101 protein-coding genes (1 of these 101 cut by a window edge) are annotated in these 115343 nt (G+C 30.0%); 42 read left to right on the top strand and 59 right to left on the bottom strand.

Features of this window, described 5'->3' with window-relative positions:
* Positions 1-4: 4 nt before the first annotated feature.
* The 9 genes from AC28QF_RS01850 to AC28QF_RS01810 all read right to left on the bottom strand — a co-directional run bounded on the left by AC28QF_RS01850 (position 5) and on the right by AC28QF_RS01810 (position 7532).
* Positions 5-1045 carry a DUF6371 domain-containing protein gene (locus tag AC28QF_RS01850; RefSeq protein ID WP_488200057.1) on the bottom strand — a complete coding sequence of 347 codons (1041 nt, stop codon included), beginning with the start codon at positions 1043-1045 and terminating at the stop codon, positions 5-7.
* 221 nt (positions 1046-1266) lie between these two features.
* Positions 1267-2619, bottom strand: coding sequence for a DUF3987 domain-containing protein (locus AC28QF_RS01845; protein ID WP_488200058.1), 1353 nt, complete (start codon positions 2617-2619; stop codon positions 1267-1269).
* Positions 2620-2709: 90 nt separating this feature from the next.
* Positions 2710-3000, bottom strand: a complete 291-nt coding sequence (locus tag AC28QF_RS01840; protein WP_488200059.1) for a helix-turn-helix transcriptional regulator — start codon at positions 2998-3000, stop codon at positions 2710-2712.
* A gap of 169 nt (positions 3001-3169) precedes the next feature.
* On the bottom strand, positions 3170-3769 hold the full coding sequence (locus AC28QF_RS01835; protein ID WP_488200060.1) for a hypothetical protein: 600 nt from the start codon (positions 3767-3769) through the stop codon (positions 3170-3172).
* The gene (locus AC28QF_RS01830; protein WP_488200061.1) at positions 3766-4128 is read right to left on the bottom strand and encodes a tyrosine-type recombinase/integrase; all 363 of its coding nucleotides are present in this window, start codon (positions 4126-4128) and stop codon (positions 3766-3768) included. Before AC28QF_RS01830 ends, AC28QF_RS01835 begins: the two co-directional genes overlap by 4 nt.
* A gap of 49 nt (positions 4129-4177) precedes the next feature.
* Complete coding sequence (locus AC28QF_RS01825) at positions 4178-4912, bottom strand: phage integrase SAM-like domain-containing protein (RefSeq protein ID WP_488200062.1); 735 nt, start codon at positions 4910-4912, stop codon at positions 4178-4180.
* Positions 4913-5082: 170 nt separating this feature from the next.
* Positions 5083-6477 carry a tRNA uridine-5-carboxymethylaminomethyl(34) synthesis GTPase MnmE gene (gene mnmE, locus AC28QF_RS01820; protein ID WP_488200063.1) on the bottom strand — a complete coding sequence of 465 codons (1395 nt, stop codon included), beginning with the start codon at positions 6475-6477 and terminating at the stop codon, positions 5083-5085.
* A 36-nt stretch (positions 6478-6513) separates the two neighbouring features.
* A complete protein-coding gene (locus AC28QF_RS01815) occupies positions 6514-6951 on the bottom strand; it encodes a DUF4268 domain-containing protein (RefSeq protein ID WP_488200064.1) in 438 nt (145 codons plus the stop codon).
* On the bottom strand, positions 6951-7532 hold the full coding sequence (locus AC28QF_RS01810) for a MiaE family protein (RefSeq protein ID WP_483706343.1): 582 nt from the start codon (positions 7530-7532) through the stop codon (positions 6951-6953). Before AC28QF_RS01810 ends, AC28QF_RS01815 begins: the two co-directional genes overlap by 1 nt.
* A gap of 188 nt (positions 7533-7720) precedes the next feature.
* Here AC28QF_RS01810 and AC28QF_RS01805 point away from each other — a divergent pair, with 188 nt between their 5' ends.
* The 4 genes from AC28QF_RS01805 (at position 7721) to AC28QF_RS01790 (ending at position 15322) form a co-directional block, all read left to right on the top strand.
* A complete protein-coding gene (locus AC28QF_RS01805; protein WP_488200065.1) occupies positions 7721-13216 on the top strand; it encodes an alpha-2-macroglobulin family protein in 5496 nt (1831 codons plus the stop codon).
* A gap of 88 nt (positions 13217-13304) precedes the next feature.
* Positions 13305-13520 (top strand): FUSC family protein, encoded by a 216-nt coding sequence (locus AC28QF_RS01800; RefSeq protein WP_488200066.1) that lies wholly within the window; start codon positions 13305-13307, stop codon positions 13518-13520.
* Positions 13521-14972 (top strand): FAD-dependent monooxygenase, encoded by a 1452-nt coding sequence (locus tag AC28QF_RS01795; protein WP_488200067.1) that lies wholly within the window; start codon positions 13521-13523, stop codon positions 14970-14972.
* Positions 14973-15097: 125 nt separating this feature from the next.
* Positions 15098-15322, top strand: a complete 225-nt coding sequence (locus tag AC28QF_RS01790) for a hypothetical protein (RefSeq protein ID WP_488200068.1) — start codon at positions 15098-15100, stop codon at positions 15320-15322.
* Positions 15323-15381: 59 nt separating this feature from the next.
* On the opposite strand, the gene AC28QF_RS01785 is transcribed toward AC28QF_RS01790, so the two are convergent.
* From AC28QF_RS01785 to AC28QF_RS01735, 11 genes are all read right to left on the bottom strand, one after another.
* A complete protein-coding gene (locus AC28QF_RS01785; protein ID WP_488200069.1) occupies positions 15382-16164 on the bottom strand; it encodes an alpha/beta fold hydrolase in 783 nt (260 codons plus the stop codon).
* A gap of 252 nt (positions 16165-16416) precedes the next feature.
* Positions 16417-17088, bottom strand: a complete 672-nt coding sequence (locus AC28QF_RS01780) for a hypothetical protein (protein ID WP_488200070.1) — start codon at positions 17086-17088, stop codon at positions 16417-16419.
* Positions 17089-17092: 4 nt separating this feature from the next.
* Positions 17093-18838 carry a PASTA domain-containing protein gene (locus AC28QF_RS01775; RefSeq protein ID WP_488200071.1) on the bottom strand — a complete coding sequence of 582 codons (1746 nt, stop codon included), beginning with the start codon at positions 18836-18838 and terminating at the stop codon, positions 17093-17095.
* 2 nt (positions 18839-18840) lie between these two features.
* Positions 18841-19548, bottom strand: coding sequence for a hypothetical protein (locus AC28QF_RS01770; protein WP_488200072.1), 708 nt, complete (start codon positions 19546-19548; stop codon positions 18841-18843).
* 12 nt (positions 19549-19560) lie between these two features.
* Positions 19561-20958 (bottom strand): hypothetical protein, encoded by a 1398-nt coding sequence (locus tag AC28QF_RS01765; protein ID WP_488200073.1) that lies wholly within the window; start codon positions 20956-20958, stop codon positions 19561-19563.
* A gap of 13 nt (positions 20959-20971) precedes the next feature.
* Complete coding sequence (locus tag AC28QF_RS01760) at positions 20972-21451, bottom strand: hypothetical protein (protein WP_488200074.1); 480 nt, start codon at positions 21449-21451, stop codon at positions 20972-20974.
* Positions 21452-21468: 17 nt separating this feature from the next.
* Positions 21469-22410, bottom strand: coding sequence for a hypothetical protein (locus tag AC28QF_RS01755; protein WP_488200075.1), 942 nt, complete (start codon positions 22408-22410; stop codon positions 21469-21471).
* A gap of 11 nt (positions 22411-22421) precedes the next feature.
* A complete protein-coding gene (locus tag AC28QF_RS01750; RefSeq protein WP_488200076.1) occupies positions 22422-22958 on the bottom strand; it encodes a hypothetical protein in 537 nt (178 codons plus the stop codon).
* A 5-nt stretch (positions 22959-22963) separates the two neighbouring features.
* Positions 22964-24730, bottom strand: a complete 1767-nt coding sequence (locus AC28QF_RS01745; RefSeq protein WP_488200077.1) for an OmpA family protein — start codon at positions 24728-24730, stop codon at positions 22964-22966.
* Positions 24731-24749: 19 nt separating this feature from the next.
* On the bottom strand, positions 24750-25295 hold the full coding sequence (locus tag AC28QF_RS01740) for a hypothetical protein (protein ID WP_488200078.1): 546 nt from the start codon (positions 25293-25295) through the stop codon (positions 24750-24752).
* Between the two features lie 3 nt (positions 25296-25298).
* A complete protein-coding gene (locus AC28QF_RS01735) occupies positions 25299-26357 on the bottom strand; it encodes a hypothetical protein (RefSeq protein ID WP_488200079.1) in 1059 nt (352 codons plus the stop codon).
* A 238-nt stretch (positions 26358-26595) separates the two neighbouring features.
* Between AC28QF_RS01735 and AC28QF_RS01730 the strand changes: the two genes are divergently transcribed.
* From AC28QF_RS01730 to AC28QF_RS01705, 6 genes are all read left to right on the top strand, one after another.
* Positions 26596-27267, top strand: coding sequence for a hypothetical protein (locus tag AC28QF_RS01730; RefSeq protein WP_488200080.1), 672 nt, complete (start codon positions 26596-26598; stop codon positions 27265-27267).
* A 24-nt stretch (positions 27268-27291) separates the two neighbouring features.
* A complete protein-coding gene (locus tag AC28QF_RS01725; RefSeq protein ID WP_488200081.1) occupies positions 27292-27924 on the top strand; it encodes a hypothetical protein in 633 nt (210 codons plus the stop codon).
* Positions 27903-28679, top strand: a complete 777-nt coding sequence (locus tag AC28QF_RS01720) for a sensor histidine kinase (RefSeq protein WP_488200082.1) — start codon at positions 27903-27905, stop codon at positions 28677-28679. Before AC28QF_RS01725 ends, AC28QF_RS01720 begins: the two co-directional genes overlap by 22 nt.
* Positions 28680-29321 (top strand): response regulator transcription factor, encoded by a 642-nt coding sequence (locus tag AC28QF_RS01715; RefSeq protein ID WP_488200083.1) that lies wholly within the window; start codon positions 28680-28682, stop codon positions 29319-29321.
* Between the two features lie 166 nt (positions 29322-29487).
* A complete protein-coding gene (locus AC28QF_RS01710) occupies positions 29488-30801 on the top strand; it encodes a DEAD/DEAH box helicase (RefSeq protein ID WP_488200084.1) in 1314 nt (437 codons plus the stop codon).
* A gap of 33 nt (positions 30802-30834) precedes the next feature.
* A complete protein-coding gene (locus AC28QF_RS01705; protein ID WP_488200085.1) occupies positions 30835-32145 on the top strand; it encodes a short-chain dehydrogenase in 1311 nt (436 codons plus the stop codon).
* Between the two features lie 72 nt (positions 32146-32217).
* Here the strand turns inward: AC28QF_RS01705 and AC28QF_RS01700 are convergent, their stop codons facing one another.
* The gene (locus AC28QF_RS01700) at positions 32218-33165 is read right to left on the bottom strand and encodes a tRNA dihydrouridine synthase (RefSeq protein WP_488200086.1); all 948 of its coding nucleotides are present in this window, start codon (positions 33163-33165) and stop codon (positions 32218-32220) included.
* 148 nt (positions 33166-33313) lie between these two features.
* Between AC28QF_RS01700 and pbpC the strand changes: the two genes are divergently transcribed.
* Positions 33314-35599 (top strand): penicillin-binding protein 1C, encoded by a 2286-nt coding sequence (pbpC, locus tag AC28QF_RS01695; RefSeq protein ID WP_488200087.1) that lies wholly within the window; start codon positions 33314-33316, stop codon positions 35597-35599.
* Between the two features lie 89 nt (positions 35600-35688).
* Here pbpC and AC28QF_RS01690 read toward each other — a convergent pair whose 3' ends face one another.
* Together AC28QF_RS01690 and AC28QF_RS01685 are read right to left on the bottom strand one after the other, a co-directional pair.
* Positions 35689-37908, bottom strand: coding sequence for a SulP family inorganic anion transporter (locus AC28QF_RS01690; protein ID WP_488200088.1), 2220 nt, complete (start codon positions 37906-37908; stop codon positions 35689-35691).
* Positions 37909-37915: 7 nt separating this feature from the next.
* Positions 37916-38743: a universal stress protein gene (locus tag AC28QF_RS01685; RefSeq protein WP_488200089.1), complete on the bottom strand. Its 828-nt coding sequence runs from the start codon at positions 38741-38743 to the stop codon at positions 37916-37918.
* A gap of 81 nt (positions 38744-38824) precedes the next feature.
* On the opposite strand from AC28QF_RS01685, the gene AC28QF_RS01680 reads away from it, so the two are divergent.
* Positions 38825-40648 carry a cation:proton antiporter gene (locus AC28QF_RS01680; protein WP_488200090.1) on the top strand — a complete coding sequence of 608 codons (1824 nt, stop codon included), beginning with the start codon at positions 38825-38827 and terminating at the stop codon, positions 40646-40648.
* Here the strand turns inward: AC28QF_RS01680 and dnaX are convergent.
* Positions 40637-42334, bottom strand: a complete 1698-nt coding sequence (gene dnaX / locus AC28QF_RS01675) for a DNA polymerase III subunit gamma/tau (protein WP_488200091.1) — start codon at positions 42332-42334, stop codon at positions 40637-40639. The two genes, AC28QF_RS01680 and dnaX, sit on opposite strands and share 12 nt — an antisense overlap.
* Positions 42335-42475: 141 nt before the next feature.
* On the opposite strand from dnaX, the gene msrA reads away from it, so the two are divergent.
* Positions 42476-43108: a peptide-methionine (S)-S-oxide reductase MsrA gene (gene msrA / locus AC28QF_RS01670; protein ID WP_488200092.1), complete on the top strand. Its 633-nt coding sequence runs from the start codon at positions 42476-42478 to the stop codon at positions 43106-43108.
* A gap of 142 nt (positions 43109-43250) precedes the next feature.
* Here msrA and AC28QF_RS01665 read toward each other — a convergent pair whose 3' ends face one another.
* The 7 genes from AC28QF_RS01665 to AC28QF_RS01635 form a co-directional block, all read right to left on the bottom strand.
* Positions 43251-43808, bottom strand: a complete 558-nt coding sequence (locus tag AC28QF_RS01665) for a type 1 periplasmic binding fold superfamily protein (protein ID WP_488200093.1) — start codon at positions 43806-43808, stop codon at positions 43251-43253.
* A gap of 11 nt (positions 43809-43819) precedes the next feature.
* Positions 43820-46219 (bottom strand): TonB-dependent receptor, encoded by a 2400-nt coding sequence (locus tag AC28QF_RS01660; protein WP_488200094.1) that lies wholly within the window; start codon positions 46217-46219, stop codon positions 43820-43822.
* A 42-nt stretch (positions 46220-46261) separates the two neighbouring features.
* Entirely contained in the window at positions 46262-46582 is a 321-nt protein-coding gene (locus AC28QF_RS01655) for a hypothetical protein (RefSeq protein ID WP_488200095.1), read from the bottom strand.
* Positions 46583-46661: 79 nt separating this feature from the next.
* On the bottom strand, positions 46662-47441 hold the full coding sequence (locus AC28QF_RS01650) for a TerC family protein (RefSeq protein ID WP_488200096.1): 780 nt from the start codon (positions 47439-47441) through the stop codon (positions 46662-46664).
* A 4-nt stretch (positions 47442-47445) separates the two neighbouring features.
* Positions 47446-47811, bottom strand: a complete 366-nt coding sequence (locus AC28QF_RS01645; RefSeq protein WP_488200097.1) for a hypothetical protein — start codon at positions 47809-47811, stop codon at positions 47446-47448.
* Positions 47811-49154 (bottom strand): adenylosuccinate lyase, encoded by a 1344-nt coding sequence (gene purB / locus AC28QF_RS01640; protein WP_488200098.1) that lies wholly within the window; start codon positions 49152-49154, stop codon positions 47811-47813. Before purB ends, AC28QF_RS01645 begins: the two co-directional genes overlap by 1 nt.
* A gap of 69 nt (positions 49155-49223) precedes the next feature.
* Positions 49224-49820, bottom strand: a complete 597-nt coding sequence (locus tag AC28QF_RS01635; RefSeq protein WP_488200099.1) for a Crp/Fnr family transcriptional regulator — start codon at positions 49818-49820, stop codon at positions 49224-49226.
* Between the two features lie 66 nt (positions 49821-49886).
* On the opposite strand from AC28QF_RS01635, the gene AC28QF_RS01630 reads away from it, so the two are divergent.
* Positions 49887-50285 carry a group III truncated hemoglobin gene (locus tag AC28QF_RS01630; RefSeq protein ID WP_488200100.1) on the top strand — a complete coding sequence of 133 codons (399 nt, stop codon included), beginning with the start codon at positions 49887-49889 and terminating at the stop codon, positions 50283-50285.
* Here the strand turns inward: AC28QF_RS01630 and AC28QF_RS01625 are convergent.
* A complete protein-coding gene (locus AC28QF_RS01625; RefSeq protein ID WP_488200101.1) occupies positions 50275-50613 on the bottom strand; it encodes a hypothetical protein in 339 nt (112 codons plus the stop codon). The two genes, AC28QF_RS01630 and AC28QF_RS01625, sit on opposite strands and share 11 nt — an antisense overlap.
* A 132-nt stretch (positions 50614-50745) precedes the next feature.
* Here AC28QF_RS01625 and AC28QF_RS01620 point away from each other — a divergent pair, with 132 nt between their 5' ends.
* The 6 genes from AC28QF_RS01620 (at position 50746) to AC28QF_RS01595 (ending at position 57057) form a co-directional block, all read left to right on the top strand.
* Positions 50746-52764, top strand: a complete 2019-nt coding sequence (locus AC28QF_RS01620; protein WP_488200102.1) for a VWA domain-containing protein — start codon at positions 50746-50748, stop codon at positions 52762-52764.
* A 129-nt stretch (positions 52765-52893) separates the two neighbouring features.
* Complete coding sequence (locus AC28QF_RS01615) at positions 52894-53076, top strand: CPXCG motif-containing cysteine-rich protein (RefSeq protein ID WP_488200103.1); 183 nt, start codon at positions 52894-52896, stop codon at positions 53074-53076.
* A gap of 3 nt (positions 53077-53079) precedes the next feature.
* On the top strand, positions 53080-53466 hold the full coding sequence (locus AC28QF_RS01610; RefSeq protein WP_488200104.1) for an acyl-CoA thioesterase: 387 nt from the start codon (positions 53080-53082) through the stop codon (positions 53464-53466).
* A gap of 48 nt (positions 53467-53514) precedes the next feature.
* Positions 53515-53859, top strand: a complete 345-nt coding sequence (locus AC28QF_RS01605) for a hypothetical protein (protein ID WP_488200105.1) — start codon at positions 53515-53517, stop codon at positions 53857-53859.
* A gap of 103 nt (positions 53860-53962) precedes the next feature.
* Complete coding sequence (locus tag AC28QF_RS01600; RefSeq protein ID WP_488200106.1) at positions 53963-56116, top strand: TonB-dependent receptor; 2154 nt, start codon at positions 53963-53965, stop codon at positions 56114-56116.
* A 104-nt stretch (positions 56117-56220) separates the two neighbouring features.
* On the top strand, positions 56221-57057 hold the full coding sequence (locus tag AC28QF_RS01595; protein WP_488200107.1) for a prohibitin family protein: 837 nt from the start codon (positions 56221-56223) through the stop codon (positions 57055-57057).
* Positions 57058-57129: 72 nt separating this feature from the next.
* Here the strand turns inward: AC28QF_RS01595 and AC28QF_RS01590 are convergent, their stop codons facing one another.
* Together AC28QF_RS01590 and AC28QF_RS01585 are read right to left on the bottom strand one after the other, a co-directional pair.
* Positions 57130-58992 (bottom strand): DEAD/DEAH box helicase, encoded by a 1863-nt coding sequence (locus tag AC28QF_RS01590; protein WP_488200108.1) that lies wholly within the window; start codon positions 58990-58992, stop codon positions 57130-57132.
* Positions 58993-59164: 172 nt separating this feature from the next.
* A complete protein-coding gene (locus AC28QF_RS01585) occupies positions 59165-60520 on the bottom strand; it encodes a hypothetical protein (protein ID WP_488200109.1) in 1356 nt (451 codons plus the stop codon).
* Between the two features lie 180 nt (positions 60521-60700).
* Between AC28QF_RS01585 and AC28QF_RS01580 the strand changes: the two genes are divergently transcribed.
* Entirely contained in the window at positions 60701-62320 is a 1620-nt protein-coding gene (locus AC28QF_RS01580) for an ABC-F family ATP-binding cassette domain-containing protein (protein WP_488200110.1), read from the top strand.
* 57 nt (positions 62321-62377) lie between these two features.
* Here the strand turns inward: AC28QF_RS01580 and AC28QF_RS01575 are convergent, their stop codons facing one another.
* The 3 genes from AC28QF_RS01575 to AC28QF_RS01565 are packed head-to-tail and all read right to left on the bottom strand — an operon-like array spanning position 62378 to position 64471.
* The gene (locus AC28QF_RS01575) at positions 62378-62932 is read right to left on the bottom strand and encodes an RsmD family RNA methyltransferase (RefSeq protein WP_488200111.1); all 555 of its coding nucleotides are present in this window, start codon (positions 62930-62932) and stop codon (positions 62378-62380) included.
* Positions 62932-63762 carry a DUF3822 family protein gene (locus AC28QF_RS01570; protein ID WP_488202404.1) on the bottom strand — a complete coding sequence of 277 codons (831 nt, stop codon included), beginning with the start codon at positions 63760-63762 and terminating at the stop codon, positions 62932-62934. The genes AC28QF_RS01575 and AC28QF_RS01570 overlap by 1 nt, the downstream gene beginning before the upstream one ends.
* The gene (locus tag AC28QF_RS01565) at positions 63737-64471 is read right to left on the bottom strand and encodes a hypothetical protein (RefSeq protein WP_488200113.1); all 735 of its coding nucleotides are present in this window, start codon (positions 64469-64471) and stop codon (positions 63737-63739) included. The genes AC28QF_RS01570 and AC28QF_RS01565 overlap by 26 nt, the downstream gene beginning before the upstream one ends.
* A gap of 101 nt (positions 64472-64572) precedes the next feature.
* On the opposite strand from AC28QF_RS01565, the gene AC28QF_RS01560 reads away from it, so the two are divergent.
* On the top strand, positions 64573-66000 hold the full coding sequence (locus AC28QF_RS01560) for an ATP-dependent DNA helicase (RefSeq protein ID WP_488200114.1): 1428 nt from the start codon (positions 64573-64575) through the stop codon (positions 65998-66000).
* 95 nt (positions 66001-66095) lie between these two features.
* Positions 66096-68615 carry a PIG-L family deacetylase gene (locus AC28QF_RS01555; RefSeq protein WP_488200115.1) on the top strand — a complete coding sequence of 840 codons (2520 nt, stop codon included), beginning with the start codon at positions 66096-66098 and terminating at the stop codon, positions 68613-68615.
* Positions 68616-68770: 155 nt separating this feature from the next.
* On the opposite strand, the gene AC28QF_RS01550 is transcribed toward AC28QF_RS01555, so the two are convergent.
* Genes AC28QF_RS01550 through AC28QF_RS01540 form a run of 3 tightly spaced genes read right to left on the bottom strand, consistent with a single transcriptional unit; the run spans position 68771 to position 71393 of the window.
* Positions 68771-69862 carry a M42 family metallopeptidase gene (locus AC28QF_RS01550; RefSeq protein WP_488200116.1) on the bottom strand — a complete coding sequence of 364 codons (1092 nt, stop codon included), beginning with the start codon at positions 69860-69862 and terminating at the stop codon, positions 68771-68773.
* Positions 69863-69880: 18 nt separating this feature from the next.
* The gene (locus tag AC28QF_RS01545) at positions 69881-70711 is read right to left on the bottom strand and encodes a lysophospholipid acyltransferase family protein (protein WP_488200117.1); all 831 of its coding nucleotides are present in this window, start codon (positions 70709-70711) and stop codon (positions 69881-69883) included.
* Positions 70712-70763: 52 nt separating this feature from the next.
* On the bottom strand, positions 70764-71393 hold the full coding sequence (locus tag AC28QF_RS01540; RefSeq protein WP_488200118.1) for an NUDIX hydrolase: 630 nt from the start codon (positions 71391-71393) through the stop codon (positions 70764-70766).
* Between the two features lie 104 nt (positions 71394-71497).
* Here AC28QF_RS01540 and AC28QF_RS01535 point away from each other — a divergent pair, with 104 nt between their 5' ends.
* Positions 71498-71791 (top strand): hypothetical protein, encoded by a 294-nt coding sequence (locus tag AC28QF_RS01535; RefSeq protein WP_488200119.1) that lies wholly within the window; start codon positions 71498-71500, stop codon positions 71789-71791.
* Positions 71792-71856: 65 nt separating this feature from the next.
* On the opposite strand, the gene AC28QF_RS01530 is transcribed toward AC28QF_RS01535, so the two are convergent.
* Together AC28QF_RS01530 and AC28QF_RS01525 are read right to left on the bottom strand one after the other, a co-directional pair.
* Complete coding sequence (locus AC28QF_RS01530; protein ID WP_488200120.1) at positions 71857-74703, bottom strand: endonuclease; 2847 nt, start codon at positions 74701-74703, stop codon at positions 71857-71859.
* Positions 74704-74878: 175 nt separating this feature from the next.
* Entirely contained in the window at positions 74879-77455 is a 2577-nt protein-coding gene (locus AC28QF_RS01525; protein WP_488200121.1) for an endonuclease, read from the bottom strand.
* A 164-nt stretch (positions 77456-77619) separates the two neighbouring features.
* On the opposite strand from AC28QF_RS01525, the gene pheT reads away from it, so the two are divergent.
* The 3 genes from pheT to AC28QF_RS01510 all read left to right on the top strand — a co-directional run bounded on the left by pheT (position 77620) and on the right by AC28QF_RS01510 (position 81869).
* Complete coding sequence (gene pheT / locus AC28QF_RS01520; RefSeq protein WP_488200122.1) at positions 77620-80046, top strand: phenylalanine--tRNA ligase subunit beta; 2427 nt, start codon at positions 77620-77622, stop codon at positions 80044-80046.
* A 123-nt stretch (positions 80047-80169) separates the two neighbouring features.
* The gene (locus AC28QF_RS01515) at positions 80170-81204 is read left to right on the top strand and encodes a quinone-dependent dihydroorotate dehydrogenase (protein WP_488200123.1); all 1035 of its coding nucleotides are present in this window, start codon (positions 80170-80172) and stop codon (positions 81202-81204) included.
* A 50-nt stretch (positions 81205-81254) separates the two neighbouring features.
* Positions 81255-81869: a LysE family translocator gene (locus tag AC28QF_RS01510; RefSeq protein ID WP_488200124.1), complete on the top strand. Its 615-nt coding sequence runs from the start codon at positions 81255-81257 to the stop codon at positions 81867-81869.
* Position 81870: 1 nt separating this feature from the next.
* Here AC28QF_RS01510 and AC28QF_RS01505 read toward each other — a convergent pair whose 3' ends face one another.
* The 3 genes from AC28QF_RS01505 to AC28QF_RS01495 form a co-directional block, all read right to left on the bottom strand.
* Positions 81871-82422 carry an HNH endonuclease gene (locus AC28QF_RS01505; RefSeq protein WP_488200125.1) on the bottom strand — a complete coding sequence of 184 codons (552 nt, stop codon included), beginning with the start codon at positions 82420-82422 and terminating at the stop codon, positions 81871-81873.
* A 74-nt stretch (positions 82423-82496) separates the two neighbouring features.
* Positions 82497-83027: a YfiT family bacillithiol transferase gene (locus tag AC28QF_RS01500; protein ID WP_488200126.1), complete on the bottom strand. Its 531-nt coding sequence runs from the start codon at positions 83025-83027 to the stop codon at positions 82497-82499.
* The gene (locus AC28QF_RS01495) at positions 83027-83707 is read right to left on the bottom strand and encodes a tetratricopeptide repeat protein (RefSeq protein ID WP_488200127.1); all 681 of its coding nucleotides are present in this window, start codon (positions 83705-83707) and stop codon (positions 83027-83029) included. Before AC28QF_RS01495 ends, AC28QF_RS01500 begins: the two co-directional genes overlap by 1 nt.
* A gap of 203 nt (positions 83708-83910) precedes the next feature.
* On the opposite strand from AC28QF_RS01495, the gene lon reads away from it, so the two are divergent.
* On the top strand, positions 83911-86385 hold the full coding sequence (lon, locus tag AC28QF_RS01490; protein ID WP_488200128.1) for an endopeptidase La: 2475 nt from the start codon (positions 83911-83913) through the stop codon (positions 86383-86385).
* A 149-nt stretch (positions 86386-86534) separates the two neighbouring features.
* Here the strand turns inward: lon and AC28QF_RS01485 are convergent, their stop codons facing one another.
* Complete coding sequence (locus tag AC28QF_RS01485; RefSeq protein ID WP_488200129.1) at positions 86535-88211, bottom strand: RluA family pseudouridine synthase; 1677 nt, start codon at positions 88209-88211, stop codon at positions 86535-86537.
* 116 nt (positions 88212-88327) lie between these two features.
* Between AC28QF_RS01485 and AC28QF_RS01480 the strand changes: the two genes are divergently transcribed.
* The 6 genes from AC28QF_RS01480 to AC28QF_RS01455 all read left to right on the top strand — a co-directional run bounded on the left by AC28QF_RS01480 (position 88328) and on the right by AC28QF_RS01455 (position 96803).
* Positions 88328-89074 carry a LytR/AlgR family response regulator transcription factor gene (locus AC28QF_RS01480; protein ID WP_488200130.1) on the top strand — a complete coding sequence of 249 codons (747 nt, stop codon included), beginning with the start codon at positions 88328-88330 and terminating at the stop codon, positions 89072-89074.
* Positions 89055-92024, top strand: a complete 2970-nt coding sequence (locus AC28QF_RS01475; RefSeq protein ID WP_488200131.1) for a sensor histidine kinase — start codon at positions 89055-89057, stop codon at positions 92022-92024. Before AC28QF_RS01480 ends, AC28QF_RS01475 begins: the two co-directional genes overlap by 20 nt.
* Before the next feature lie 124 nt (positions 92025-92148).
* Positions 92149-93111: a terpene synthase family protein gene (locus tag AC28QF_RS01470; protein ID WP_488200132.1), complete on the top strand. Its 963-nt coding sequence runs from the start codon at positions 92149-92151 to the stop codon at positions 93109-93111.
* 215 nt (positions 93112-93326) lie between these two features.
* The gene (locus tag AC28QF_RS01465; RefSeq protein ID WP_488200133.1) at positions 93327-95273 is read left to right on the top strand and encodes a BspA family leucine-rich repeat surface protein; all 1947 of its coding nucleotides are present in this window, start codon (positions 93327-93329) and stop codon (positions 95271-95273) included.
* Positions 95274-95337: 64 nt separating this feature from the next.
* A complete protein-coding gene (locus AC28QF_RS01460; RefSeq protein ID WP_488200134.1) occupies positions 95338-96333 on the top strand; it encodes a hypothetical protein in 996 nt (331 codons plus the stop codon).
* Positions 96334-96347: 14 nt separating this feature from the next.
* A complete protein-coding gene (locus AC28QF_RS01455) occupies positions 96348-96803 on the top strand; it encodes a hypothetical protein (protein WP_488200135.1) in 456 nt (151 codons plus the stop codon).
* Between the two features lie 104 nt (positions 96804-96907).
* On the opposite strand, the gene AC28QF_RS01450 is transcribed toward AC28QF_RS01455, so the two are convergent.
* The 5 genes from AC28QF_RS01450 to AC28QF_RS01430 all read right to left on the bottom strand — a co-directional run bounded on the left by AC28QF_RS01450 (position 96908) and on the right by AC28QF_RS01430 (position 103514).
* The gene (locus AC28QF_RS01450; RefSeq protein ID WP_488200136.1) at positions 96908-98425 is read right to left on the bottom strand and encodes a hypothetical protein; all 1518 of its coding nucleotides are present in this window, start codon (positions 98423-98425) and stop codon (positions 96908-96910) included.
* Positions 98426-98438: 13 nt separating this feature from the next.
* Complete coding sequence (locus tag AC28QF_RS01445) at positions 98439-99056, bottom strand: SPOR domain-containing protein (protein WP_488200137.1); 618 nt, start codon at positions 99054-99056, stop codon at positions 98439-98441.
* Positions 99057-99108: 52 nt separating this feature from the next.
* The gene (locus AC28QF_RS01440; protein WP_488200138.1) at positions 99109-101403 is read right to left on the bottom strand and encodes an FdhF/YdeP family oxidoreductase; all 2295 of its coding nucleotides are present in this window, start codon (positions 101401-101403) and stop codon (positions 99109-99111) included.
* The gene (fdhD, locus tag AC28QF_RS01435; RefSeq protein WP_488200139.1) at positions 101396-102196 is read right to left on the bottom strand and encodes a formate dehydrogenase accessory sulfurtransferase FdhD; all 801 of its coding nucleotides are present in this window, start codon (positions 102194-102196) and stop codon (positions 101396-101398) included. The genes AC28QF_RS01440 and fdhD overlap by 8 nt, the downstream gene beginning before the upstream one ends.
* 136 nt (positions 102197-102332) lie before the next feature.
* Positions 102333-103514 (bottom strand): THUMP-like domain-containing protein, encoded by a 1182-nt coding sequence (locus tag AC28QF_RS01430; protein ID WP_488200140.1) that lies wholly within the window; start codon positions 103512-103514, stop codon positions 102333-102335.
* Positions 103515-103637: 123 nt separating this feature from the next.
* Between AC28QF_RS01430 and AC28QF_RS01425 the strand changes: the two genes are divergently transcribed.
* Positions 103638-104474 carry an outer membrane beta-barrel protein gene (locus tag AC28QF_RS01425; RefSeq protein ID WP_488200141.1) on the top strand — a complete coding sequence of 279 codons (837 nt, stop codon included), beginning with the start codon at positions 103638-103640 and terminating at the stop codon, positions 104472-104474.
* 137 nt (positions 104475-104611) lie between these two features.
* On the opposite strand, the gene AC28QF_RS01420 is transcribed toward AC28QF_RS01425, so the two are convergent.
* From AC28QF_RS01420 to AC28QF_RS01395, 6 genes are all read right to left on the bottom strand, one after another.
* The gene (locus AC28QF_RS01420) at positions 104612-105523 is read right to left on the bottom strand and encodes an ATP-grasp domain-containing protein (RefSeq protein WP_488200142.1); all 912 of its coding nucleotides are present in this window, start codon (positions 105521-105523) and stop codon (positions 104612-104614) included.
* A gap of 70 nt (positions 105524-105593) precedes the next feature.
* Positions 105594-106061 carry a CAP domain-containing protein gene (locus AC28QF_RS01415; protein ID WP_488200143.1) on the bottom strand — a complete coding sequence of 156 codons (468 nt, stop codon included), beginning with the start codon at positions 106059-106061 and terminating at the stop codon, positions 105594-105596.
* Between the two features lie 42 nt (positions 106062-106103).
* A complete protein-coding gene (locus AC28QF_RS01410; protein ID WP_488200144.1) occupies positions 106104-106766 on the bottom strand; it encodes a pyridoxamine 5'-phosphate oxidase family protein in 663 nt (220 codons plus the stop codon).
* A 2-nt stretch (positions 106767-106768) separates the two neighbouring features.
* Positions 106769-107284 carry a GNAT family N-acetyltransferase gene (locus tag AC28QF_RS01405; protein WP_488200145.1) on the bottom strand — a complete coding sequence of 172 codons (516 nt, stop codon included), beginning with the start codon at positions 107282-107284 and terminating at the stop codon, positions 106769-106771.
* Between the two features lie 3 nt (positions 107285-107287).
* On the bottom strand, positions 107288-107578 hold the full coding sequence (locus AC28QF_RS01400) for a DUF1272 domain-containing protein (protein ID WP_488200146.1): 291 nt from the start codon (positions 107576-107578) through the stop codon (positions 107288-107290).
* A complete protein-coding gene (locus AC28QF_RS01395; protein WP_488200147.1) occupies positions 107578-108096 on the bottom strand; it encodes a DinB family protein in 519 nt (172 codons plus the stop codon). The genes AC28QF_RS01400 and AC28QF_RS01395 overlap by 1 nt, the downstream gene beginning before the upstream one ends.
* A gap of 81 nt (positions 108097-108177) precedes the next feature.
* Here AC28QF_RS01395 and pdxR point away from each other — a divergent pair, with 81 nt between their 5' ends.
* The gene (pdxR, locus tag AC28QF_RS01390; protein WP_488200148.1) at positions 108178-109656 is read left to right on the top strand and encodes a MocR-like pyridoxine biosynthesis transcription factor PdxR; all 1479 of its coding nucleotides are present in this window, start codon (positions 108178-108180) and stop codon (positions 109654-109656) included.
* Here the strand turns inward: pdxR and prmC are convergent.
* Positions 109646-110614 (bottom strand): peptide chain release factor N(5)-glutamine methyltransferase, encoded by a 969-nt coding sequence (gene prmC / locus AC28QF_RS01385; protein ID WP_488200149.1) that lies wholly within the window; start codon positions 110612-110614, stop codon positions 109646-109648. The genes pdxR and prmC overlap by 11 nt on opposite strands.
* A 2-nt stretch (positions 110615-110616) precedes the next feature.
* Positions 110617-111117, bottom strand: a complete 501-nt coding sequence (locus AC28QF_RS01380; protein WP_488200150.1) for a GNAT family N-acetyltransferase — start codon at positions 111115-111117, stop codon at positions 110617-110619.
* Between the two features lie 51 nt (positions 111118-111168).
* Between AC28QF_RS01380 and AC28QF_RS01375 the strand changes: the two genes are divergently transcribed.
* The 6 genes in view from AC28QF_RS01375 to AC28QF_RS01350 are tightly spaced (at most 26 nt apart) and all read left to right on the top strand, a layout consistent with a single transcriptional unit that may run on beyond the window.
* Positions 111169-111630 (top strand): LEA type 2 family protein, encoded by a 462-nt coding sequence (locus AC28QF_RS01375; RefSeq protein WP_488200151.1) that lies wholly within the window; start codon positions 111169-111171, stop codon positions 111628-111630.
* A gap of 5 nt (positions 111631-111635) precedes the next feature.
* On the top strand, positions 111636-112748 hold the full coding sequence (gene ribD / locus AC28QF_RS01370) for a bifunctional diaminohydroxyphosphoribosylaminopyrimidine deaminase/5-amino-6-(5-phosphoribosylamino)uracil reductase RibD (protein ID WP_488200152.1): 1113 nt from the start codon (positions 111636-111638) through the stop codon (positions 112746-112748).
* A complete protein-coding gene (locus tag AC28QF_RS01365; RefSeq protein ID WP_488200153.1) occupies positions 112741-113355 on the top strand; it encodes an HAD-IA family hydrolase in 615 nt (204 codons plus the stop codon). Before ribD ends, AC28QF_RS01365 begins: the two co-directional genes overlap by 8 nt.
* On the top strand, positions 113352-114215 hold the full coding sequence (locus AC28QF_RS01360; protein WP_488200154.1) for an EamA family transporter: 864 nt from the start codon (positions 113352-113354) through the stop codon (positions 114213-114215). The genes AC28QF_RS01365 and AC28QF_RS01360 overlap by 4 nt, the downstream gene beginning before the upstream one ends.
* The gene (locus tag AC28QF_RS01355) at positions 114215-114826 is read left to right on the top strand and encodes an IMPACT family protein (protein WP_488200155.1); all 612 of its coding nucleotides are present in this window, start codon (positions 114215-114217) and stop codon (positions 114824-114826) included. The genes AC28QF_RS01360 and AC28QF_RS01355 overlap by 1 nt, the downstream gene beginning before the upstream one ends.
* A gap of 26 nt (positions 114827-114852) precedes the next feature.
* A protein-coding gene (locus tag AC28QF_RS01350; protein ID WP_488200156.1) for a YkgJ family cysteine cluster protein crosses the window boundary here: on the top strand, positions 114853-115343 show its 5' portion. The gene runs 376 nt beyond the window's last position; the window shows 491 of its 867 coding nt (coding positions 1-491); its start codon is at positions 114853-114855; its stop codon lies off the right edge, out of view.

Here is a 115343-nt window from a genome sequence, read left to right as displayed (position 1 = left end):
TATACTAATTAACCTTAATTTTTACACCATCTAAGTCAGTTAACTCAAAGACCTCTATTAAAGACTTTAAGCTCTTGTTTTTCATATACATTTTAAGGGCTGTGTTGTTTGTTTTTGATATTATTTTCCTGGGCTTTTCTATTATACTTTTTAAAAAATAATCAGCAATATCAAACCCTTTTTCTCGCTCAATTCTACTTCCTTTTTCTTCTAATAAATTTGATACTTGAATATCATATCCTTTTAATTTTAATTCATCACAAGTTGATTTCCATTTTGTATAAGGAGAGCCGTTTTTACCTTCTAAGCCTAAATCAGGATAGAGTATTATTTTTCTATTTTTTAACACCTCTATTTTCTTTTCATTTAATCCCCCGAGAGAACCTGATGCTAACCACAAATATTTTTCAAATAAAAGACTCATAATACAAGCTGTTTTTTCGGATTCTACAATTGCAATAGGTCTATCATATTTTGAAATAAGATGTTCACCAAAAAAGCATTGAGAAAGATTATATGAGTTGATTTCTCCTTTTTTTATTTTTAAAGAATGCTTCCAGTTAATGTATTTGGTTCTTTTACCTTGATTAGAGTACAGGATAATTTTTCCACCTCTAATTTTATTTTTAGAATCAATCTGCCAAAATATAGTTCCGTTATTCCAAGATGTAGCTGTTCCAATTTTATAATTATCTAAAAGAGAAGAAACTTGTTCTGAATTAAATTTTGATTTAATGAATTGGATGAAATTATTTTTATCATAATAAACAAGTGAATCGTTAAGCTCGTTTAAAGGATGAAAATCGGTCTCTTTAATCTCTAAAGGATGATTTTTATTTATAAGTGGTTTATAAGATATATTGTGGTTTTTGAAATATGTTTTAGGTGTTAAATGATAACCACAATTAATTTCTCTGTCACATCTACCAACTTTAGATGATAAATAATTGTCATTCTCAGTATCAATGTAAAGGACTAATTTGTTCTTTTTACACTGAGGACATTTATGCTTTATTGATTTTTTATGTAATGAATATTTATACATGTAGGCGATTTACTTCATTTTCTGCACTTTCAAGCTATACTTGACTTGTAGAGCTTTTTCGACTGCACTTTGGAGTCCTTTTGCTTCACTATTGCTGCACTTTCCATTTTTTGTTTGTGCACAAAGTGCACGGGCATTGCACTAATTTTGCACTAATTATAGGTGTTAACGTATTGATTAGTAGGGTTTAGTGATTGAAAGTGCAGAAAGTGCAGTATTTTCTATAAATTTATTTTTTCATATTTTCCATGAGATACTTTTTTAAAGAGTCTTCTGTCTGATAAATACGTTTTAAATTGCCTTTGACTAACTCTTGGTTTATCATTTATTTTTTTACAAGCAATTTTTAAACCTTGTGCTGTGGTAAAAATATTTGGCAAATCTTTAAGAATAGTTTTCTGTAAAGTAGTTAACGTATCTATATAGGCTTTCTTAATAGTCTCTTGTCTAACTTTTATAGCGTTATTATAGAAATAATGAAAAAGTTTTATGCCTCCTTCAATAGCAAATAATTCAATTTTATCAAGAGTATTCTTGTTAGTAGCGTAATGGATTGCTTGTAGAATTAAAGCGAAACGAATAACGTACTGTTGAAGTTTAATCTCAATACTTCTTTCATATTCAAAAAGGTAATCTTCTGGTCTATTATTTTGCCAATCAAACAAATGTTTTTTAGCGTTCTCTTCAATTGGAATTAAAAGAGGTTCATCTTGGTTTATTGATGTTTCAATAAGGTTTGAGATAATAGAAAAATAATTTTCTAAAATCCTGTCATCTATCTTTTTTATATTCCATTTTAAAGTTTTTTGAATTTCAGGATATACAAATAATAGACGATCCATAAAACCATTAGAGCTTCTACCGTCTTTAGCAAATGATTTTAAAACTGATATTTGTGTGCTACCAATAACACCTATAAAAGGATCATTAATTCTAACACTTTTACCTGAGGCTCTATCGGTTGAGATTGTTGTACCACTCCAAAGACTTAAATAGGTTTCTGCTTCACCAGATGAATTATATCTATTAAAGTTCTTTATCCATCCATTTAATTCATCTACATAGATATATAAACCGTTTTTGTTATTAGAATGATGCAGTATTAATGCTTCAGGAGTATAATCATTAATAAGATATTTTTGTAAAAAAGGCTTTTTCAATATAGATTTTGAATCAGTTTTTAATTCATCTTCGTATTCTTTTAATAAGTTTGAATATTCAGAAAACAATTGATTTTCTTTTATATGAATAGGTTTGAAACAGAAGTTCAATGCGTGAGATTTTGAATCTCCAGGTCTTCCAACTATAACAGTAAAAAGGTTCGCTTTTTCATTCCAGCCATTTTTAACTTTAACTTTTAGTGAATTTCCAATTGAAGATGAAACTGCTGTTAAAATTCCAGCACCTAAATAATCTAAAGCAAATTGATATTTATCATTAGCTTCATAAATAATTTCTTGAATAATTTTAGGGAAAACTTCTACAGGAAAAGGGTTTTTGTTTTTATCTGTTAATTGAATAAAATCATTTTCTAAGTCGATTTTATCAATATGAATAACTTTTGGTTTACTCATTTTAACTTGTATGATTTATACCGTATCTTTACAACACGGTAGTTAATACTGTTTTTTTTGAAAAATATTTGAAAGCGTAGGGTAGGAGTCCTACGCTTTTCTTTTGTTTTTAAGTGTGTAGGAGAGAGCTCTTTTTTCTATGAGCGATTTAGATTGAGTTTCATTTTGTAATAACCAATTATCGAGTTTATCTTTATCGAAAAAGATAATTTTTCCATTGGGCTTACTGTGGGGAATAGCTCCTCCAGAGGTAAGTTTGTACATATAACTTCTCGATATACTTGTATAGTCACAAGCTTCATCAAAAGTTAATACAGTCTTATTGTTTAATAGGAGTTTTTCAATTCTATCAAGTCGTTCATCTAATTGTATATTGTCCATTATCTTATATGTTTTAAAGATTTGTAATGAACAATTAGCGCTAATTGTTTTTGTATTCTCTTTGTTAACTTATGACAAAGAAAGAAGGATAAAAGGAAAATGTAATTAAAAATAAAAAAATGATTTGGTGATAATTTTTTTAATAACTGACTACTAGTGCTTTATGTGGTTAAAATGATTTTAGTAAAATTTTTATATTTTCATTTTGTTTATCAGAATCTATAGATTTACCTTTTTGAAAATCAGATAGATATTTTGAAAATATTTCTTTATCAATTTTTTTGTTATTTAAATGGGTAATTTTTTTACTGTCAAATATTGAGTCTATTTGATTTCTAGTATAATATTCCTTTTCAAGGAGTTTGAAAAGTAGTAATGAAAAAGACTTAGGGTTTTTTATTAGTATTAAATTGCCTTTTATAGAAGATAGATTTAAATCAATAAGGTTTTGTAAATCTTCTTGAGTAGATATTTTAAACCATTGTTTTAAGAATTTGAAAAGTAATTGATTTTGTTCTTTATTAATTTTTTTTTTATCATTTATACTATCTGTTTTAAGTTTCGATTTAGTTTTATCTTGTAGAGTTTCTTTCTTCATTAAATCTCTAAAAACAATAATTAAACCAATAACAGAACCTATTAAAAAACCTTTTATAAAGTCTATGTGATAGTACTCACCTTCGGCAATTATAGGATATAAAAAAGCTACAGATAACCCTATAAGGATTATTATTGCATGTGTTTTTGTAAGTTTTTCTTTTTTCATCATAACTCAATATTTAATTTAGGAATAAGTGTAGCAGCCTCTTTCATTTTTTTATCAATAATTTTAGCATAAATTTCTGTAGTGCGTATCTCTTTGTGTCCTAGTCTTTTAGAAACAGTATAGATATCAGCTCCATTTTCTAATAAAAGCACAGCATTCGTATGTCTGGCACTATGAAAAGTTATATGTTTAGTAATACCAGCACTCATACACCATTTTACTAAGTTAATATTCATTTGAGCACTGTAGTGAAGATTTACAAAAACTCTATCCTCAGTTTTTTTTCTTTCTCCTAAAAACTCTCTAGCTTGTGGAGAGATATATAAATATTCTACTCCTTTGGTTTTCTTTTGTGAAAACACGATCCTATGTATAGCTTGACTATTTTCATCTATTCCTTCGTCTCTAACTTCACTCCATTTTGTTAATATCAGACCAACGGATACCTGTTAAGCAAGAAAATAGAAAAGCTTTTTTTAAAATTATTTGCTTGATTGGAGTTTTAGAGAGCGATTGTACTTCATCTATAGTTAAATATTCTCTATGAGTTTCTCCCATAGGGATAGCTCGTACTTTTTCAACAAAATTTTCTTTTAAATAGCCTTCGTCAAATGCGCTCCTAAGGCAAGCTTTAAATTTATTATAATATGTATGCTTTGTGTTTTGGGCTAATGGTTGACCTGCCTTTGTTTTGGCTTCAGTATGCAGGTGTTTTTGGAAGTCTTTTATGAAATCTATATCAATATCATTAAATGTAATAGAAGAGTTGCAAAAGGCTTCTATGTGTTTTTGAGCGGCTTCCCAATTATCATAGTTGGTTTCAGATTGGCAACGCTCTTCTTTTTTTTCTTTATAGTATTCTAGGAAATTATATTTTTCTTTTGAACTATGTTGAATTTTGTATTTGCCCTGATAGTATTCAGCTTGTCTTATTGATAAGATTTTATCAGCTAATTCTTGAGTCTCTTTGTTTTCTAACTTTTCAGTTTTATTTTTAGGGTCTATGAATAAATACTGCTTTAGGTATTCAAATTTCCTATCATGTTTTTTTTTACCATTTTTATCTATAATAGTACCTTTGTAGTATTCTATAAATAGACTGTATTTTCCTGTCTTTAACTTTTTCTTTTTTAGCGATATTTTCATAAAGGTGGAATTAAATACACCTCTTTGTGTTGTTTAGATAACGAGGTGGAATATAGATTCCATAAATGTACTAAAAAAGGAAAGTATGAGAAAATATAAAACCAATAAAATTAATTTAAAGTGTTGATTTTATTGGTTTTGTTTCTTTTGGTTTCCTTTTATTTCTTTTGTTACTTCCCAATACAGAAGTTACCAAAAATATGCCCTAAAATATCTTTATCAACATCATATTCGCCGGTAATATTTCCTAAATGGCGTAAGCATTCACGAATATCTATAGAAAATAAGTCTGTAGAGATTTCTAAATCGATCCCTTGCTGTACAGAAGTAATAGCAGTTAAAGCATTATTTAAAGCTTCAAAATGACGAGAGTTGGTAACAATAGTTTCATTATTACTCAAGGCTCCTGTATTAACTAAAGAAGTTAATTCGGCTTTTAATTCATCGATACCTGTTTTTTGTTTAGCAGAAAGTAAAATTAGGTTTTCAATTTCTGATTGTAGAACAGCAGAATCATGACAAGACAAGGTGTCAATTTTATTAGCAATTACTAATAAACGTTTGTTAGGAAAACGTTTTTGTATCGTTTCTATTTCTTGTAAAAATTCTTCACTGGAGTGGGAAAATTTATTAGAATCGATTAAAAAAATAATCAATTGTGCATTTTCTGCTTTTTCGTATGCTTTTTTAATACCGATATTTTCAACAATATCTTCAGTTTCTCTAATTCCTGCAGTATCTATAAAACGAAAAGCAACACCGTCTATAATTAATTCGTCTTCAATAGCATCACGCGTAGTACCAGCAATATCAGATACAATTGCTTTTTCTTCGTTTAAAAGTGTGTTTAATAAAGTTGATTTACCAACATTTGGTTCTCCTATAATTGCTACGGGAATTCCGTTTTTCATAGCATTTCCAAAAGCAAAAGAATCGATTAATCGCTTTAAAACAAAAGTGATTTTAGCAACTAATTGCTTAAATTTGGTTCTATCAGCAAACTCAACATCTTCACCAGAAAAATCTAATTCTAGTTCTATTAAAGCAGCAAAATCTAATAACTGTATACGTAGTTCTTTTAATTCGTTGGTAATTCCGCCACGCATTTGTTGAATAGCCATTTGATGGCTTGCAGCAGAGTTTGATGCAATTACATCGGCCACAGCTTCCGCTTGCGATAAATCCATTTTTCCGTTTAAGAAAGCACGCATGGTAAACTCACCATTATCTGCCATTCTACAGCCATTTTTTAAAAACAACTGAATAATTTCTTGTTGAATAAAAACAGAACCGTGACATGAAATTTCTACTACATTTTCACCAGTATAAGAACGCGGATTTTTAAAAACAGAGACTAAAACTTCATCTAAAATAATTGTGTTATCAACAATATGCCCTAAATGAATGGTATGTGTTTTCTGATTCAATAAAGACTTTTTATTGGTTACAGATTTAAAAAAACTATCAACAATAGTAATAGCATTTTCTCCTGAAAGTCTAATAACAGCAATAGCTCCAACACCAGATGGAGTTGCCATAGCAATAATTGTATCGTTTTGAATCATAGCACAAAAGTAAAGTTTAGGTACAAATTTTAAAAATTAAATTGCTTTTCTTATAAAATCTTCATATTCGTAAAAAAACAACTCAAATTGTGCCATGTTTTCTACATAAAACTCAAAACAATCTCTCCAAGTATCTTTGTTGTGAATGCTAAATTTTTTATCAAAAGGAACATATATACGACGAATAATTTTTCGATTGTCTAATTCGAAATTATCGTGGTAAATTACTTCTGGTAAATATTCGGTTTCTAAAATGGTTTTTAACGATAATAACTGATCATACAGTAATTCGTTAGCAACTTCATCTAAATGTTCAAAATCTAAACAAACAGATGCTTTTTTACGGTCTGCCTGAAATTTAAAAGCAAAACCTTTTATTTTAGTGTTGTATAATAACCATTTTCTTGGAAATGATTTTCCGAAGCTTGTCCAAAACTCTTTACGTATTGCTGCTGATTCTTCTTTACTGAACATTATCCGTGTATTTTAGCGCTAGTTCCGCGGTTTTTCATCATTTCAGCTTCAAAAGCAACCAAAGCTTCCCATTTTTCATCAACAATCTTTCTATCTTGATATTTACGAGCAAAACCTAAAAAAACAGTGTAATGATTGGCTTCAGAAATCATTAAATCGTTATAAAATTTAGATAGTTCTTCATCCTCCATATTTTCAGAAAAAACTTTAAAGCGCTCACAACTTCTTGCTTCAATTAAAGCGGCAATTAATAAGCGTTGCACAAGTGCGTTAGTTCTGTCTTTTGTTTTGGTAAAGAATTTTTGTAGTTGAATAGCATAATCGTTTTTTTGCTCTCTTCCTAAAACCATTCCGCGTTTTACCATAAAATCATGAACCATTTTAAAATGTTCCATTTCTTCAATAGCAATTTCACTCATACTTTGTACAAGCTCGGTTTCTTCAGAATAATTTATAATTATAGAAACAGCATTTGAAGCCGCTTTTTGCTCTAAAAAAGCATGATCTGTTAATATTTGCTGTAAATTGTCTTTAGCAATATCTGCCCAAGAGGTTTTAGTCTCGAATTGTAATCCTAACATAATCTAAATTCATTTTTCGTTTGCAAAACTAACGATTATTAAATTTAAGAAAGTAATAGTGCTCTTTTTTTTACATAAAACATATAGGTTTTTAGTTAATTGATAACTAAAAAAGTAAAAGTTTTTCAAGTTTTTTTTATAAAAAACGTAAATTTGAAGGACTTATGAAAAAATAAATTTGATTTGCTATGAAAAAAAATATAAAACTAATTATTTTAGTTTTACTGGTATTTATTGGAAATGCTTGTAAAAAAACTACAAATACAGAAAGCAATGTAAATGCTTACACTGATTATGTTGCTGTTTTTCCAGAAAACGTAGTTTCTGTTACACCAAAACTCGATTTTATTTTAAAAAAACAGCTAAAAGATGCTACGGTTACTAACGATGTAATTACAGTTACACCAAATGTTAAAGGAGTGGTAGCATTAAATAATAATGTTGTTTCCTTTGTGCCGAATGAAAAATTAGAAAGTAATCAAGAATATAAAATAACACTTCATTTATCTAAACTATATGATGATATTGATACTGCTTTAAAAGATTTTACCATTGAAGTAAAAACAAAAGAGTTGTTTTTTAATGTGGCTTTACAATCGCCAACAGTATATAGCAAAGATTGGTATTTTGTAGAAGGAGTTTTAACGGCAAGTGATGTTATTGAAAAAGAAAAATTATCAGAAATAGTAAAAATAAAGTATAAAGGGAACAAAGCAAAAGTAAAGTTTCAAACCTTCGAGAAGCTAGCCTCTAAAGTATATTTTAAAATAGATAGTTTACAACGATTTGTTGAAGATGAAAATTTAAAAGTATCTTGGAATGGAGCAATGATAAAATCAACATCAAAAGGAGAACGTGAATTAATAATTACAGGAAAAAATAATTTTAAAGTTTTAAATGTAGAAGTTGCTAATACCGATAAGCAACGAATAGATATTAGTTTTTCTGACCCAATAAAAAAATCACAAGATTTAAAAGGTTTAATTCAGTTTGAAAATACTCAGAAAAGAAAATTCACATATAAAATCACCAATAACATAGTAACTATTTATCCGCAGTCATCTTTTAAGGATAAGGTAAATATCGAAATATTTAAAGGAATAAAAAATGCCGAAAACTATGCTTTAAAAGAATCGTTTAGTAAAACATTACATTTTCAGCAATTAAAGCCTTCGGTAAGCTTTATTAAAAGCGGAACCATATTACCGAATTCAAAAAATCTTAAAATTAATTTTAAAGCAGTTAATCTTAAAGCTGTTGATGTAACAGTATTTAAAATTTATAAAGAAAATGTATTACAGTTTTTACAAAACAATAACTTAAGTAACCAAGGTAATTTGCGTTATGTAGGTCGCCCTGAAGCTAAATATACCGTAAATCTTACCAATCAAGGAGTGGATTTAACCAAAGAAAATGCTTTTGCGATAGATTTGGCTGAAGTTTTAACAATTGAAGACGGAGCAATGTATCGAGTTGATTTTTCTTTCAATCAAAAATATTCTAACTATTCATGTGATGAAGCTACTAATAATAACACGATAGTTTATGGTAAAAAAGAAATAGACTTAAAACAATACGACGACCCTAGTTATTATAATAACGACTATTATAGCTACCGTTGGAATGAAAGAGATAATCCGTGTTCAACCTCTTATTACTATAATAAAAATAAGAGCACTAATATTTTAGCTACGAATTTAGGAGCAATCGTAAAAAAAGGTAATAACAATACAACTTTTATTGCGGTAACTAATTTATTAACAACCGAACCAGTTTTTGACGCTAACGTAACACTATACAATTTACAACAACAACCTATTGTAACTATAAAAACAGATAAAAACGGAATTGCTAATTTCGAAGGAATTAAAAATGCATTTTTTGCTGTAGTTACAAAAGATAAAAATACTACTTACATTAAGCTGAATGATGGAAACTCACTTTCTATGAGTAAGTTTGATGTTTCTGGAACAAAATTACAAAAAGGAATTAAAGGATATATTTATGGCGAACGTGGTGTTTGGCGTCCAGGCGATCAATTGTTTTTAACTTTTGTGTTGAATGACAACGCAAATCCAATACCAGAAAACCACCCTATTAAATTTGAGTTGTTAAATCCGCAGGGAAAAATTATAGAAAGAAAAGTACTTTTTAAGAATACGAATAATGTATATGCGTATGCTCCAAAAACCAATCAAGATGCAATTACCGGAAATTGGAAATTAAGAGTAAGCGTTGGTGGTGCCGTTTTTAATAAAACACTTAAAATAGAAACCATAAAACCAAATCGTTTAAAGATAAAATTAAAAACAGCAGCAGATTTTATAAAAGCCGATACACCAATTGAAGGAGATGTGGATGTGAAATGGTTGCATGGAGCAATTGCTAAAGATTTAAAATTAGACATTAACGGTAAATTCACGCAATCGAAAACAGAATTCGAAAATTTTAAAAATTATAATTTTGATGATGTTACACGTAGGTTTGGTACAGAAGAATTTAAGGTATTAGAAGGAACTTTAAATAGCGAAGGGAAAACAGGCTTTTCTGTAAAACCAAGGTTAGATAAAAAAGCTCCAGGAATGTTAAAAGCGAGTTTTATAACCAAAATTTATGAAAATGGTGGCGATTTTAGTACGGATGTTTTTTCTAAAAAAGTATCTCCTTATAAAACCTATGTAGGTTTACTAAATGCGGCTGAACAACAATCTAAAAATTATTTATTTACGGATGAAAAATATACATTTAACGTAGCAACAGTTACTGAAAATGGAGTAGGAGTAACGAATGATTTAGAAGTAAAGGTTTATAAATTATCATGGCGTTGGTGGTGGAGTACTGCCGATAACGGACTCTCTAATTACGATGGTGCGCGTCATCATCAAACGTATAAAACATTACAAGTAAAAACAAATGCTAGTGGTAAAGGTTCGTTCGATTTAAAAATAAATGAAAATGATTGGGGACGTTACCTTATAAAAGTAACCGATAAGAAAAGTAAACACATTACTTCGAATATTGCTTATTTCGATTGGCCATCTTGGTACGGAAAGACAAAAGGGAGTCAAGATAAAACCAATGCCACAATGTTGGTTTTTACTACAAATAAAGAATCGTATGAAGTAAATGAAACAGCTACTGTAAAATTCCCGTCTTCTGAAGGAGCAAGAGCTTTAATTACAATTGAAAATGGAACCGAAGTATTAAATCATTTTTGGGTAGCAACAACAGCAAAACAAACGGAATTTAAATTCCCAGTATTGGCAAATTATACGCCCAATGTATTTGTAAATATCTCGTTATTACAAAAACACAGTCAAACTGCCAACGATTTACCAATTCGTATGTACGGTTCTATACCAATGTTGGTAAACGATCCTGCAACGAAATTAGCGCCAGAAATTGACTTAGCAGATGAGTTAAGACCTGAGTCAATCACTAAAATTAAAGTAAAAGAGAAAAACGGAAAAGCAATGACCTATACAATTGCTTTGGTTGATGACGGATTGTTAGATTTAACACGTTTTAAAACTCCAAATCCTTGGAATACCTTTTACGCACGTCAATCATTAGGCGTTAAAACTTGGGATGTTTTTGATGATGTAATTGGCGCCTATGGCGGAAAAGTAAATCAGATATTAAGTATTGGTGGTGATGAAGCTGAAGCAGGAAGTAAAAATAAAAAAGCCAATCGTTTTAAACCGATGGTAACCTATTTAGGGCCGTTTAATTTAGCAAAAGGAGATACCAAAGAACACGTAATTAAAATACCTAAATATGTAGGTTCGGTACGTGCAATGGTGGTAGCAACAGATGCTAAAAATGATGCGTACGGTAGCGATGAGAAAACTGCTTTTGTTCGTAAACCCGTAATGATTTTAGCATCATTACCACGTAAAATTACACCACAAGAAACCGTAACTTTACCGGTAACTGTTTTTGCTATGTTACCTTCTGTAAAAAAGGTAAAAATTATAGTGCAACCAAACGAGTCGTTTACAATTGTAGGTGATAAAACTCAGATGTTATCGTTTAATGAGCCAGATGAAAAAATGGCTTATTTTACGTTAAAAGTAAATGATTTTAAAGGAATAGGAAAAGTAAAGATTGATGCTGTTTCTGGTAGTGAAAAAGCATCCTACGAAGTAGAAATAGATGTTTTAAATCCGAATCCTGTAACCACAGAGGTAAAAGATTTGGTGTTAAAATCAAACGAAAAAAAGGAACTTAATTTTACCACCTTTGGTACAAAAGGCACTAATACAGCAAGTATCGAATTATCTACATTACCACCAATGAATTTTACCAAACGTATGGGATATTTAATTCAATATCCACACGGTTGTGTAGAGCAAACAACTTCTAGTGCTTTTCCGCAGTTATATTTAGCAGAAATTTTTGAATTATCCGAAGAAAAAAAACAAGATATAGAGCGAAATATAAAAGCTACAATTCAGCGTTTATCTGATTTTCAGGTATCAAGTGGCGGATTGTCATATTGGCAAGGAAACGGAAGTGCAAACAGTTGGGGAACATCATATGCAGGTCATTTTATGATTGAAGCTGCTAAAAAAGGATATGCTTTACCAATTGGATTTAAATCGAAATGGATAGGTTACCAAAAACAACAAGCACGTAATTGGCGAAATAATTCAACCTATTATAACAATGCTTTATCACAATCGTACAGGTTGTATACATTAAGTTTGGCAAACAGTGCAGATATTGCCTCTATGAATCGTTTACGAGAAACAAAAGGAATTTCTAACGAAGCAAAAATGCGATTGGCAAGTGCCTATGCGTTGATTGGTAAACAGTCGATTGCAAAAGGAATTTTAGAGGGTTTAACGGCAAATGATTATAATAAACGACGCTATTCTAATTACGGATCTGAAACTCGTAATAAAGCCATGGCATTAGCTACTTATACATTGTTAAAAGAGGAAACGAAAGCTATTAAATTAGCAAAAGAAATTGCTGAAAGTTTATCTAGCAATACATGGATGAGCACACAAACAACTGCTTATAGTTTATTAGCGATGAGTAAATATGCGCTTAAAAATGGTGGGAGTACAGGAATTAATGCGAGTTATAGTTTAAATGAAAATTCTAAAAATATTGAAATTTCAAAAGCATTGTATGCTGAAGATATTGAAGATATTAATAAAGAAAACACTTTTAAAATAGCGAATAAAAATAGCGGAGTTTTATATGTACGTGTTTTTAACAAAGGAATTTTACCTGTTGGAGAAGAGAAAGTATTTCAGAATAATTTAGAAACAACAATTATTTACAAAACAAAAGATGGTAATCGTATAATGCCTGATAATTTATCGCAAGGAACCAATTTTGTTGCAGAAGTTACAGTGAAAAATACCACGAATGATAACATAGAAAATGTAGCATTAACACAATTTATCCCTTCTGGATGGGAAATTATTAACACTCGTTTTACTGACTTCGGAAACAATACAACATCATCTCAAGTAGATTTTACGGATATTCGTGATGCTAGTATTAGTAATTATTTTACACTTAAAAAGTACGAGAGTAAAACGTTTAGAGTGCTGTTAAATGCGTCGTATTTAGGAACCTATTACTTACCAGGTGTGCAAGTAGAGGCGATGTATGATAATGATTATATAGCCAGAACAAAAGGAGAATGGATTAAAGTAGTGAAGTAGAGTGTTGATTTAATTACAGCAAAAGGAAATATTAAAAAATAAATTGAGGGAATAATTAGGGTTCATATATAAATTAGAATACTCAAAAATGAAAGATAAAGAGCCATCAGAATTCACAGATAAAGAACTTTTAGAAGCAAATAAGAAATTAAAGTATAATTTAATAATCAATGCTGCACTTATTGGTTTTTTAGTAGGTATAATAATTTATAGCGTAGTAAAAAATAGCGTAGGATTTTTAACGCTAATTCCTTTATTCTTAGCTTATAAATTAATTAAGAATTCACAGAAAAATAAAAAATAATTGAACACAGATAAAAACGAAACATCAAGTTTTACGATTTGTAAAGAATGCCAAGGGTTAGGTAAAAAAAACAAAAGAATACGTAAAAATGTAAAACTTCGTTATCAAACAGCATCAGCTGCTTATGAAAAATCATACAAGCTAGGTGCCGCTTCTGTTCGTCCTAAAGCGGTACAATATTCTTGTTTAAAATGTAATGGCTCAGGATTATTAGAAGCTGATAAGCATCCTATAGCAGATATAGAGAATTACCCTCACGTAGCTATAATTGGTGGTGGTATTGGTGGCGTGGCACTAGCTGTGGCGTGTTTGCATCGTGGAATTCCGTTTACGCTTTATGAACGTGATGATAGTTTTAATTCAAGATCACAAGGTTACGGACTTACGCTACAACAAGCGAGTAATGCTATTAAAGGATTGGGTATTTTTAAGTTGAAAGAAGGCGTTGTTTCAACAAAGCATGTGGTTCATAATCCCGAAGGAAAAGTAATTGGTGAATGGGGCATGAGAAAATGGATGGATTCTGATACTAAAACTTCCCCGAAACGAACAAATGTACATATAGCACGACAATCTTTACGATTCGAATTATTAGAGCAATTAGGAAATCACAAATCTGTAAAATGGGGGCATCAATTAATTAATTTTAATGATTCTGAAGATGGATTTATTGAATTAAGTTTTCAGGTTGATGGAAAAATAAAAAAAGAAAAGGCAGATTTAGTTGTTGGTGCTGACGGAATTCGTAGTTCGGTACGTAAACTTTTAATAGGTGATGATATTATGCCTTTGCGTTATTTAGGTTGTATTGTAATATTGGGTATTTGTCCTTTAAAAGATATTAAAAATGTTGATAGTTCTTTGTTAGATTCCGCTACTGTATTTCAAACAGCGAATGGAAATGAACGTATTTATATGATGCCTTTTACATCAGAAGCTGTTATGTGGCAACTCAGTTTTCCGATGTCAGAAGAAGCGGCAAAACAGTTAAGCGAAAAAGGGTCTAAAGCACTTAAAGAAGAAGCTTGTAGTAGAACTCCTTGGCACAATCCTATTCCACAGATATTAGAAGCTACTGATGAAAGTAATATTTCGGGATATCCGGTGTATGATAGAGAATTATTAAAACCGGAGTTATTATCCGAAGAAAAAAAAGTAACACTAATTGGTGATGCAGCACACCCTATGAGTCCGTTTAAAGGGCAGGGAGCTAATCAGGCTTTATTAGATGCCTTGGCGTTGGCTAGAGGAATATCCAAAGGATGTAGACCTTTATCAGAATGGAGAAAAATTGGAATTAGAGAAAGCGTACTAACAGCTTTTGAAATAGAAATGTTGATGCGTAGTGCATCAAAAGTAAAAGGATCTGCAGAGGCTGTAAAATTTTTACATTCAGATGCTGTACTTCAAGAAGCGAATGAACCAAGAGGTCGTCCTTTAAATAGAAAATAACAGAGTATTATTGTGATTAAAGACGGTTTTAGGTTTTGAATTAAAAAACAATCCTCACTAAATAAAAGAACAAGAACGATAAGAGGTAATTCTATTCAACTATATTGCGTTCATAAACTATTATTATGAAATTAAATTTATTGTCTTGTGATGCTCAAAGGCCAGATAAAAGAGCAATAGCTAATTGTATTGCTGAGGTATCATTTAATATTGATGCGTCTTTAGCAAATGAACTTACAAGTATTCTTTTAGAAGGTGACGCAGTTGATATTGAAATTGAAGATAAAAATTCAGGTTCTACTTTAAGAATTTTACGAAAACTAAATATCGATTACGAAATTATAGATTAAACTGTTCTACAAGACGAAAAAGACTTTAATTGATTTTCAACTAACAGGTTAAATCAATTTTAAGAAATAGAATTTATATATGTGATTGTTTTTTTATTAAAAATTGTAGCGCGTTCTACATTAACCACATGACCACATTCTTTTAGAATAACCAAAGAAGCATTTACATGTTTTTCAACCACATTTTTAATAGAAGGTAAGAATAAATGATCTTCATCTCCCATTATATATAGGGTAGGTATTTTTAGATCTTTCATTCTAAATAATCGTAATAACGGATTAATTTCTGATGTTAATTTAAACCAACGTAAAAATTCCTTTTGATATAACTTTTTAGCTTCGTTAACGAACAATAAGCGAGAATTTTTATGATTTTTTTTAGGCATTATTATAAAAGCAAAAAGCTTGTACAATAACATATATGGTACAATTGATTTAAATAAATTACCTACAAAAATTAAAAAACGAGAACGTAAATTAAATTTAATAATTGCGCCTCCCATAATCATACTACTCACTAAATTAGGTTTCTTTTCGGCTAAGTTTCGTATTAAAATTGTACCTAAAGAAATACCCACAAAATGCGATTTTTTTATCTGTAAATGATCAATAACTTCTACGATATCTTCAGTAATAGCATCAAAAGTGTATTTTTTATTAAAAGTAGACTTTATAACAGATTTACTATCTCCGTGGCCACGTAAATCTAAAATTAAAACATTAAAATGTTTTTTAAAATCACGAAGTTGTTTGTACCAAATAGCGCTACTACCACCAGCACCGTGTACAAATGTTACCCATTGGGTAGAAACAGCATGTTTGTAAGAGTAATAGTTTAACAAATTTTTATTTTTTTAATCCGAGCAAAAATAATTTAATTTATCAACTTTAGTTGTTAAATTTTTTAAGTAATTCATAAAAATGACTAAAAAGAGGTATAATTTTAAAATAGTAACAACTAATAAGTAGGGTTTTAGGCTTATATTAATTAGCATAACTGAATATAATTATTTTGAAATACGCAATAATAGGTTTAAAAAAATTTTTATTTTTTTTAAACCTATTATATCTAATTTTATATAAAAACATTCTTTTTATGTACTCAAAACAATAACATCCTCGGCACGTATTACTTGAGTACTGCCAGAAATGTAAGCAGGTTTTTGTTCAGAAAAAGTTGATTCGTTTTTTAACTCACTTTCTTTTGTGTTTTCACCAAAAGCATAATTTAAATTGTATTCATTTAATAGAATTTTTATTTCACCAAAAGTTCTTTTTTCAGTTGTTGTTTTCCCTTCGTTGTCTGTAATCGTTTTTTCTATTAGGTTAGGTAAAAAACGAATAATTTGAGTGTCTGTAGGAGGAACAGGAACAATATCAAATTGAATTTCTGCACTTGCATTTAAATTCATATTGTACTTATTCGTATTTGTTGCATTTACTGGAGTTGCATACATTTTAGTACGAAAAGCTTGTCCGCCATTTAAAATACTAGATGATTGTTGCGATAAGGATAATGATATTTTAGCTTTTGCAGTAGTTTTTGGAATCGTGTAAAATGTAGGTTGATAACCTATTTCACGCAATAACTTTAAAGAAGCTTCAGAGTTATCTGGGTCTGTATTGTAAATTTCTAAGGTTTGTCTTAAAGAACCTTTATCTAATGCTGCTTGAGCTTCGCCAACGCCTTCGCCAATGGAAGCTATGAAATCTCCTAAAGGTGCAGCAAAAGCGTCTTTTAAATAATCATTTGAATTGTTTGACATGGTTTTAGTTTTTTAATGGTTTTGCAAAAATTACAATTACTTCTTGTCCTTGAATTAATTCCGAGCCTGCTGCTGGTATTTGTTTAATTGCTTGTCCTTCTATAAATTTTGGATTATCCGTTGGCTGGTAAATAACGTCTAATTTTAATCCGTAATTTGTAATGATTTTTCTGGCAGCTGTTTCTGTAAGACCAATAATATTTGGAACATTATTTTGATATTTTACACTTGTTGTATTCGGAACAACATCAATACTAATATTGCTAATTGCAGCGGCATTTATATCTTTAGCAGATTCAAAATCAACCAAACCAAATAGTGTTCCTTCTGGGCCTTTTTCTATAGTAGTTTTTAAGTTTAAAGAAATGTTTGCCATTTTAAATCTGGACGTATCCATTTCCGCATCCGCTACAGCAATGTCATTTATAATACTACTATATACTTTTTTAGCATCTAATTTATTCGGGTTTTCAGCATTAACAAAACTTTGTATTTCTGTTACTTTAGTTTGTAGTTTTGTGATTTCACTTTCTTTTACGGAAGTGTTTTGAGCAAGTGCGACAATTTCACTGTTTTTTTCAGAAACAATTTGTTGTGATATTTTTACTTTTTTAACTAAATCATCAATAGAATTTTGCTGTGTTTGTAAGGCGTTTTTTGTTTTTTCAACTTCAAAAATAATTGCTTTATTTTCTTGTTCAAGTTTGTTTTTTGTTTGTTGTAAATTTTTAACTTCGTTTGTTTTTTCTAACAAAAACTCTTTAAGTTTATTAATTTCAATAGAGTCATTTTTTAATTTAGATAACGCTTCTTTAAGAAGGTTTATTTCTTGATTTTTCTCTTCTAAATACTGCTTAAGAACAATTGTTTTTTCTTCATATTCCGTTACTGATTTTTTTAATTCTGCAATACGAACAGTTAATTCATCATTTATTATTGAAGAAGATTTTAAGATTTCTAATTGTTCTTGTAAAATTGAAACCTGTTCGTCTTGCTTGTTTAGTTTTTCTAATAATTGTTCAACTTCATTGGTTTTATCTTCCAATTTTTTTAGAAGTTGGTTAAATTCTTCTGAATTATCATCTTTAGAAGAGTAATTCAACTGTTCTTTTAAATTAGTGATTTCATTAAGACTATTTTCTAAAGATTGTTTTAATGAAGCTTCTGTTTCTTCATGTTCATTTAAATGCCCATTAAGTTCTTTAAGTTGAATACTAAATTTTTCATTGATTTTTTTAAAATTAATTTCTTGTAGCTTGGTTAATGAAGTAAGGCTTTTATTTTCTTCTTGTAACTTAAAAAACTCTTTTTGAAAATGATGTAAGTAAATAGGAGAAGCAATAATAGTACTCGCACCTCTTTTAGTGATTAAAGAATCATCCAAAAGCCATAATTTATTAAAGTCAATTGCTATTTCTAAATTTTCTTCATCAAAAAATATAGATGGTGCTTCTGAAAGAATTAGTGTTTCTTGCTCATTAGATTTTACAATTCTAAACATAGGTAAACTACCTTCACTCATACAATCACGTACAAGTCGGGTAATAATTTCTTCTTTAGCAAGTCTTACTGGAATTTCATAAGCATGCGATAGTAATCCTTTTTTAGTTTCAATTTTCGCAACAAGTTTTTCCCATTTCCTGTTTTCAATATCTAAAAATTCAATGTCTATAGAATAAGATTTTAAAGCGGTATTATTAGCAGCTAATAAGTCGCATTTAAAAAGTAAAGAGCGGTATTTAGTGGCCATAATTAGTGTTTTTGAATTGAAATTTTAGTAAAAACTGTACCTATATTGATATCTATTTGTATGGTGTTTTTAGCATCATAATCTGTAGTATCTATTTGAATTGTATTTATTGCAAGTCCGTTAACATCGGTAGTAACTTCTCCTTGTTTTACAAAGTTGGTATTGTGGTTTAAAACACTGTTTGTATTTAATAAAATAGTTTTATCTCTATTATAATTAAACTCCACCAAAGCACCTGGAATCTTTTCACCAGCAGAATTAAAAACAGCCACTTCAATATCATAAATATTTGAAATATTGGTTTGTTTAGGAATTGCTTCAATAATTAATTGGGGTAAACCATCATTAGGCATAACAGCCACAAAACGACCAGAAATACTACTTGTTATTTTATCAGATTCAGAGGAGCTACTTGTTTTACTTACCGGACGATATGTCATCATTGGAGCTGGAGAATACGGCATTTCTGCCATTGCATATTTTCCATAACTACTACTTTGGTCGTAAGTTCCGTTTGTTGTTGAAGAAGTTTCTAATTCGGTTTCTACTTGTAAGGTGAAATCCAAATAAGGTAAGGTATATAATGTATTAGGACGACCATATTCATCATAAGGAGCAGCATTACGAAGTTGATGTTGCGCTTCATTTAAACTCTCTGATATTCCGAGTAATATTTCTTTTAAGGTTATGGATGTGTTTTGTGTGCTCATTTGGTATGTAAATTATAATGAAAATGGATCTTTTTTTGATGCTGATTTCTTTTTAGTAGGAAGCTCATCTGCAAATTCTTTGATTTTTTTTGCAGCAGAAAAAATTTCTGAGACATTGATAGTATCAAAGCCTTTAGATTCTTTTTCTTCTTTTTTTGTATAAATTTTATCTAAATAATTTAAAGCCATTAACACATCTTGTTTCTTTTCAGTTTTTTTTAATAGACCAGTTTTATTAAAAAGATTGTCAACAGTTTTAATCGTTTTAGTTGTTTTCTCTAAATGTTTTTTCGTGGTGTCGTAAAAGTTGTTTACTTTATTTAAGTTTTCATTCAAAGCATTCGCCTCTTTGGTATCACTTTTTATTGTTGGTAATATGTTTTTAAATTCATTTTCTTTTTGTTGTGCTAATTTTTCAAAATCTGATGTTTTTTTTGTGCTTATTTTATTAAAGATATTGAGCGTTTTTTCACTAGTTTTAACAATTTGATCAACTGATTTAATAGCAGTAGAAAAAAATTCGTTTTCTAAAACTGAATTTTTATCAGTTGTTTCTTTTTTGATAAAATCACTAGAAAATAAACTGCTTATTTTGTTTATGCTATGAGAAGTATCACTGGCTATAGTGTTCACTTTTTTAACTGCTTTAGAAACAGTATCTATTGTATTAGTAATCCTTTTAAATTCTTTGGATTTTTTTGTTTTCTTTTTATTAGTTAGAACAAGTTTGTCAGAAAATTTTGTGATGTTTTTATCTACTTCTTTACTTATTTTAGAAGTAGTATTTAATATGTTGTTTATTTTTTTTAACCCTTTTGACGTTTTTGTTTTCTTGCTGTTTATTTGTGCAAAATTTTCAGAAAGTGTCGTTATGTTTTTTGCTGTTTTTTTCCCATTTTCAAAATTTTCAAGAACAGTTTTGGGTTGTTTTTTTTTGATAAAACCTTTTTGTGTTTTTTTCTTTTTAGAAAGTAAACTTGGAATTTTATTTTGTGCTTTTCTAGTAGTATCTACACTAAAAAAGTTTTTCTCTTTTTTATTCCAATTGATGTTTTCTTTAGCACTATTTTTTCTTTTTTTAAGAAGTTTATTTTTCTTTTCTTCTTCTTTTTTAGCGTCTTTTCTTTTTTGATAAACAGATTTTATCTCACTATCATATTGTTTCTTGGTAGAAGAATGCTCTGCTGTTTTACCAGTAAGAGCATTCATATTTTGTTCTAGTTCTTTTTGCTCCTCAAGCAAACTTTTTAAATTAATATTAGATGCAGCAATATCGTCTAATGATTGTTCATCATTAGTAACATTAGGTTGTATTAAATCAGATAGAGAGAGGCCTTCATTTTCGTCTTCTATTGCTGTTTTTTTAGTTGTAACCTCTTGTTTTATAAACTGTTTCCAATGTTTGGCCATTTTAAGGAGTTTTTTAAATTAAATCGTTTCTTTTGTCTTCAAGTTCAGCTGCTATCATCGCACGCAAGCGTTGTTCAAATACAGGCGGATTTGGCACTGCTACTAGTTTTGTTCGTAGCATTGAGCTACCTTCTGCAGAGTATTGATACTTTTGAGAAAAACTAGCAGAAACAGAAGCACTAACAGCAACAATACCTACATTTACACCTCCACTTACAGAAGTAGCAACGCCAAACTCTGTAGTTTTACTCATAGAAACAGACATTTTCATCTCTAGAACAGTATCTACATATTGATAAAATGTAGGTGTAAAACCAAGGGAAAGCAAACTATATTCTTCGCCTCCCATATCCACTTTTGTATCTACCAACTCTTTCGCCAACTCCATAGATACTTTATCTAAGGCGCGTTGTGCTTGAGCGATTCCGACACCAAGTGTTTTTACCATTTCTGGTAAAGGTGCATTTAAAATTTCTCTAGTTATACTTCCCATTTTAGTTTGATATTAATTTAATTTTCAGCTTCTTGTCGCGCAATTTCCATTTGTTGTTGGATACGTTCTTCTAAAATTGCTGGTGGTGGAATAGGAACTAATTTTGTTTGCAGTATGCTAGAACCTTCTGCTGAATAACTATATTTTTGAGAAAAACCAGCATTTACCTGTGTAGTTGTTACTGTTTTATTTGCTTTTAATCCTTTACGCCAACTAAAACCGATACTTCTATCTTTACTTTCTGATTTACTATCAACAGAAAAAGAAGAAGAACCTTCTCTGGTAAATTTGATAGAAATACTAACACGTATCATCGTATCTACAAACTGATAAAATGTAGGAGAAAATCCTAATTCTAACATAGATAATCGTTGTGGTAACATTACTTCACGTGTACCTAAACCTGGTTTAACCATTTTTCTACCAGGAACTGGTGTTGGAGGAGCGGTTGAAGTCGCTGGTACACCGTCTAATAAAGTATATACCTCGCCAATATACTTATACCATTTAATAGAACTAATATTGGTTTGATCTCTATAATATACTTCTGTGTTTCTTTGGTCATCAGGCGTAAATATTACGGTTTTATCGGATACAGCAGGAAGCTTATTTACATCTACAACTTCTTTATCGTAACCAGCTTCGGTGTCATTACCAAGTTTAGCATCGATAGCTGCTCTATATGCTTGGTCAGTATTAGAGTTATACAATTCTACAGCATCTCTTAATTGTACCTTTTCTTTACCAAAGAATACACGACTATCTTTAAAATTTATAAATTCTTCTCCATTCAATTCTTCTTTTACAGCTTTAAGTCCGCCCATCATTTCAGCAACCTCAATAGAGTTAGAGTCTAATGCCATTTGTGCTTCGGCTATAGAAAAAGCCATTTGTCGAATCATGTCGCCCATCGGAACGTCCAATAATTCTTGTCCTATACTAGGATTTTTTCTAAACATATTTTTTGTTTTTATTTGTCTTTTGTTATTGTTGATTTTAAAATTTCATAATAAATATCTGGTGCAGGTAGTGATACAATTTTTGCAGCTATAGATGAAGATGCTTCTGCAGAAACAGAAAATTTACGTGCATAATGAGCAGAAATAGCAATGCCAAACATTTGGGTTTCTGTATTATCATTATTCGCACTAAAATTATTATTAGCATTACTAGCACTTCCACTTGTTGCATTATTTGAATTAGAGCTGTTCCCATAATTTAAACTTAATGAACCGCCATAACTTTCAGATTCTGCAACAGAAAACTCCATTTTCACTTCAAAAGAAGCTTCTGTAAAAGCATAAAAAGTAGGAGCAAACCCAAGGCTAATTAAATTATAATCTTCATCACCTACAGCTATTTTAATCGTTGCCATTTCATTTGCTAAGCGAATAGAATTGGCATCTAAAGCAGCTTGTGCATTCGCAATAGAAGCGCCTAGTTTCTCTAACATAAATGGTAGAGGAGCATTGGTAATTTGTTGTATAACTTGTGGTACTGCGCTCATAATTTCTAGCTTCCAGAAGTTGTATTACCAGTTAATGATGCAATATAATTCTCTAAACCAGTTGGTGGTGGAACAGAAATCATACGAGCAGAAACGGAAGCATTTCCTTCTACAGATACACCAAACTGACGTGCATAGCGTACATCTAAAGAACCACTCCAAGCAGATACTTTAGGATCTTTAATACTTTTTAAATCTGATTTTGCAAAGTATTTACTGTTAATTACTTTATGTATATTTAAAGTATCGTTATTGTTAGAAGAGTTTTGTGCATTCGAAGATTTATCTTCTATAGTAGTTTCTTCATTATTATTAGAAAATAAGGTGTATTCTATCTTAGCATCTTTTCTTAAAAGATAAACAACATCACCAGAAACTTGAGTATAAAATTTGCTATTGGAGCCCAGTTTTGTTTTTATTTCAGACAAACTATTTACAGTATGGGAAATACCTATATCGCTACCAGAATTAATTTCGATATTAGTTGTTGTAGCTGCAGTAGAAATATTGAATTTTCTAAAAAGGCCAAACGTACTAGTAGACCAGTCAGTAACTAAAGTTGATGCAAAACTAAAATTACCACCTATAATATAATAATAATCATTAGTTCCTTTTTCAATTTCTATCGTTACTTTTCTAAATTCAGGGTTTTCAGGACCATCTTTTTCTCCTGCTGCATTTGCTTCTGCTTCACCTTCAGATTTTGTTTCTGAAATCTTAGATTCAGGTATACCAATTGCAATTAAATAGTTTTTAACAGCTTTTGCTCTTTTTAAACCTAAGTCTAAATTAAAGTTTTCTCCACTTACACTATCTGTATGACCAATAATTTTAATGGTTAAATCATTATCATTTATAGCACTTGGAGTACTGTTATTATATGTTATTAATGATAAGACTTTTAGTTGTTCTTGTACATCAGTATTGTCAAAACCTCCTTTTGTATAATTAAAATCTAGAGCGTTATACTTAGAAAAATCAAAATAGATATCAATAGTGTCTTCTATTTTTTTACAACTACTTCCAATGTTACTTGAGGTAACTTTTTTTGGACTTCCTGTTGTGTTAATCGTTATTCCAGTAGAAGCATTAAAATTAGCTGTATTAGTTATTTTTATAATACCTGTTTCAGCGGTATGACTGTCGGATAAAGCCAACATACCAAAGCCATTATAATTATGCGCTCTTACTGCATTACTAGTGCTTGTGTTAACAATATCTTTAGTCTCAATTATTTTAGAATCTACACGTTGTACTTCAGAGTCAGAAGATAAGTTTTCAGCAGTTTCCTCTAATCTATCAATACTGCCTGTTTCTTTACTTGTATTTACAGTACTTTGGTTTACCTTTAATGTGTGCTCATTAGATGCTGTTGTCCAATATTTTCGGCTACTTTTAAATTCCTTGTACTTTTCTTCCTGATAATTGTTTTCAACTTCTTGAATGCTTACATCTGTATACCCTTTCTTTTTAGTAGAGTCATATTCTAAGCTAAAATCAATTTCTAGTTCTTCTTGAACTGTCATTTTTAAATTGATAGAAGCAGAAACATCTGCATATTCAAAGGCATAAAACGCAGGTTGAAACCCGAGTTCTAATAATGATTTACCGCCAACTTCTACTTCAGAAAGCCTCGTGATTTGTTTAACGGAGTTGGTGTCTAAACGCTCTTGAGCGTCTGCAATACCAAGTGCTAGCCCTGTTACAATACTTCCAACGTCTACGTTTTGAAGTATTTTGGCGCCTTGGTCAAGTGTTTTAATGTCTGCCATATTTAATTGTTTTTAATGGTTAAAAAGGAGAAATTCCATCTGGTAAATCCATGGCTATTTTTGGATTTACAGATTCTTTTCTCACTATAAAATAATTGTGTTTTTTCTGTAATCGGGTAACTTGATCTTTATTGATCTTATAACCCCTTAAAAGCCAGTTTAACAATTCATCAGTTATAGGATGTTTGCCTTTTCCTATTTCTTTTTGTACGGTTGTTAGTAATGCTTTGGCTTCTTCTTGCTCTTCTTTAAGTATATGCTGAATGGCTTGTCGCTCGCTAACAAAAGCATTGTGTTTTTTTACCAACACATTAGTTTCTTTATCAGCTAAAAAAGCTCTGTAGTTTTCGCAAAAAGAAATTACCTCGTCATACGAACCTAATTGCTCTAAAGATTCCATAACACATTGGCTATAATGTTGAAAAAATAATTCGCTATCTTTTTGTGTTTGAGTTAAGCGTAAAGCTTCTTTATAGTGTCGTAAAGCCTCTTTATAGTTTTTGTCTAGCGCATGCATTTTACCACGTTCAGCAATCCTGAAATGCAACATTTTTTTATTTTCCATAATTTAAATGATTGTTGGTTCGCAGTTTAATAGTATTAACTGTGCATATAAGTAATTGGCAATTAAATCAGGAATTTCAGTACTACTTTCCCACTCACTAGTGTTTTCTTTAAAAGAGCTTACCTCTATAAATTGTGCTAATACGTTTTTAACGGCAGCATGTTCTTTAATTTTCTTTATCGCTAATTTTCTAGTTGCCTTAAAGTTGTGTTCTACAGAAAATTGAAGTCCCAATCCTTCACAATTTTCTATGATATCTTTTGCTGATTTATGACTTACACGTTCAAAAAGTGTGATAGGTAAATGTTCCTTTAACTCTGGAAGAATAGCATCAGGCATTCCAATTTTTTCAGTTAAAAAAGAAGTATGCTCTTTATTATTGATATCAAATGAAGTTAAATGAATGTTTATTAACTGATGTGTTTGGTTGATAACACGGATTGTTTTTTTAGATTGATGTTCTCTCCAGATAGTACTGCTTTCGGCATAGCTAAGATTTTTTATAATAACTGTTCCGTCTTTTAAAGTTTGTATTGGTTGCTTAATTTTTGCTATAAGTCTTTTTAAATCACTTTTAGGAAAATCATTGTTAATATATATTGTAAACACATCTTTTCTAGGATTAGAATAACATACTAAAGCATCTATACGCCCTTGAAGTGCAATTGCGGTAGCTTCAGAAACACCACCTAATACAATACCTGGTTGTGCCAATAACATGTTTAATGATTCTGATGGTTTGCAACCTAAAAATTCTGACAGTTGATTAATTACTTTAGGTAGTTTTAAAATATCTTCAAAATAAATACTGATTTCTACTTGTTCTTTAGCTAGATTTATTTTTTCTTTTTCATCAGTAATTTGCACCTCTAAACCAAGTTTAGATAATGTTAAAGCTGCTTTTTTAGCTAAGTCTAAATCTATTTTTTGAAATAGAACAGCAGGAGCATTGTAGAGCATTTTTAAAATGAACTCTTGTGGCATTTTAAAAGAGTCGGCTAATAATTTAGAAACACTCGGATTAGCGGTTCCAATAGAGTTGATAATTACAGTATTTTCCATTTAATATATTTTTAGTTAATTCTTGTAAAACAGTTAATTACTTTTTTGTTTTACAAACTTCACGATATATATAAGTTTAATGGACGTGTGATTAACGTATATAGGCGTATGAACCAACCTGAGATTTTAGGGTTGTTTAACCTTGTGAACTTAGGTTGTATAATTTTGAAGGGAATTTGAAGAAAATTGTTTCTTTGTATCTGAATAAAGTATATTTAACGCTTAAAACTAACAAACCATGATTACACCTTTATTATTAGCAATTACAGTAATTGCTTTCGGAATTTATATTTATAAGTTTCCACCAACTAAACCAAAAGACACATCTAAAAACAGCATTTGTTTAGACTACTCTGCGGAACCGATGAATCAATTAAGTGTACCTTTAGTTCACGAAATGGTAAATGGCTACAAAAACAATCAACTGGCAAAGATTAACAGTAGTTTAAATATGGACGATGCTCATTCTATAAGATTTGAATTAGAAACTTTGAAAGCTTTTATTTACCACACAGAAATGAATGCTAAAAAGCATAGAATATCAAGTAAAGATTTAGGTTTACGTATCTATTATTCTCGTTATCCTGAAAAAGAAACATGGAAAAGACCGTATACTGATTTATCTGATTTTTTAGGAAATTCTACTACAGAAAAACATGAGAAACTACATACTTTAGTAATGATACCAACTATACGAAGAGGTGAAACAGATTTCGATTTTAATCCGTTAGATGATCAAACGTATACCACAAGTTTAAAGAAAAATGAAGCGTATCTAAACAATGGTTCTCAAACTAGAACTGCAGCATTAGGTGGAGGTAGAAATTCAAGAGGTTCTTCTAATAATCTAGGTTCTCAAAATCATGGAGGATTAATACCTCCAGTAGATGGAGGAGGTGAAGGTTTTTAATATATGCATGAGTTATATCCATATATGAATAAAGTACTACTAGTAGCAGAATTTTTATCTGCTCTAGTTGCTTTTTTGTACTATAAAAAAGTGAAATATAATTATTGGAAATGGTTTTCTATTTATTTAATATTTATTTTTATACAAGAACTGTATGGTAATTTTTTTCACGTTTTTTTATCAATAAGAAAACAAGATTACTATGCTTTTTTTGGTATCCCAATTCAATATCTTTTTTTTTATTGGTTATACGCTTATAAATCTCAAAAAAACGTTAAGTTATTTATCCTTTGTTGTTTTATTTATTTAATATCTTTTATTCCTTTGGAAATTTATAAAGATAAAGTCAGAACGCTATATTCTTTGAATTTAACGACCGGAAGTGTCTTATTGATTACTCTAATAATTTTAGAATTCTTAAAACAAATAAAAAATGATAACATTTTAAAGTTTAAGGAAAATAAAATGTTTTACATAAATATTGGGGTCACATTATTTTATATAGGCACTTACCCTTTTATTGCTTTTTACAATGAATTAATAAAAATACAATATCTAGATATATGGAATGCCTACTATTTATATTTATTAATATCTAGTAGTATTATGTATTTATTATTTGCAGCATCTTTTATATGGGGGAAACATCAATCTTAATAATAATAGTTTTATTTAATATAATTTTTATTGCTTTTTTAGGAGGAATATTTATTTTTATTCGTGAGTATCGTATAAAAAAGAAAGCACATTTAAAGCAAATTTCTACTATTGATGAAACGCATAAAAAAGAATTACTAGAAACTCAACTTGAAATTCAAACCCAAACGATGCAATATATTGGGCAAGAAATTCATGATAATATTGGTCAGAAATTAACATTGGCGAGTATATATACGCAACAGTTAATTTTTGAAAATAAGGTTCCGCAAGTAAACGAAACTATTGAAGGGATTAATGACATTATAAATCAGTCTTTACAAGAACTTCGACAGTTATCAAAATCGTTGACAGACGATTCTATTAAAGATAATACTATCTCTGTTTTAATTGAAAATGAATGTAAAAAAATTAATGATTTTAAAAAGTGTACCGTTCATTTTTCAAGTACTATTGAAAAGGAATTACAATCCTACCAAATAAAAAGTATTCTGTTTAGAATTACTCAAGAATTTCTACAGAATAGTATGAAGCATGCAGCATGTAAAAATATTCTAGTTTCGTTAAAAACAACTACCAACGCTATCAAATTTATATTAGAAGATGATGGTGTTGGTTTTAATCCTGAAACGATAAAACCAGATGGTATCGGTCTTAAAAATATAAAAAAGAGAACAGCATTGGTAGGCGGAAAAATGAAATTAGAAAGCCAAGAAAATAAAGGAACGAAATTAATTATAAATATCCCCATTTAAATGAAAAAGACAATTGTTATTGTTGACGATCATGTTTTAATAGCCAAAGCATTGAGTAATATTATTTCTAATTTTGAAGGATTTGAAGTACTATACGTTTGTGAAAATGGTATGGATTTTCAAAATAAAATAAAAACAAAAGGGATTCCTGACATTGTTTTACTAGATATAAGTATGCCTATTATGGATGGTTTTGAAACTGCAAAGTGGATTAAAGAAACACATGCTACTATTTTAATAATGGCTTTGAGCATGCAAGATGATGAGTCGAGCTTAATTAAAATGATTAAAAATGGCGCAAAAGGATATCTCTTAAAAAATGTATATCCTACTGATTTAGAAAAAGCTTTGATAGGATTGGTTGAAAAAGGACGTTTTTTTCCTGAATGGGCCTCTAGTAAAATATTTGCGAGTATTGGCAATGATTCTAACAGTGAAAATGAAAAAATAAAATTATCTGATCGTGAGATAGAATTTTTGAAATACTCTGTTACAGAAATGAATTACAGAGAAATTTCAGAAAAGATGTTTTGCAGTCCAAGAACTGTCGAAAATTACAGAGACAGTTTATTTGAGAAATTAGAATTAAAATCAAGAGTTGGTTTAGCAGTTTATGCTTTAAAAAATGGATTTACCGAGTGATTGATATGCCTTGTTTTTATAATGTGTTATAAATAGTTTTAATACAGTTGATCAAGCTGAAATAGCTTTTAAACATCTTTTTATAGATTAGCTCTTTTATTCTTAAAAGCTGTAAAAAGACTACTTATCTTTGCAGTCGATAAAACTTCATAGATATTTAAATATTATGGCAATGACAATGAAAACACAAGAAGATATTTTAGCAAAATTAAATATCTATGAGTTAAATGAAATGCAGCAAAAAGCTATTTCAGTAATTGATACAAATGCAAATACTGTTATACTTTCACCTACAGGAACAGGAAAAACCTTGGGTTTTTTATTACCTGCGTTAAAATTAATAGATTTTGAAAATAAAGAAATTCAAACTTTAATTTTAGTGCCATCAAGAGAATTAGCGATTCAGATAGAGCAAGTAATTCGAGAAATGGGAACTGGGTTAAAAGTAAATGCAGTGTATGGTGGTCGTTCGATGGCGAAAGATAAAATTGAATTAAAGCATACGCCAAGTATTTTAATTGGTACTCCAGGAAGAATTTTAGATCATTTTGCAAATGAACGATTTTCTAAAGACAGCATAAAAACGTTAATTTTAGATGAGTTTGATAAATCGTTAGAAGTAGGTTTTGAATCTGAAATGAGAGGTATTATCAATCAATTACCAAACCTAAAAAAGCGTATTTTAACATCAGCAACGCAAGAAACTGAAATTCCTGCATTTGTAGGTTTAAATAAACCCACGGTATTAAATTACTTAACAGGAAAAAAATCTAGACAGTTAACCTTAAAAACAGTTGTTTCTCCTATAAAAAACAAAAATCAAACATTGGTTAATTTGTTACAACATATAGGAAATCATCAAGGAATTATTTTTTGTAATTTAAAAGATAGCATCAATCACGTAAGTGAGTTCTTAACTAAAAATAAAATAGCACACAGTTGTTTTTCTGGAGGGATGGAACAAAGAGATCGTGAACGCTCATTGATTAAATTTAGAAATGGTACCAGTCAGGTTTTAATTGCTACAGATTTGGCAGCAAGAGGAATTGATATTCCTGAAATGAAATATATTATTCATTACGAATTACCAGAAAGAATAGAGGAGTTTACGCATAGAAATGGTAGAACGGCAAGAGTAAATGCAAAAGGAACCGCATATATTTTAAAATGGCAAAAAGAAACCTTACCAGAATTTCTTGCTAATATTCCAAATACTGATATCTCTCAGAAAGAAAAATTAAAAGGGCATTATTGGGAAACATTATTTATTTCTGGCGGTAGAAAAGATAAAATATCAAAAGGAGATATTGCAGGTTTATTCTTTAAAAAAGGAAACTTAACAAAAGAACAATTAGGAGTTATTGAGTTAAAGCAAGATTGTGCTTTTATAGCTGTACCTGTAAGCGAAGCAAAAAAGTTGATAGAAGAACTAAATAATACTCGTTTAAAAAATAAAAAAGTGCGTATTACGTTGGCTTAAAAACTATTACTTTTAATAATTATTAAAAAAGAAATGAAAAAATTTTTCGCAATATTATTATTTATTACTGCTTTTACTAGTTGCTCTACCAAAGAAAAAACAGATAAAGAGCTTTTAGATATTGATAAAAAAACGTTAGCGAAAAGTTTAGATTCATATAAGGTTTTTCCTTATAAATTTGGTAAAATATTAATAAGATCTTCCGTTGTCAAAGACACAATTTCAGCAGAATTTAAGTCTTTTAAAAAAGATATAGATAGACTCTCTAAAAAATTATTGAGTCATAATGTTCAGTCTCCAGAAGAATTATCTTTTTTAGATTATCTATCAATATATCGCGATTACAAAAGGATGGAAGACTTTGTAATCAAAACAGATGAAGATTTGTTTCCGCCACTTTTAGATGTTTTTAATGTAGTTTATGGAGATTCGATAAGTGAAAGAAGACCTTATTTAAAAGGTGAAGAAAAGCAAATAGTCGAAAATTTAGAGCATAGTGTTTTAAGTGCCATCGTTATTTTAAGTAAAGATTTAGGCAAAGAAGTTTCATTATATGAAAGTTCGAAAACGAAACCAGAGTTGTTACCAGACACAGAAATAAAAACATTATTACAATATTTTAGAGGATTTTTGTTTTTTGAAAAAGGATTGTATTATTTATCCGAAGATGAAATATCAAGAAATATAAATTGGCTTAACAGCAATAAAAATGTTGACTTACCTTACACACGTGCTATGTTTAAGTGGGGTAACCTTACAAATGAGCAAACGTATATTGGTATTCATTCATTGAATCACTTATTTAGAGCTTTTGATCGTTTAATGATGAATAGAGATATAGATGAAGAAAGAGCTTTAGCAGATTTTGAAATTTTTTTAAAAGATTCAAAAGAAATTGGTGTAGACAATGAAATCATCTGGTCTGTAGAAACCTATTTATATTTAAAGAACAACAAAAATGAAAAGGCAATAACATCATTAACTAAACTTAAATCGAGTAATTTATTATCAGTAAAAGATAAAAATAGTATAGAGGAATCTATCGAATATTTAAAAAATAAAAACTCAGATAGTGTTTTAAACGGATTCTACGATAAATATTTTTTGAGTAAAATAGCGACCAAATATATGTTTGTTGTTTTAGCAGAAGTTGATTGGAAATTGATAATGGAAACACAAAAAGTGCCGTATACAACAGAAATGTTTGCAGTAATAGATAAGTTTACCGAAATGACAACCAATCTAAATAAATATACAACTACTGAAAGATTAAAGGAAGTAGGAGAGGATATTAAAGATAAAGGAATAAGCCTTTTTGATAAAGCCAAAGAATTGGTTAAATAATCATTCTATAAAAACAATATATAAAAAATAAGCTATTTATATTTTAATATAAATAGCTTATTTTTTATATAATTATTTTTCGCTACTCAAAATTTCTTTAACAGCAGCTTGATATTTCTTCGGATTTCCTGCTTTTTTAATCTTTTTATAAGTTTTCTGCGGATTCGTAAATGACTTAGAAAAATATTCCCAAAACCCTAACATTTTCATTTTTATAGGTGTAGGCCCAGATAAAGCAGCATCATATTGATGATAAATTTCATCATGAAACTCGCCAAAGCGTTGCCATCTATCTTTAGGATATTCGGTTGTGTTATCTTTAATCATTTGTGGTAAAAATGGATCCCCAATTAAACCACGACCAATCATAAAATGTGTAATACTCGGAAAACGTTCTTGCATCGCTTTAAAACCAGCCACAGAAGTAATATCTCCGTTATAATATAATTGATGTTTAGATACGTCGATACATTTCTGAAAAGCATCTAAATCAACGCCACCTTTGTATAGTTGTTTTCCTATTCGAGCATGAATAGCAACATTTTTAAGCGGATATTTTTCTAAAATAGGAAAGGAGTGTAATATTTCTTCGCTGTTTTCATAGCCCATTCGCATTTTCATAGAAACTAAAATGTCGGTTTCGTTATGTGCTTTATGTAAAACTTCATCAATTCTAGCAGGATTACAAATTAATCCAGAACCCATTCCCGATTTTGTAACCATTGGGTAAGGGCAACCTAAGTTCCAATTCAGCTCTTTATAACCTAAACTTTGCACGTACTTTGCAACAAATAAAAACTCATCAGGATCGTTTGTAATTACTTGCGGAATTACGGTTAAGGTATCATTGTTTTCGGGTAGTAAATCACGCTCATAACTCGATTTAATTTTCATTTTTCCGTTTAAACGAATATATGGCGCATAATAAGTATCAATACCACCAAAGTATTTATGTTGTGCATTTCTAAAGCGAAAATCGGTAAAGCCTTGTAAAGGAGATGAAAGTAAAGTAAAACTCATAGTATGTAATAAGTTGCAAATATAACTTACTTATCTTTCATATTTTAAAGTTAAACTTTATACTTTTGAAATAGATAAATTATAAATGAAAACTGTTTTTAACTTCTTAAAAAAGCATAAAATAAAGACAATCATTATATTTTTTTTAATGATTGCATACTATTATTGTTTGCCTGAAAAATTGTTTATAACGCCAACATCTACCGTTGTTACTGCAAGAAACAATGAATTGTTAGGTGCTGTAATTGCAGAAGATGGACAATGGCGTTTTCCTGAATTAGATTCGGTTCCAACAAAATTCGAACAATGTATTTTACAGTTTGAAGATGCACATTTTTATAAACATTTCGGATTTAATCCAATATCTATAGGAAAAGCATTTATAGAAAATATAAAAGCTAAAAAGGTGATTCGTGGCGGAAGTACACTTACGCAACAAGTAATTAGATTATCACGCAAAAATAAAGGACGATCTTATCAAGAAAAAATAATAGAGTTGGTTTTGGCAACGCGATTAGAATTCCGATTGTCAAAAAAATCAATTTTAAACTTATATGCTTCTCATGCTCCTTTTGGAGGTAATGTAGTAGGCTTAGAGATGGCTTCTTGGCGTTATTTTGGCTTACAGCCACATCAATTATCTTGGGCAGAAACAGCTACTTTAGCTGTTTTACCAAACGCACCTTCGTTAATTTATCCGGGTAAAAATCAACAAAAACTAAAAGAAAAGCGAAATCGATTACTTAAAAAATTATATAAAGAAACCATTATTGATACAGTTACTTATCAATTATCATTATTAGAAAAACTCCCAAAAAAACCATATGCTTTACCAATTCTAGCAACACATTTTGTACAAGAAATAGCAAACAAACATTCAGGTAAACACCTACAAAGTTCTATTGATATTCATTTACAAACACAAGTAAACAATTTAGTGAAACAACATTATCTACGTCAAAAACAAAACGAAGTTTTTAATATGGCGGTTTTAGTTTTAGATGTTAAAACTAGAAAAGTGCTAAGTTATGTAGGAAATTCGCCAACAGATAAAGCACATCAAAAAGATGTAAATAATGTAGTGTCAGCAAGAAGTACAGGAAGTACGTTAAAGCCATTTTTGTACGCACAAATGTTACAATCGGGCGCAATTTTACCAACGCAATTAGTGGCAGATGTACCTACCGAAATAGCAGGTTACACACCTAAAAATTTCGATTTAACTTTTGATGGAGCGGTGCCAGCAAACCAGGCTTTAACACGATCGTTAAATATTCCTTCGGTTCGGATGTTGCAATCATACGGATTAGAAAAATTCAGGGCAGATTTAAAAGAATATTCGATTCGGGATATTAATAAATCAGCCGATTATTATGGTTTGTCATTAATTTTAGGCGGGGCAGAAGCCAGTTTGTGGGATTTATGTAAAACTTTTGCGAGTTATGCCGGAGTTGTGAATCATTATGAAGAAACAAAACATAATTACTATTCGAATGAATTTACAGAACCTAGCTATATAAAGTCTGATGAAATTTCTTTTGGAAACGTTCAGGAAAACGAAACTCATATAGATGCCGGAGCAGCTTTTACAACCTTAAATACGCTAACTGAAGTTAACAGGCCATTTACCGATCAGGCTTGGAAATATTTTGATTCTTCTCAGAAAATAGCATGGAAAACAGGCACTAGTTTTGGTAATAAAGATGCTTGGGCAATTGGTGTTACCCCGAAATACGTAGTTGGAGTTTGGATAGGTAATTCAGACGGAGAAGGAAGACCCGATTTAACAGGTGTTGGTAGTGCGGCTCCGTTACTATTTAACGTGTTTGATGTACTGCCAAAATCAAATTGGTTTTTGGAGCCTTATGAAGCTTTGGTTGAAGAAAATATTTGTGAAAAAAGCGGTTATTTGGCATTGCCTATTTGTAAATCGGTTATAAAAAGAATACCCAAAAACGGAGTGAGAGCAAAGCCGTGTCCTTATCACCAACAAATTACTGTTGACGCTTCAGAAAAATTTCAGGTAAATTCTAATTGCGAGTCGGTTATTAATATGAAAACAAGAACATGGTTTGTGTTACCCCCGCTAATGGCGCATTATTACCAACAGAAAAATGTAGATTATAATGTGTTGCCAAACTATCGAAAAGATTGTAATAAGGCGCAAAATAATACCATGGATTTTGTGTTTCCGACAAAAAAACGATCTAAAATATCATTAACAAAAGGATTAAATAATAAAGTAAATCCTGTAATATTAAAAGTTACACATGCCAATGCAGATGCTCTTTTGTATTGGTATTTAAATGATGTTTTTATAGGTGAAACTTCTCAATATCATGAACAAGCGATAACTCCTAAAAAAGGTAATCACAAAATCATTGTAATCGATAACTTAGGGAACGAGAAAATACGATTTTTAGAAATATTATAAATTAATTATCAGAAGCTATTTTCCCGCTTTACGCACTCGCTCTCTGCGAGGAGCTCAAACAATTGCTGCAATCGGGGCTAGAGATTTTATTAATAAACAGAAAGTGCTATTTTTTTATCACAAACCGTTTTTTTCAATCGAACTCCAAAATCAGCCAGTGTCTTAATTTCTTTAATTCCAGCTAATCGTTCTCTACCAATAATTAATAAGCCTTTTTTATTTCCTTCAATATGATAATATTTATTACTTTCAAAAAATAGCACAAGTTCATCTGTAAAAAACTTCTTTATTTCAGTAGCGTTTTTTCCAGAGAGATAAAATCGTTTAGAAAAATCTGGATGATTAGCGATGTTAATATCTTTAAAACCAGCAAAATGGTATATATATTCGAAAATACCTTCTTTATCTAACGTAAATTCAGGTGTGTGTTTTTCAATATCAATATACATCATGGTTACTTTAATTACTTGTTTAGCAATAAGTTCACCTTCAGAAAATTCGACATCAAATAAAGAACAGTTTTCATTTGATAATATATTTGATACTTTACTTATTTTACGAGTTTTAAAGTAACCAAAATGCGGAATTTTAGTAACCTCTTCTTTAGGAGTAGCTTCATATTTCCAACCTAGTTCTGTACAGATGTTTTGTAATGATTTTTGTCTTTTTGTTAAGGTGTTAGAATTTGCATTTTCTTTAATTTGAACAGGATTATTTTTACGTAAAGCAAACGGGTGTTCACTTCCTGTTTTATATCCATCTAAACCAATAACCTCAAAATGCCCACCTTTTCTGTTAAAGCTTTCAGCATAATTATTAAGATTTTCCATTACAGAATGATCTATAAAGTCACACAAAGAAAAATCGATAATAGCATCTTCATTTTCTGGTATTTGATCTAGTTTAGCTTTTAGTTTTGTGAAATTTAAAAAGCTAGAAAAATTCTCGACAGAAACATAATATTTGTCATCTTCCTTAAACATTAAAACATTAGGTTTTAATACGTTTTTAATGAAAAACATTAAGTTTTTATTAATAATAACGTGAATAACAAATGTTATAAATATACCTGCTAAAATACCCGTAATTAAACTTGTTGTAATAGTAGTTAATAAGGTTACTAAAAATATAATTAATTGTTCTTTACCTATTTTAAATACTTTTTTAATGTTTTCTGGTGGTGCTAATTTATAACCTGTATATACTAAAATAGCAGCTAATGCAGGTAAAGGAATTTTCCGCAATTCTGATGCGAAAAGTAAAATAAAAATAACAAGAAATGCTGCGTGAAAAAAGTTAGCAGAACGATTACTTCCTTTATTATTAACATTTACCGAGCTACGAGCTATTACTGTTACGACATTTAACCCTCCTAAAAAACCACTAATTACAGTAGCTAACCCTAGAGCTCGAATATCTTTATTAACGTTAGAACGTCTTTTTAAGGTGTCTAATTTATCAACAGCTTTAATACTTAATAAACTTTCTATACTAGCAATTAAAGTAATAGCAATTACTGCATTCATAAATTCAAAACTATATGCTTTACTAAAATCAGGAAAAGCAAAGTTAGATAAAACATCTTCAGGCAAATTAATTAAGAGACTTTTATCTATTGGGTACGCCGATTGAGATACCAAATCGTAGTAATAATACATACCTACACTTAAAACAACAATCCACATTGGTGCTGGTATTAACTGAAAATATTTATTACGTATTTTACTATAAAAAATCATAATTAGTAAACTAATAACACCTACAGATCCGGCGTAAAAAACACTTGTACTGTCAGTCTGAATTAAGTTTATGATTCCTTTAGGCATTTGTATCAGCAAGTCTACAATACTTCCTTTTGCATCTAAATTACCTAGCATTACATGTATTTGTTTGGCAAAAATACCAATACCAATAGCAGCTAACATTCCTTGAATTGCAGATGAAGGAAAAAAATCACCTAATGATCCCATTCTAAGAAATCCGAGAATTACCATAATAATACCCGAAAAAACAATGGCAGCTAGGGTATATAAATAACCTTGTTGCATATCGCCAGCACCTAATGTTGTTATTGCAGCTAATACGACAACAACTAAACCATTACCAGGCCCAGTAATAGTAACATTGGCACCTCCTAAAAGAGCAACTACAACTCCACCAACAATTGCTGCAATAGCACCAGAAATTGGTGGTGCACCAGAAGCTAGCGCTAAACCAAAACCTAACGGTAGTGCTATTAATGACACTACAAAACCAGCAAATATATTTTGCGGCATTTCACTTAAAAATGTTTTAAAACCTTTTTTCATCTACTTTTTACTTAACAATTAAAACATCGGTTGGCAATTCTGATAAAATATATTCTAAATCATGCGGAAATATCCTATCTAGAATTCCTGTTTTTTTAGGAGCACTCATAACCAATATATCCGCTCTTTTTACTTTAGCATAATGACCAATAGAATATCCTCTACGACCAAAAATACTTTGCGTTTTTACAGATATATCACTAGTGTCAATACATTGCAGCATTTTATTAACACGTTCATCTTCGCTTTTTTGCATTTGTTCTTTTAAGTCAGTTGCTTTACGTAGCGAAATATCATCACTAACCTTTACGTTTAATTCAGCCTGACTAATTTCTTCAACAATAGTAACTCTTTTACATCCTAATTTTTTAGATAAATTAAAGGCAGCTTTAATTGTTTCTTCCGTTTTGTCGTCTTGTAAACCACTAACAACAATGTGTTTACAAGGAATTCTTACTATTGATGGTTTTATAAGTAAGAATACAGAGCATGGTGCTTTACGAGTTAACTCTCTAGCAATAGAACCTACGTAATACTTGTATAGTTTTTCTTTTTGAAGTGCACCTAATATTAATAAATCAACACTTTCTTGTTTTGTTGTTTTTAAAATAACATCAACAGGTTTACCTTCTTGCCAAATTACTTTTAATGGAAACTTTAATTTAGGAGCTTCTTTTAATAAATGATGTAATTGCTTTTCTTTTTCATTAGTCTTTTGTCCAACATGAACTCCAATTAACTGAGCATTAAACATATTTGATAAACGTATTGTTTCAAATAAGTTTGCTTTTAAATTAGGAGAGAAAGCAATACCAATAAGTATATTTTTTGTCAAAGTATAATAATTTAAAACGCTCGAAGATATAATTTTCTCGTTGTTTAAAAAATATTACTTTTACACAAAACAGAATATTAGATGATAGAATTAGCAGGAATTGTAATATTAGGGATTTTAGCGCAGTGGTTTGCTTGGAAATTTAAAATTCCGGCTATATTACCTTTAATATTAATAGGGCTATTTGTAGGGCCAATTGCTGCCGAATTTTTTAATGAAGATGGGAGCAAATGGATTGAGCCTATTTGGAATGGTACAAAAGGACTTTTTCCAGGAGAAGGGTTGTACTATTTTGTTTCTTTAGCCATAAGTATTATTCTTTTTGAAGGTGGTTTAACGCTTCGAAGAGATGAAATTAAAAATATTGGTCCCGTAATAACCAAGTTAATTACCATAGGATCTAGTATTACTTTTTTTGGAGCAGGTATTATAGCACATTATCTTTTTAACTTGAGTTGGGAATTATCTTTTCTGTTTTCAGGATTAATAATTGTAACAGGGCCTACAGTTATTACGCCAATTTTAAGAAACATACCTTTAAAAAAAGATGTATCAGCAGTTTTAAAATGGGAAGGAATTTTAATAGACCCGATTGGAGCTTTAGTGGCTGTATTGGTTTTTGAATTTATAAGTGTTGGTGGTGGGGCAGGCTTTACACAAACAGCTTTATTAGAATTTTTAAAAATTCTTTTATTCGGTTCTACTTTCGGATTCACCTTCGCACACGCCCTTATATTTATCATCAACAAAAAATGGGTGCCGCATTACTTATTAAACGTAGTTTCTTTATCAACAGTTCTTTTAGTATTTGTTGAATCAGAATTATTTGCTCATGAATCAGGTCTTTTAGCGGTTGTAGTTATGGGGATGGTTTTAGGTAATAGTAAACTGAAAAACTTAAAGGAAATGCTTTATTTTAAAGAATCTTTAAGTGTATTGTTAATTTCAATGCTATTTATTCTTTTAGCAGCTAATATGGATATTAACCAATTAATGTTGCTATATAGATGGGAAACAGCGCTTCTTTTTGCATTAATAGTATTTGTTATAAGACCGTTAGCCGTATTTATAAGTACTTATAAATCGAATTTAAAAACCAACGAAAAACTTTTTATAAGCTGGGTTGGTCCAAGAGGTATTGTTGCAGCAGGAATCGCCTCTTTATTTGGTAGTAAATTGATTAAATTAGGTATTGAAGGAGCCGAATACATAACGCCACTTGTTTTTATGGTGGTTTTAGGAACTGTATTGTTAAATGCAACTACGGCAAGATTATTTGCGAAAGTAATTGGTGTTTTCTTAAAGCGATCTAACGCGATTATAATTATAGGAGCATCAGATTTAGCACGCCTTATCGGTGTTTATTTAAAGAATAATAATAGAAGAGTTGTTTTGATAGACTCTAATAAAGACAATATAGAAAAAGCTAAAAAGGAAGGTTTAGAATCTTTTGAGGTTAACGTTTATGATGATGCATTAATTAACAATATAGAGTTAAATGATGTTGGATATTTATTAGCTATAACGGGTAGTGATTCGATAAATAAGTATGCTATATCAAATTTTTCGCCAATTTTTGGTGAGCAAGGGGCTTACCGTTTAGCTAGTTCACAAGAAGTTGTTACAAATGAATACGAGGATAAAGATCAGTTATTTACTATTAAAGATGATTATTTAAGCTTAATGGAAGCGGTAAGAGAGTTTCCTGAAATTCATGAAACACAAATTAATTCTATAGAAGAATATAAAGAGAAGATTATACAAATTTATGGAAAGTTAAAATCAATACCAATTTTTGTTAAGAATAACAATAACGAAATTTTACTAATCTCTGAATTCGAGAAAAATGTAACGGTAATAGAAGATTGGAAACTAGTTTATATTGGTAAAGACTTAAAGATCTAACCCAAAGGTGGTCTTTAGTTTTTCTATAAACGGATTTTTCTCTTTTAACTTCTCATATTTTTCTTGAGGGGTGTAAGCGAATTTTTTTTCGACAGTTTCATTAACGATAACATCTATTTGAATACCGTAATTATTTAATTTTTCACGTAAAAACCGTGTTAGTTTAGATTTACCACGTTCTAACTGCGTTTTCATTAAATCGTTAGGTAAAGAAAATATAATGATAAAAGGTTTACCTAATTGCGGTTCGCCAGAAGCTAATATAGCAGCGATACTACGTTCACCAAGTTCTTGTAGTTTAAAATAATATTTTTTCCAAGCATCTTTTAACTCTTCATGAGTAAAAGGTGTTCTTGGATGGTTTTCATAGCTTTCATCATCATCTGAAACAGTTTTAATTTCTTTTTTCTGATGAATACTTTTTAAAGATAAAGCAGAAGCCCGACGCTTTATATTCTTTAAAATAGGTTTTGTTGGAAGTGGAGTTGTTGCTTTAACTACAACTTTTTCTACTTCAACCTTATTAAGAACTTTAGCTATTGGTGCTACTTTGGTTTTCTTCACAACAGGTGATAAAGAAGTGAAAAAGGTAGCAGGAATTATGTAGTTGTTAGATTTTTTTTTTGCTCCATCAAAATTGATAGAGGCTATTTGCATTAAAGTTAATTCTACCAGCAGTCGTTGGTTTTTACTAGCTCTATATTTAAAATCGCAATCGTTAGCTTTATCAATAGCAGGCATTAAGAACTGCATATTTGCTTTTTTAGCTTGCTCTAAATATTTCTTTTTAGTAGTATCGCCAACTTCTAATAAAGGTATAGTAGCAACATCTTTAGCAACTAATAAATCCCTAAAGTGAGATGCTAATCCGTTTATAAAATGATGCCCTTCAAAGCCTTTACTTAAAACTTCGTTAAAGGCCATTAAGACTTGCGGAATTTTGTTTTCTAATAATAAATCAGTGATGTTAAAATACACATCATAATCTAACACATTTAAGTTTTGTGTAACTGCTTCGCGAGTTAAATTACTACCAGAGAAACTAACAACTCTATCGAAAATAGATAAAGCATCACGCATTGCACCGTCTGCTTTTTGAGCAATAACATGCAAAGCATCATCATCTGCAGTAATGTTTTCTTTAACACAAATTGTTTTTAAATACTCTTTTGCATCTAAAACACCAATACGCTTAAAATCGAAAATCTGACAACGAGATAATATCGTTGGTATAATTTTATGTTTTTCTGTAGTTGCTAAAATAAAAATAGCATGTGCAGGCGGTTCTTCTAAAGTTTTTAAAAAAGCATTAAAGGCAGCTTGAGAAAGCATGTGAACTTCATCAATAATATATACTTTATACTTACCTGTTTGTGGCGGAATACGTACTTGATCGGTTAAACTACGAATGTCATCTACCGAATTGTTTGAAGCGGCATCTAATTCGAAAATATTAAAAGCAAAATCTTCATCATCTGTAGTAGCATCCTCTTGGTTAATACGTTTAGCCAATATACGAGCACATGATGTTTTACCAACACCACGAGGTCCTGTAAAAAGGAGTGCTTGTGCTAAATGGTCATTTTTTATAGCATTTTCTAACGTATTTGTTATGGCTTGTTGCCCAACTACATCTTCAAAAACTTGAGGACGGTATTTACGTGCCGATACTATAAAATGCTCCATTAATCTTTACTTTTTATGCTAACAAAAATAGAAAAACAGCTTACAATTCACAAACTATTTTCTTAAGGAAAACCTAAAGTTGTAAACAATTGTAAAAAATTGTTTTTTTATCCGACCAACTGCATATAACAGATGAAAACTATGAAATTTACAAATCGTACACCTATACTTATTGCGTTTTTATCATTATTTATTTTTACTAATTTTACTACGAATAAGTTTGATTTAAATACAAAAAAGGTAAATACTACCAAAGTAGCTTATTTTGCAAGCGGTTGTTTTTGGTGTGTAGAAGCTATTTTTGAAAGTGTAATAGGAGTACAGGATGTTGTTTCTGGCTATGCAGGAGGTTTTACTAAAAACCCAACTTATGAAAGTAGTAATACAGGTAGAACAGGCCATGCAGAAGCTGTGGCTGTATATTATAATCCTGAGAAAATAAGTTTTAAAACATTGGTTGATGTTTATTTTGGCTCACATAATCCGACTACAAAAAATGGGCAATATCCAGATTATGGTTCTCAATATAGATCGATAGCTTTTTATGCTGATGCTTACGAAAAGGAAATTATCAACAAAAAAATTGATAAACTAAACCGCGAAGTTTATAATGAAAAAATAGTAACAGAGGTTAAAAAAATAGATACATTTTATGTTGCTGAAGGATATCATCAAAATTTCGAAAAATTACATCCTCGACACCCTTATATTCAAAACGTATCTATACCAAGGTTAAATAGATTTAAAAAGAAGTTTCCTGAGCTACTTAAATAAAGTCACTAAAAAAATAAAAATTGTTAAGTTAAAGTTTGTTTATATAGAAGTCTCCCTAATATTTATATTTGGGAGATTTTTAGTTAATAAAAAACCCCAAGCTATTTAATAGTTTGAGGTTTTTTAGAGTTTCTATTTAGGTTTATTCAACTGTAACAGGTATTGTTACTTCAATATCTGTTTCTCCTCCTGCATTTGTAATATCACCTGAAGCAACACCGTCTGCAGATTTACTAGGTTCGTGTCTTAATGTAAAAGTAAAACTACCTGTAGCTGCATCACCACTTAATACCGTAAAGTTAATTCCTACAGGGTTTCCTTCAGAATCATTTTCACCAGCATAACTAAAAGTTGAGCTTAAACCAGTAGCATTGTAAAAAAACTGGTGTTCATCAGCCTCCTCAGCAACCTCTAATGTAATATCTTCTGCAGGACTTTCTGTTTCGTTTAATAAAGTAATAACGGCACTATAAGAAGTATTTGCAGCTAATGTACCTCCTGTTATTACAGGTGCATTTGGTCCGTCACCATCTAAATCTCTACTTTCTAATGTAACAGTTGCTCCTGACGCAGGAGTTAACACAACTTTTATTGTTGTAATTACTTCTTCGGCATTTATAATGTCCGGATTATCATCTGAACAAGAAGTTGCTAAAATTGATGTAATAAATAATAATGCTATAATTTTGAAATTTTTCATGTTTTTAATTTTTAATAATTAATTTGAATTTGAATTTGAAAGTTTCTCCCTAAATCATCTGCATATAAGCGCAACCTGTTTAAGTAGTTTCTGTATGATTGATTTAAAACATTATCTATTGAAAAACTAAGATTAATTTTTGTTTTAGACATGTTTAATTCGAATCCAGAAGAGAAATTTAATAAATGATAAGCCTTTGGAGGAGTGCTAATATCTACAAGTTCATTGGTGTTTGTATCTGGAATAAAAGCCATGAAATTGTTATTAGGATACTCGTTTTGTTCCGCATTAAACTCACTTTCTAAAGAGGCATAAAAATTTTTCCAATTCTCTTTCTTAAAAAATAAAGTTGTTGTGGTTTTAAAAGGAGGTATATCTATTAAAGCTCTTTTGTTTGTTAAATCACGCCCTTTAATGAGCGACATCTTATTGGTAATACTAAAATTTGTGTTTACATTATAGCTAACATTAGAATCGAAACCAAATAAATAGGCATTTGTTTGCTTGTATGACCAAACAGGAAATGCACCTCTTAAAGTAGTTTCTACTCCTGTAGGTTCTATGTAAATAAAATCGGTTACATAATTATAAAATCCTTCTAAAACGACATCAAATTTTTTGTTATTAAATTTATATGTTGTAGAAAATCTATTAGATGTTTCAGCTTGCATTCGTAAATCACCAATTTCTATTCTTGCAGCAGAATGATGTAAACCATCACTAAATAATTCAGAAACATTTGGTGCCCTATTAGATAAACCATAATTAGCTAATAATGTGCTATTATCGTTAAGACTATAAGAACCACCAAGTGAAGCAGAAATATTATGATAAGTAAAAACAGGATTTACTAAATACTGAGTAGGTGAATCTTGAATAATAAGGTTACCAAACTCTTGTTGATAGTTTAACGAATTCCATCTTGATTTAGCGTAAAATTTCTTTGCGTTAACTTGTTCAAAATCATATCGAATTCCAGCATTTAAATAAATGTCTTTAAATTTAAAACTAGTAATAGCATATCCGTTTAGGTTAAACTTATTATAGTCTGGTATAATTCTTTTAACTCCTGATTTTGGGTCAGAAAAATTATTTTGAAAAGCACCGCTTAAACCAAATTTATAAGTGTTTTCCTTATTCGAATCGATATTTAAATCACTTTTAAAAGAATGTGTTTTTAATAATAAATTCGTTGCTGCAATAAATTTCTTATCTCCTCTTCTAACATCAAACTCTAACCTTTTGTTTTGTTGATAGTCATATTGAAAAGATAATTTACCGATACCTTTTAGGCGTTTGTAAACTTTAGCTTTAAATAATTGATGTGTTACATCTTGTTTAGGGTTGTTAATAGCGTAGCTATACTCATCTATAACAAGTGGTAAATCGCTATTTATGGCTCTTACTAAATCAGATATATTACCTATATGCGATGCTCGTAAAATACCTGTTTCATTAGCTGTATTACTATAAAAAAGCTCAAACCCTTTATTAAACTTTTTAAAACCTGTACGAAAAGTAAAGGCTCTAGAGTTTAATCCAGTATTTGTAAGGTTATAATTAGGTGATTCAAAATCTCCAGCTCTTTTATAAGAAGCTTGTCCATTAATAAACCAACCATTCTCGTAACTTTTATTTAAGCTTGATGAAACAGAAAACAATCTACCATTACTTTGTTGTGATGTAATTGTTTTACCAAACAAGGTATCTTTAGTAATTACGGTTGAAGGATTAACAATAATAACCCCTCCAATAGCATCGCCACCATATTGTAAAGCATTTGCTCCTTTAATAACAGAAACACTTCCAGCAGCATTTATATCAATATTTGGAGCATGTTCTATCCCCCATTCTTGATCTTGTAATCGAACACCATTAAAAGAAGTTAATACTCTACTACTATGTAAGCCATTAATAATTGGTTTTACAATAGTACTACCTGTATTTATCGAAGAAACACCCGAAATATTTTTAATAGCGTCGCCTAATGATGCTGCGCTATAGGTATCTAGTGTTTTAGTTTTTAATAACGTTTCTTGAGCCGTTTTGGTTTTTAAACCAGTTGTACTCCTAACATTAACTTCATTTAATTCTTCTATGTGATGTTCTAAATCTATAATTTTATAAATGTTTTTTGAAACATTTAATTCTAAGATTTGTTTATCGCAAGATACGTGAGAAATTTCGATAATAATTTTACCAGCACATACATTATCGATAATAAACTTTCCGTCTAAATTACTTGTAGTATACTTATTTTGGTTTTTAATATAAATTGTAGCGTTTACAATCGCAGATTTATCATGAAAATCTTCTACAATACCAGAAAATGTATAACTACAATTTTGACCGTTTACTAAAGAAACATAACCGCTTAGTAAAAGTATTAAAATAATACTTTTAAGATTCATCTAAGAGTTTAATTGTAATTTTATAATTATGTGTAATTTTAATTAAATTATTACAATAGGAGGTCCTCTAGATGATTTATTAGAGAAGTAATGAGTTTTTAATTGTTGTGTCTTATGAAGCGTGTTTTTCGCAAAAAATTTATTATTTACTAAAGTACTTGGACTGTACAATTCATAATAAAAAACCTTTAATTGTAAATGTAATTCACCACAATCTTTATCTAACTCATGTAAATGTTGATTAATGTTAGAAGTACACGCTATGTGCTCATGCTCTTCAAAAGCATGAACCACTTGTATTGCTGTTGGTAATAACAGAGCAAACAAGAAAATAGCAGATATGTATGTTCTAAATTTAAACATTCGCTACAAATGTATAAAAAAATAAATAGCCAGTAGTGTAATAACTACTGGCTATTTATGATAAATTCTTAATTTTTTGTTAAGACTTCTTTTTTCCGCCTCTTATTCGCATGTTAAGCATTTCTACACCTAAAGAAAATGCAATAGCAAAATACAAATATCCTTTAGGAATAATACCTACCGTTTGTCCGAAAATTTCGGCGTGTGATAAATGTGCTCCTTCTGCAATTAGCATAAATGCTATTAAAATTAAAAAAGCTAAACCTAACATTTGTATTGTAGGGTGTTCATTTACAAATTTACCAACAGGGTTTGCAAACAACATCATAATTAACATCGATAAAACAACAGAAACAATCATAATAAGCATTGCTCCATCAACACCATTAGTCATTCCGACTGCAGTTAAAATAGAATCGAAAGAGAAAACTATATTTATTAAAGTTATCTGCAATATAGCTTGTTTCATGGTATACCCTTTTTTTGATTTACCATCTAAATCATCATCTTCATTACCTTCAACTTTATGATGTATTTCTTGTGTACTTTTGTAGAGCAGAAAAAGTCCACCTGCAAATAAAATTAAGCTTTGTCCAGTAATACCAGCTTTAAACCATGATAAATCTATATGGAAAAAAGGCGCTTTCATTGCGATTAAATAAGAAATACCAAACAACAGTATAATTCGTAAAAGCATGGCTAATACTAACCCAATATTCGTAGCTTTTTTTCGTTTGCTTTCTGGTAGCTTATTAGATGCTATAGAAATAAATATAATATTATCGATACCTAAAACAATTTCTAAAAAAGTTAAGGTTAATAATGCAATCCAAGTATCTGGTTGTAAGAAAATTTCCATTTTTTTATTTTATATATATGGTTCCTTTTTGTTTGTAATTTGAATAACCAATTTTTACAGTAAAATCGTAAGAGTTTTTTCTTACTTTATTAATTTGTACAAACATTGGGTCTTTTTGTAAATCATTTTTTGGATTGATGTAACGCAACGTATAAAAAAAGTTATTTTTCCATTTTATAGAAAGTGTATCTATTTCATTGCCATATTTGCTAATTTGAATACTATCTTTTCTAATAATAGTTTCTTTAACAAAATCATCTGTAGCCTTAATTTCAAAAACTCCTTTTTTAAAACGCAATGGATTTCCTTCTTTTTCAGGAGTACAAGAAAACACTATAAAAACGACTAAAAAACTAAGTAAATACTTCATTAAATTCCGGTATAATTAGCAGGTGTAATTGCTTTTAACTCTTCTTTAATTTCAGCAGAAACTTCTAAAGTATCAATAAAATTAGCAATTGATTGTTTGTTTATTTTTTCGTTTGTACGTGTTAACCCTTTTAAAGCTTCATAAGGGTTTGGATATGCTTCACGACGTAATATTGTTTGAATAGCTTCGGCTACAACAGCCCAGTTATTTTCTAAATCTTCAGCAAACTTAGCTTCATTTAGTAATAGTTTATTCAATCCTTTTAAGGTAGCTCCAAAGGCAATTAATGTATGACCAAAAGGAACACCTACGTTACGTAAAACAGTACTATCCGTTAAATCACGTTGTAATCTAGATATTGGTAATTTTGCTGATAAATGCTCGAAAATAGCGTTTGCAATTCCTAAATTCCCTTCAGAATTTTCAAAATCAATCGGATTTACTTTGTGCGGCATTGCTGATGAACCAACTTCACCTTCTTTAATTTTTTGTTTAAAATAATCGTTAGAAACATATGTCCAAACATCACGATCTAAATCAATTAAAATATTATTTACACGTTTTAAACCGTCATATAGAGCAGCCATATGGTCGTAATGCTCTATTTGAGTAGTTGGGAAGGAGTGATGTAAACCTAAAATATCTTCCACAAAATGAGTTCCGAAGTTTTTCCAGTCAATATCTTTATACGCAACTTTGTGTGCGTTAAAGTTACCTGTTGCTCCACCAAATTTAGCAGCATGAGGTGTGTGTTGTATGTGTATTGCTTGATTGTTAATACGCTCTACAAAAACAAAAAATTCTTTTCCTAAACGAGTAGGAGAAGCTGGTTGCCCATGTGTACGTGCTAACATTGATATATGATCCCATTCTTCAGCTAAATCAGCTAATTTAGATACTAAACCATCTAAAGCAGGATAATACACTTCTTCCATAGCGTCTTTAATAGATAATGGAATTGCAGTGTTGTTAATATCTTGAGAAGTTAATCCGAAGTGAATAAACTCCTTGTACTTATTCAAGCTTAGCTTGTCAAATTCTTCTTTGATAAAATACTCAACGGCTTTTACATCATGATTTGTAACCGCTTCAATATCTTTAATTTTTAAAGCATCTTCGGTAGAGAAATCTTCATAGATTTTACGTAAATCAGCATATAAATCATTATTAAAGTCAGCTAATTGTGGTAAAGGAATTTCGCATAAAGCAATAAAATACTCTATTTCTACTTTTACGCGATATTTTATTAAAGCTTCTTCAGAAAAATAGTTGGCTAAATTAGCAACTTTATTACGGTATCTACCATCAATAGGAGAGATAGCGTTTAATTGTGTTAAGTTCATGTTATGTTGTGTTGTAAGCTACAAAAATAGAGAATACTTATTTTATTTACAGCTATTGCTAGAGGAATTTTAACGATAAACTTTTCGTTTTAATATTTTAAGTTGTTTATCCTTCTCTAATAATTTAATTACTCGAATTACAGTCTCTACTCGTAAACCTAAAATATCTGCTATTTGCTGGCGTGTATAATCAACCTTAAAAGTAAAATTGCCTGTTATTTTATAAACATCATCTTTTAAATAATCTATAAAACGAAGCACTCTGTGTGCAGGTTCTTGGCTAGAAATTTCTGAAGCTATAATTGCTTTGTAATACAATCTTTTAGCTAAGCTTTGCGTTATTTTTAAGTGAATTAAAGGGTTTTCTTGTAGTAATTTAAATAATTGTTCTTTAGAAATAACTAATATTTTACTTGCGGAAATAGCTACTGCACTAGCAGGATATTTTACATCAATAAATAAAGGTGGTTCGCCAAAACTTTGGTTTTTATAAAAAACACCTTGAATAAATTCTTTTCCGGCTTCATTATAATTGTTCATTTTTACAATACCACTACTAATTTGATAATAATTAAAGGCTGTGTTATTCTCTGTAAAAATAACTTCTCCTTTTTTATAGTCTTTATAATATGCTTTAAAATTGCGTAAAAGTTCTTCTGGTATCATTATGATTTAAGTCATAAATTGCATGTGTATAAAGATATACTTTTGCTGTGAATAAAAATGTTTTAGATGGATAAAAAAGAAATAGAAAATAGAGAAGATGTGTATTTATTGGTCTCAACTTTTTACAATAAAATTAAAAAAGATGATTTTATAGGGCCTATTTTTTTAAAAGCAATACCCCAAGAAAAATGGGAGCCTCACTTGCAAAAATTAACTGATTTTTGGGAAACAAATCTTTTTTTTGTTAGGAAATTTAAAGGAAATCCGATGAAAGCACATAAAGATTTAGATCGTAATTTTAACCACACTATTTCTCAAGAGCATTTTGGTAGATGGTTGCAATTGTGGTTCGAAACTCTAGATGCTCTTTTTGTAGGAACCAAAGCAAACGACGCAAAAGAAAGAGCAAGGAATATTGCTTCGATGCTCTTTTTTAGAATGTTTGACGCGAAACCTAAAGTATAAGCTGACAAATTATCAGTGCTATATTTGCTAAAACGGCAATAAAGAATGTCCAAACCACTGTTTTTAAAGAACGCTGACTTATAGCGATTGCATTTGCGCCCATGGCAGAAATACAAGTAATTACCAAAGCAAATAAATTTACTTCTCCATGAACAGCCAATGCTGCAGAAAAAGAAGCAATCATACTGCTAGCCATTAATAAAACTATTGAAATTACAAAAGCGTTGCTTTCTTCTTGTGCAATTTTATTATTTATAACACTTATAAAATTAAATTTAGAAAGCTTAAAAGTTGTGTTGTTTACGAATAATTGTTCTGTTGTTACCATGCCTAATTTATTTTATTACAAAGTTACAAGCCAATGGATTATTTGTTTTATGACCTAAGTCATAAAGTAAAAAGAAGTTTGATTCATTTTATTTGATAGCTTTTTTTATCTTCACAATCTAAAATACTTTTGTTGGAAACTAGAACCCTTATTTATATTATCATCGGAATTTTGTTAAGCATCGCTATTGCTTTTTTTCAATATTTTTACAAAGCGAAAAATAATTCTAAAATAAATATCTTACTGTTTGTTTTAAAAACAACGAGTTTGTTTTTGTTGATTTTATTATTTATAAATCCCCAAATAGAAACGATAGAAAAAGTAAATAGTAAGCCTGTTTTATCTGTTTTGGTAGATAATTCAATTTCTATAAAGTATTTTAAAGTGGATAAAAAAGTGGCTGCTATTTTAAAAGAAGTAAAAGAGTATAAAGAAATACAAGATAAATTTGATGTTCAGTTTTTTTCTTTTGGAAACGAAATTTCTATTTTAGATAGTTTGTCTTTTTTAGAAACTCAAACAGATATTTCACAAGCAATAAAATCGGTTAACGAATTAAATAAAAACACTTTAAATGTAAGTATTTTAATCAGTGACGGAAATCAAACTACGGGTAATGATTATGAATATATAAATGCTAAAAGTAAAATATATCCAATCGTAGTTGGCGACACCACTTTGTATCAAGATTTACAAATATCACAGTTAAACGTTAATAAATATAGTTATATAAAAAATAAATTTCCTATAGAAACCATGCTTTATTATGAAGGAAAGGAAAAAGTAAGTGCAACTTTTTCTATTTCGAATGGTCAAAAAAAAGTGTTTTCAAAAAGACTTCAATTTTCTCCTTCAAACCCAGTACAAACTGTTTCAACAAATTTAACTTCGGATAAAAAAGGAATTCAATATTATAGTACCACAATCAGTAAAATAGAAAACGAGAAAAACACCAAGAATAACTACCAAAACTTTTCGGTAGAAGTTATAGATGAGCAAACGAAAGTATTGGTTTTAAGCTCGTTTTTACACCCTGATTTAGGTGCAATAAAAAAAGCTATAGAAAGTAATAAACAACGAAACGTAACGATTGCTTTGGTTAATGAAAAAAACATTAATTATACTGATTATCAGTTTTTTGTTTTTTATCAACCTAACAGTTATTTTAAAAAAGTATTCGAGAAAATACCGTCGAATTATTTAGTGATTTCAGGAACAAAAACAGATTGGAGATTTTTAAATACACAGCAATTAGGGGTAACCAAAGAAGCAATCAATCAAACAGAAGATTATTTAGCCATATATAATACCGATTTTTTAACATTTTTACAAAAGGATCTTGGTTTTAACGAATTTCCGCCTTTGCGAGATAAATTCGGAACGATTCAATTAACAAATGATGCTCAAACTTTACTGTATCAAAAATTTGCAGGAGTAGAAACCAAACAACCATTATTAACAACGATAGAAAAAAACGATAAAAAGCATGCTGTTTTATTTGGTGAAGGAATTTGGAAATGGAGGGCTGCTAGTTTTTTAAAAGAGCAAAATTTTGAAGCGTTTGATGCATTTTTCGGAAACGTAGTACAGTATTTAGCATCCAATAAAAAAAGAAAAAGATTAGATGTTAAAAGTGAGCGTTTATACACCGCGAATACGCCAATAACTATTTCGGCATTTTATGTTGATAAAAATTATCAGTTTGATAATAGGGCTTCGTTAGAATTAACGGTAACAAATACTAAAACAAAGAGTAAGAAGGTAATTCCGTTTTCGTTAACCAACAACTCGTATCAAGTAGCGGTAGAAGGGCTTTTAGCAGGTGAATATTCATATAAAGTTTCGGTGGCAAATCAGAATATAAATAGCTTTGGTAAATTTAAAATAACTGATTATCAAATAGAAGAACAGTTTACAAACACAAATCATAAAAAACTAAATTCATTAGCTGTAAAAACGAAAGGAAAATTATTTTATACTGATAAATTAGAAGATTTACTACAAGAATTAACAACAGATACTTCTTATTATACTGTTCAGAAATCTAGCTCTAAAAAGCAAAATTTAATAGATTGGAAATGGGTGTTGTTTTTAATCATTACTTTATTCTCTTTAGAATGGTTTATCAGAAAATATTATGGTAAAATTTAAAAAACAAATAGGTTTTATTCGTTTAAAGAGTAATAGTTTCTGAACTTTGTAAAAAGTTATCTATAACGATTTAAATAAAAAAATAGTTTTTAGAAAACGTATAAAAACAATATGAAAAACGAACTTTAAATGACTTTAGAACATTTTTTTCAATGCCCATATTGCTGGGAAACAATTTCTATGATTTTAGACGCAAGTGCTTCTCAAACCTATATAGAAGATTGCGAAACATGTTGTAACCCAATACAATTAACAGTTCATTTAGAAAACAATAATCTAACCGCTTTTGAAGCGGTTAATATAGAACAATAAAATATGAAATTTCATACAAGAAAGTGGATAAAACCAGAAGATTTAAACCCTAACGGAACTTTATTTGGAGGGCGTTTATTACAATGGATTGACGAAGAGGTAGCTTTATATGCTATTATTCAATTAGAAATCCCTAAAACGGTAACAAAATTTATGTCAGAAATAGATTTTGTAAGCTCAGCAAAACAAGGAGATATTATAGAAATTGGTATTGAAGTTGTAAAATTTGGTAACTCATCTATTACCTTAAATTGTGAAGTACGAAATAAAATTACGCAGAAAACAATTATAGCAATCGACAAAATTATAATGGTTAGTTTAGATGAAGCGGGCAATCCTGTAGCACATGGTAAAACAAAAGTAGAATATGCTAAAGACAGGTTGAAATAACAAACCTGTCTGTTTTTTTTATATTTTTGTATTTCTTAAATCCATGATTTGAAAAATATTAGCATCTTTGTATTAATAGTATTATTGTTTGTGCCACCTGTACAAGCACATGCTGATGCTATGATTTTTGAAGATGGTAATGTAACAGTAATTCATGTTGATACAATGGATGAAGCACATTCTAATAGGCATCATCAAAATGATACAGACGAAGAAAAAAATACAGAACACCATCATCACTGTATTTCTTTAGGCTTATACAATGCAATAATTACTACAGATTTTAAATTTCAGTTCATTAAATATTTTCAAGTAAAAAAGAAAATACATTTCCACAAAGTTCTAAATACAACCAGTTTCTTAGACGAACTTTTTCACCCTCCAAAAGCATAATTAATTATAATTTTTCAATTTTTTATTGAAAACGAATGCATCTTTTTATCTAAAAAGATGTCTAATTACACACCTACATTTATAATTAATTAAATCATTTAAAATGATAAAAAATATAGTTTTAACCATATGTCTATGGTTATTTGCGGTAAATATAATCGCCCAGAATTCAATTACGATTAAAGTAATTTCAGATGAAAAATATGCGTTACCAGGAGCATCAGTATTTATAAAAAACACAAAAATAGGTATTGAAACCAATTTAGATGGACTAGCAACGATAAACAATATTCCCTCTGGAAAACAAATCTTTATAATATCTTTTATAGGTTTTACAACCGTAGAGAAAATAATTGAATTTCCAACTTTAAAAAAACAACTAATTATAGAACTTCATGAAGATGAAGAGTCTTTAGAGGAAGTTGTAATTCAGTCGACAAGAAGTAAAAGAAGTATTGCTGAAATACCAACACGAATTGAAGTTATTTCTGCAGAAGAGCTTGGAGAAAAAGCAATTATGAATTCGGCAAATATAGCTATGGTATTGCGTGAAAGTACAGGAATACAAATGCAACAAACTTCTGCCAATTCCGCAAACCAATCTATAAGAATACAAGGGTTAGATGGGCGTTTTACGCAGTTGCTAAAAGATGGGTTTCCGTTATTTGGAGGTTTTTCAAGCGGATTGAGCATTATGCAAATTCCGCCTTTAGATTTAAAACAAGTTGAAATAATAAAAGGAAGTTCATCTACATTATATGGTGGTGGCGCAATTGCAGGTTTGGTTAATTTAGTGTCAAAAAAACCAACACTAACACCAGAAATTAATTTAATGTTCGATCAAACTTCTCGTAACGGAAGTACTTTGAATGCTTTTTATAGTCAACGATTTGATAAATTTGGAATTTCATTATACGGTTCTGCTAATCATCAAAATGCTGTGGATGTAAATAATGATCATTTTACAGATATACCCAAAGTAAGAAGTGCTAGCTTTAATCCTTCTTTTTTTTATTATCCAAATGAAAAAGAACAATTACGGTTAAGTTTAAATGCTTCTATAGAAAAAAGAATCGGAGGAGATATTGATGCTATAAATAATATTATCTCGCCAGAACATAACTTTTTTGAAGAAAATAAAACACATCGTTATGCTTTTCAATTAACATATAGCAATGATATTTCTGAAGATAAAACACTAACACTTAAAAATAGTGTAAGTTATTTTAAACGTGATTTAAGTCTACCAACATTTCAATTTAAAGGAAATCAGATAGCCACATTTACAGAAGGATCTTATAATTTATATAAAAATAATTCTGATTGGGTTTTTGGAGGGAATATTATCACCGAAAATTTTAAAGAAGATAAAACTACAAATTTAAATCGCAGTTATAATCAATTTACTTTTGGTGGTTTTGCACAAAATAACTGGCAATTTAGTGATAATATGACTTTAGAAAGTGGTTTAAGAACTGATTATAATAATAACTACGGAACTTTTGTGTTACCTAGATTGTCTTTATTTATAAAATACAATGATGCTTTTTCAAGTAGAATAGGAGGTGGCTTAGGCTATAAAATACCAACTATTTTTACTGAAGATGCCGAATTGCGTTCATACCAAAATGTATTACCAATAAATGTGGCTGATTTTAAAGCTGAAACTTCTATAGGATTTAATGCAGATGTAAATTATAAAACACGAATATTAAATGATAACGTATCATTATCATTTAATCAATTAGTTTTTTATACGCAATTAAAAAACTCACTATTATTGAAAAAAAACGGTACTAATTATGAGTTTTTTAACGCGACAAATACTTTAAATAGTTACGGAGCAGAAACTAATTTAAAATTTAAATACCAACATTTTATATTATTTACCAATTATGCTTATAATAACGTAGCACTTAATAGCACACAAAAAGCTTTAACCCCAAAGCACAGTATTGGTAGTGTTTTAATGTACGAAATACATGATAAATGGCAAATTGGTTATGAGGCATATTATAAGAGTTCACAGCTAAGGAATGATTTAACAGCTACGCCTAATTATTGGACAATGGGTTTTATGGTAATGCGTACTTTCGGAAAGGTTAGCTTATATGCTAATTTTGAAAACTTTACAGACACGAAACAACAAAATTATCAATCAATGATAATTGCACCACACAATAATCCAACTTTTACAGATATTTGGGCACCTACTGACGGATTTGTTTTTAATACAGGAATTTTAATAAAACTATAAAAAATATGAATCACAATTATCTTGCAGAGTTTAAGACTATGTTAAGGTAATTGTGATTAATTCTGTACATTTGAATATAATAATTATAAATTTTAATCATAGAAATGAGTAACAATAAACAATTAGATTTACAATTACCAAAAGGTGGAATTTTAGTAGGGATTTTAGTAGTAATTGCAATTATTGCTTTTACAAAATCAACTGTAACTATTAAATCCGGTCAAGCAGGTGTTTTATACAGAACTTTTGGGGGCGGAGTAGTAACAGACGAACCAGCAATGGGAGAGGGGTTTCAGGTTGTATCTCCTTGGAACAAAGTTTTTGTATACGAAGTGCGTCAACAAGAAATTTTTGAAAAAATGCAAGTTTTATCATCAAACGGATTAGAAATTCAATTAGAAGCTTCTGCTTGGTTTCAGCCACAATCTGATAAGATAGGTTTATTACATCAAGAGAAAGGGGAAAACTATATATCAAGAGTTATTCAACCAGCTATTCGTTCTGCTGCACGTAGTGTTGTTGGTCGTTATACGCCAGAACAGTTATATTCTAGTAAAAGAGATGTGATTCAAACAGAAATTTTTGAAGAAACAAGAAAAATATTGGAAAAACAACATATTCAGTTAAATGAAGTTTTGGTAAGAGATGTAACATTACCATCAACTATTAAAGACGCAATTGAACGTAAATTAAAACAAGAGCAAGAATCTTTAGAATATGAGTTTAGGTTAGTTACAGCACAAAAAGAAGCTGAAAAGCAAATTATTGAAGCAAAAGGTAAAGCTGATGCAAATAAAATTTTAAGTGCTTCTTTAACAGATAAAATTTTACAAGATAAAGGAATTGAAGCTACGCTAAAGTTAGCTGAATCACCAAACAGTAAAGTGGTATTGATTGGATCAGGAAAAAGCGGAATGCCTATTATTTTAGGGAATCAATAAGTTCTATAAAAATATTAAGCAAAAAAAAGCAACTCATTATGAGTTGCTTTTTTAGTATATAAGATTCTTTGCTTAGTCTCTTCTACGCTTTCTACCAAAACCAGCAGAAGCATTACCGTCACCACTACTTCTTCTAGAAGAAGATGAAGATCCGCTATCACTACTACGTCTTCTAGAGTCACTTTTTTTAGAAGAGTCTCCTCTACTAGAATCGCTTCTACCAGAACTCCTAGGGCCTCTGTCTCTATCGCCACCGCTACTTCTTCTTCCGCCGAATCCACCACCGCCACTGCGAGGTTTTCTTCCGCCTCTACCGCCACCACCTTTCGATTTGGTGATTTCAATGTTTACAGAACGTCCGTTAAAGTCAGCATTATTAGCACTAAAAGCATCTAATGTTTCTTGCTCAAAGTTTTTATCAATTTCAAAGAAAGAAAAAGTGTCTAAAATGTCAATTGCACCAATTTCTACTTTATCAGCAATTTTTTGATCGTTTATTAAACCAATTAATGTAGCTGGATTTAATTCATCTTTTCTTCCTAAGTTAATGAAGAAACGAGTCATGTTTTCATCATTAGATCTACCTCTAGAACTACTATCTTTGTTAGATACGTCGTTTAAATCATCTGATTTGTTATAGTAAGATAAAAATTTGTTAAATTCTAATGAAACGAATTTCTGAACTAACTCTTCTCTAGATAAATCTTCTAATTTCTCGTAGATACTAGGTAAGAATTCTTCAATTTGTTCTGTATTAACTTCAGTAGCTTTTACCTTTTCAATTAAATGCATTAATTGATTTTGACAAATTTCTTTACCGGTAGGTACTTTTTTAGCTTCAAATTTCTTTTTGATGATACGCTCAATAGAACGTAATCTACCTTTCTCTTTATTATTTACTAATACTACAGAGATACCTTTATTACCTGCTCTACCAGTTCTACCACTACGGTGATTATAGTTTTCTATTTGGTCTGGTAATTTGTGGTTAATTACGTGCGTTAATTCCGTTACATCTAATCCACGTGCAGCAACATCAGTAGCGACTAAGATTTGAATAGTTTTTTTACGGAATTTACCCATTACACTATCTCTTTGCTGTTGAGATAAGTCTCCGTGTAAAGCATCAGCGCTATAACCATCTTTTATTAGGTTATTTGCAACTTCTTGTGTTTCTCTTCTTGTTCTACAGAAAATAATTGCGTAAATATCAGTATTTACATCTGCAATTCTTTTTAATGCTTGGTAACGTGTTCTTTCGTTTACCACATAGTATTCGTGAGTAACGTTATCTGAACCTTGATTTTTTTCTCCTGATGTAATTTCAGCAGGATTATCCATATAGTTTCTAGCAATAGCTTCTACTTCTCTAGGAAAAGTTGCTGAAAACAATAAAGTTTGTTTCGTTTCAGGAGTTGCATCTAATACTTTATCAAGTTCGTCTTTGAACCCCATGTTAAGCATTTCATCAGCCTCATCTAAAACTAACCATCTTACGTTTCCTAATCTTAAAGCTCTACGATTTATTAAATCGACAGTTCTTCCAGGAGTTCCCACAACTATTTGTGCACCTCTTTTTAAACCTCTAATTTGCTCTTCGATATTAGAACCACCATATACAGTAACCACTTTTAAGTCTGGTATGTATTTAGCGAATTCTTTAATGTTGTTTCCTATCTGAACTGCAAGTTCACGAGTAGGAGATAAGATAATAGCTTGTGTATTTTTATCTGAGTAGTCTATTTGCTCGATAATTGGTAAACTAAAAGCAGCGGTTTTTCCTGTACCAGTTTGGGCAAATGCTTTTAAATCTGCCGTAGATGAAATAATTTGTGGAATTGCTTTTTCTTGAATTACAGTAGGCTTTTCGTAACCTAAATCTGTTAATGCTTTGTTGATAGGCTCTTTTAAACCTAAATCTAAAAATGTTGACATATATACGTCTGTGTTCTTTTTAGATTCACAGACGCCAGTATCTGTAAACCTGATTCTTAATTTGGACAATAGATTATATGGCTAATAATCTGGTAGTTAATAATCTAAATTTCATTTTGTTTCGAAAATAAAATCCCGCAAAGATATGATAAATTAAATAGATTATAGACGATTATTTGTTTTTCTGTAAATTACTAATTTCAGCGTTAATTCTTTTTGATGATAAGCTTGTGTATCCGTTTGTTATAACTCCTTTATTATCAACTAAAACAACACGTGGAAATTTACTAGTAGAAAACTCACACAAGGTACTTTTCTTAGGTAATGTGTATTGGTGTTTAATATCTATGTTTTTGGTATATCTTTTAGATGATGTACATAAATTAACTACAACAAAATTAACGTCTGGGTTGTTTCTAATTAGGTAATTGGTGCGAGAAGCAATCCATTCATCAGAAGCATGTTTGTGATCTTTAAATAAAATCACAGTATTTTTATCGCTTACTATTTTTGAAATACTCTTTTCTTCTCCTTTTGCATTCACTAAACTAAATAAAGGCAGTTTATCACCTGTGTTTAATAATTTTAGATCGTTCATTAAACGTTGCACATTTTTCTTCTGCTCAATACTTGTATTTAATTTAAAAAAAGTAAAAAATACTTGGTCGTTATTTTTTTGATAAGGCTCTTTAAAAAAGCGACGCATAACGGTATTGTAAAGTAGTTTATTCTTTATTTCTTCTAAAGAGATATTAGCGTTTATACTGTGTAGTAAATCTACTGTAAAATTTTCTGATTTATCTTTCTTAAGATACACATCATTGTATAACTTATCAATCATAAACTTATAATATGGTTCGTAAAAAATTAAAGAATCTTTTTTAGTGTTGATGTTAGCACGGTAATCAAAATAAGAATCAATTAAAGGTATAGATTCTTTTTTATTAAAGTTATAAATAGCAAATTGCTCTAAATTAGTGTAAACAGGGTAGAGCATAGCTATGTTTAGTATTTCTAAAAAATCATTAGAGACATCATCAGTATTATTTTTATAAGTATTAATAATATGCTGCTTAATTTTTTTTATAGAATCTGCCTTTTTAATAAAGTTTTGTTGTGTAAGGTTTTGAATTTTTGAAAAATATTTATCATCTATTTCTGTTTTCAAAAACGACTCAATTAACATGTTGTTTCTTTCAGCGTTTTTACCGCTAAAAACAAGTGATTCATCAAAACTCCATGTATTTAACCTAAAAAGTAAACTATCTTTAGGTTCTAAATATACATATTGATGTTCTGGTCCGTGGCCAAAAATGTATAAACCTTTTTTAAATTTCTTGAAAGTAGCTAAAAAACTATTATCTTTTTTTAAATAAATGGTGTCATTAAAACCATAATTATCAGATAAAGTTACATAGCTAGATTTTGGGTTTATAATTTTACCTCCAAAATAAGTGTTTTTAGGAGCTTCTGATTCATTACAACCAATTAATAAAATTAATATAAAGGGTATTAAATATTTAATCATATTTTATTTTTCTTATTATAAAGAAATAATGCTCAAAAATAAACATCTCTATATAATCTAGTTGTTAATTAGCTGTTAAAAGAATTAAAAGAGCCAAAAGTATGATGTTAAATTTATCCTTGCAAATTCTTTTTAAGCCAGTATATTTTATACTTTTGCAGCCAATTTAAAAAGCTACAAATGTTATCAGTATCTAATTTATCAGTTCAATTTGGTAAGCGTATTTTATTTGATGAAGTAAACACAAAGTTTACTCAAGGAAATTGCTACGGTATTATCGGAGCAAACGGAGCGGGAAAATCTACTTTTTTAAAGATTATATCAGGTATACAAGAACCTACATCTGGTCAGGTTCATTTAGAATCAGGTAAAAGAATGTCGGTTTTAACTCAAGATCACTATGCTTTTGATGAGTATACTACTTTAGAAGCTGTTTTAATGGGTAATAAAGAGCTGCATAAAATTAAATCAGAAATTGATGCTTTATATGCAGATTATACTGATGAAAATGCAGAGAGAATAGGGGAGTTGCAAGTTCGTTTTGAAGAAATGGATGGTTGGAATGCCGATGCTGCTGCTGCAACTTTATTATCTAACTTAGGTATTAAAGAAGAAGATCATTATACTTTATTGGCAGATTTAGAATCAAAAAAGAAAGTGCGTATCTTATTAGCACAAGCATTATTTGGAAATCCGGATGTATTGATAATGGATGAACCTACCAACGATTTAGATTTTGAAACGATTGCTTGGTTAGAAAACTTTTTAGCTAATTTTGATAATACGGTAATTGTTGTATCACATGACCGTCACTTTTTAGATGCTGTTTGTACACATATTTCTGATATTGATTTCGCAAAAATAAATCACTTTTCAGGTAACTATACTTTCTGGTACGAATCTAGTCAGTTAGCAGCAAAACAAAGAGCACAACAAAATAAAAAGGCAGAAGATAAGAAGAAGGAATTAGAAGAATTTATTCGTCGTTTTTCTGCAAACATGGCAAAATCTAAACAAGCTACTTCTCGTAAGAAGATGATAGATAAGTTAAATGTTGATGAGATTAAACCTTCTAGCCGTCGTTACCCAGCTATTATTTTTGATAGAGATAGAGAGGCAGGAGATCAGATTTTAAATATAGAGGGGTTAACTAAAAACTTTGAAGGAAGTCCGTTATTTGCCAATGTTGATATTAATTTAAACAAAGGAGATAAAGTTGCTATTATTTCAAAGAATTCTAAAGCCGTATCTACTTTTTATGAAATTATTTCAGGAAACGAAGAAGCAGATTCAGGAAAATATAACTGGGGAGTAACAACTACGCAATCTTATTTACCTTCAGATAATTCAGCATTTTTTCAGGATGGGGAGTTAGATTTAGTAGATTGGTTACGCCAGTATGCACAAACCGAAGAAGAAAGAGAAGAAGTGTTTTTAAGAGGTTTCTTAGGAAAGATGATTTTTTCTGGTGAAGAAGCATTAAAGAAAAGTAATGTACTTTCTGGGGGAGAAAAAGTTCGTTGTATGTTATCTCGTATGATGATGACAAGAGCTAATATTCTTTTATTAGATGAACCAACAAATCACTTAGATTTAGAATCTATTCAGTCTTTAAACAATTCTTTAATTAACTTTAAAGGAACGGTATTGTTTTCTACTCATGATCACGAATTTGCACAAACAGTAGCAAACCGAGTTATTGAAATAACACCAAAAGGAGTGATTGATAAATACTCAACTTTCGATGATTATTTATCTGATCCGAAGGTGAAGGAATTAAGAAAGAAAATGTATTCTTAATAGATACATTATTACATAAAAAAAGGAAGCTAATTAATTAGCTTCCTTTTTTTATGTTTACTCTTCTTTAGTTGTTTCTGTTTCAAAAAAACTAAAAACATTACCACCATAACGTTTGTCGTAACTATGTTTTGGATGTTTTGTTAAATCGGTATGTTTAGAATGTTCTATAATTAAAATACCTTCTTCATTTAAAAGTTGACGATCAAAAACAAGGTCAGCAATTTTTAAAAACTGGGCTTCTTCAAAATCATACGGAGGATCCGCAAAAATAACATCCGACTTTATAGTTGTTTTTTCTAAGAATTTATATACATCGCTTTTGTAGGTGTTTATATCAAAATCTAGTTCTTTAGCGGTTTCATTAATGTATTTAATGCAACCAAAATGTGCATCAACAGCATGTATTGTTAAGGTTCCGCGAGATGCAAATTCATAACTGATATTACCAGTACCTGCAAAAAGATCTAATACAGCAATACTATCAAAATAATAATCGTTGTTTAAAATATTAAATAACGATTCTTTGGCCATGTCTGTCGTAGGACGAACAGGTAATTTTTTCGGAGCAGAAAGTCGTCTGCTTTTATATTTTCCTGATATAATTCTCATTAGTGTACTAAGGTGAAATTAGAATGATTTGAAAATTCTTCGCTATCTGTAAAAAAGTTAGAGATTGGTTTAAAAAAATGAATATTACGTACGTAATTATAGGTAATTGTATAAAGATCTGTTTCTTTTTCAATATTACCTAGAAAAGTTAATTGAAATTTATCAGGATCCATTTGTAATTGTTCTGCTACAAATAAAATGTAATATAAAAAATCTTCTTTTGTAGCGTAAGAAAATGAATTGTGCAAAATTAAATTGCCTTGCTGACAAACAACAATGTCTAATTGATTAGGAGATACGTAAACGAAAAATTGCTTTTCGGAATCTTCTTTAGAGTAGTTTAATAACTTATCTATTAAAATAGTTGAATGATGTTTGTATTCGAATTCTCCGAAATTTTGAAACAGATAATTATTGATATTTACATAAGGAATGTATACCGAATTGGCTGTCACCATATCTAAAGCATCATATGTAATAAAATCTGTTGATAAGGTTTTAACGGTGTATTTTAAATAAGATTCTAAACAGCTTCTATCAAAATATTCGTTTGGTACAAGAGTTGCTAAGTTATTTTGATGAATAGCAAATACATTTTTAAAGTCTTGCTGTAAATCTTTATCAGTAGCAAAAACACTAATAACTTTATCTAATAAATACTCAGGAGAAGTTAAAGAAACCTCAAATATATATTCGGTAAACAAAATTGTTTCTTTTGTATGTGAATTAGAAATACAAAAAGAAAATCCATCCAAACTAAATTGGATGGATAGATTTTTATTTTGCGTTATTACGCTAATTTTTTTAGTCTTCTTTAACAACCGCTTCACCTTTATCGTAAGAAGGAGGCCAGTTACCACCAGTAGTTACTTCGTTTAAAGAACCAACAGAAACATAAGCTCCTTTAATTTGATCAGTTTCTAAAGCTTCTAATTCTTGTTTTACTAGAGAAGTGCTCATCCCTTTTAAAATTGATGTTTTATCAGCTTTAACTTCAAAAACAGGAACTAATAATCCAGCAACTTTTTCAACTTCACCAGTAGCTATTTCAAACTGTTTGTCTGTTCCTGGAACATCAAACATACCTTTATAGTCTTCACCTTCAAAATATTTTGCTACAGGTTCGTAACCTATAGTATCAATTTGTTTTTTTGAAATAGTAATAAAAATACCACCACCTCTATCAACTTTTTCTTCGATGTTTTTTGTTTCAATTAAAGCTAATTGACCGTTTTCAATAAAGTTGATTAAAGAATCTTTACTGTTTGTATAAGTTCTATAAACCTCTTTATATTTAACTTCAGCATCACGAATTAATTTTAAATTCTTAATCACCTTAGCAAAACGTACTTCTTTTTCTTTAGCAAAATGAATAGGTTCCATGATACCTCCGTAAATTTTAACTACTAAGAGAACAGTAGCTGCTAATAACAAAATAGAGATTAACCATCTCATTTTCAGTGGTACAAACTTAACTATAATTACAGCTAAAAGAATTGCAACTACAACAGCTGCTAAAATCATTAATAATAAATTCATTTTTTTTGTTTTAATATATGATATACGCAAATCTACAATTTTTTTTCAATCATGAAAATTTTTATCTATAAATACATTTATCTTTGGCTATTATTTAAAATATGATAGAATCAGCACCTAAGTTTTATAAAGAAATTCTCGAAAAATTTCCGTACCAACCCACTCAGAAGCAAAATGAGTTATTAAATAAGTTAACAGATTTTTTATTTGACACCAATAGCAATGCCTTGTTTTTACTAAAAGGATATGCCGGTACGGGTAAAACAACGATAATTAGTACCGTAGTTAATAATTTATGGAAAGCTGGTAAAAAGGCGGTTCTTTTAGCACCTACAGGTAGGGCCGCAAAAGTAATTTCTGGTTATTCTAAAAAACAAGCCTTTACAATACATAAAAAAATTTACTTTCCTAAAAAAGAAGGTAATGGCGGTGTTAGCTTTGTGATGCAGCCTAATAAGCATATTAACACAGTTTTTATAGTTGATGAGGCTTCAATGATATCAGATGCTCGTCAAAACTCTAAACTGTTTGAAAACGGCTCTTTATTGGATGATTTAATATCTTTTGTGTACTCAGGTAAAAACTGTAAAATTGTTTTTATTGGAGATACAGCACAGTTGCCACCGGTTAAATTAACAATGAGTCCTGCTTTAGAGGCCGATAAGCTTTCTTTTGATTTTAATAAAGATGTTACCGAAATTGAGTTAGATGAAGTAGTACGTCAGCAACAAAATTCAGGGATTTTAGCTAATGCAACCGATTTGCGCTTATTAATACAAAATAATGTTACCGACTTTAAGTTTGATGTAAATTATCCAGATATCATCAGGCTAGAAGATAGTTACGATATTCAAGATGCTATTACACAGGCGTACGATGGTGATATTGGGGTAGAAGATACCGCTTTTATTGTACGCTCAAATAAAAGAGCTAATCAATATAACGATCAAATTAGAACTAAAATCCGTGGACAAGAAAATGAGATTTCTACAGGAGATTATGTAATGATTGTTAAGAACAATTATTTTTGGTTAAAAGACTCTTCTTCCGCAGGATTTATAGCAAATGGTGATATCTGTGAAGTGATGCGAATTAGTAATATAAAAGAATTATACGGATTTAAATTTGCTGAAGTAGAGGTTCGTATGATAGATTATCCTGATATGAGCTCTTTTGAAACAGTATTGCTTTTAGATACACTTTCTAGCGAAAGTCCGTCTTTAAGTTACGAAGAGTCTAATAAGTTGTATCAAGCTGTAAAAGAAGATTTTGCTGATGAAAAATCGAAATATAAGCAGTTTATGGGCGTAAAAAACAATAAATACTTTAATGCGCTCCAGGTAAAGTTCTCTTACGCTATGACTTGTCATAAATCACAAGGTGGACAATGGAATACCGTTTTTATTGAACAACCTTATTTGCCTGACGGACCAAGTGTTGAGTATTTACGTTGGTTATATACTGCAGTTACCAGAGCGCAAGATAAATTATATTTAATAGGCTTTAAAGACGATTGCTTTTTAGAGTAAACAATGTTAGAGTTCTGTTAATTAGTTAATAGCTCTCTTTAAAATAAGCTACATTTGTTAGCAACAATAACAGTTTAGTATTCAAAAAAATAAAGATGTACAAAAAAACGCTTTTTAGCATTTCTTTTTTATTGATTTCAATATCGATATTCGCTCAAAAACCTCAAAAATTAAATTCTAATCAGATTTTTGAGAAAATTCAAAAATTAAATTTTTTAGGCTCTGCATTATACATTGCGGCGCATCCTGATGATGAAAACACCCGTTTAATAGCTTATTTATCAAATCATGAAAAAGCAAGAACAGGTTATTTATCATTAACTCGTGGTGATGGAGGTCAGAATTTAATTGGATCAGAAATGAGAGAATTATTAGGCGTAATCCGTACACAAGAATTATTGGCTGCCAGAAGAGTTGACGGAGGAGAACAACGTTTTTCGAGAGCCAATGATTTCGGGTATTCTAAACACCCAGATGAGACTTTAAAAATTTGGAATAAAGAGGAGGTTTTAGCAGATGTAGTTTGGGCTATCAGAACTTTTAAGCCAGATGTAATTATAAATCGTTTTAATCACAGAACTCCAGGTACAACACATGGTCACCATACTTCATCGGCAATGTTAAGTATGGAAGCTTTTGATTTAGCAAACGATAAAACAAAATATGCTAGTCAGCTTAAAAACACGAGTATTTGGCAACCACAACGCTTGTTTTTTAACACTTCTTGGTGGTTTTATGGTAGTCAAGAAAAGTTCGACAGAGCAGATAAAAGCAAGATGCTGAGTTTTGATATTGGTGCTTATTATCCGTTAAAAGGCTTATCAAACAACGAATTGGCGTCTATGGCTAGTAGCCAACACTTATGTCAAGGTTTTGGTCGTTTAACAACTCGTGGAAGTCAAACCGAATATGTTGAGTTTTTAAAAGGTGATTTTCCGAAGGATAAAAAAGATATTTTTTCTGGTATAAATACCACGTGGAATAGAGTAGAAGGTGGAGGCGAAATTGGTGATATTTTATATGAAATTGAAAAGAATTTCGACTTTGTAAATCCATCAAAGCATTTACCTGAATTAATGAAAGCTTACAAGTTGGTTCAGAACTTAAAAGATGCACATTGGAAAAATATAAAAACAACAGAATTACAAGAGGTAATTAAAGCTAGTGTTGGTTTGTATTTAGAAGCTTCTGCAAACAAATCTAGCACCACATCAAATAGTAATTTTGAAGTTAATTTTGAAGCGTTAAATAGAAGTGCTAATTCAATAGAATTAGTATCTATAAAAACATTACCAAACGAAAAAATAATTGCTAAAAATTTAGCATTAGCACCTAATGTAAAGCAAAACTTTAAAGAAAGTATTGTAATAAAAAACATTGCTTATTCATCTCCTTATTGGTTAACAAAACCTTGGGATTTAGGAATGTATACTGTTGATAACAAAAAACTAATAGGAAATCCGGAAAGCGAACGACCTGTTAACATCGTTTATAATTTGATTATTGAAAATCAACCGATATCATTTAAAATTCCTGTTGTTTACAGATATTCTAAAAGTGATAAAGGAGAAATTTATGAACCTTTTGAAGTATTGCCTAAAGTAACCACTAAATTAAAAAGTAAGGTTGTTATTTTTTCTGATGATGTTTCTCAAAAAGTGTCTTTAGAGGTTCGTTCTGGAGGTAAAAATGTAAAAGGAACAGTTTCTTTGCAAGTTCCTAACGGATGGCAGGTTTCTCCTAAAATTGCTGATTTTAATATCGAGCAAAAAGGAGATAAACAAATAGTAGATTTTAAAGTTACACCACAAAAAAATCAATCAGAAGGAATTTTAAAGGCAATAGCAACAATTGGTAAGGAAACATATAGTAAAGAGTTAATCGAAATTAATTACGATCACATTCCTAAGCAATCTATTTTATTACCATCACAAGCAAAGCTTGTTCGTTTAAATATTAAAAAAAGAGGACATAAAATAGGCTATATTCAAGGATCAGGAGATGCAATTCCAGAAAGTTTACGTCAAATAGGGTATACAGTTATTGAAATAAATCCTAAAGATATAAATGATAAAAACTTGCAAGATTTTGATGCTATTGTTGTCGGAATTCGTGCATATAATACATTACCTGAATTACAGTTTAAGCAAAAGCATTTGTTGGCATTTGTAGAAAATGGTGGAAATATGATTGTGCAATACAACACGAATAGAAGAGTAGATGTAAAGGCGCCTTTTGAGTTAAAATTATCGAGAGATAGAGTTACAGATGAAAATGCAACAGTTACTTTATTAGCTAAAGACCATTCAATTTTAAATTACCCGAATAAAGTTACTGAAGCTGATTTTAAAGGTTGGGTTCAAGAACGTGGTTTGTATTTTCCGAATCAATGGAGTAAAGAATATACGCCAATATTATCAATGAATGATAAAGGAGAATCAGCTAAAGAAGGTAGTTTATTAATTGCTAAATACGGAAAAGGAAATTATATATATACAGGTTTAAGTTTCTTTAGAGAATTACCTGTTGGAGTTTCAGGAGCGTATAAATTATTCGCAAATATGTTATCTGTAGGTAAAGAGAATAAGGTGAAAAAAAAAGAAATTAAGCTCTAACAGTTGTAATTGCATAAAATTAAAAACAGCCTCGAAAACATATGTTTTCGAGGCTGTTATATTGAAATAAAGATGTTATTCCGATAAAGTATAAAGAAGTAATCTATCTTTTGAAGTAGAGATTGCTTCGTTTCGTTCGCAATGACACTTATAGTTTATTTAAAATACGAAAAATCTTCTCCGTCTTCAATTTTTAATAAACTTTCATAAATCATTTTAATTACATTTTCAACATCATCTCTGTGAACCATTTCAACCGTTGTATGCATGTAGCGTAATGGTAAAGAAATTAATGCAGATGCAACCCCACCGTTACTATAAGCAAAAGCATCGGTATCTGTACCCGTGGCTCTTGATAAAGCAGAACGTTGAAAAGGAATATTATTCTCTTCAGCAGCATCAATAATTAAATCACGTAACTTTTGTTGCACAGCAGGAGCATAAGCTATTACCGGTCCTTTTCCTATCTCTAAAAGTCCTGCTTTCTTTTCCTCGATCATAGGTGTAGTGGTGTCGTGTGTAACATCAGTAACGATTGCTACATTTGGCTTGATTGTTTGAGCAATCATTTCAGCGCCACGTAAACCTATTTCTTCTTGTACAGAGTTTGTAATGTATAATCCGAAAGGTAATTCCTTTTTGTTTTCTTTTAATAAACGAGCAACTTCGGCAATCATAAATCCGCCCATTCTGTTATCTAAAGCACGACATACAAACTTATTTCCATTTAAAATATGAAATTCATCTGGGTACGTAATTACACAACCAACATGCACTCCTAGCTTTTCAACTTCAGCTTTAGTAGCACAACCTGTATCTATAAAAATATTGTCAGGCTTTGGAGCCTCTTCATTTGCTTTATTACGTGTGTGAATTGCTGGCCACCCAAAAACACCTTTTACGATGCCATTTTTAGTATGAATATTAACAATTTTACTTGGTGCTATTTGGTGATCTGAACCACCGTTACGAATCACGTAAATTAATCCGTCATCAGAAATATAGTTTACATACCATGAAATTTCATCAGCATGCCCTTCAATAACTACTTTATATTTAGCATCTGGATTAATTACTCCAACAGCCGACCCATAAGTATCTGTAATAAACTCATCAACATAAGGCTTAAGGTAATCCATCCAAATTTTCTGTCCTTCCCATTCATATCCGGTAGGAGCAGCATTATTTAAATATTTTGCTAAGAAATCGATTGATTTCTCATTTAAGATTGATTTATTTTTAGTCATAAAATTGTAATGTTATAATTATTCCTCTTCTTCTTTGTTAGAATCAGCTCCCCAAAAACGTCGTTTTTCACGGTATTCTTGCTCTTGTTTAATTTGTTCAGGCGTTAACACTTTTAAAAATGATGGATGTTGTTCTATAGCATATTCTATTTTTTCAACAATACTAGCTACATCTTCTCTTTCATAATCAATCTCTAAAGGTTCTTTTATAACCATTGATTGTAAAACATTCCGTTTTTTTATCAATAATCCCTTTTTATCAAAAGAACGTCTAAATCCATCAATAACAATAGGTACTACAATAGGGTTGTATGTTTTTATAATATGAGCTGTACCGCGTCGAATAGGTTTGAAAGGCGTGGTAGTTCCTTGCGGAAAAGTAATAACCCAACCATCATCTAACGCTTTGCGAATGTTAGAAATATCAGACATCTTTACTTGTCTTTTTACCTCTTTACCTTCGCTTCGCCAAGTTCTTTCTACAGAAACAGAACCTACATAAGCAAATATTTTAGGCAATAAACCTGCTCGCATAGTTTCACCTGCAGCAATGTAGTATAAGTTTAATTTAGGGTTCCATAAATAACCTACGTTTTTAATATTATCATCACGCCCTTTTAAGGCTGCGTTAAATACATGAAACATAGAAGCTACATCCGCAAAATAAGTTTGATGATTAGAAATGAATAATACATTCTTGTCAGGAAGATTCCGAAGAATATCCATACCTTCAATCTGTAAATCATTAAATTTACGGTAGCGACCATGTGAAATAACGCCTAAAACTTGAATAAGAAAGCGTTTTATGAATAAAATATGTCCGAAAGGATTCCTTTTAAATAAAGGCATTTGTGATTATTTTTTTAGTGTAAAAGCTAAATTACAAAAGAAATAGAAAACATTACTGCTTAAATAAATCTTTAATTTCTGAAAGCATCATTGCTGTAGCTCCCCAAACGATATAACCATTTAGTTTAAAGCATGGTACGTCTATGTTTTTCATATATGAAGTTTCCATTTCTATAGAACTTAAATTATTTTCATCTAGTAAATCGCTCATCAAAACTTCTATAATACCAGCAACCTCGTAGTTAGGTGTAAATAATGGTTGTTTTTTAGCTATTCCAATAAACGGAGCGACTAGAAAATTACTAGGAGGGATGTAAGAATCAGAAAGTTGCTTTATAATTTTTATATCTTCAGAAATAATGCCTACTTCTTCGAATGTTTCCCTTAAAGCGGTTGCTTTAAAGTTGATGTCGTCTTTATCTGTTTTACCACCAGGAAAACTTACTTGAGCCGAGTGTTTTCCTTTATAATTTGCTCTTTGTGTTAATAAAAAGCGAGTTTCATTATTTTTATCAGGATAAAACAATGCCAAAACAGCAGCTCTTTTAGGCTCTTTACTGTCTATTAATTCTTGAGTAAATTGTGTTCTTAACTTTGGAGCAAGTTTAAGTTGAGAAACTAATCCTCCTAATGGTTTGTTCTTAAATTCTTCTAATTGATTTATAAAATCAGAGAAAATCATTCGTTTTTAGTATTTTAGAGCAAACATATTAATTTACAGAGTTAAAAATCAAATATTTTGGCTTGAATTTTGATTTACAAGAAACAGAATTAATTTTTTAATAAATGGATAAAAAAAATAAATATAAAAACTTAGGGTTAAGTTTATTGTTTGATGCAGTAGGACTTGTATCATATATTATACCTGGTGTAGGTGAATTAATAGATGTGGTATGGGCGCCAGTAGCTGCGTATTTAATGACTAAAATGTATAAAGGAGGTAAAGGTAAAATTGCTGCTGGTATTACTCTTGTAGAAGAGGCAATGCCTGGTTTAGATGTGATACCAACTTTTACACTTATGTGGTTGTTTACGTATGTATTTGCTTCTGATAAATCTAAAAGTACAATCGATATTTAAAATCTGTATTTTTTAAGCATAAAAAAGGGAAGCATATAGCTTCCCTTTTTTGATTTTGATTTTTGTTATTTTTTAATAAACTTTTTAGTAAAAGCTCTTTGTCCGTCATTAACTTCAAGGATATACATTCCGTTTTCTAAATTAGAAACATTTATCGTTGAATGATTTACTTTTCCGTTTAACACCTGTTGACCAATAATATTAACTATTGTAAAATTAGCATCTCTATTATCTATCATTCCAATTTTTAAATAATTAGTAGTTGGGTTTGGAGAAAGAAGAGCATTAAAAACAGCAGTTTCATTACCTAGTTTGGTTGCAGTAACAGCGTAATTATTGTTTACTCCTTTAGCGCTAGCCCCAATATTTACAGAATAATCTTCAACTTCACCATAACCAAAAGTTTCACAAGCAGTAGGAGCGGCGTCCCATTTCATGGCAACACGCATTCTTGTTTTTCCTGTTAAAGCAGAAGCTGGTACTGTAAAACTAGCTGATAAATTAGCCGAGCTAGAAGATGAACCACTAACTACCTCTTCATTGCTTTCAAATACACCGTTTTTATTAAAGTCGATCCATACTTTCCAAAATTCAGTATAAGAAGAACCGGAAAAACCTGCGCTAAAAACTATTGTGTTATTTCCGTATGATAAATTACCAGTTTGAGATGTAAAATCACCATAACCATTATTAGCAGAAGAAACGTTTGAAATTCCGCCTATAGCAACATTGTCGATATATTCATAACTTGAATTATTACCCTTAGAAGCGCAGTAATTAACCACAACACTTTTAGTCGTTACACCAACCGTATTACTTGATGCAGAAATATTACCAGCAGCATCTTTAGCTTTTACAGAAAAAGTGTAATTTGTAGCAGCTGTTAAATCGCTAACTGAATAATTTGTAGTTGTTACTGTAGCTATTTTAGCTGAGCCTTTATAAACATCATAACCTGTTACAGCAGTATTGTCTGTAGAAGCATTCCAATTTAAGTTTACAGAAGTTTCTGTTATGTTACTAGTAGTTAAGTTACTTGGAGTAGAAGGAGCTGCTGTATCTGGCGCAGCTAAGGTTGTAATGAACACCTTGTTACTAAAACTAGAAATATTTTCTGAAGAATCTATGGCTTTTACAGAAAAATTATAAGCTGTATCATCTGTTAAATCATTAACGGTAAATAAAGTGTTGTTTAGAGTTGTAATTAATGTGTCATTTTGATAAACTTCATATAAAACTACGGTAACATTATCTGTTGAGGCATCCCATGTAAGCTTAACTGATGTTTGAGTGATATTATTACTAAGTAAATTTGTAGGAGCGGTAGGAGCTATATTGTCTTCTGAAATATTGTTATCTATAAGATGTTCTCCTAAGCCATTAAAAGTATCTTTTGCAATAATAGCCCATTCAGACAATGTGTAATTCTTATTAGGTGATTTAATAGTTGGTTTTCTTTGAAGTGTTTTATCTTTTCCAAAATTATCACTACTATTTTGAGTACCTAATATATCTATTAAAATATCATTTTCAAACAATGCGATAGCATCGTTACCATTAAAATTCATTACGGAACTGTTAAGTAAATTTGATTTGTTTTTAACAATATCAGAAGCACTGTTGTGCGCAATAACATAAACCTCGTTGTTGTTCAGTATACCTGTTAGATCTATTGTGTTAGACCAAGACCCACCGCCATTAGTTGCTTTTTTAATACTATAATTTTCTAAATTAATTGGTAATCCTGTAAAGTTGGCTATTTCAATAGCTTTATTATATGAAGACCCTTCTATATATTCAGAAATAAATAATCCTTCAACAGTATCATTTACTGGGTTTGTAGTTGTTGTAACGCTAATTATTGAGCTTAATTGAGAAAAATTACCTGCAATATCATATGCTGTTAAAGTAAAATTATATAATGTATTAGCATTTAAATTAGCTACACTAATACTTGTGTTATTTGTACTTGCAACTTGTATACCGTTGTTATATATATAATAACCTGCAACAGAAGAGTTATCGATTGAAGCAGGCCATGTTAAGTCTACAGAAGTATTACTAATATTAGAAACTATAATATTAGCAGGTGTTGTTGGCGCTTCGTTATCCGTTGAGCCACCATTACCACCAAATAAATTTTCAGCTTGAGGACCACCCCATATTAGTGTTGCAAAAGCAGGGTTATCGATAAAAGGATTTCTGTTTCCTTGTATTAATTCTAATACAGGGTTACGTTGCTTTTCAAGTATAGAAACTGGGTCTTCAGCATTCCATTTTAAAAATAATTCTATCATATTGGTATCATTGGCAACAGGATTACCAACACCAACATTAATAGGGAGTGTTTGATTGCCATAACGTAAATACATATACATCATCATACGAGCAACATCACCTTTCCATTCATCACCAGGATACCAATTACCTTCTGCTGTAGCACCAGAGTTACCAATTCCTTCGGCAAATTTTCTGTTACTTCTAGAAGAATTTCTCTGAGCATCCGCAGGACGTAAGTTATGAGCATCTGCGCCAGCACCAACGGTACCTAAGTTTGGGTTTGCTAATGATTTTGAATATACATGTTCTCTATTCCAAACACCAGAACCACTGCCGTGGGTATCTTTTTCTCGTGTTCTGTCATTTGTTATATCAGTATCAGTATCATCCCAACCGTAAATTAATACGACTTTAGTATTATCAGTTGGATCAATATCAGTTTGTTTTAATGCGTTCCATACATCTGGCGTGTATGTTAAAATATTAGTATGTGAGCTTATAATTTTTATAGCCAAGGTCTCTTTTAAATCATTACCAGTTTGGTTTATATTAACATCGTTATAGTAGGATGGAACTTGTGAGAATAACGATAAAGACAGTATGAGTAAAAAGAAGGGTATAAGTTTTTTCATTTGTTTGATTAGGCGTTTTTTAAGTCGCAGCTAATTAACACTTTCTTTATATTTTTTTATGTTACTTAATAGTTAAGGATTCGTAAGTTATTAACAGTTTATCTTAGAATACTGATGTATAAAAAAAATCCCATCATAAAATGATGAGACTTTTTTATTTAATGTATTATTATATTTATTTTTTAATAAACTTTTTAGTAAAAGCTCTTTGTCCGTCATTAATTTCAAGAATATACATTCCGTTTTCTAAATTAGAAACATTTATAGTTGAATGATTTACTTTTCCGTTTAACACCTGTTGACCAATAATATTGACTATTGTAAAATTAGCATCTCTATTATCTGCCATTCCAATTTTTAAATAATTAGTAGTTGGGTTTGGATAAAGAATAGCATTGAAAATAGCAGTTTCATTACCTAATTTTGTTGCTGTAATATAATTACTATTGTTTCCGCCTTTTGCACTTACTCCAATATTTACAGAATAATCTTCAACTTCACCATAACCAAAAGTTTCACAAGCAGTAGGAGCGGCGTCCCATTTCATGGCAACACGCATTCTTGTTTTTCCTGTTAAAGCAGAAGCTGGTACTGTAAAACTAGCTGATAAATTAGCCGAGCTAGAAGATGAACCACTAACTACCTCTTCATTGCTTTCAAATACACCGTTTTTATTAAAGTCGATCCATACTTTCCAAAATTCAGTATAAGAAGAACCGGAAAAACCTGCGCTAAAAACTATTGTGTTATTTCCGTATGATAAATTACCAGTTTGAGATGTAAAATCACCATAACCATTATTAGCAGAAGAAACGTTTGAAATTCCGCCTATAGCAACATTGTCGATATATTCATAACTTGAATTATTACCCTTAGAAGCGCAGTAATTAACCACAACACTTTTAGTCGTTACACCAACCGTATTACTTGATGCAGAAATATTACCAGCAGCATCTTTAGCTTTTACAGAAAAAGTGTAATTTGTAGCAGCTGTTAAATCGCTAACTGAATAATTTGTAGTTGTTACTGTAGCTATTTTAGCTGAGCCTTTATAAACATCATAACCTGTTACAGCAGTATTGTCTGTAGAAGCATTCCAATTTAAGTTTACAGAAGTTTCTGTTATGTTACTATTAGTTAAGTTACTTGGAGTAGAAGGAGCTGCATTGTCAACAGGTGGAGGAGGAGTTCCTCCATCAATTGTATGATTTCCTAAACCACTAAAAGTATCTTTCGAAAGGATGTTCCACTCAGAAGTAGTATAGCTTGCATTAGGAGAAGAAACTGTTGATTTTCTTTGTAAGGTTTTATCTTGTGCAAATGTTGATGAGCTATTAGGGTTACCAATTAAATCGATAAGTGAGCTTCCTTTAAATAAACCAATAGCATCGTTTCCGTTAAAAGAACTAACACTAGTTTCTGTTAATTGTGCTTTGTTTTTAATAGTTGTAGAAGCATTGTTGTTTGCAATTACATATACATTTCCGTTTTCTAATTGTCCGCTTAAAGTTACGGTGTTTGTCCAGCCGCTACCGTTAGAAGCTTTTTTTAGAGAATAGCCAGCTAAATTAATAGTTGCACCGGTGAAATTTGCTATTTCTAAAGCTTTGTTGTTTGATGAACCTTCAACGTATTCAGAAATTAATAAATCAGAAGCAGAGCCTCCAGAAGTGTTCCCAGCACTTGTAGTTATATTTACTGAAGAGCTAGATGCTGAAACATTATTAGCAGCATCTCTTGCTTTTATAGAAAAACTATAATTAGTAGTAGCACTTAAACCTGTTACATTGTAAGAATTAGTAGTGCTTGTAGCTATTTTAGTAGCGCCTTTATAAATATCATAACCTGTAACAGCAACATTATCAGTAGCAACAGACCAAGATAAATCAGTTGATGTTTCCGTAATATTTGAAGCAGTTAAGTTAGTAGGAGTTGTTGGTGTTTGTGTGTCAGAAGAACCGCCACCGTTACCAAATTTATCTTCTGCTTGTGGACCTCCCCAAATTTGAGTTGCAAAAGCAGGATTATCGATAAACGGATTTCTATTTCCTTGTATTCCTTGTAATATAGGGTTTCTTTGTGTTTCAAAATTAGATACAGGGTCTTCAGCATTCCATTGTAATAATAATTGAATCATATTATTATCAGAAGAACTTGCTGAACCGATTGCTACATTACTAGGCAAACATTGGTTTCCATAACGTACATACATATACATCATCATACGAGCAACATCTCCTTTCCATTCATCACCAGGATACCACCCGCCGTTAGAATCACCAGCATTACCAGATCCAGCTGCAAATTTCTTACTACTTCTTTGTGAGTTAAATGAGATATCCGCAGGTCTTAAATGGTGTACATCTGCACCAGCACCTGATGTTCCTAAATTAGGATTTCCTAATGATTTCGGATATACGTGTTCTCTGTTCCATTGTGTTCCGGCAGAACCACCGTTAGCATCTTTACTACGAGTTCTATCAGTTACATAATTTCCGTCAGAATCGTTATAACCATAAATTAAAACAACTTTATTGTTGTTTGTTGCGTCTAAATCAGATTGTTTTAAAGCATCCCAAACACCGGGTGAATACGATAAGTTAACTGAATGTGTGCTAATAATTTTAGTAGCTAAAGCATCTTTTAAGGCAGTATTGCTTTGGTTTAAGTTAACATCATTATAATAAGAAGGTACTTGAGAAAATACTGAAAGTGATGCAATCAGTAAAATGAAGGGTAATAATTTTTTCATGTAATTGAGTTGTGTTGAGTTAAAACTGCCAGCAAAAAAACAATTTTTTATCAAGATAAATGTTATCAAATAGTTAACAATCAGGGAGATAAATAGTGTGAAAAAGGACTGTTATTTTTCCTTTTATTTTCCTTAAATTTGCATGCTAAAATTAGAGATTGATTATGAAGATATCATACAATTGGTTAAGACAATTTTTACAAACCGACTGGGAAGCTGAAAAAACAGGAGAACTATTAACAGATTTAGGTCTAGAGGTAGAAGGAATACTTAAGGTTGAGAGTATTAAAGGTAGTTTAAAAGGTATCGTTGTTGGTGAAGTAAAAACATGTGTAAAACACCCCAACGCAGATAAACTAAAAATTACTACGGTAGATTTAGGTGACAGTAATATTGTGCAAATAGTTTGTGGTGCGCCAAATGTTGATGTTGGTCAGAAAGTGCCTGTTGCTAAAGTAGGTACAACTTTGTATGATGAAAAAGGTGAAGGCTTTAAAATAAAAAAAGGTAAAATTAGAGGAGAAGAAAGCCACGGAATGATCTGTGCCGAAGACGAGTTAGGTTTAGGTAAAAGTCATGACGGTATTATGGTTTTAGACACCGCTTTAGTTTCTGGAACACCTTGTTCAGAAGTTTTTAATATCGAAACAGATTATGTTTTCGAAATAGGCTTAACACCAAATCGTGCAGACGCAATGAGCCACTTTGGTGTTGCTCGTGATTTACGTGCAGGTTTAATGCATCAAGGAACAAATTTAGAGCTAATTTCTCCTTCTGTATCAGATTTTCGTGTAGATGAACGTACACACAAGATTGATATCGAAATAGAAGATAAAAATTTAGTGCCTCGTTATTGCGGAATTACAATTACCGATATTGAGGTAAAAGAATCTCCAGAATGGATTCAGAATAGATTAAAAGCTATTGGTATTGTGCCTAAAAATAATATTGTAGATATTACAAATTATGTTTTACATGAGTTAGGGCAACCCTTACACGCTTTTGATGCTAATAAAATTAGAGGGAATAAAGTTATTGTTAAAACCTTAGCGGCAGGAACGAAATTTAAAACGTTAGATGAAGTAGAAAGAACGTTAGATGCTGATGATATTATGATTTGTGATGCAGATGATAATCCATTATGTTTAGGTGGTGTTTTTGGCGGATTAAAATCTGGAGTAACAGAACACACTACAGCAATTTTCTTAGAAAGCGCTTACTTTAATCCGGTTTCTGTTCGTAAAACAGCAAAACGTCACGCATTAAATACGGATGCTTCTTTCCGTTTCGAAAGAGGAATCGATATCAATTCAACAAAATACGCTTTAAAGCGTGCTGCTTTATTAATAGAAGAGTACGCAGGTGGAAAAATGTCTTCTGATGTTTTAGATTTTTATCCAGAGAAAATAGAAGATTTCGAAGTGTTTTTATCTTTCGAAGACACGTATAAATTAATAGGTCAAGAAATTCCTAAAGAAACAATTAAAAATATTTTAGCTTCTTTAGAAATTAAAATAAACAGTGTAACTGAAGGAGGTTTAGGTTTAACAATACCTTCTTACCGAGTAGATGTTCAGCGTGAAGCTGATATTATTGAAGAAATTTTAAGAGTTTACGGTTACAATAATATCGAGTTTTCTCATAAATTAAACACTTCTATTTCATTTGATAATGATAAAGAAGTTAAGGTAGAAAACATTGTTGCAAATCAGTTAAGTTCATTAGGATTTAACGAAACGATGGCAAATTCTTTAACAAAAGCAGATTATATTGCCTTGTCTGAGAATTTAAAGGAAGAACATAATGTAGAAATGTTGAATCCGTTAAGTAACGATTTAAAGGTAATGCGACAATCATTATTGTTTAGCGGTTTAGAATCTGTTTCTTATAATATCAATAGAAAAAATAACGCATTAAAATTTTATGAATTTGGTAAAACATATCATAAATACGAAAGCGGTTATCAGGAAGACAAACATTTAACATTGTTTGTTACAGGAAATAGAACCAAAGATAGTTGGAAAACGGCTACTCAAGCTTCTGATTTCTTTTATTTAAAAGGAATTGTAACGAACTTATTAAGTAGATTAGGATTAGATAATTTAAAAACATCACCTATTAAAACAGATGTGTTTTCTGAAGGTGTAGTATTAAGTTTAGGAAAAACTAAGCTAGTTGAATTCGGAGTAATAAAAAGAACTGTTTTAAAAGAATTTTCTATTAAACAAGAAGTTTTATTTGCCGATTTTAATTGGGAAAACATTTTAAGCTTATCAGGTAATAAGAAAATTAAAGTATCTGATTTAGCTAAGTTTCCATCAGTAAAGCGTGATTTAGCATTGTTATTAGATGATAAAATAGAGTTTAAAGAAATTTACAATCTTGCTTTTCAATCAGAAAAGAAATTATTAAAAGAAGTAGATTTATTTGATGTTTATGAAGGTGATAAATTACCTGAAGGTAAAAAATCTTATGCTGTTAGTTTTGTTTTACAAGATGAAAACAAAACATTGGCAGATAAACAGATTGATAAAATAATGCAAAAATTACAGCTAACATTCGAAAAGAATTTAGAAGCTGTTTTAAGATAATTCAAAAGCTCCAATTTTTATTGGGGCTTTTTTTTAATTTAAATATCTCCTCGAGCGCGCAGTCGAGAGGTTATTTTTTAAACTATAATTAAGGTCTCGACTGCGCTCGACCCGACAAGAAGTATGTACAAATTAATTATCCGTCCGATTTTTTTTCTTTTTGATCCAGAAAAGATTCATTATTTTACTTTTTCATTGGTAAAGTTTATGTCTAGAATTCCTTTTATGACTTCAATATTCAGAGGTTTATATCAGGTAAATGATAAAAAGTTAGAACGTAATTTATTCGGGTTAACTTTTAAGAATCCTGTTGGTTTAGCTGCTGGTTTTGATAAAAATGCGGTTTTATATAATGAATTGGCAAACTTCGGATTTGGTTTTGTAGAAATAGGAACGGTAACACCAAAAGGACAAGCTGGAAATCCGAAGAAAAGATTATTTCGATTAAAAGATGATCAAGGAATCATCAACCGAATGGGGTTTAATAACGAAGGATTAACCATTGCAATTCAACAATTAAAAAAGAATAAAGGTAAAATTATTATTGGAGGTAATATTGGTAAAAACACCGACACTGCTCCAGAAAATTATACATCAGATTACTTAGAGTGTTTTAAAGGATTGCATCCGTATGTAGATTATTTTGTGTTGAATGTAAGTTGCCCTAATGTTGGGAGCCATGCAAAACTAGATGATGTTGAGTATTTAAAAGAGTTAATTACTGAGGTTCAGAAATTAAACAATAAAGAAGCTGTTCAAAAGCCAATATTATTAAAAATAGCTCCAGATTTAAATAACCAACAATTAGATGAAATAATTGAGTTGGTTGCTAAAACTAAAATTGATGGAGTAATTGCATCAAACACATCGGTAAATAGAGATAATTTAAAGGTTTCTAAAGAACGATTATCAGAAATTGGTAATGGCGGTGTTAGCGGACAACCGGTTAAAGAAAGAAGTACAAAAGTAATTAAATACCTGGCAGATAAATCTAAAAAATCATTTCCTATAATCGGAGTCGGAGGTATTCATTCTGAAAAAGATGCTTTAGATAAAATAAATGCTGGTGCCGATTTAGTACAAATCTATACTGGGTTTATCTATGAAGGACCGAGTTTGGTAAAGCGAATCAATAAAGCTATTTTACATCAATCTTAAATTAACTTCTTACTGAACAATTTTCAGTAGCTTTTATAATTTTTAAATTAATGATTGAAACTCTTATTTCGTTTGTTTTAGCTACGGCTACTTTAGCTTTTTCACCAGGACCGGATAATATTTTTGTATTAACACAAAGTATTGTGCATGGTAAAAAATATGGTTTGGCAACGGTTATTGGTTTAATGACGGGTTGTATTATTCATACTACTTTGGTTGCTTTTGGCGTTTCGGAAGTTATAAAACAAAATCCGAATTTATTTTTTATTATCAAATTATTCGGAGCCTTGTATTTGTTATATATTGCTTATCAAGTTTATAAAAGTGATGCTAAAATTGCGTTTTCTACAGATAATGTAATTAAGAAATCTACTTTCGAATTGTTTAAAAAAGGTTTTTGGATGAATGTTTTAAATCCAAAAGTTACTATATTCTTTTTGGCATTTTTTCCACAATTTTTATTTTCAGAAAAGATTTCTACGGTAATTCAGTTTTATGTTTTAGGCGGATTATTTATACTTACTTCTTTTTTAATATTTTCTACAATTGCTATTTTGGCAGGAACAATATCAGCGTCAATAAAAAAGAACGCCCAAATAGGAGTGTTCCTAAAATGGGCGCAAATTGTAGTTTTTATAACTATTGCTATCTTAATTTTACTATAAGTTAATCTTCAGTAACGTATCCCCAGTTTTCACCCGTTTTAATTCTATGTAATTGCATTTCTGAAACACCAAATTGTTTCGCAATCATTTTTAAACGAGTTTTTCTGTTTGGGTCGTTTAGCTTACGTTTAAGCAATTTAACTCTAGTTTCAGTAAGTTTTGCAGTTCTGGGTTTATGAACTTTATTTACATATTCGGGATTGGTATATTGGTGTACCTCTTTTTCCCTTTTTGTAGCCCATTTAAGATTTTCAATCCTATTGTCTTTTTTGTCATAATTTAAATGAATTACGTACAATTCATCCTCTTTACGTGGTAAAAAACATTCCGCTACGAGTTTATGAACATACCTACTGGTATTTTTTCCATTTACTCGTTGTTTTAATGGCAAGTTCTGGTAACCGTTTATAAAATATTCGTTTACAAGTAACTCTTCTTCTTTTTTACAGTTGATAATTCTACCGTAATTAGAGATTTTAAATTTTTCTTTTTCAGAGATTTTATCATCAAATACTATTTCTTTCCACCTTTCATTTCTGTAGCTTCGTATCATATTTTTTAATATTTTATCTGAACTTAAATAATAAATAGCACTTTATTATTTTGTGTAAAAATACATAATTTGTTTTACAACCACTTTTTTATAAGTAATAACTGATTTATGTGTTGGTAATGATGGTTACAATGCCATGCGTAAATACCTATATTTTCTTTTAAACTTACTTTTTCATTTCCATCAGGATGAATGAAACACTTATTTAAATCATCAGTAGTTAATCCTTTTAAAAAAAACACCCATTTAGCATGTAAAGCTTTTAATGAATTTAAAGATAACTGAATAGGAGCTGCTTTAGAATCAAATAATTCAGCCCAACGCGCTTCATAATACGTTTTAATAACAGGTTCCTCTTCTGTTAACGCCCATTTAAAACGGGTGTATGAATTATGATGACTGTCTGCACAATGATGAATAACTTGCCTAACAGACCAACCACCATCTCTGTATAAAGTGTTTAATTGTTCTTCGGATAAATTTTTAACAAGAAGCTCTAGTTTAGCAGGAAACTCTTCTAAAACAGTAATCCATTCGTTAATTTTTTCTGAAGAAATTACGGTAGGAATATCAGGTTTTCCGATCGGGTATTTAAGATGTTCCATTAGTTATTTTGTTTTTGTAAGTTTTTATATGCTCTTTTTGCATTGCGATTTTCAGGGTTAATATCCAACGCTTTTTTATAAAATTCAATAGCTTTAATAGTATCTGATTTTTTTAAATATGCATCACCAGTGCTATCATAAGTATTAGAACTATTTGGGTATAAAGCGATGTTAATTTTAAAAACAGCAATTGCTTGCTCATATTTATCTTCTCTTAAATAACGGTATCCTAAATTATTAAAAGTGTTTTCTCTTATTATAGGATTTAAACTGTCGTTTTCTTTAATTTTTTTATAACCAATTAACGCAGCGTTATAATCTCCTTGAGTAAAATATTCTTTAGGTGTTTTTTCACCTTCATTTAATTTATTAAAAACATATACATTGTCATCATGTTCTCGTTTTTTTGCTAATTCAATATTATCTTTAGCTGTGTGAAAAATTAATTTTTCATTTAACTCCCTTGCATAAAATGTACTGTCGTTAATTTTTAAAGGAACCAATTTCTGATTACGCCATGTTAAAAGTAATTCGCCTTCTTTAAAGTTAACTTCTATAATTTCATCAGCATTAAAAAAATAACGACCTGTAGCATTTTTTATAAAATTATCTGAGTTTTTATTCGTTGTACAGCTTGTTATAAGTAAAATAAAAGCAATAAAAAGTAGTTTAGTTTTCATTTTTTGGCTAGTTTTTGTAAAAATATATTAATATGACGACTCAGATTGTAATTAGTTACAAGTAATATAAGTTTTACTTGGCATAACAATTGACTTATATAATCGAGTGAAATAGTGCGTGTATTTGTAGTGTGCTGTTTATCAAATAATTAAAAGTTAAAAAGTGCATTTGGTATTGTTGTTAACAATATACAAATGTCACTATGACATATATACAAGATATGAGTAAATCAAAAATTATACATTTAGACAATTTGTCGCTTCAAGATGCTTTTAATGAAGATTCAGAATTGATTCCTTTATTAACTCCTGAAGATGAAGAAATAATAAATAAAGAAAAAGTACCTGAAGAGCTGCCAATTTTACCGTTAAGAAATACGGTATTATTTCCTGGTGTTGTAATTCCTATTACAGCGGGTAGAGATAAATCTATTCAGTTAATAAAAGATGCAAATAAAGGAGATAAAGTAATTGGTGTAGTTGCTCAGAAAGATGGCGATGTAGAAAACCCAGGTTTAAATGATATTCATAAAACCGGAGTTGTAGCACAGATTTTACGCGTTCTTAAAATGCCTGATGGTAACACAACAGTTATCATTCAAGGAAAAAAACGTTTTGAGATTGATGAAATTACACAAGAAGAACCATACTTAAAAGCAAAGGTTAAGGAAGCGATAGATGATAAAGAGGTTGATGACGAAAAAGAGTTTGACGCTATTATAGAATCTATTAAAGAACTGGCATTAGAGGTTATTAAAGAAAACCCAATGTTACCTTCTGAAGCTTCTTTTGCAATTAAAAACATAAAATCAAACTCATTTTTGGTGAACTTTATTTCATCAAATATGGATTTAAGTGTTGCTAAGAAACAAGTATTACTAGAAAAAGATAACTTAAAAGAACGCGCTTTATTAACGTTAAAAAATTTAGACAAAGAACTTCAGAAATTACAATTACGTAATGATATTCAATCTAAAACACGTTCTGATTTAGATCAGCAACAGCGTGAATATTATTTACATCAGCAGTTAAAAACCATTCAAGATGAATTAGGTGGTGTTTCTCATGATCAGGAATTAGATCAAATGAGAATAAAGGCTAAAACAAAAAGGTGGAATAAAGACGTTGCTGAGACATTTGAAAAGGAATTGAATCGCTTAAAGCGAATGAATCCTCAAATGGCAGAATATGGTGTGCAACGTAACTATTTAGAGTTAATGTTAGAATTGCCTTGGAATGAATATTCTAAAGATAAGTTCGACTTAAAACGTGCTCAGAAAATACTAGACAGAGATCATTTCGGATTAGAAAAAGTTAAAGAACGTATAATCGAACATTTAGCTGTTTTAAAATTACGTGGAGATATGAAGTCGCCAATTCTTTGTTTATATGGTCCTCCAGGTGTAGGTAAAACATCATTAGGGAAATCGGTTGCAGAAGCATTAGGACGAAAATATACAAGAATGTCGTTGGGTGGTTTACGTGATGAATCTGAAATTAGAGGTCATCGGAAAACATATATTGGGGCGATGCCAGGACGTTTAATTCAGAACATTAAAAAATCGGGAACATCAAATCCTGTATTTGTTTTAGATGAGATTGATAAATTAAGTCAAAGCAGTCAAGGAGATCCTTCTTCAGCAATGTTAGAAGTGCTAGATCCTGAACAAAACACTGAGTTTTATGATAATTATCTAGAAGTTGGTTACGATCTTTCTAAAGTGTTATTTATTGCAACGGCAAATAACTTAGGTCAAATTCCATGGGCATTACGTGATCGTATGGAGATTATTAATGTTACGGGTTATACGATTGAAGAAAAAATTGAAATAGCTAAAAAATATTTGCTTCCAAAACAGCTAAAAGAGCATGGATTAACACCAGAACATTTAACGGCTGGAAAAAAACAACTAGAAAAGATTGTTGCAGGTTATACGCGTGAATCAGGTGTGCGTGGTTTAGAAAAGCAAGTAGCTAAAATAGTTCGTTTTGCAGCCAAATCAATAGCGATGGAAGAGGAGTATAGCATTGCTTTATCAGACTTAGATATCGAAGCTATTTTAGGACCTGCTCGTTTAGAAAGAGGTAAGTACGAAAATAATGATGTTGCAGGTGTTGTTACTGGTTTAGCATGGACAAGTGTTGGTGGTGATATTTTATTTATAGAGTCTATTTTATCTAAAGGTAAAGGAAACCTTTCTATTACAGGTAATTTAGGTAAAGTAATGAAAGAGTCTGCTACAATTGCTATGAAATACATCAAAGCAAATGCTGAGAAATTCGGAATTAAACAAGAAATTTTAGAAAAGTACGACGTACATATTCACGTACCAGAAGGCGCAACGCCAAAAGACGGACCAAGTGCAGGTATTACGATGTTAACTTCATTAATGTCGGTTTACACACAACGTAAGGTGAAAAATAAAATCGCCATGACAGGTGAAATTACACTGCGTGGAAAAGTATTGCCAGTAGGTGGAATTAAGGAAAAAATATTAGCAGCTAAGCGCGCAAATATTAAAGAGCTTATTTTATGTATCGAGAATAAAAGAGATATTGAAGAAATAAAAGAAAGTTACTTAAAAGGTTTAACATTTCATTATGTAAACGAAATGAGCGAGGTAATCGATATTGCGCTTACCAAACAAAAAGTAAAAGATGCTAAGAAATTAGTGTAAATTCAAAAGCCTCTCAGTAAATCGAGAGGCTTTTTTTATCTTTAATTTTATCAGAAGCTAATTCCAGCTTTCCGCACTCGCTCTCTGCGAGGAGCTCAAACAAATGCTACAATCTGGGCTAAACTATTTTATAAAGTTTTAGTGAAAGCTTAAAAATTTGCTTTTTTATGAAATTTCATTTTCTCTTTAGTAATAGGATGTGTAAACTCTAAAGTATCTGAATGTAAATACAAACGGTTAGCTTTTTTTCCATACAAGTCGTCACCTATAATTGGTGTATTTAATCCTAAACTATGAGAAGCATGCATTCGTAATTGATGTGTCCGACCAGAAATAGGGTAGAAGTGTACTTTTGTTTTTCCGTTTTTTCTTTCAATAACCTCCCATTTCGTTTCTGCAGGTTTTCCGTGTTCATAACATACCAATTGTCTTGGTCTGTCATCTAAATCTACACGAAGTGGTAAATTAATTATCCCTTTATTATCAGTAATAATTCCATCTAATAAAGCCGTATATCTTTTTTTAACCGTTTTATTAATAAACTGACTTTGTATAATTTTATGCGCTTTTTTGTTCTTGGCTAAAACTAATAAACCCGAAGTAGCCATATCTAAACGATGCACAATAATGGGACCCGAAATATCTTTTACTTGTTGTTTAATACGAGAATAAACCGAATCTTGAATATGAATTCCAGGAACAGATAAAAAGTCATTTGGTTTATAAATAACAATTAACTCATCGTCTTCAAAAATAGTTTCTAATTCTTTTCCAATAGCAGGATTTTCTAATAATGGATTCGTATCCATTTCAATCCCATCTAGCATATGTGTTAAAATAGGTTTGCATTTTCCTTGGCAAGCCGGATAAAACTGTTGGTGTTTCCTTACTTCTTTATTTGGCGATTTTCCCCACCAAAACTCTGCCATTACAATAGGTTTTAAATCGTGTAAAAAAGCATATTGCAATAATTTAGGAGCAGCACATTCGCCAGTTCCTGCAGGAATATTTTGCACAGAAGTATTCGTAAATAATTCACTCAAATTTTTAACTTCTTTTCTTGAATTTAAAAACTGATATTGCTCTGATATATAAACCTGTAAAGCTGTGGATTTAGTTTTGCGTTTTTCTTTTAGTAACGCTATTTGATTGGTATAAACGAATAGCTTTTCTTTAATAGGTTTTAAAGAATGTTCCCAAAAACGAGTTACATTATTCAAGTAATGTTTGGCATCTAAACTCTCTTTACTTAAAATGTTTTTTAAAGTTTCATATTCTTCAGATGATAACTCGGTAAATGCTTTTTCTCTTTTTAGTTTTCGAGCAGCTTTAGCTATTTTTAAAGCTTCTTTTTTTTCTGTAATATCAGTAGTAGCCTTGTTTGTTTCTTGTTCGTGTAGAGTATGTAATTTTAAATAATCAGTAGTATTCTCTAAACGATCTAACTCAACACTTATATTCCTTAAAATTTCTTTTTCCTTTAAGAAAAACGAATCTTTAGTAAGCATATCGTAAACAGGTGGAACAAATTTTTTATGCTTGTTTTTTTCGCCTAACTTACCAGAAACAGCAGTTATATAGCCAATTTCATTTTGTTTATTTTGCACCACTAAAACTCCAAACATTTTTCCTGTAATAGCACCTTCTTTAGAATTGTTTAATCCGAAATTATGTTCAAAATCTGTTTGTGTATTCAAATAATTCTGCACTTCTTTTGTAGCTAACCTACACAATAAATGAGGTTCGTAATAAAACGGAAAAGTAAACTTTTTAGGAAGCTGTATTTCGTTTACGGAAGTCGAAAAATATTGAAAATATGTTTGCAAAATTATGTTTTTATGTAAAATTACAATAAAAATTATTTTTTAATTGCTTCACAAACCAGTTTTTCTATTCACAAAAAAGAAACTAATTAATTAAACTCTATTACTATATTTGTTTTATGACTAGAATAAAAGCAATACTTATTGATGACGAGCAAAGTGCTAATAATGTTTTAGTAAATTTATTAGAAAGAACATCTAACAGTATTGATGTAATTGCTACAGGTAGTAATTTAGAAGACGGTGTGGAAAAAATTAAAAAATTACAACCAAATGTTGTTTTTTTAGATGTTCAAATGCCTAATTATGCAGGTTATGAAATAGCATTTTTTTTTGATGAAATAAACTTCGAAATTATTTTTGTAACTGCTTACGACCAATATGCTATAAAAGCATTTGAACTAAATGCTATTGATTACCTAGTTAAGCCAATTGATAGAAATAAGTTAAATATAGCTCTTGAAAAACTAGAACAAAAATTAGAACAAAAAAATCAATTAATAGACTATCAGTCATTATTAAAAACGATAAAAGATAAAAATTATAAAAAAATAGTAATTCCTGAATTAGGAAATAGGCATATTATTGATTTAAAAAATATTATTTCTATAGAGGCAAGTGGTGCATATAGCGTTATACATTTAAAAGAAAATAAAAAAATTACTACTAGCAAAAACCTTAAATACTTTGAAGGAATTCTTTCAAAAGAACCTTCTTTTTTTCGTTCTCATAGAGGATGGATTATCAACTTAAATTTTGTGAAATTCTTAAATAAAACAGATTTAGTTGTAACTTTAGCTAACACTACTCTTAAAGCAAAAATTTCAAGAAATAGAATAAATAATTTTGAAGAAACAATTAAATAACATTTCAAAAAACACATATAAGTCTAAAAAAAAACTTGCGTTAAGTATACTTTTTTTTGCTTCATTTATAATTTTCGCACAAGAACCTATAACAATACACCTCACGGAAAAAGAAGGGCTACCTGATAAAGAGTTTTATGATATTTTTGAAGACGACAAAGGTTTTATTTGGTTGTGTGCAGACAAAGGTTTTTTTAAATACACTGGCAAAGAGTATAAAGAATATAATAACATAGAACAACGAGGACTCTCAGTATTTGGCGTTCAACAAGACCCTAGAAAACGAATTTGGTGTAATAATATTTCTGGACAATTCTTTTATGTCGAAGGAGACAAATTAACTTTATTTATTGATTTAAATAAACAGCTAAAAGGAGTTCTCGCGAAGTTTTTTGTGAAAAAAAACTATTTATGGGTATTTACAAGATCAGATATTTATCAAATTAATTTAATTACAAGAGAAATAAAAACTATTATAAAAGCTAAAGCTTATATAGGAGGTGCTATTAGTTATAACAATGCTATTTACTATCAAACTATTGACTCAATATGTAAGGTAACTATACATAATAAAATTAAAAGTTTTTTAGCAAGAAAATTAGTCGTTAGAAATAAAAAAGTAAAACCAATTCCTCCAACTAAATCAATTAGTTTTAAGTGCGGTATAGATTTATTTTTGATGCAAGAAAATGGTTTTGATAATGTTATTTTTAAAATAGATACATTAAAAAAATGTATAAAAATTATCAATGGTTTTGACGATATTAATAAATATGGAACGCATACTATTTTTGAAAACGATAAAGAAGTATGGTTTGGTACTAATAAAGGTGTTTGGGTATATGAATATGTTAAAAATTGTTTTCAATTGAAAAAACATTTTTTAAAAGATAAAAATGTAACTAAAATACTAAAAGATAAGGATAATAATTACTGGTTATCAACATTAAATAATGGAATATATCTTATTCCTAATATTAATATTGAAACTAGTAATATATTAAATAAAAATATTAGTAGCTTAGATAAACTAAATGATAGCACATTAGTTTTTGGACTTAGAAATGGAAATTTAGGTTTTTATAACACAAAAAATTACAAATCAAAAATTATAAAACTACCAACTAATGATAGAGTATCTGCTATTAAATGCCTATCAAATAATATTATTTTAGTTAGTAAAGATATTACTTCTTATGTACTTGATTATAAAAAGAATCAATATGTTAAAACAGATACATATCAATCCGTTAAAAGTTTCTCTATAGTAAATGATAATATATTAGGTGCAAGTTCTAACACTGCTACCCTACTTAAAAAATCAAATATTATGCTTAAAAAGGATTTTTTTCGTGGTAAAGTAAAAACAATATCTAGGGGTAAAAGAACGTATACATCTTATTACAATGAAAAAAAGAAAGAGGTATATATTTCATATGTAGACGGTTTAATGGTGTATGATAGTACTTGGAATGCCAAAAGTATTCAATATAACAACAAATTTATTTATGCCAAATCAATAACAAAAACAACTAATGGTGTTATTTGGGTTGGTACTTTTAAAGATGGTATTTTTGCTATAAAAAACAATTCCGTAGTTAATCATTACACTACTAAAAGTGGATTAACCTCAAACAATATTGAAAAAATTAAAGCTGATAAAAATACGTTATGGATTGCTACAGATAATAGCATTCAAAAGTTTAACACAACTAGTTTACAGTTTAAAAAGCTTACAAAAAAAGAAGGTATTCCCTCTTACGACATATCTGGTATAGAGTTTATTAATAAAAAAGTGTTTTTCTCTTCTAATGAAGGTTTATTTTCTATAAACAAGAAGAAAACTTTTAAAAAATACAATCCAAAAGTTTACTTTAATACATTTCAAATTAATGAAAAAAATACATTGATAAAACCAGAATACGTTTTAAACCATACTCAAAATACGATAAAAATAGGATTTAATGTTACAGGGTTTTCGTTTGATAAAAATGGAAAATACAAATACCGATTAAAAGGAATAAATAATAATTGGATTCTTACAGAAGCAGGAGTAAATACAGTAAAATATAACAGTTTACCATCAGGAAATTACATATTTCAAGTACAACCATATTTAGAAAGCAACCAAAATGGATATAAAATAAAAGAGTTAAAATTTACTATAAAAAAAGCTTTTTGGACAACATGGTGGTTTAGAACAGTTATCTCTTTTTTACTTCTAGGAAGTATAATCCTTTATTACAAAGTAAAATTAAATAGAAAAGAAAAAGAACGTCTTACACAATTAGAAAAAATAAACTTAGAAAAAGAGCTCATCGCAATTAATCTAACAGCTTTACGCTCACAAATGAATCCACACTTTATATTTAATGCCTTAAACTCGATACAAGATCTAGTATTAAAACAAGATACAGATGCTACTTATGATTCTATTGTTTTATTTGCAGAGTTAATACGTAATGCCTTAAGTTATTCTAACCAAGATTTTATTTCAATAAATAAAGAGTTACAATTTTTGAGCGTTTATTTACAATTAGAAAAATTGCGGTTTGGAGATGATTTTAATTACCAAATCTCCTTTAATTCTAATGAAGCCTTAGAGGTACCTTCATTACTTATTCAACCTTTTATTGAAAATGCTTTGGTACATGGATTAATGCATAAAACAGGAAAAAAAGAACTCTCAGTGGTATTTAATTTTACTGAAGAAGTATTACAGTGCGTTATTACCGATAATGGTATAGGAAGAGAAAAAAGTAAAGCTATAAAAATTAGACAAGGAAATCATCACAAATCTTTTGCTTTAAATTCTATAAAAAAACGCTTAGAAATTTTTCAAAAACAATACGCTGCTAAAGTAGGTTATATTATTGAAGATTTACAGAAAAATAATAATTCTCAAGGAACTAGAGTCATTGTGTCTATGCCTTTTAAAAAACGTTTCTAAATTCTCATTTTAACAGGTTTTATAAAAAAAAGACTACTCACAAACTCAAATTGTTATTCATAAAACGTTTTACCTTAAAATCGTTATGATAAGTTTTATTTAACATTTTATAAAATGTAATATTATGACTTTTCACTCATCAAATTTAACAATCTCTAACACCAAACTATACATTCATGCAGATGCTACTGTTATTTCAGAAAAAGCAAAAATAATTTCAGGAGAATTAGAAATTATAGATGAATATTTATATAAAGGACATTCTACAATGACTAATTATGTATATATCAATGCTCCTATCGAGAAAATGATAAATGTACTTGTAACATATGATGTTTTATATTTTTTAGACGATTTTTTTGGAGAAGATACAAATATAGGTGAACTACCTAGCATAGTTAAACTTTTAGAAATATGGAGAGATAGTAAAAAACAACATTCTAGTGTTCCTAAAATCAATAAACTATATAATGCTATATACTATATCAGTAACATTTTAAAGAGTAGCAGCCCTGATTCTTTCTTTCAAAAGTATACCAACTCAGTTGTTGAACATTTATCTTTATCGTTAAGTAAAAAAAAATACAATACTGTAAATGAGTATATAAAAATAAGATTAATAACTGGAGGTATGTATTTACTTATTGATTTAATTGAGTATGTACATTCTATATACCTTAGTAAAGAGCTGTTAAATAATCGGAATTTATTTATTAGAAAATTACAAAGACAATGTGCTTTAATAGGGGCTTTATCAAACGACCTATTTTCATACGCTAAAGAAAAACACAGTTCATATAATTTAATAAATGCATATATAATAACTAAAGAAGCTATTAACTACAATGAAGCTGTTATTAAATCAATACATAAGGTAAACGATATTCATGCTGATTTTAAATCAACTTTAAAAAAAGCTAAGCGCAAATCAACATCTCTGTTACTAAATGATAAATTAATGGTAAATAAATATTTTGATGCTTTAAATGTAATTGTAGCATCTTCATACCATTGGCAAAAAACAACCAATCGATACTATCACCCTAAAAATGTATTTCAAGATATGCAAACAATGTCTGATTATTGATAAAACATTATCCTAGTTGCAAAAGAAAACATTGTAGGGTAATGAATACCTAATACCAATTTAATTAAGATTAAAAGGTTTTCAAGGAAGCTATTTTAAATTCTCTATATTTTTCTTTTACAAACTCAATTTATCATTCACAAAGTCGTTTATTATAAAAACTAATAAATGAAGTATTGTTGTCTTTAAATTAAACAACCTGTAAAAATAAAAGGATGAAAAAAATATTTAAAGCATCAGTATTATTTATAATATGTACAGTATTAGCCTTCGTTAGTTGTGATAAGGAAGACAATATACTTATAAACACAGCCCCAGAAATAAAAGCACAAACCTTTAATTTCTCTGAAGATTTAGGACCTAATAATATTATAGGAAAAGTAATTGCTACCGATCTTGAAGATGATAAACTTAGTTATAATATTAAAACTAATAGTAATAATCTATTTAAAATTTTTGATAACGGAAATTTAAACCTTGCAGCAGGAATGTCTTTAGATTATGAAACAGCTAAAAAACATACAATTACTATTGAAGTATCAGATGGAAAATTAACAGCATCAGCAATAATATCTATAAATGTTATTGATGTAGATGAGAACGTTGCACCTGAAATTGTAGCACAAGGTTTTGATGTAGATGAAAACATAGATACCGCTACAGAAGTAGCAAATATTGTAGCCACGGATGCCAATAATAATACTTTAACATACACTATTATACAAAATGCATTTCAAAATAGTGATACGTCACTACCTATGTTTGAGTTTATACAGAGTAACTCTGGAGAGTTACGTTTAGCTACAAATCGTTTTTTAGATTATGAAAATGAAACATCATATCAAATTATCGTAGAAGTTTCTGATGGTGTATTAACAGCATCTGCAGACATTACTATAAATGTAACTAATGTAAATGAACCACCACAAATTAGAGATAGTAGTGTAATAAATGACCCTGCAGAAGATATTACTGATACCGTTGTTATTGGTACCATTGTAGCAACAGACCCTGAAGGAGATGCTATCACATATTCTTTAAGCAATAACCCAAACAATTTATTTGAAATAAATACCAATGGTGAAATTAGTTTAGCAGCAGATAAAAGTTTAGATTACGAAACAGCTACTACCCATAATATTACCATACAGGTTTCTGATGGTTCTCTTTCTTTAACGGAAGATATTACTATTAATGTTACCGATGTTGTAGAACCAACTAGTAATGGATTTATTACAACTTGGAAAACCACTACTGCTAACGAAAACATAACAATTCCTACCAACAACAGCTTAACTTATAATTATACTGTAAATTGGGGTGATGGTAGTACTAGTACTAATCAAACGGCTAATGCTAGACATACTTACGCTAACTCAGGTATTTATGAAGTGGTGATTACAGGCGATTTTCCTGCTATTTACTTTAATAATACAGGTGATGCAGATAAAATACAAACCATAAAGCAATGGGGAGATATTATATGGAAATCTATGAACGGTGCTTTTTATGGTTGTACACAACTTACTTATACAGCTACTGATGTCCCAGATTTATCTTTAGTAACAGATATGTCAAATACATTTAAAAGAGCAAGGTCATTTAATGGGAATTTAAATAATTGGGATGTAAGTACTATCACTAATATGTTTAGTATGTTTAACGATGCTAAATCATTTAACGGGAATTTAAATAACTGGGATGTAAGTAATGTAAGTAATATGGCAGCTATGTTTAGTTTTGCAATTGTTTTTAATAGTGATATTAGTACTTGGAATGTAAGTAGGGTTGTTAATATGAGTAGTATGTTTAGGGCTGCACTAGCTTTTGATCAAAATCTGAACAATTGGGATGTAAGTAATGTTAATAATATGTCGGTAATGTTTAACGATGCAGCTTCTTTTAATAGTAATATTAGTAGTTGGAATGTAACCAGAGTAAGAACTATGAGACTTATGTTTACAGATACTACTTTTAATCAAGATATTAGTAGTTGGAATGTAACTAATGTTATTGATATGGCTTTTATGTTTAATAATGCAAGTTCTTTTAGCCAAGATTTATCTAATTGGAATACAGCTAATGTAACAAGTTGCAATGGCTTTAGTGCAAATTCTGCATTAACAGCTGCACAATTACCAACCGCAGGAAACTGTTTCTAGTTTAACTTAAAAAAAAGCTACTTGTACTTTGCAAGTAGCTTTTAAACTTTTAATAAATATTACAATGAAAAAAATAATTTTAGCACTTACTTTATTAATAACAACAGTATTAGTATCTCAAAACAGTTTGTTTGATAATATTTCAGAGAAAGATCAATATCAAGAATATACAAAAGCTTGGGATAAAGAAGGTGATGGTACTTATAAAATTAGTGAAAAACGATTTGTAGTCAATTTTAAAATTAAACGTCTTTCAACTGGTGAAGGCTATAGCATAGCTGCTGTTGTAGCTGAAGGTGAAAAAAAAGGAGGTGGATATAATGTTGTAAATGGACATTATGAATGTAATGGGTATCCTTATGAAAGTGTTATACGACATAAATATAAAAAAGACGGTATTGTAGCTATAGGAGACTATGTGTTTGTGCTTGAAGATATTTCTAAAGACGGTACTTCTTTTAAATTTATTGACGATATCTATGTTAAAATAAAAGGAGGAAATACTACAGGTAAAAAGAAAAAGAAGTCTTTTTTTCAAAGATTAAAAGAAGCGAAAAGCAAGTCTAAAAAGAATCCAGATTATGGGTCCGAACACAAAGCCTTACAAAGTAAAAATCTAAAGAAGTTAATTACTGATTATTTAGTTGCTATGAAAGCTAAGCAAAATGCTAGAACAGCAAAAGAAAAACAAGGCGATAAAAATATTATAGCCGAAAAGAATAAAGGAGAACAAGACATTAAACGATATAATGATTCTATTAAGGCAACTCCAGAGTATAAAGATTTACAAAGAAGAAAAAGGCTAAACGAAGCGAATTATAAAGGGGCTAAAGCAAAAAATACAGTAACTCTTCGTAACAATAGCAGTCATACAATTTATGTAGGCAGAAGTGGTAGTCGTAATCCAGGAACAAAAATTAGTGCAGGAGTCACAACCTCATGGAGTTGTGATAGAGATGCTTATATACAAACAATTAGTTCTGACGGAGCATATAAATCTTCAAATAAACTAGTATATCGTAAAAATTCAGGGTGTGGTAAAACCATTAGTATCAACTAAAAATCATTTTAATTTTGAAAACACTTTTAAAATATTTTTTCATCGTACTTACACCTTATTTTCTTTTTTCGCAAAACGAAATACTAACAAAAAATATTAACGGAATCTACCATTTATTAGAAGCAGAACGTGGTATTGGTAATAAACCAACCAAAACTAAAACTTTTCAATACGGAATGTTTGGGAGAGATAAAGTATTAGCTATTGCCGCTTGCAAAAAATGTATGCCTGCAATGTATAAGTATAAAGAAGACGAAAGTAAGCAACTTGGTTTTCCTGTTTTTTATAATGATTACGGCTTATTTGTTTTTACCTATGATGAAGATAGTTTTGTAATCGTTAAAATATCAAATAAAAAAGATGCAGATGCTACTGATTTTTCTTTCAGTAATTTTTATAGTAAGACTAAATCAAAAGTTGATAGTATGACCAAGAAAAAAATAAAAGACTTTATTTTAAGTTTCTCTTAATATCTTAAGGAATAATTAAATATTAATTTTAAAAAACAATAAAGAGACTATTTCAAATAAATAGCCTCTTTATTGTTTTCTTATCTATTCTATGCTTTTTTGATTTACTTAACACTTAAAAATGAAAAGTTATAACTAACACCAAAATTTAAATAAGTACTACTTAATTTACCTCCTCGTGCTTTAACGTATCCTAATCCACCACGTACATTTAATTTATTCGTTAGTTTGTAATTTAGTCCCATGCTTGGTTTTACAATTAAACCTTGTCCCGTACTAATTCCACCACCACCTGCAGCACCACCTAAAAGTTGGGCAAAAATTGATGTTGTATTGTTAAAAAAAGTATTTGATTGTATTCCTAAACCAACAATACCTTCCGCATAAGCACCAGCGTCACCAAAATTAGCAAAAGATGTTTGTCCGGCTCCATAAATATACTTATTAAAGAAAAAGTTTATTTGCAAAGAAATTTGATGCATGTTTTGAGTATATCCACCATCATTATCTCTTGCAGCACTTAAATATAAATCTTGTTTTATAATTGTTTCTAAACCTTTAAATTTTCCGACCTTATACTTATCATCTCCAGAAACACCATCTTTATCTATATAATATTTTAAACCAAAGCCTAAAGTAGATGCTTTAAAATGTGAATCAGGCGACATTAAATATCCTTTGTTAATTGAAGCGTATATATTATCAAATAATTTTTGTTCGATAGAAATATCAGGATAGATTAAAAATCCACCTTTGGTATCAACACCACCGCCACCGCCAGCACCAACACCAAATTTAGCTAAGATGTTTGTACGGTTTTTATTCATTGATAAATGATAACCACCACCTAGAAGAACATCCATATATCCAGCTCTAATTCCGTGATAGGCACCATCAGCTTTTACGAAAAAAAAGAAGTTTTTATTTAAGTATGAGTTTAACTCGAACCCAGCTAAGCGTATCGTTTTATCTTTATATGAACCTTTTGTTACAGATAAATTATTTAAATGTACGAGTAAAGATATTTTGTTAGCAGGCGTATTCCAAGAACTATTTTTTAGCTCATCAAAAGAAAAAGAATTTTCACGTTCTTTAAAACTTGTCGTATTAAAAGATAAAGGTACTTGAATAGCTACATTAAATTGACTACTATTAATGGTTCCTCCATCAAAAAAATCGACATAACTATAACCTGCAGTTGTAGAGAAATATTTAAAATCATACCCTAAATTAAAATGAGGTAAAATAAAAGCACCACCACCATCAGGAGCAGAAGCACCACCACCACCTCCAAAATGAAAGCCAGTATCTATAAATAGTTTGTTGGTTATTTTATGTTGAATTCCTGCATTGATACCTAAAGTAAAAAAACCACCTCGAATTCCGCCAACAGCACCATAAATACCTACACCAATATAACTCCATTTATTGGGTTTTAAATTATAATGGACTCCTGTAAAATCCATGTTTTTCTCGTTATCGGGCATTTTAATAGATAAAAAATCTAGTTGCCCGAAGCCAATTTGAGTTTCTTGCTGAGGAATTTCAGTTTGAGCGTGTAAAAAGTAAACACTCAAGGTAAAACATACCATGAGTGCTTTTTTACTAATTTTAAATAGCATTTATATATTATTTTTAAGGGTGTATTTTTTGACGTTCTCCATTAATATATGAAGCAACAAAAGCATCTTTAAAGCCTATTTTTATTAATTCTTTTCTTAACGATTTAGCTTCACTTAAAGATTCGAATAAGCCTATAGAATACTTAAAATATCCATCTTTTATGGTAACCGTTGAAGGGATAGTGGATGTAGAGATTAAAGCATGGTTTTTTTTAGAGAAAACACCAATCTGAACAGAATAAATTGTTTTATCACTTGTGTTATCTATAACAGCATCAATAGTTTCATTTAAATTTTCTTCACCAGCAACAGAATCACCACTTCTAGCAGCTCTAGCATTTGCTCTTACAATACTATCTAGTACCCTTACGTTTTCACTCTTTCTTATTGTAGCCTCATCTTCAGATGAAATAAATGAACCACCAGTATTCGTGTAAAAATAATAAGCAGCTCCAAGTGCAGCTCCTAGCATTAAACCTAATATGATAGGTAACATTATAGATCCTTTTTTAGCGGAAGTAAGCGCTTCTTTGGTTTCTTCTAATTCGCTTTCTGCTTCTTCTCTTTTAAGCTTTGCATTATCTAAGTCTTCTTGCATTAAATGAAACTTGTCTTCTTCTATAAAAGGCATAATTGTAGGTTGATTTTTGTTTAAAAATATTTTACTAAAGTACAATTTTTTTTTAGTCCTGCTTTTTAACAGTGATTATCACTGTTTTTGAAGCTGGTGTGTGACTAATTCTTGCTTTACTTTTTAGTGGAACTAACACATTTGCTTCAGGAAAATAAGTTGCAGTACATTGTTTAGGTATGCTATAAGGAATTACTAAAAATCCTATTGCTTTCCTTTCTTCTCCTTGAAAATGACTTGTTAAATTTACTTTGTCTAATTTTTTTAAACCTTGATTTTTCATGTCATCAGGATTCATAAAAACAACTCTTCGTTCATTTAAAATTCCGCGGTAACGATCATTTAAGCCATAAATAGTAGTGTTATATTGATCATGCGTACGAATGGTCATCATCATAAATTGATTATGCTCTAAAACAATATCTGAAGGTAAATTTGTAGAAAAATTCGCTTTTCCTGTTAAAGTAGGAGAGAAGTTGTTTTCGCGTGCATTATTTGGTAAATAAAAACCTCCTTTTACACGAACTCTTTCATTGTAGTTATCAAAACCATCAATGGTGGTTTCTATTTTAGAACGAATAAAATCGTAATTGGTAATTAATTTACTCCAGTCAACCTTAGTGTTCTTCAATGTAGCAGCAGCAATACCAGTAACAATAGCAGGTTCGCTTAATAAATGTTTAGAAGCAGGAGTTAAATGTCCGTTTGATTGATGTACAACACCCATCGAATTTTCTACAGTAATAAACTGGTCTCCGCTTTTTTGATTATCTTTTTCTGAACGACCTAAACAAGGAAGAATTAATGCTTGCTTACCATGAATTAAGTGACTACGATTTAGTTTTGTTGATATTTGCACCGTTAAATCACAGTTTTTTAAAGCCTCAGCTGTATACTCAGTATCTGGAGTTGCAGAGATAAAATTACCTCCCATCCCTATAAAAACACTTGCTTTTTTCTGATACATAGCCTCAATAGCAGCAGTAACATCATAACCGTGTTTACGTGGGGCATTAAATTGAAATTCTTTTTCTAAGTTATCTAAAAAATCACTTTTAGGCTTTTCCCATATTCCCATGGTTCGATCACCTTGCACGTTCGAGTGGCCTCTTACAGGGCAAGTACCAGCACCTTTTTTACCGATGCTTCCTTTTAATAATAGTAAATTAACAACTTCACGAATATTATCTACTGCATTTTTATGCTGTGTTAATCCCATTGCCCAACAAATAATAATTTTATCATTACTGATAATCATATCTGTAGCTTCTTTAATTACTTCTAAAGACAAGCCTGTTTGGGGTAATAATTTGTCTATTGAATATTTGTCTAAATCAACTAGAAATTGTTCTAAACCGTGTGTTTTTTCCTTTATAAATTGATGATTAAAAACATTTCCCGATTTTTCTTCTTCAACTTTCATCATCTTTAAGATGATTTTTAACAAGGCAACATCTCCGTTAATTTTTACTTGTAAAAACAAGTCAGTTAACTTATCACCAGCGCCAAACCATTTTAACGGATTTTGTGGATCTACATAATTCATTAAACCAACTTCTGGCAACGGATTTATAGTGATTATTTTTCCGCCATTCTTTTTAGTGTCTTTTAATGCAGTAAGCATTCTAGGGTGATTTGTTCCTGGGTTCTGACCTATAACAATAACTAAATCAGCATGATTAAAGTCATCTAAAGTAACAGAGCCTTTACCAATTCCGAGTGTTTCTGAGAGTCCGCTACCGCTACTTTCGTGACACATATTAGAGCAGTCAGGTAAGTTATTGGTACCAAATTGACGTACAAATAATTGGTATAAAAACGCAGCTTCATTACTAGTTCTACCTGAAGTGTAAAAGATTGCTTCATCAGGAGATTTTAAGTTGTTTAAATTAGCACCAATAAGATTAAAAGCCGCTTGCCATGATATTTCTTCATAATTATCAGCTCCTTCTTTTAAAATCATCGGATGAGTGATTCGTCCACTTTTACCAATTTCATAATCAGACCATTCAGACATTTCTTGTACTGAATGTGTTGCAAAAAAAAGCGGAGATACTTTATTCATTGTAGCTTCTTCAGCAACTGCTTTTGCACCGTTTTCACAATATTCTGCTAAAAAAGCTCTTTTCTGATCTGGATCTGGCCAGGCACAACCTGGGCAATCAAAACCATTAATTTGATTGATATTTTTAAGTAAACTAATTCCTTTAGCTACACCAGTTTCAGAAAAAACATGATTTAAAGCCGATTGTATTGCTTTTGTACCTACAGCTTTTTTTGGAATCTTTATAAGTTCAATTCCTGTTAATTTTTCAGGTGGTTGTGCCTGTATTTTTTTATCACTCATAATTTATATATTGAGGATTAGCGTATACTGTCATCTTGTTATTTCTACTAAAACCTATTAGGCAAATGCCAAATTCTTTCGCAAAATCAACTGCCAAAGAAGAGCAAGCAGAAACTGCTATAATAATAGGGATTTTAGCAAAAAAAGCCTTCGAAACAATCTCGTATGAAACGCGACCGCTTACAAGCATATAGCTTACTTCTTTTACTTTTTTTTTATTGATTAAATCGCCAATACATTTATCAACTGCGTTATGACGACCAATATCTTCTTTGATAGTTAAGAGTTCCTTTTTTTTATCGAATAAAGCACAAGCATGACTTCCTCCTGTGTTCTTAAATAAAAACTGTAACTCATTCATTTTTAAAAACATATCAAATGTTATGTTAATTGATTCATTATATTTTTTACTAAGAGGTTCATCACTTGTTTTTAGGTCTTTTAATTCTTTTTTTCCGCAAATACCGCAAGATGAAACTGATAAAAGTGTTCGTTTATTAAGGTAGCCTTTTCTTAATTTTTTATTTGGGATACTAACATTTAAGATGGCTGAAAAATCATTATTTACCTCAATAATATCTATCTTTAATTCATCATTGCTTTTGTAAATGTCTTCTGCGTACAAAAGTCCCCTTATAAGCTCGTTATCGTCTCCAGGAGTTCTCATAACAACAGTATAAGACTCATTGTTTATATTGATTTGAAGTGGTGCTTCAATAACCAAGTTATCATCTACTTTTAAAGCGGAGTTTTCTGATAGTTTTATAGATTGATATGTGCTTGCTTGTTTCATGTTATAAACAAAAGTACTTAAAAGTAAATGATTTGAAAAACCTTAGTGAATAACAAAATTTTTTAAAGATATCTTTCGAAACTATAAGGTAAAAGACAACTAATAAAAACGAATATTAAAGGTGTAGGGCTTTATTTTACGAAGTTTTACTGCAATTAACTACAATCAACTCATTGTTACTATTTGTTGTGAAAAACAGGTAAGAATCTCCACCATCTTTAAGCTTTGTTTCTGTTCTTATTTGTGCCACAGTTTTAGGGAAATTTCGTGTGGTGATATTTGCTTTTGAAATGGTTAATTGTTTTTTTAATTTCTTTTTGTTGTAAGGATGAATCTCCTCTATTTTAAATGTTCTTCCGGGGAAATTAAGTATTAATTCTTTGGATGTATATAAATGCGAATGTTGGTGTAGTTTTTTAACATCATATTGATTTGCTACTTCATTAAATCCACCTGACTTTAAAATTGCGGCATTAGGTTCGTATAGATAATTAGTTGGTAATGAGTAGTTTTTTTTACTTTCAGACTCAAGGTTAAAAATAAAATCCTGAACACTGTCTTTCAGTATGTTAATTGTTTTAATCTCTACTCTAGCTTTAGTGTTTTTTTTAAGTAAAAAAAGTAATTCTTTTACTTCATTATTTACAGCAATAACATGAATTTCTTTTACAAATTTTAACTCGTTTAATGTAGCTGTTATATCTAACATTGGTGAGTTTTTAATTAAGATAGTATCTGATTTTGTAAATAGAAAATCAATATTTTCAGGTACATTCGGTAAGCAATCTTTTAATAAAAATACCTTTCCTTTTATATCACTTCTACGAGAAGGATCAATATAAATACAGTCGAATTTTTCGGTGGTTTCTTTTAAAAAATCCAATCCATTACCTGCAATTGTTTGAATATTTTTAACAGCTAGTTGATTGTAATTGTGGGTTACAATTTCAGACAATTCTTTATTAATTTCTGCGTGTGTAACTTTATCAAATATTTTAGAAAAATAAAAAGCATCAACACCAAAACCACCTGTTATATCTATTAAGTTATTACCAGAAACTAAGCTCGCTTTATATTTAGCACTTACTTCAGATGATGTTTGCTCTATACTAATTTTTGGAGGATAATATATATTCTTTGTAGCGAACCAATGTGGTAATTTGTTCTTAGATTTTTGTTTGCTTATTATTTGGTTTGATAGTTCTTGTATTGATATATTATCAAACGGACTTCCTTTAAAAATCAGTTTTGTAATATTAGAATTTAAGTTTTTATCAATAAATTCTTGAACGATTTTATGTAAAATATTGGTGTTCAATAGTTTTATGTTTTGAGTAACAATATTATGATATTTTATTGGTTTTATTGAGGAAAGAAGCAATTTTACACTGCTTTTTTTCTTAGTTTTACAGCTTAATTAAGTATTTATAAAAATAAAATAATGAAAAAAAGTTTTTTATTAGTTGCTATGGTTTTAGCAACAATGAGTGTAAGCGCACAATATTATGTTTCAGTTAGTGGAGGTGTACATAGTGAGGCAAACATGAAACTATTATCTACATCAAGCGGAGCTTTAAAAGGTAGTTATGGTGAAGGAATTCAAACTCAAATAAGAGGAGGTTATTTTTTTAATGAAAAAATAGGTGTTGATTTGGGTGTAGGTTATTTACATGGAGAAGATCAACAAATTCGAAAAGATTATTTAGATGTTAATGCAAGAGCGAGGGCTTTTGGAGCTTCATTATCTGCTATTTATAATTTATCTAGTAATGTTTATATGCGTGCAGGTTTAATTACTAAAATTGGTGGCAAAAGTATTGCAGAAGGAAGATTAGATCTTGATATTCCTGGAGAATGGGTTAATCCTGCTTTAGCTGGTTCTGGCCAAACACTACCTTTAGAGGTTGAATTTGTTAGAGACAACGCAGGAGAGTTTCCTTTAGGTTTTGTTGGTGCTTTTGGTGTTAAGTTTGAAGTAGCTAACAACTGGAGTGTTTTTGCTGAAATGGAATATCAAGGAATAGATGTTGTTCCTAATAAATCTACTTTAACAAGGTATTCAGGAACTTTAGCAGGGCAACCTGTTGAAAGAGATCAGTTACTTGCTCTGATTGACGGTAATCCACAAGCAAGTGCTTTCTTTGAAGAAGATAAACTTTCTATTTTAGATGAATTTACATATTCAGATAACCCATCTGAAACTCAAAGAAAAAAGTTTGATGCTCCTTATTCTTCTTTTGGAATTAATTTTGGTGTAATCTATACTTTTAGTAAGTAGAATTATCTTCTTAAAGGTTAAAAAATAAAAAAAAAGGAATGACTTATAAGTTGTTTCTTTTTTTGTTTTTAAAATATTTAGCTCTTCTTTTCATTATTAATTGACTAAAACTAAATCCGTTATTTTTACTAATATAGCTATATTGTTTTTTTGTTTATTAATTGTAAAACTCCTTTCGCTAATTCATCGGCAGCTTTTGTATTATTTCTAAACCATAATTCGGGCTCTATCAACTCTAATTCTGCAAGTGCTAAATTATTGTTGTTATCTGTAAAAACATCAACTCTGGCGTAAATAGGCAGCTCATCGCATGCTTTTATGGCTTTTTCTGCAAAGTTAATTTCAAGTTGAGTAGGAGTATAGTCGTAAACTGATCCTCCAAAATCATCCTGAACTCTAAAATCTCCTTTTTTAACTATTTTTAAAACAGCATGTGTAAATTTTCCGTTTATGAGAATTAATGAAATTTCACCTTTTTTAACGATGTTATGCTGAAAAGGCTGCAATATTAACGCTTCTTTTACTATTAGTTTTTTAAAAATAGCATCATGTTCAGAAATGTTTTGGGTATTTATTCGATAAGTGTGTCTGCCTCCTCCCGAAACACAAGGTTTTAGTACAAACTCATTAAGTTGATGTTTTGTAGCTAATTCTTGTAAATTCCTTTTTTCGGAAGTTTCTATAAAGTAAGATTCGCAAATATGGACTTCTTTTTTTTGTAAATCTTGTAAATAGTGTTTATCAATATTCCAACGAATTATAGCTTCTGAATTTAGTAAAATAGTTTGTTTAGAAACATTGTTTAACCATTTTGAAAATTCATCATATCTATCAAAATAATCCCAGGTAGTTCTAAATAAAATGTATTTAGTTGTAGTCCAATTAAAAGTAGTATCATCCCAAGAAAGACGACCAACTTTTAAGCCTAATTTTTCTAAAGCAACTTTTACGTAATTATCTTCTTTTAAGACATTTTTACTGTATGTGTCGCCTTTTGTAGGATTTAAATACCTACTTTCTGTAAGAATTATAACATCATAAATTTTCATGTAGGAAATTTACAATAATTTATGATGTTATTTTAGTATTAACATTATAAAAAACGTGGTAAAGTGTATCTTATTTAGTGTAAAATAATTGTGTGAAATAGTAATTATTTTTTGCATCTTTTTTAATTCCGATACCAGTGTGTGTGTAATCTCCTTCAATATTTTCTCTATGACCAGGGCTATTTAACCAACCAGTAACAACTTCTTGGGCATTTCTTTGACGCGAAGCAACATTTTCTCCAAAACTAACAGCATTCACAAGTTTTCTTACTTCAATAAATCTGGCATCGAAGTTATCATGACTTATTTTGTTTTTAGCAATCATATATTGTGTATGTTCTAAGGCTATTCCTGCTATTTGCTCATTAAAAGTAAGGGTGTTTTTACCAATGCTACTTCTGTGTTCATTAATTAATTTATGAACTTCTTGAGTAATTGTATTGTTTTCGGTAGTATCAATATCGCTCATAGAACTTTCACTACATGAAATAAATATTAGGGAAGAAAACAAAATTAAAAAGTATTTTTTTGAATACATATTTTTTGGGGGGTAGGGTTTTAGAAAAAATAAAGAGCAAACTTACTGTTTATTTTGTTGATAATAATCTAACACATGTTTAGGAATTTCAACGCCTGTTTTTAATTTATCGTCAGAAATAGGAAATTCAGCAACTTGTTTTATAGGTACAATACCTGCCCAAATAGGTAAGTCGTAATCTTCAGGTTCATCAACTACACCAGTATCTCTAACTTTTGCAGAAGCGGTTTTAATAGTAAACTCTAACACTAAAGTTCTATCTAATTCTTTTTGATGCATTGGTCTTATTGAATCCCATTGGTTTGGTACCATTTGATCTACAATCCACTTTAAAATCTCCGTTTTTTCAACATCTTTTTCAACTTTATTTAAGCTTCCAAAAAGTGTCACAGAACGATAATTTACAGAATGATGTAAGCCAGAACGCGCTAAAACTAACCCGTCTAGATGCATAACTGTTATCGAAGTTTTACCGGTTTCTAAAATCGATAATAACATTCTGTTTGCTGTTGAACCATGAATATAAATCTTATCATCTCTTCTGGTGTATGCCATCGGAATTGTAATAGGATTACCTTCATAAATGTAGCCAACATAACATAAAAAACCTGCATCTAAAATCGTGTTAATCTTTCCTACATCATAGGTTGCTCTGTTTGCTCCCCGCTTTACTCTATTTAATTTTGATTGTTCGTATGTTGCCATAATTATATATTTTTTGATAAAACGTAATTATCGTATTCTTTTCCGTTTACATTAAAGGTTAACTCTCCAATTTTATTAAACTGATTTCTATTGTAAAAACGAATACCTCTTTCATTTTTAATATATACAGAAAGCCATATTGTAGTGGCCTTTTTTTCTTTGACCTTATCAATAATAAAATCTAAAAAGGGTTGCCCAATTTTCATTGGTAAAAACTGATTTAAAATGTAAATTTTCTCTAGCCTAGAGCTGTTCTTTTCAGTTTTATTTTCAAACCGTTGGTTTAATACAACTTTAGAAAAACCAACAGGTAAATCATCAACATAAACAATATGAAACAGATTGTTTTTACTCTCTAATTCTTCTGTTATTTTTTTGATAGAAAAAGCATTATCGCAATAAGCTAATAAATCATTTTCATCATCAATAAAATGACCATGAGACTCTGTATATGTAATTCTGCCCAATAAGGCTATGACTTCAGTATCTGAAGTTATTGCTGTTTTAAACGTAATCATCAATTATCTATTTTTAGGTGCTATTTCTCTAAATTTATCAGCATTAAATTTCGCTTTCTTTAAATTTTTCGGAGCATATATTCTTTTTGTTGACGCAGGATATTTTACTATCATTTCTGATGTTCTTATAGGACGCTCCACAAAATTACCAGCACAACTGGGGCATACATTTTTAAAAATTTCTAAAGCACATGTTTTACAATAAGTACATTCGAAAGAGCAAATCATAGCTTCAGTAGAATTGCTAGGTAAATCTTTATTACAGTGCTCACAATTTGGTCTTATTTCTAACATTACAAGTAACGTTCTTTAATTATGTCAATATGCCAAATGCTGTGTCCTAATAAAATAAAAGCACATGCTCTTGCAGAAACTGGCGAGTTACTAGCGGTTCCTAAATTGATTAAATTATCATCAGAAATACTATTAATTAAATTCATTGAATACCTACGTGAAACTATAAACTCTTCTAATAACTCGCCCATAGATTTATCGTTTGCTCCTGATGGATTTATATAAATATCTTGATCGAAACCAGCCATAGCTGTAGTATCTTTTCTTGCAATTCGTAAAAAGCGATACATAAAAATACGTTCGGTATCAATAATATGTTGCAATAGTTCCTTGATTGTCCATTTTTCAGGTTGATAACGGTATTCTAATTTATCTTTAGGAACAGACGAAAAAAAATCGATAACCATTTTCTTATCCTCTTCAAAACCTATCTTTAAATCTACCGAATCTGATACTTTATCTAAATATCTTTTATAATATTGGTCATGCTCGTTCGATTGTACGTTTTGTTTTGTCATTTTTTTAATGTTTTATTGTTCAAAAATAATATATTTATGGATTGTTATAATCATCCAGAAAAGATATAATCAGTAGTCCAGATGTTTCCATATAAAACCAGTCTTAAGCTAGATAGAAAAGGTTCACAATCTTTGTACTTGCAATTATCTAATCAGTTTATTCAATTGATAAAAGAACAAAAATTAAAACCTAAAAGCAAACTTCCAGGAAGTAGAAGTTTAGCGGAGTTGTTAAACGTGCATAGAAAAACGGTTGTTGCTTGTTATGATGAGTTAATGTTACAGGGTTGGGTAGAAAGTATTGCTAAAAAAGGAACTTTTGTACATAGCAATTTACCTTTATTACAGCAAACAACGTTTCATAAATTAGGTTTTAATACTGAAGATGCACAAACTGGTTTTTCTTTCTATAAAAATAATGTGCCCCAAATTGAATCGAAAACACAAAACGATGCCATTATGTATTTTAATGATGGTGTTTCTGACGGTCGATTAACACCAATGGATGAAATTGTAAGAACTTACAGAAGAATTGCGGCTAAAAAAAATGTACACAAACATTTGGGGTATAACTCAGTTTATGGAAGTGATAAATTAAGAGAAGTTTTAGTTACTTATTTAAATGAAACAAGAGGATTACAAATAACCAAAGAAAATGTTTTAATAACTCGCGGAAGTCAAATGGGAATTTGGTTATCCTCTCAATTATTATTAAAAGAGCTTGACATTATTGTAGTTGGTGAAACAAATTATGCTTCGGCAAATGCTACTTTTTCAAGTCAAAAAGCAATGTTAAAAACTGTTTTAGTGGATGAAAACGGAATTGTGACTGACGAGGTTGAAACTATTTGTAAAAAACAACAAATTAAAGGGGTATATGTAACTTCTCATCATCATCATCCAACAACGGTAACCTTATCTGCCGAAAGACGAATTCATTTATTAAACCTTTCTAAACAATATAATTTTGCCATTATTGAAGATGATTACGATTATGATTTTAATTATAATCATGCGCCAATTTTACCTTTAAAGAGTCATGATGTAAATAAAAATGTAATTTATATTGGTTCTATTTGTAAAACGGTGGCACCTGTTTTTAGAGTTGGGTATTTAATAGCATCTAAGGGGTTTGTAAATGAAGCGGCAAATCGCAGAAAAATAGTAGATAGGCAAGGAGATGAACTGTTAGAATTAACATTTGCAGATTTTATAAAATCGGGAGATTTAGATAGGCATATTAGAAAAGTAATGAAGGTTTATAAGCAACGAAGAGACTTGTTTTGTTACTTGTTGAATAAAGAATTAGGTGGCTTTTTTAAATTTGATAAACCAAAAGGAGGTATGGCTGTTTGGACGGTTTTAAATAAAAAATATTCGTGGAAACAAGTTGCAAAAGAGGCTTTAAAAAGTCAATTAGAAATTGGTGATTATTCTCGCTATGAAGCTGTAAATACAAACCACAATGCGATTAGAATTGGTTTTGCAAGTTATAAAGAAGAAGAGATTTACGAATTAATTGCTAAATTAAAAACAACAATGTTAGCGCTTAAAAACTAGCTTTTATCATTCGGTTGTTACCAGAAAAATCTTTTTTTAGTTCAATGTTTTTAAAACCTTTATCTTCTAACATTTTTACGGTTTCTTTTCCTAAATACTGATTGATTTCAAAAAATAATAGTCCGTTTTCTGATAAATGAAGTTTTGCTAAATCGGCTATTTTATCATAGAATATTAACGGGTTGTTATCATCAACAAATAAAGCTAAATGTGGTTCGTTTTCTAAAACATTATTTTTAATCTCTACTTTTTCTAATTCACGAACATAAGGCGGATTGGAAACAATAATATCTAATTTCATATCATTCTGAGAAGTGTGCGACGAAGTAATCTCATTCTTAGTAAAAGATAGCTTCATTTTATTCGCAATAACGTTTAAGTTTTCAGTCTTTAAAATATCAACTTCAAAAAAATCAATTTCAACCGAATTTAGTTTCGCATTTTCTTTGGCCGTAATTAAAGCTTCTTTAGATACATCAATAGCTGAAATTGTTGCATTTGGTAACTGCTTTTTTAAAGAAATAGGAATACAACCAGTTCCGGTTCCGATATCTAACAAGGTTAAAAAAATCTCGACTGCGCTCGAAGTGACACCCAAAGATTTTGGAATATTTTTACTTTCCAACTTTGTAACTTCACTAATAACCCACTCTACCAATTCTTCGGTTTCTGGTCTTGGAATTAACGTGTTTTTATTCACTAAAAAAGGCAATCCGTAAAACTCGGTATTTCCTAGTATATACTGAATAGGTTCCTCTTTTTGTAATCTTTTTATAGCTTTATTAAAAAACACTAAAACATCCGAAGGAATATCAAAATCTGCTTTTAAAACGGAATCAATTCGTTGAAATCCCAATTTTTCTTCAATCAACAAAAAGAAAAAAGAAGTTATTTCTGTTTCCGGATATATCGCTGATAATTCTTCTGAAAAATATGTTTTGAATTCTTTTAAAATCATTTTTAAGCCTCTATTAAATCTTTTAACATCCAAACATTACAAGAAAAATGACCTGTATTTCCCATGGGTGCATCTAAATTAACAAATCCGTTTTTGGCATACAAAGCTCTTGCAGCATCCATATAAGGCATGGTTTCTAAATAACATTGCTTGTATTTCTGGTCTTTTGCTTTAGATAAACAATAATTAATTAGCTTGCTTCCTAAACCTTTTCCTCTTGCTATTGGTAAAAGATACATTTTTTGTAGCTCACAAATAGTCTCTTCAAAATTAGGCAAACCCGCAAAACCAACACCACCAACTATTTTATGTTGATGTTCTATTACAAAATAGGCTGTTTTTTCTTTTTGATACGTTTCAAACATCTCATCAGTTGCTTTATCTTCATAAGCAGTACCAACTTTAGGTGCGCCAAATTCAGTTAAAACAGTTCTAATAACGCTCGCTATTTGTTGATTGTCACTAGGTTTAATTTCTCGGATAATAAAATCAGAAGGAGTCATAGGAATACCTTATTTTTGCTTTGCAAATTACCTAAAAAAATAAGAATCGAGATGAAGAAATTGGGGTTTTTTATAGTTGTTTTATTTATTATGAGTTGTTCTATAAAAGAGAAACCAATATTTATAAAAATAGATAATATTAAAATTTTATCTATTTCTTCAGATACAATTCGATTACAAGCGAAAGCTTTCTTCAAAAACCCCAATGATATTGGTGGAAAAATAGCAACAGATGAAATTAAAGTAATCATAAATGGCGAAGAAGTAGCTCAGGTTTCTTCTAATGAGTTTGATGTTCCTGCTCGTAACGAATTTAATATTCCGTTACAAGTGGTAATTCCTGCTAAAAAGATATTTGGAGATACTAAAAACGGAGTTTTAGGAGGTTTGATTAATTCAATTTTAAATAAAAGTGTAGAAGTGCAATTTAAAGGGGAGTTACGTTATACCATATTTGGTTTTTCAGATGTGTATCCGATTGACAAAATAGAAGATATTAAAATAAAATTCTAGTTTTTTTGAAGCACGAAAATTACATACAACGTTGTTTACAATTAGCTAAAAATGGTATTGGTACTGCGCGTCCAAATCCGTCAGTTGGAGCTGTTATTGTTTGTAATGATAAAATTATAGGAGAAGGATATACAAGCAATTATGGTGGTAATCACGCAGAAGTAAACGCGATAAACTCAGTTGTAAATAAACATTTATTAAAAGAAGCAACTATTTACGTAACCTTAGAGCCGTGCGCGCATTTTGGTAAAACACCGCCTTGTGCCGATTTAATCATAAAACATAAAATACCTAACGTTGTAATTGGCTGTGTTGATACGAATAGTTTGGTTGCAGGTAAAGGAATTGAGCGTTTGGAAAATGCAGGAATCAATGTAATTATGGGTGTTTTAGAAGCAGAATGCAAGCAACATCATAAACGATTTTTCACTTTTCAGAATAAAAAACGACCTTATATTATTTTAAAATGGGCCGAAACTTCGGATGCTTTTGTAGCACCGTTTCGTGATTATGAGCAAAGCGAAATAACATCAAAAGATATAAAAAGATTGCCTCAGCAAAAAAACGTGCTTCGCAACGACGCTAAACCAGTTTGGATTTCTAACGAATACTCAAAACAGTTAGTTCATAAATGGCGAAGTGAAGAACATGCTATTTTAGTTGGTACAAATACTGTAATTGCAGATAATCCGTCATTAACAGTGCGCAGTTGGTCGGGAAATAATCCGATTAGAATTGTAATAGATAAAACCTTACGAATCTCTGAAAACGCAACGGTATTCGATAAGAAAGTAAAAACGATTGTTTTAACGGATAAACAATGTATTCTTCATTGCGAACAAGTTGAAACAATCTCTTACGAGCAATTAGATTTTTCATCCCGCGTAGCGGAACAAATATGTGATGTTTTACAAAAGTATAATATTCAATCTGTAATTATTGAAGGAGGTACACAAACGCTGCAAACTTTTATAAATGCTAATCTTTGGGATGAGGCAAGAATTTTTACTGGAAAAACAACGTTTAAAAGTGGAGTAGTAGCTCCAATTATAAAAGGAAAGTTAAAAAAAGAGGAAAACATCGAAGGCGATGTATTAAAGACATATATAAATGATTAAAAATATTGTTTTCGATTTTGGTGATATCTTCATCAATTTAGATAAAGAAGCAACTTATAAAGAATTAGCAAAACTGGGCGTAACCAATATTTCTGAAGATATGATTGTAACTTATCATCAATATGAAATGGGTTTAATTTCTACCGATGAGTTTGTAAACTTTTATAAAACCAAGTTTCCGCAGTTAAGTCGTGAAAATTTGGTAAATGCTTGGAATGCTATTTTATTAGATTTCCCAAAACGCAGATTAGCGTTTTTAAAAGAGTTAGTAGCATCAAATAAATACAGATTATTCTTATTAAGTAATACAAACGACTTACATATTTCTTGGATTCAGAATAATTGGGGAACTGAATTATACAATGAGTTTAAAAACTGTTTTGAGCAGTTTTATTTATCACATGAAATAAATTTTAGAAAACCAAATGCAAATATTTACGAATTTGTATTGAGTGAAAATAATTTAAAAGCTTCAGAAACTATTTTTGTAGATGACTTAAAAGAAAATACGGAAGCAGCCAAAGAGTTAGGAATGCAAGTTTGGAATTTAATTCCAGGAAAAGAAGATGTAGTTGATTTATTAAAAAGAAAAGAATTTTTGGTGTGATTTATTTAGTTTTAAGTGTTTTAGTTTCTAGTTTAATATTTGTAATTTTTAAATTGTTTGATGTTTTTAAAATAAACACCTCACAGGCCATTGTTGTAAATTATGTTATCGCATTGTCTTTTGGTTTGTTTACCTCAAGTGTTGCCTTACCAATTGCACAAATACCTGAACAACCTTGGTTTTTTGGGGCTTTTTGTTTAGGTTTTTTGTTTATTACAATATTTAATGTGATGGGAATAACTGCACAAAAAAACGGATTATCAGTTGCTTCGGTAGCAGGTAAAATGTCCGTAGTTATACCTATTATTGCTGGTGTATTTATTTATAATGAAAGTGTTGGTATTGTAAAAGTTATCGGAATTTTAATGGCGTTAGTCGCTGTTTATTTATCTTCTGCTAAAAGTGATATTTCACCTGTGAAATTTAAAAATTTAGTATATCCGTTGTTATTATTTGTAGGTTCTGGTTGTATTGATGCAGGTTTAAAATATACAGAAACTACTTATGTGTCAGACGGAGCAGTACCTATGTTTTTAGCAACTATTTTTGGTTGTGCCTTTATATTGGGTTGTATCTTTATAATTACACAACTAATAAAAGGTGATTTTAAGTTTCAATTTAAAAATATTTTAGGGGGAATAGCTTTAGGAATTCCAAACTATTATTCGATGGAGTTTTTATTAAAAGCATTACAAACCGAAGGGTTAGAAAGTTCAACTTTATTTACTATAAATAATGTATCTGTTGTTATTTTAACGACCATTTTTGCATTGGTTTTCTTTAAAGAAAAGTTAATCAAAAAAAACTGGATAGGAATAGGATTGGCTGTAATTAGTATTTTATTAGTAGCTTCGGCATAATGAGCGAAATTAAAGACATTTACAAAACGATTGATGTTGCTTCTGAAGAAACATTATTTAAAGATAGAAACAGTAAGTTTTTTGGCTATGCTTTTCCTGTTTTTACAGAAGACGATGTTAAAGAAGCTATAGAAACTTTAAAAAAGAAACACCATTCGGCACGCCATTTTTGTTATGCTTGGCAATTCGGCACAGAAACAATTCGTTTTAGAGCCAATGATGATGGTGAACCTAGTAATTCTGCAGGAATACCTATTTACGGACAAATACAAGCTTTTGATGTTACCAATATTTTAATTGTTTCTGTTCGTTATTTTGGTGGCACAAAACTAGGAGTAGGAGGTTTGATAAATGCTTATAGAACTTCGGCTCAATTGGCTTTAGAAATTTCTGATATCAAAGAGAAAACCATAGATATTCAGTATCAATTAACTTTTGATTACGGTATGATGAATAAGGTGCAACGCGTTGTAAAAGAACGAAACCTAAATATTATTGCTCAGAAATTAGAAATGGATTGCCAATACACTATTTCTGTACGTAAAAAAGAGGCACAAATGATATTCGATATTTTTGATAACCTTTTTAAGGTTACAATTAAAGAATTGTAGTTACATATAAATCACCATAATTTAAAATGCAAATAACCAAACTTACTACTAATAGTGTTTTACCTCTTACATGTTCTCGATCGGGAACTTGTTGTTTTGGTAAAGATGTAATGCTTAATCCTTGGGAATTATTTCGTTTTAGTAAAGAAAAGAAAACAACTCCCAAAGAGTTTAGAGATTTGTATACTAAGTTTGGCGGAATTCAATTGCTTTTTAATGGTAAACAGGATAAAAAAGGGCAACATGCCTGTAGTTTATATTTAGATGATGCTGGATGTAGCGTTCACGAAGGTCGCCCGTTAGCTTGTCGTTTGTATCCTCTAGGACGCCAGGTGCAATTTGATAAAGCAGTATATATTTATGAAGGAAAGCAATTTCCTTGTCTAAACGACTGTGCTGAAGTTTTAGATTTACCAAAATTGAGTGTCGGTGAATATCTTAAAGGGCAAAAAGCTGATTTATTTGAAAAGGCTTTAGATGAATATTTAATCATCATGCAAAATATTGCGGATATCGG

This window comes from Tenacibaculum sp. M1.3A (assembly GCF_057732375.1).
This window is presented reverse-complemented; position numbering and strand designations above follow the sequence as displayed.

What these genes read in the sequence shown, in the direction of transcription:
- AC28QF_RS01850 (WP_488200057.1), bottom strand. Translation starts at nt 1,045, where the DNA reads ATGTATAAATATTCATTACATAAAAAATCAATAAAGCATAAATGTCCT.
- AC28QF_RS01845 (WP_488200058.1), bottom strand. Translation starts at nt 2,619, where the DNA reads ATGAGTAAACCAAAAGTTATTCATATTGATAAAATCGACTTAGAAAAT.
- AC28QF_RS01840 (WP_488200059.1), bottom strand. Translation starts at nt 3,000, where the DNA reads ATGGACAATATACAATTAGATGAACGACTTGATAGAATTGAAAAACTC.
- AC28QF_RS01835 (WP_488200060.1), bottom strand. Translation starts at nt 3,769, where the DNA reads ATGATGAAAAAAGAAAAACTTACAAAAACACATGCAATAATAATCCTT.
- AC28QF_RS01825 (WP_488200062.1), bottom strand. Translation starts at nt 4,912, where the DNA reads ATGAAAATATCGCTAAAAAAGAAAAAGTTAAAGACAGGAAAATACAGT.
- mnmE (WP_488200063.1), bottom strand. Translation starts at nt 6,477, where the DNA reads ATGATTCAAAACGATACAATTATTGCTATGGCAACTCCATCTGGTGTT.
- AC28QF_RS01815 (WP_488200064.1), bottom strand. Translation starts at nt 6,951, where the DNA reads ATGTTCAGTAAAGAAGAATCAGCAGCAATACGTAAAGAGTTTTGGACA.
- AC28QF_RS01810 (WP_483706343.1), bottom strand. Translation starts at nt 7,532, where the DNA reads ATGTTAGGATTACAATTCGAGACTAAAACCTCTTGGGCAGATATTGCT.
- AC28QF_RS01805 (WP_488200065.1), top strand. Translation starts at nt 7,721, where the DNA reads ATGAAAAAAAATATAAAACTAATTATTTTAGTTTTACTGGTATTTATT.
- AC28QF_RS01800 (WP_488200066.1), top strand. Translation starts at nt 13,305, where the DNA reads ATGAAAGATAAAGAGCCATCAGAATTCACAGATAAAGAACTTTTAGAA.
- AC28QF_RS01790 (WP_488200068.1), top strand. Translation starts at nt 15,098, where the DNA reads ATGAAATTAAATTTATTGTCTTGTGATGCTCAAAGGCCAGATAAAAGA.
- AC28QF_RS01780 (WP_488200070.1), bottom strand. Translation starts at nt 17,088, where the DNA reads ATGTCAAACAATTCAAATGATTATTTAAAAGACGCTTTTGCTGCACCT.
- AC28QF_RS01775 (WP_488200071.1), bottom strand. Translation starts at nt 18,838, where the DNA reads ATGGCCACTAAATACCGCTCTTTACTTTTTAAATGCGACTTATTAGCT.
- AC28QF_RS01770 (WP_488200072.1), bottom strand. Translation starts at nt 19,548, where the DNA reads ATGAGCACACAAAACACATCCATAACCTTAAAAGAAATATTACTCGGA.
- AC28QF_RS01765 (WP_488200073.1), bottom strand. Translation starts at nt 20,958, where the DNA reads ATGGCCAAACATTGGAAACAGTTTATAAAACAAGAGGTTACAACTAAA.
- AC28QF_RS01760 (WP_488200074.1), bottom strand. Translation starts at nt 21,451, where the DNA reads ATGGGAAGTATAACTAGAGAAATTTTAAATGCACCTTTACCAGAAATG.
- AC28QF_RS01755 (WP_488200075.1), bottom strand. Translation starts at nt 22,410, where the DNA reads ATGTTTAGAAAAAATCCTAGTATAGGACAAGAATTATTGGACGTTCCG.
- AC28QF_RS01750 (WP_488200076.1), bottom strand. Translation starts at nt 22,958, where the DNA reads ATGAGCGCAGTACCACAAGTTATACAACAAATTACCAATGCTCCTCTA.
- AC28QF_RS01745 (WP_488200077.1), bottom strand. Translation starts at nt 24,730, where the DNA reads ATGGCAGACATTAAAACACTTGACCAAGGCGCCAAAATACTTCAAAAC.
- AC28QF_RS01740 (WP_488200078.1), bottom strand. Translation starts at nt 25,295, where the DNA reads ATGGAAAATAAAAAAATGTTGCATTTCAGGATTGCTGAACGTGGTAAA.
- AC28QF_RS01735 (WP_488200079.1), bottom strand. Translation starts at nt 26,357, where the DNA reads ATGGAAAATACTGTAATTATCAACTCTATTGGAACCGCTAATCCGAGT.
- AC28QF_RS01730 (WP_488200080.1), top strand. Translation starts at nt 26,596, where the DNA reads ATGATTACACCTTTATTATTAGCAATTACAGTAATTGCTTTCGGAATT.
- AC28QF_RS01725 (WP_488200081.1), top strand. Translation starts at nt 27,292, where the DNA reads ATGAATAAAGTACTACTAGTAGCAGAATTTTTATCTGCTCTAGTTGCT.
- AC28QF_RS01720 (WP_488200082.1), top strand. Translation starts at nt 27,903, where the DNA reads ATGGGGGAAACATCAATCTTAATAATAATAGTTTTATTTAATATAATT.
- AC28QF_RS01715 (WP_488200083.1), top strand. Translation starts at nt 28,680, where the DNA reads ATGAAAAAGACAATTGTTATTGTTGACGATCATGTTTTAATAGCCAAA.
- AC28QF_RS01710 (WP_488200084.1), top strand. Translation starts at nt 29,488, where the DNA reads ATGGCAATGACAATGAAAACACAAGAAGATATTTTAGCAAAATTAAAT.
- AC28QF_RS01705 (WP_488200085.1), top strand. Translation starts at nt 30,835, where the DNA reads ATGAAAAAATTTTTCGCAATATTATTATTTATTACTGCTTTTACTAGT.
- AC28QF_RS01700 (WP_488200086.1), bottom strand. Translation starts at nt 33,165, where the DNA reads ATGAGTTTTACTTTACTTTCATCTCCTTTACAAGGCTTTACCGATTTT.
- pbpC (WP_488200087.1), top strand. Translation starts at nt 33,314, where the DNA reads ATGATTGCATACTATTATTGTTTGCCTGAAAAATTGTTTATAACGCCA.
- AC28QF_RS01690 (WP_488200088.1), bottom strand. Translation starts at nt 37,908, where the DNA reads ATGAAAAAAGGTTTTAAAACATTTTTAAGTGAAATGCCGCAAAATATA.
- AC28QF_RS01680 (WP_488200090.1), top strand. Translation starts at nt 38,825, where the DNA reads ATGATAGAATTAGCAGGAATTGTAATATTAGGGATTTTAGCGCAGTGG.
- dnaX (WP_488200091.1), bottom strand. Translation starts at nt 42,334, where the DNA reads ATGGAGCATTTTATAGTATCGGCACGTAAATACCGTCCTCAAGTTTTT.
- msrA (WP_488200092.1), top strand. Translation starts at nt 42,476, where the DNA reads ATGAAATTTACAAATCGTACACCTATACTTATTGCGTTTTTATCATTA.
- AC28QF_RS01665 (WP_488200093.1), bottom strand. Translation starts at nt 43,808, where the DNA reads ATGAAAAATTTCAAAATTATAGCATTATTATTTATTACATCAATTTTA.
- AC28QF_RS01660 (WP_488200094.1), bottom strand. Translation starts at nt 46,219, where the DNA reads ATGAATCTTAAAAGTATTATTTTAATACTTTTACTAAGCGGTTATGTT.
- AC28QF_RS01655 (WP_488200095.1), bottom strand. Translation starts at nt 46,582, where the DNA reads ATGTTTAAATTTAGAACATACATATCTGCTATTTTCTTGTTTGCTCTG.
- AC28QF_RS01650 (WP_488200096.1), bottom strand. Translation starts at nt 47,441, where the DNA reads ATGGAAATTTTCTTACAACCAGATACTTGGATTGCATTATTAACCTTA.
- AC28QF_RS01645 (WP_488200097.1), bottom strand. Translation starts at nt 47,811, where the DNA reads ATGAAGTATTTACTTAGTTTTTTAGTCGTTTTTATAGTGTTTTCTTGT.
- purB (WP_488200098.1), bottom strand. Translation starts at nt 49,154, where the DNA reads ATGAACTTAACACAATTAAACGCTATCTCTCCTATTGATGGTAGATAC.
- AC28QF_RS01635 (WP_488200099.1), bottom strand. Translation starts at nt 49,820, where the DNA reads ATGATACCAGAAGAACTTTTACGCAATTTTAAAGCATATTATAAAGAC.
- AC28QF_RS01630 (WP_488200100.1), top strand. Translation starts at nt 49,887, where the DNA reads ATGGATAAAAAAGAAATAGAAAATAGAGAAGATGTGTATTTATTGGTC.
- AC28QF_RS01625 (WP_488200101.1), bottom strand. Translation starts at nt 50,613, where the DNA reads ATGGTAACAACAGAACAATTATTCGTAAACAACACAACTTTTAAGCTT.
- AC28QF_RS01615 (WP_488200103.1), top strand. Translation starts at nt 52,894, where the DNA reads ATGACTTTAGAACATTTTTTTCAATGCCCATATTGCTGGGAAACAATT.
- AC28QF_RS01610 (WP_488200104.1), top strand. Translation starts at nt 53,080, where the DNA reads ATGAAATTTCATACAAGAAAGTGGATAAAACCAGAAGATTTAAACCCT.
- AC28QF_RS01600 (WP_488200106.1), top strand. Translation starts at nt 53,963, where the DNA reads ATGATAAAAAATATAGTTTTAACCATATGTCTATGGTTATTTGCGGTA.
- AC28QF_RS01595 (WP_488200107.1), top strand. Translation starts at nt 56,221, where the DNA reads ATGAGTAACAATAAACAATTAGATTTACAATTACCAAAAGGTGGAATT.
- AC28QF_RS01590 (WP_488200108.1), bottom strand. Translation starts at nt 58,992, where the DNA reads ATGTCAACATTTTTAGATTTAGGTTTAAAAGAGCCTATCAACAAAGCA.
- AC28QF_RS01585 (WP_488200109.1), bottom strand. Translation starts at nt 60,520, where the DNA reads ATGATTAAATATTTAATACCCTTTATATTAATTTTATTAATTGGTTGT.
- AC28QF_RS01580 (WP_488200110.1), top strand. Translation starts at nt 60,701, where the DNA reads ATGTTATCAGTATCTAATTTATCAGTTCAATTTGGTAAGCGTATTTTA.
- AC28QF_RS01575 (WP_488200111.1), bottom strand. Translation starts at nt 62,932, where the DNA reads ATGAGAATTATATCAGGAAAATATAAAAGCAGACGACTTTCTGCTCCG.
- AC28QF_RS01565 (WP_488200113.1), bottom strand. Translation starts at nt 64,471, where the DNA reads ATGAATTTATTATTAATGATTTTAGCAGCTGTTGTAGTTGCAATTCTT.
- AC28QF_RS01560 (WP_488200114.1), top strand. Translation starts at nt 64,573, where the DNA reads ATGATAGAATCAGCACCTAAGTTTTATAAAGAAATTCTCGAAAAATTT.
- AC28QF_RS01555 (WP_488200115.1), top strand. Translation starts at nt 66,096, where the DNA reads ATGTACAAAAAAACGCTTTTTAGCATTTCTTTTTTATTGATTTCAATA.
- AC28QF_RS01550 (WP_488200116.1), bottom strand. Translation starts at nt 69,862, where the DNA reads ATGACTAAAAATAAATCAATCTTAAATGAGAAATCAATCGATTTCTTA.
- AC28QF_RS01545 (WP_488200117.1), bottom strand. Translation starts at nt 70,711, where the DNA reads ATGCCTTTATTTAAAAGGAATCCTTTCGGACATATTTTATTCATAAAA.
- AC28QF_RS01540 (WP_488200118.1), bottom strand. Translation starts at nt 71,393, where the DNA reads ATGATTTTCTCTGATTTTATAAATCAATTAGAAGAATTTAAGAACAAA.
- AC28QF_RS01535 (WP_488200119.1), top strand. Translation starts at nt 71,498, where the DNA reads ATGGATAAAAAAAATAAATATAAAAACTTAGGGTTAAGTTTATTGTTT.
- AC28QF_RS01530 (WP_488200120.1), bottom strand. Translation starts at nt 74,703, where the DNA reads ATGAAAAAACTTATACCCTTCTTTTTACTCATACTGTCTTTATCGTTA.
- AC28QF_RS01525 (WP_488200121.1), bottom strand. Translation starts at nt 77,455, where the DNA reads ATGAAAAAATTATTACCCTTCATTTTACTGATTGCATCACTTTCAGTA.
- pheT (WP_488200122.1), top strand. Translation starts at nt 77,620, where the DNA reads ATGAAGATATCATACAATTGGTTAAGACAATTTTTACAAACCGACTGG.
- AC28QF_RS01515 (WP_488200123.1), top strand. Translation starts at nt 80,170, where the DNA reads ATGTACAAATTAATTATCCGTCCGATTTTTTTTCTTTTTGATCCAGAA.
- AC28QF_RS01510 (WP_488200124.1), top strand. Translation starts at nt 81,255, where the DNA reads ATGATTGAAACTCTTATTTCGTTTGTTTTAGCTACGGCTACTTTAGCT.
- AC28QF_RS01505 (WP_488200125.1), bottom strand. Translation starts at nt 82,422, where the DNA reads ATGATACGAAGCTACAGAAATGAAAGGTGGAAAGAAATAGTATTTGAT.
- AC28QF_RS01500 (WP_488200126.1), bottom strand. Translation starts at nt 83,027, where the DNA reads ATGGAACATCTTAAATACCCGATCGGAAAACCTGATATTCCTACCGTA.
- AC28QF_RS01495 (WP_488200127.1), bottom strand. Translation starts at nt 83,707, where the DNA reads ATGAAAACTAAACTACTTTTTATTGCTTTTATTTTACTTATAACAAGC.
- lon (WP_488200128.1), top strand. Translation starts at nt 83,911, where the DNA reads ATGACATATATACAAGATATGAGTAAATCAAAAATTATACATTTAGAC.
- AC28QF_RS01480 (WP_488200130.1), top strand. Translation starts at nt 88,328, where the DNA reads ATGACTAGAATAAAAGCAATACTTATTGATGACGAGCAAAGTGCTAAT.
- AC28QF_RS01470 (WP_488200132.1), top strand. Translation starts at nt 92,149, where the DNA reads ATGACTTTTCACTCATCAAATTTAACAATCTCTAACACCAAACTATAC.
- AC28QF_RS01465 (WP_488200133.1), top strand. Translation starts at nt 93,327, where the DNA reads ATGAAAAAAATATTTAAAGCATCAGTATTATTTATAATATGTACAGTA.
- AC28QF_RS01460 (WP_488200134.1), top strand. Translation starts at nt 95,338, where the DNA reads ATGAAAAAAATAATTTTAGCACTTACTTTATTAATAACAACAGTATTA.
- AC28QF_RS01450 (WP_488200136.1), bottom strand. Translation starts at nt 98,425, where the DNA reads ATGCTATTTAAAATTAGTAAAAAAGCACTCATGGTATGTTTTACCTTG.
- AC28QF_RS01445 (WP_488200137.1), bottom strand. Translation starts at nt 99,056, where the DNA reads ATGCCTTTTATAGAAGAAGACAAGTTTCATTTAATGCAAGAAGACTTA.
- AC28QF_RS01440 (WP_488200138.1), bottom strand. Translation starts at nt 101,403, where the DNA reads ATGAGTGATAAAAAAATACAGGCACAACCACCTGAAAAATTAACAGGA.
- fdhD (WP_488200139.1), bottom strand. Translation starts at nt 102,196, where the DNA reads ATGAAACAAGCAAGCACATATCAATCTATAAAACTATCAGAAAACTCC.
- AC28QF_RS01425 (WP_488200141.1), top strand. Translation starts at nt 103,638, where the DNA reads ATGAAAAAAAGTTTTTTATTAGTTGCTATGGTTTTAGCAACAATGAGT.
- AC28QF_RS01420 (WP_488200142.1), bottom strand. Translation starts at nt 105,523, where the DNA reads ATGAAAATTTATGATGTTATAATTCTTACAGAAAGTAGGTATTTAAAT.
- AC28QF_RS01415 (WP_488200143.1), bottom strand. Translation starts at nt 106,061, where the DNA reads ATGTATTCAAAAAAATACTTTTTAATTTTGTTTTCTTCCCTAATATTT.
- AC28QF_RS01410 (WP_488200144.1), bottom strand. Translation starts at nt 106,766, where the DNA reads ATGGCAACATACGAACAATCAAAATTAAATAGAGTAAAGCGGGGAGCA.
- AC28QF_RS01405 (WP_488200145.1), bottom strand. Translation starts at nt 107,284, where the DNA reads ATGATTACGTTTAAAACAGCAATAACTTCAGATACTGAAGTCATAGCC.
- AC28QF_RS01400 (WP_488200146.1), bottom strand. Translation starts at nt 107,578, where the DNA reads ATGTTAGAAATAAGACCAAATTGTGAGCACTGTAATAAAGATTTACCT.
- AC28QF_RS01395 (WP_488200147.1), bottom strand. Translation starts at nt 108,096, where the DNA reads ATGACAAAACAAAACGTACAATCGAACGAGCATGACCAATATTATAAA.
- pdxR (WP_488200148.1), top strand. Translation starts at nt 108,178, where the DNA reads ATGTTTCCATATAAAACCAGTCTTAAGCTAGATAGAAAAGGTTCACAA.
- prmC (WP_488200149.1), bottom strand. Translation starts at nt 110,614, where the DNA reads ATGATTTTAAAAGAATTCAAAACATATTTTTCAGAAGAATTATCAGCG.
- AC28QF_RS01380 (WP_488200150.1), bottom strand. Translation starts at nt 111,117, where the DNA reads ATGACTCCTTCTGATTTTATTATCCGAGAAATTAAACCTAGTGACAAT.
- AC28QF_RS01375 (WP_488200151.1), top strand. Translation starts at nt 111,169, where the DNA reads ATGAAGAAATTGGGGTTTTTTATAGTTGTTTTATTTATTATGAGTTGT.
- AC28QF_RS01365 (WP_488200153.1), top strand. Translation starts at nt 112,741, where the DNA reads ATGATTAAAAATATTGTTTTCGATTTTGGTGATATCTTCATCAATTTA.
- AC28QF_RS01355 (WP_488200155.1), top strand. Translation starts at nt 114,215, where the DNA reads ATGAGCGAAATTAAAGACATTTACAAAACGATTGATGTTGCTTCTGAA.